A 115,343-nucleotide genomic window follows, 5' to 3' on the forward strand; every position below is an offset into this window, starting at 1 on the left:
CGGATACCTTAACTTCGTGTAAAAAAACAAATCATGAAGAAAATCTTATTTTTATTGACCGCATGTCTGCTCTTCACTCAATCATATGCACAGGAAAAAAAGTCGGAGGTTAAACGTTTTATAAAAACTTCTACTGGATACCTAATGGTATTAAGGGAGGGAGATGATGTTTTTAAGGTTATTACGCAACTAGCGAAAACAGAAAATATTCCCTCTGCAAATTTTTACGGGATGGGTTTCGCTGGGAGTGTAACTTTTGGCTTTTACGATTTCAACAAGAAAGTCTTCAATCCAAAGGAATTTAAACGTGTCGAAATGGGTAGTGTGACAGGATCTATCGCCTGGAGCAAGGAGCAACCTTCACTTCATATTCATGGTATTGCCACTGATGAGGAATTCAAAGCTTATGGCGGTCATGTCTTAGCCATGGTTGTAGGCACCGGTTCACTTGAAATCACCATTACTGTGCACCAGCAGAAACTGGAAAGAAAGGTTGAACAGCCTTTAAATGCCAACGTATTGCAGTTAGAATAGTTGCAAAAGGCTTTATGTATGCCGCTCATTTTGAATAAAATTTCTGAATTGTTTTATATTCAGAAATTTTATAATTTACAGCATTCTGGCAAATTCATTTTGGTTCCTATAGAAATCAATCTTAACCCTTTACAGCTATGTCTACTATCAAAACAACGGTTACCACTGCAAGTGTCGAGGAATTTATCACCTCCTTCGCTGATACAGAACAAAAGCGAAAAGATAGCTTTGAACTACTGCACATCATGAAGGATTATACCGGTTATGAAGCCAGGATGTGGGGACCAAGTATTATTGGATTTGGGTCATACCACTATAAGTCCGAAAGGAGTCGGCAGGAAGGAGATTGGCCGCTGGTAAGTTTTTCTCCACGTAAGGCTGCTATTTCACTCTATGTTTATATGGGCACACCAGAACATGAAGCCTTGTTAGCAGACCTGGGTAAATTTAAAATGGGCAAAGGATGTATCTATGTCAAAAAACTGTCCGACATTAACATTGATGTACTCCAAAAACTGATGGGTGCAACAATAAATCGTTTACAAGACAAATTTCCCGCATAATACCGGAACCTTAAAGGATATGAAGACGAGACTGAAGATCATACTGAGCATCAGTATACTTATGGCTTCACTACAAACTGCTAAAGCAGCTGATATTGTCATCAAAATAAATAAACGCTACCTCAATCTACCTATCGCGCAGACACAGTCAAGGGCCAACATGAAGTTTGTCATTAGTGGTAAACAGGAACGTGCGTTCAAGATCAGGCTTGCTAAAGATGAGCCGGAGTATTGGGTATACTGTGATGTAACTGCTTTGAAAGGAAAAACGGTGACCATCAGTTATGACGGTGATGAGGCTGGACTCAAGAAGATCTATCAAAATGATGAGATCGAAGGGCAAAAGCTGCTGTACAAAGAAAAGAACAGGCCACAGTTTCATTTCACTGCTAAGAGAGGCTGGATCAACGACCCTAACGGACTTATCTTTTATGAAGGAGAGTATCATCTATTCTTTCAGCATAACCCTTATGAAAAGGAATGGGAAAATATGTCATGGGGCCATGCGGTGAGTAAAGATATGATCCATTGGGAGGAGCTGCCTACTGCTTTGAGTCCTGATAATTTGGGTACCATGTTTTCCGGTTCGGCAGTGATCGATTATGCGAATACCGCTGGTTTTAATAAAGGAAAGACTCCTGCAATGGTAGCTACCTATACTGTTGCTTCGGCCGATAAACAAGTGCAATGTGTTGCTTATAGTCTGGATAAAGGGCGTAGCTGGACAAAATATAGCAATAATCCGATTATTGACTCAAAAGCAAAATGGAACAGCGTTGATACCAGAGATCCGAGGGTGTTCTGGTATCAGCCGGGTAAACACTGGGTGATGGTGCTCAATGAACGGGACGGGCATTCTATCTATAATTCTTCCAATTTAAAGGACTGGACCTTTCAGACCCATACTACCGGTTTCTGGGAATGTCCTGATCTTTTCGAACTGCCTGTCGATGGTGATCCATCGAAAACCAAATGGGTCATATATGGTGCTTCCAATACTTATATGACTGGTAGTTTTGACGGCAAGAAATTTACGCCCGAATCTGGTAAACATTATTTTGTGAATGGGACCATCTATGCCGCACAAACCTTTACTAATATTCAGGAAGCAGACGGAAGAAGAATCCAGATTGGATGGGGAAGGGTCGGACATCCGGGAATGCCTTTCAATGGCATGATGCTGTTACCGACAGAACTGAAACTGAAGACCACAAAAGATGGCATACGACTATTCAGTGAACCTGTCAAAGAAGCAAACCAGCTTTTTAAATCCGTAGGCAAATGGACTAATCTAAATGAGAATGATGCAAATGAAAAGTTGAAGAACTATAACAATAATGATGAGATCCGCATCAAAACGAAGCTTAAGCTTTCTCACGCGACCAGTGCTGGTATATATCTTTTTGGTCAGCGCATACTGGATTACGACATGAACTATAACCTGGTTAACGGAGTTTTTTATTCTCCAGAGGATATGACCAGCATGGAAATTTCAGCAGATATCTATATAGACCGAACCTCCATTGAGGTATTTATTGACGGAGGAGCATATTCTTATTCTCTGGAACGTAAACCTGATCCTAAAAACGCGGAGGGTTTACATTTCTGGGGGAATACTATTGAAGTAAAAGACCTGGAGGTTTATACTGTAAAATCGATCTGGTAGGGAAATATCAAAATTTTGGGATGCCTTAAGGCATCCCAAAATTACTAAGTAGCCGTGCGGCCTTCCATTCCAGAGAAAAGCTGTAGTTTTTCTAACTGCTTTTCAGGTGCTGAATTTCTTCAAACACTTTGAAAAGTTGTTTTTTCAACAAAGAAACCTGACCTTCCAGCAGGTGCTGATTGGATTCAAGAGTTTTGATGTCTTTGATCAGACCTGATTTTAGCTCAACACTTTTTTTATGGCCCGTTCCATGAAAAAACCATTCATAGCTCATATGAAACACTTCATGCATTTTTCTGATCAGCTCTAAGGGGATCATATATGTACCCGCTTCGTAGCGCTGTATCTTTAATCTGGAAATCCCTAAAGCCGAAGCAAAAGTTTCCTGACTATGTCCTTCTCCCTTTCTAAATAGCCTGAGCCTTTTAATTTCATCACTAACCAGAAGCTCTTCTTTAATTGCCATACATTCAACTTCTAAATTTCGTATACCTAAAAGAATTTCTTGATTGCTCCCTTTACCCTGAAAATATGGGTGATTACTTCCTTAGGTATCAGCTGTGGTTTATAGTCTTCGCTTTTATTGTAAGGTATCAGCATAAAACTGTCCTTATCCTCACACGATCCGATCATCTTGATGGTTCGGAAACCATTATCAGTAATGATCGCATAGATTTCACCTTCCAAAAGGAAACGTTTCCAGTCGTTCACCTGCTTTAATGCCACAATATCGCCATGAGCAATAAGTGGCCCCATACTTTTACCAGAAACGTTTACCCAATAATCCGCATCATTAAAAGGCAGAAAGTCAATATAAAAGGCCGGATTTACCTGGGTATTGTTAAATACCAGGTCAAAGCCGCCAACGAAATCTATATCATAATAAGGAACGCCCTTTCTGCTGTTATTAAATGTTGGAATACTGGATTGGTCTATCGAAGAATTGCTCTCATTATTGTCGCCATAATCTGACAAGTCAATATTTAACTTTTCGTTGATGAGTTTCACAATTTCATCACTCAGCACAGATTTACTGGACCAGGTTACTATAGTTTGTCTGGACTTGCCTATTTTCTCTGCCGCAGCTTCCTGAGATAAGTCAAGTCTTTTTAATGCGTTTTTTAAATTTTTTCCGCTGATCATCAGATTTTTGTGTAAAATTACCAATAAAGTCTTGACAAGACTTGTCTTTTTGACTTTACTTTTGTACCTTTGAATTATACAATCAGACAAATATATAACAAAAATTCATTTAACTTATTACAAAAGACAACCATTATGACAATACGTACATCAAATCGGAGTAAGATGCCCGGTAAATATGTGGAGGAAAACAGTTGTATTGTCAAAATGGGACAAATTCCCGAAAGACAATTGATGCCTGATCCGCACGTGATTTTTGAATTGTTCAGCAGATTTAGTGCAGGTGTGTTCCCTGATATCGCATTCAGGCAAAGCTCATTTTTTCAGCATACTGCTTCGATGATCAATTTGTTAGCTACAAACGGAGAGTTTAATGGCAAAAGAGGAAATGATAATGTCTGAAAATAGTGTAATAAGTGATCAACAAAGAATAAGGATACTGGAAGATGAAATACTGAACATGCGCAAATTATTTGTAATGCAGATCGAAAGAATTGAGGCAATCATTGGCATTGGTGATGATTTTGAACGTAACGCGGTAAAATCATTAGATAAAGAATAAGAAATGCAAAGAGACTATATCAATAAAGGAAAGATCAGGGCTGAACCCCTAGTCTGTTTTGAATGTGACCGTCCGTTCGCCCACGAAAGATTTTATAGTGCCGGATATACATTTTGCGCATTTAACTGTAAAAAGTTATTTGAAAGGCGCAGGAAGTTGGAGATAAAAACAAGATGCAACGAAAATATATAACGAAAGAAAAGATGATGAACCAACTTACTACAACCCAGCAGGAATTGTCCGTACCCAGAAATAAATTTCAGCATATTCTGCAAAATCAGCCAGTCTATCTCGATGATTTTAACGAGGTATATCATGAAGTAAAAACACAAATTGTCAAATCTTTCCATCACCTGGAATGGACATTACCGTCAAGAAATGATTTGCACCTCCTGGTAAATGAAGTAGCCGCCAGCATAAGAGTTAACCACAGGCAGCTCCGTACAGCGGAGATCTCGCTCTGCTTTGCTAAAGGAATCAGAGGAGAATATGGAGAGTTCTACGGATTGAGCCTGGTTAGCTGTGATAACTTTTTCTCGAAGTATCTCACTAGCGGTTACCGCCGGGGGCTTGCACAGAGTCTGGCTGCCTTCCAGCTTCCCCCGGTTTCAAGGGAGCTGAGCCGGAAAAAAAAGATTGATCTTTCCAATAAAGCATTTGAAATCTATCAGATCAAAGGATTTTATGATGATCAGGATAATGCCGTTTACGACTTTTTAGATCAGGAGTTAATCATTCCCTTTACGCCAGAGGAGAAACTCGCGATACTGGAAGAGGCGAGGAAGAAGATCGATTTGGAGATTAAAAAAGATAGCCTGCGGAAAAGAAAGGAGTGTTTCAATAAACAAGCGAGGACGATGGTTAAAGGAGAGCACCTCGATATCCCCGAGTCGAAGAGAATTGCACTTCACAAATATTTCAGGTTGTTGCAGCTAAAAGGTGGCATGATTCCATTTTTACAACATCATAATTAGTCGTCCTTTTTTAATAAAAATATAAATTAATTGTTCGCTATTATGACATACAGAACATTATGTGATGCCGGTAAAAATATGAAGGAATACAATATCCATCTGGTCGTTGATATTCTGCGCAAAGAGTACCCGGAAATAGAACTTAAGATCCGGCAGCGTATAGACGATGATATTCCCGGAAAAGTAGATGACCTCTCGCATATACCGGAAATTATCAGGTTATTTACGCATATACGTGGTATTGACGATGTGGTAATGGCTATTGTACGATATGGCAATAAAGAGATCTGGGAAAATATAGATCTGCTCCTTGCTGTAGTCATGCTGTTTTATCATCCTGAAAAAGTGTTGCAGCTGACTGACGAAAAAGCAAAATATGGTGTAATGAGTGCCATCTCCAATGTGCTGCAATGCAGTAATAAACTATTGCAGAGGCGTATTTCACAGGTGATCGTCTCCTTTAAAGCTTACAAGGCTTTCAGGGAAGAAACATACAGAATCTACGAACTGATAAATGAGACAAAGAAGCTAGTATAAAGCCTTTAACTATAAAATTTTAACGAAAGCTGGTCAATACAAGTTGGCATTCTCATAAAATTTATAATCAGAATTAAAGATCGTAAATTTACAGTATTCAAATAAACAGATAAATATATCCTCGTCATGCCAGTATTTGTGCTGGCTCCGTTTTGGTTGTTCCTGCAGATTTGTGCCGTGCCGCGACTATTTAGAAGCAGGGGGACGATTTGCGCTGCTGCAGGTTCAGTCACAACAGGAAAAGAACAGGATTAAAAAAATAACAGTCGCGTTGATGAGATCAAAGCTGTCTTCATTTCGTTCGGAATGTTCCTTATCAGCATATTTTGAAATTACCCTGTTAGGGTCAAAATCAGACTTTAAAAGATTTAGTAAACACGGTTAATGGCCTTTGTATTTCGCTTAAAATTCAGTAAAAGAGCACACTAAGGTAAATTTATAAACACATAAAATAGAAAGATCATGAATGTAAAAAAGGAAGAACTGGTGGGACTGGCACAATCTATAGGAATAGAATATGCAGCGTTGATGGCTTTTATTAGTGTGGAAAGTGGTGGGAAAGGTTTTATCAATGATCGTATTGTAATTCAGTTTGAGCCATCATGGTTTAGAAAAAAAGCACCATTTGCACCATCCGGTTTATGGTCGCTGAACAAAGTAGAAAATCAGGATAAAGAATACAAAGCTTTCAGTAATGCCTTTAAAATCAACAAAGATGCAGCCATGCAATCCACCAGCTGGGGGCTGGGTCAGATCATGGGTTTTCATTATGGACGCATTGGATTTAAAACAGTTGATGAAATGGTAGATGCCTTTAAAACAGGTGAATACGAACAAGTAAAAGGTATGGTGAAATTCATTGCCAGTGATCCTAAACTGCTGAAAGCGATCAGAGAAAAGAACTGGCACCTGGTGGCCACCTATTATAATGGTGGCGGTTACAGGGAGCTGGCGAAGAAATATAACAGGGAGCCTTATAACATCAGTATGGAAAAGGCTTATCATAAATATGGAGCGTAAGAATGAGCATAAACATACCTACACCAGAGAAGATGCAGAAGTATCCCTGGGGTGTAACTGTGGTGTCGCTGTTTGCTGTTGTCGTATTACTCCTTTACCAGGTACTTCATAAAACAGATTGCGATGAATGTGAGCAACGATACCGCTCAGAAAGGAGTAAGAATGATCTCCTTACCACCGCATTGCTGATTAAGAACGGAATCATCCTGCAGCAGGCCGTAGAGGCAAAAGAGAAAGACAGTACCATTACCAGGAAATTGAATAAATCAAAAGAAATAGTTAAACGGAATTAGTATGAAAAATTTAAAGTTCTATCTGGTCATAGCGGCCCTAATTATTGGACTGCTCTATGTTGGCTATCAGTGGTACCAGGATAGCAGGTCGCTCAAAGTTTTTGAGGCCACTAAGCGGGAGGTGGCCAAACAAATACTTACCGGAGCGAAGGAGATCAGCAGGGTAGTGAAGGCGAATGGCACTGAAGCAGTGCTGCTGGATATTACCGGGAACCGGACTTCAAATAAAAATGCCGATAAAACCGACATTCCCGACATCGTAGATACCGCAGCACTGGCACTAGATATCCGCACCAAGCAATTGAAGGAGGTCACACAAATCGCGGCACAATATAAGGCAGAGAACCTGCAGTTAAAAGCACAACTGGACTCCGGTCATCATCTTTACTATACCTATGAGGCGAATGGTTTAAAATTAAAATTTACACCACCTTACGATACTGTAAAAAATGCTACGGCTGATTTCCTGGGCACATTTGGGGTTACCCTGGCGCAGGGGTATAAAAGACAATGGTTCCTAGGCAAGGAGAAATCGCTCCTGTCTGTTTCTTCAGACTCTCCCTACTTCAAGATCAATAAGGTAAACTACGTGGGCTTTGACCGTGCACCCCCTGATTTTGGTCTGCAGGCGAAGTGGAAGGCATCTTTTAACAACATTGCCGGACCTGCGTCTGGTCCGGCTTTGAGTCTGAAGTTAGGAAGGTTCGATCTGGAAGGAGATTTCCAGTACTATATCAACAACAAGAGTTGGAGCTGGGGAGCTTCAACGGAATTTACAATTGGAAAACTTTAATCGATACAACAAATGCCAAACTCAGTCTGTCTCTTCGGTCCTGCATTCTCCCTTAAAGGCGATTCTCGCTTTACGGGTCAGGATGTCAATTTCCAGCTTATTTTTGATGACCAGTCCGGTGCAGACGCTGTGCTGTACACCGAATGGTATCTCGATGATATTCTGGTAACCGGACAATCAGCAATCAATTTTGCTGCTAAAATACCCTGTGGAAGTCATACCATCGGTGCCAGGATCTTAAGCCATAATGGCTGGTCAGGGATCAAAACACTCACCTTTAAGAGCTGTATGGTGCCGGTGTTGCTCTATATCGCAGGTGCAAATACCCTCAATGAAGGTGAAAGTATAAACTATACGGTATTCCAGAATTACAATGACGGAACTACCGATAATGTCACTGATCAGTATACCCTCACCAGTACTGCAGGTGGATCTTTTAATGGTTCAGTTTTCACTGCTGCAGTTGATGATAACAACTATGAGTCGGTTGCCGTAACCATCAGCGCTGTAAAAGATGGCATAACCGGAGCTACCAAGCAGGTGACAATTTACAATACCACACCAGTGACTATTACCGCAGTCCGTCTTACTGGACCTGATACGGTGAACGAAGGGGCCGCTGTAGATTACAGTGTGATGGCGACTTATTCAAATGGTACACAACAGGATGTTTCTGGTCAATACGTTTTTAGTACACCAGAAGGTTCTTTTTCGGGAAAAAAACTGACTATCCCTGCAAATACGATAACCGGGGATACCCGTGCCTTAACGATCAGTGCTTCAAATACCAGTGGTCAGACCCTGACCAAAACCATTACAATTACTGATACAAGTGCCGTGACCATTGTTTCTACGAGCCTTAGCGGTCCTGATTCAGTAAATGAGGCGGCATCTGCAGATTTTAGTGTTACTGCTACCTATTCTGACGGAACACAGCAGGATATCTCCGCTCAATATATTTTCAGTGCAAACGATGGTGCTTTTGCTGGAAGGACATTTACTGCCAGTTCAAACGAAATCATAGGCGATACCCGAACGGTGACCATCACTGCATCCGCTGCAGGAAGTTTCACTTTAACGAAGAACATCACTGTAGTTGATAAAACGTTTAAAGCAGGTGTGCTTGTGGTCGACTTATATAACAATACCAGCCTGAATGTGATTGGTATTATAGATAATCCGGAGGTGATCAATAATCATGTTTCTACTTATACCGGTAACAATATCATGCCAGCAGGAGCAGTTCCGGCGCAGGCATTGATTCTGGCATCCGATCTGAACAGTGGTGCAACTACATCCTGGAGGTTTACGTTTAACCTGGCTAAAATGGTTGCCCAGAACCCCGGAACTACAGATTTTGTGATGTATATCAAAGGACGTGGCGTAGGCAGTGGTTCATTAAATGGTGGCTTTTCATTGAGAAGTAATGAAGCTCAAATGGTGCTTAACGGAAGTCCGGGTTCATATATGCCTAGTGTAACGAATGGCAAGAATGTACAGGAGTTAACCCCGTACAGGGGCACCGTTGTGGGAGGTGCAAATGGCAGTTATGCAGAAAGTGACCTGACCAACATCATCAGGTTCGTTTACAATGTTCCGAATGACAAGGTGACTGTTACCACTGATTTCTAATACAAAAGATTAAGCAGGTATTGATGTGCTTCATATGCGCAGGGGGGAGAAGACTGCCCATGATTTTTGTAATCCATCAAAAAGATTATGATAGGATTGCTCATTACCCGATACCTGTAAACGAATAAAAATTGTAGGATTTAATAAATGTATAAACAAATATATGGCGACCGATTCTAATAACTACATGTCAAAGTATAAGCCCAGGTCCTGTTTTTTTACAGCCCCGGCATCTATTGGACAAAATGATGCACAGGCTTTCGGCCCTGTAGCATCCCCTTCTGCCAGCAATAAATTCAGACTCACCTCTAAATTTACGTCGGCCGGTGCAAAAGCCTTTGCTGTTTGTAAAGGTGTTGTGCTCATCCAGCCTCAAACGGGAAGTAATGATACTGTAAATCTGATCATCAGGCCTTACATACAGCCGATATCGGGTTTAAATATCAAGTATTTCATTTATCGTGGAATTACGAAGTCCAGTTTTTTTGATGGTGAAAAAGTGCTGGCTGCAACAAGTAGTACTTCAGATTTTATCAATAAGATTAACGCCAATTTCACTGCTTTTCATACCAAAACAAATCCCCAAGAAGAAGTGCCGGACTTTATGGCTAAATACATCGGTTTTGATCCGGCCAACCAGCCGGATAATCTGAAGCTCGATGATTTCTTTTTTAAGCAATCCGATTATGTTGAGAGCGCGGGCGAATTCATTGAAGCACAGGGAACTGCATTTGAATTGCCATTAATCGATATGGGTGCGACCATTGGCGATTTTAAAGTTGGCGAATGCGGTATCGACATTGTTCTGAGTTATGGTGATTATGCCTTACCAGATGGCAGTGACGAGTTTGTCTTTGATCTGGCCTATGGCAGAGCTAAGGAATCCTTGATCGATATTTCAGGCATTTCTGATGCTTTTCAGCAGAAGAGAAAACGCGAGCAGATCTTCCAGTTTCTTGATGCAGCTGCATATTATGGTTTCCACAGTATAGAGGGCGGCATTGTTCATACTTACTCTGGTGGCGTAATGGTTGATAAAAAAGGAAATGACATTTATAATGATGTAGTTTCAAAGTTTTTCACCAGGAACAATGTGTATCTGTACATCCAGAGTGACAGGACCAGGTCTTATAATTTTTACGGGAATTATGCTATTACAGAAGGGAGCCCGGAATCTTTAAAATTTGGTTTAACAGAAGAAGGCCTTGCTGAGAGAGTATATGGTACTGATGGCTGGCCGTTGATTATTGAAAAAAATCCGCAGGTAAGCAGTGATGGTCGTAATAAGATGTTTGTACAGTTTGTCACTGATAACAATGTGAATACCATGTTGTATGGGCAGGTGGCACAAATAGATAATGCGCAGCATAATAATTTTTGTGGGCCTGATGATCTCAAATTACCCGTTGATCTGGATGCTGAGGAAACTACAGATCCTGGATATACTAAAATTATAATGCTATCTAACCCTGCAACCGGAACTGAAAGTAACAAACTTAATGTGGCTACCTTTAATATTCTGTTATACCAGGGCAAGACATATAATTATACATTAGAACAGATTGTAGATGAGGAAGGTCAAATCACCAGTACATATGGCCAGCCTAATTTCTTCGATGATGTATTTAATTTGATTACTGGAATACCCTTGCTTAAGAATATTACTGATTCAGAATATTCTTTATTGGCATCGCAAAAAATACGCTTAGTTAATCATGTTTACAATGGTATGCAACATGGGATAACCGCTGTACAGACAAATATTGTTAAAGATGTGATTGATACGGGTACAGAAGAAATACCAACATTAAAGCGAGTTACATATATTACACAACCTATCGATATCTTTACCTTGGCAGGTTCATTTACAGCTTCTATTAGTAATGATATAACATCTTCCTCCTCTGCTTCAGTCGCTTCCAATTCTGTTAAGACTTATGATCTACCAAAACCATTATATTATGATGTTCTGAATTTTACAGATTCAGCAAGAACAATAACAGGAATCCAATTAAAAGAAGCAAATAATATTAATCCTAACCGGACAATTTTAGGACTCACAGAAGTCGAGAATGATCTGTTAAAGAAAGCTATACAAGTAAATCAGGTAATTAATGCAATGCTGATTCTTGTTAGTTTTTATAAAGAGGGTAACGAATCGCTTTCTTCAGAAATCATCTTATATCAAAAATATAAAGCTGGTATAGTTGGTGAGAATAACGATGGGTATCTAGAAATTTATATGCCAGAAAATGAAATAATTCTCTATTCAATAGATCAAAAATATCTTTTCACAGATGACTACAGTAAATTCATGGTAAAAGAAACCATCGACTCAATTCTGGATTCAGATATATACTTATAATTTTATGGCAAAAGCAGAAATATTAAAAAATGGTAAGGTTGTCCGCAGTGACAATTTTACGAATGAAATTCGTCATGATTTAGAAGGCTTCTTAATAGAATTTTCAATTGAGAATCTTACCTATATTTATAGAGAAATAACTCATTTTAAAACTGGCGATATTCAGAGTAATAAAATTACTTCTGGCTATTATCAAAAGCTTGTATTTCTGAATTATATTGCAGGAATAGAGAGTTTGGAAAAAGTTAAGAATACTGATTCATCAAAGGAAGGTAAAATAGTATATGCAACTAAAGGAGATAATCTGGCGATTCGAAAACTCTTAATCCCTTCGTTACCATATAAAGGCTATTGTGAAGTCTCTTCCTACAAATTTCTTTATGACGGTGACTTAACTAAGGTTCTTAATGATGATTTAAGTATTCGAATTCCACAAGAAGTTGAAGCAGATCTAGAAACTGTGGAGTTACACATTCAATCGTCTATTTTTTTAAAAAATAGGATGGTCTTGGCAAGTACTTTTGCGGATGTGGAACAGAATTCAGCTGCACTTTTAATAACTAAAATTGCTCTTGTAATTAGTATGATTAATAAGGATATATTCCCCTTATTTGATAATGGTACTTCGGAAGAATATAAAAACTATGCCTTAAAACAGAATGAATTTTGGCAAACAGGTTTAATACTTGATTTTCGTACATTGAATGACCTCGATAGTTATTTAAATAATATCCGAAGATATTATCGAAATACATATGTAAACCAATTATTGATTACACAGTCTAATGGTAAAGATAAGCTGTATTGGTTAGCCAAATCTTTATCGCCTATTACTTTAAGCATAATTCCACCCAAGCAACGTATTGACATTTTGGAGGTGTTAGCATTAAAATCTAGTCTGGATGATGATAACCAAGAATATGCCTTGAATATCGTGAATTCTGTAGACATAAGTAATCAATCAGAAGTTAATGAATTTTTAGGAGCATTGATTTCAAAAAAATATGTCACAAATTCCAAGCTTCCTCCATATACTAACAATTTATATAGCTTGTTGTATATAAAAATTGTAAACCATCTGTCTATCCTTAAGAGTACATTTGAGATGATTGGTAGTAACAAATACAGTAAGGATAACAGAACAAGGTTTGCAACAGCAATTTTATTATTATGGCAAGAGAGTAAATATAATCCTTATAAAAATTTGACGACAAATGGTGAACCGGATTATAGTTTAATAGATGACTCGACTTATGATTACGATAAAAATTTTAATCATTTTGCTTTAATTAATTATAATTCCAGAAAAAGTAAATTTGGAGTTTATAATGATAATTTTACTTTTGAATTTGATCCTAATGGAAATGGTATTTATTGGATAACGGCGAATAAGGACTTCACATTATCGGCGGCTACTTCACTTAACCTATATCAGCCGATGACATTACTTTCCTATCCTTCCGAGACTGATACCTCAATTCAACTACCCCAAAAAGACGGAGAATTTAAAGGAGTTGTTCCACTGTTTTTTTTAGCCTTTATTGATAGTGATGGTGACAGTAAGGATTTTGATACTAAAGTTGGGATTATGGTAGATGTCGCTGCAACTTTTTCTGGTATTGGGGCTATAGCGGAATTGAGGTACATAAGATATCTATCAAAATTAGGTCAATTCCTGGTTATTATAGATACTGTTTCGATAGCTGCATCAATCTTAAGTTTTTTATTAAGATATTCCGAAGATTGTAATAATTCTCCTTTTTGTGAGAAGCTTAGAACTGTTTTGTTTTATATTGAAATTATTTCTTTAGTAAAAGACCCAATCGCGATTGCAAAATCTAAAAAAGCTGCGCAAAATTTAGTCGAAGAGGGGATAGAGAGTGGTTGGCCGTCTGGTATGCTCAACGAAATTGACGGATTTACTCCAAAACAAAAAATTGAGCAATTAGCCGGAATGGATATTGCCGATTATTTGAAAGCTTATGTGTCAGATACAAAAAGTACACTAATTCAAATAATTAACAGAGAAAATGCATTCCTGAAAACGATTGGAGCAGAGCATAGTTTGGTTAAATACTATAGTGATTTTCAAATGGAAGAAATTTTAACCTACGCAGCTGGTAAAGGATTGTCTAAAGAAGATGGAATGGGTATTCTCCATCAGGCTTGTAGAAAAAGACCTGTAGAATTTATCGCCCCTATTAATTTACTAAAAGATCGAATGGATCGATTGGTTGCTGTCAGAAAAAGAGGTTTTCCGTTCACTTTCAGTAGTTTAGATAGTTTTGATGATTATGCAAATAATAAAATTGGAGTTACTTTGGATAAATTCGGGCTAGCCAAGGATAAAGTTTACTATACAGGTTCCAGCATCACTTCAGAGAGTAGTATTTCAGGAGGTATATTTGATACGGATTGGTCAGTAAATTACTCTTATATTGAGATGGAAAAACTAGTTGGAGAAATGGAGAAAAGATTTATACGAGCTCACAACCTCGGAATCATTAAAAAAGGTAAGGCAAATGAATATAATAAAGCTATGAAATCTTTCTTTAAAAAAAATAGAGTCCTACATAAGAGATATATAGTTGCTATTGAGGACGGTCATTTGGTTAATATAAGGCAAGTCATAGATCGGGATTTTCCAGATGTTATAAAATCAGATATTACACCTGTTTTAGAAGATCTTAAAGCAGGATATCCAAGAATTAAGTACAAGTTTAAATAAACAAGATCATGACTATTTCATATAAAAATTATTTGGGCGAGCCCATCACTGTTCAGCAAGCTGATGCTCTGGATGACTACAATAAAAACTATTATGATGACAACAGCTTGATAAAGAAGATAGAGCATTACGAAAAAAAAATAATTTCTTCTTATACATACTATCTAAGTTCAAACGAGACACTGTCGGTGGTTTTGGACGAATTTAAGAATGAGCGTGTTGATATTATTACTAGGTCTTATTTTGGATCGTACAGAATCGAAGAATCAAAAGACTATACAAAAAACACCTTGAAGTTTTATTTCAGAAAGCTTTATGATAGTAATAATAATTTAATTTGCGAACAAGAATTTAGTATAAATGACTTGACGGTAATACCAGCAAAAACTGAAAAATATCTTTATGTTGTTGGCGAAGAATTATGTGCACTTGGTTTTGAATATAATGAGGACGGGCTCGTAAAATATATTTGGGGTCAATGGGTAGAGAATACCGATAAAAGGTGGACTGGAGGAATTTACAGTGCAGAGATTTTTAAGTATTTTCCTACCCTTTTTACTGATCATCCTTATTACGCTAATTTTGAGTTTTTGCCTAATGCCAATGTATACTAGATTCTAGTATAGTTTATTCAATTCCTAATATTCAATTTTTGGAAAAAGTAATTTTCCAAGTGATATTGGTATGCCTAGAATAAAACAATCATTATTCTTATTTCTTTAATGAAACAAATTTATTAATAATATATAGATTATGCCGAATAATTTAACTTCTACATCGAACTCATATTATCCTACTTTGTCTGAGGTAATATCCATTGATGATTTACCAGAATTTTTACATTTTGCAGAAGACGGCCTAAATGTATTACTGGATAAGATCCACTACAAAAACCTACAATATTCAAAAAGCTATAATGGCGATGCTGCCTTTTATAGCCTGGATATAGTCAGCAAAAATATAGGACTTGATCTGCCTTTTGGTTTAAGGTTTATCTTAAACCCAGATGCTGATGGAGATGCAAATATTTCATCTTTCCCAGTTTCCCTGCAATATCAATGGGAAGTTCTGGCATTTCTGAAAAACTTTAACATCGAGAATTTTTCATTCTCTCCGCAGGGATTTTATGATCTGGGGCTAAAGATTTTCAAAATCTCAGAAGATCAGGTGATCGCGCAGATCCTCAATTATTTTATTGACGATAGCGATCTTGCCGGATCTAAATTTCAGCTGCTAATTGATGAAGTAAATAGTCTGTATCCTGTCGCAGGTTTAACCTTACCGGCAGATCAGGAACCTACGGTAGATTCAGTTGCTAAAATGATCAGCGAGAATCCAAATATCCCTGAAAATATCTCTGAGATCATGTTCATTGCTTATATTTTGAACACGGATCTTGATGTGATGAAGGAGAATTTACAGCGATTCTATGCTTTAATGGTTCCTGATGGAATTGAAGACTACATCAAAAAGATGCTCGTTCCAAAAGTGAAAGCAACTTTACAGCTGTCAGCCGGTATTGAATTTCCTCTGAATATTCTGAAACCTGTTACTGCAAATGGTACGCCGATTCCAAACGCGAAAACAGTGTTTAAATTCGCTGAGGCTACATTTTTTGTAGACACAGAATCAGGAATAGGTTCAGATCTGGAACTTGCAGGTTCACTAACTCCTGAGTTTTCTCAAATCGGAAATACTGGATTAACCATCGGCTTTACCGGAGCTAAACTCGACCTGAGCCGTACAACAAATATCCCTGAAGCAGATGCTGTGGGTTATCCGGTAGACTTTACAGGGTTATACGTTAAACATGCTACGATAGGCTTCAACGGTTTCGGAAAGGACGATACGACAAAGGTCAGCGCCAGAGTGAGTGCCGACGATCTGTTTATTGGAACAGGTGGCGTATCGGGTAAAATTGCTTTGGAATCAGATGGACTGCTTTACCGTAAGTTCGGTAATTTTGGAGTTGAGCTAAATGCTTTTTCTGTTGATTTTAGACAGAACGCCATCTTGAACTCTGATATCAGCGGGAAGCTGATACTGGGTGGATTTAAAACAGGAGCGGAACCTGCGGTAATCAATATTGATGCACATATACATGGTAATGGCGATTTCAATATCACGGCTAAGCCGAACAGTGATTTACTGACAATCACTTTACCGGATGTACTGGAGATTGCGATCAGAAGTCTGGAGATCGGAAGGGAAGAACGTGGCTTCTATGCAGAAGTTGCTGGACAGCTGAGTTTCATAGCTGACCTGCCGGGATTGGGTAAGGTATTGCCCAAAGGTATAGAGATAAAACAACTGAGGATTTGGGACAATGGGGACCTGGAGTTCAAAGGCGGTGGTCTGGTAGTACCTAAGTCTTTCGGTTTAAAAGTTGGACCTGTGAAACTGGAAGTAACCAACATGGGTATCGGTTCTTACAGCCGTAGCCTCCATGAGATCGAACGTAGTTACCGTTACTTTAGTTTCGATGGTATGATCAATACAGGCAGGGCAGGAGTACAGGCCAGCGGTAACGGGATCAAGTTCTATTATACGGTAGATAACAATAACACAGATAAACCTTTAAATACTTTTGTAAGTATTGACGGCATTACCATAGATATTTCTGTTCCAGGAAATGTAAGTAAGGATGATGCAGCTTTCCTGTTAAACGGACACCTGAGTATGAGCAATCCGGACCCGGCAATTACGGGTTCAAGTGCAGGTTCAGAATATACGGGAGCAGTGACCTTCTCATTACCCAAACTTAAATTGGCAGGAACGGCTAAAATGAGGCTTCAGCCACAGATACCAGCCTTTGTGGTGGATATCGGTATGGAGCTGGCTACGCCTATACCACTGGGAGCTACAGGACTAGGGATTTACGGTTTCAGGGGACTGATCGGGGAGCATTATCTTCCTTCAAAATCTGCTACCACGCCACCTTTGCCGGATTCGGCATCCTGGTGGGATTATTACAAAGCCAAAAGTACCTTAACGCAACAGGAAGGTATCGAGATTGACAAGTTCGCTGATAAAGCCGGATATTCGGTTGGTGCAGGTTTGTCAATTGCAACATCGTTTGACTCCGGCAAGGTTTTCTCCAGTAAATTGTTTTTACTGCTGGGATTGCCGGATGTATTCCTGATGCAGGGACAGGCGGGGATCTTAAGGTCCAGAATTGGATTGAACGACAGGGTAGATCCTCCATTCAGTGCTTTTATTGCGATCGACAGCAGCTCTTTCCGTGGAAACCTGTCTGTAGATTATAAACTGCCTGATGAGGGAAGTTTCAAAGGTAAAATCTTCTCGCTGAGTGGTGGGCTGGACATGGCCTTCTTCTTTAACAATGCATCTGGATGGTACCTGAATGTAGGTAAAGATCAGCCGGAAAGTGCAAGGGTAAGAGCAGAAATACTAACCTTGTTTAAGGGATATGCCTATATGATGCTCTCTTCAAGGGGTTTCAAGGCAGGTGCAGGTGCAAGGTTTGATTTTAATAAAAAATTCGGGCCTGTAGCTGTAGGTATTGGTGCCTCGGTGGATCTGGCAGGCTCAGTGAGCTTCAGACCGGTACAAATCGGTGCAATGATACAGTTTGGTGGTTATGCCTACATCAAAGTATTGTTCATTAAACTGGGATTATCGGTACAGATCACGCTGGCGGTAGAAGCACCACATCCTTTTAATATTACCGGGGGGCTGGAAGTACAGTTCAGGGTTCTGTTCAAGAAGATTAGATTCAGACTGGAAGTAAGCTGGCATATCAATAATGATGACAGTGTATTGAGGCAACCATTGCCGGTACTGGAACTACCTGATCCTTCGATTGGGTACATGCCTGCAGCGGCAGTGAATATCCTGTCGAACGAAACCTTCCAGCTGAACTATGTTAATCGCCAGATCACTGGAAGTGCAAGTATTCCTGCACCGGGCGACGGAAGCTGGAGGTATAATTTCAATGATACAAATGCTGCGATGCAGGTGACCATCCCATTGGATAGTTATATCGACATTGAACTGCTTAAACCGGTTAAACCTGATTTATTGAAAATCGGTGGTGCGGGCAATCAGTTACCTGATGGTTATTCTGAAATGGTACCACCTCAAAAGGGAATGAGTAACCAGGTGCGTCATGAATACCAGCTTACGGGACTGGATATCTATGCATGGCATGCTACAGGATCAGGGACAGGTTCATGGCAGCCTTATAATGTATACGAAGCAGTGTCGGCGATTGTGAACGAAAATGCTGGTGCAGTTAACCTGAGTACATTGAAAGCCGGGTACTGGCAGTTTGCGGAGACGAACAAGTACAACAAAATCCGTCTGCTTTCTCAGAATATGTTTAGCTATGTAAACCAGTCGACCAGCGATTATTCTGGTCTCGATGCCTTAAACTTCCAACGTAAGGATCTGTTCTGCTTTGAAAAGGTAATGAAGGAAGCGGTGGTGGACTGGACTGCACAGCCTCTGGAAACAAAATATATTTCAGGAAGTACAAATGCAATTCAGGGGGTGTCATTTAGCTTTAATGGTACCAGCGGAACAGTTAAAAGTGAAGCTTCATCTGGAAAGAACAGCTTACAGATGGAGGTTAACGACGGAGTATTGGTCATTACGCTACCAAAACCTGTAACTACATTAAATCTGGATTTTGGAGAAAATCAAAGCGATATTCAGGTAGATTTTATTAAAAAGGTACAATATCGTATATTATTTGGCCGCACCTATACAGCAGACAAATACATGACTCCTGCGTTTCTTTCGAAAGCTGAACAAAATACGGTAATCCGTTACAATGACATCAATGAACCAATTGAAAAAGTGTCGATAACGCTGAAGAGCGGTAAGAAAACTGATCATACGGGTAATCTGGTGCTGGGAGGTTATTATCAGTTCCCGGAACAGTACATGGCCGGAAACGTGATTCCTACACCGCATGAAGAAGAGATGGAAAAGGCGCTGATGTTTGCTGCGATCTATAACAGAGCGGTTAAGGGTGAGGAAGTTCAGAACGGAACTTATGGATCTTTAGCAGGAACTGTAGGAAAATGGCCGATGGTGAACACGCTGGATACACAGGGTAATCATGCCGGGATCCTGACAGGAAGTCCTGATCGTATAGCAGGTTTCTATGCGCCAAATAGCGGGCAGGAGCAGTTGCAGACCATCAGGTCATTCTCAGGAAATTCTGATGCGGTGGTTGTTCCTTACAAACCGGATCTGAATGTAGAATCGGGAAGTTTTGCGGTTGAAGTAACGGCAGTTTTTAATCCTTATGTGCCGGGAATAAGTACATTAATGCACAAGGTAAAAGTAGATCCCGTGACTGGACATAAAAAAGGTTTTGCTTTACATCTTTACCAGGATACACCGGCTGATGCGGGAACGGTTTACGCAGATGATGAACATATCCCTTCTTTCAGCGTTTGGTTAACCACTTATGATGGAACAGCAAAATCAGGATTAAGAGTTGCTGCAAAATATACTTTGGATTGTGCTACAGGTAAAGTGGAAGAGAAACAATACAAACATATCCTGGTTTCGGTCGACAGAGCTGACGGGACATTGACTTTTTATGTCGACAGAATGGCTAAAATGATTTCCGGAATTCCGGCTGAACTGGGACTGGTATCTGCAGATCCTGCAGTAACGTACCTGAATCAGCTGAGTTATCTTACTGAGGAGCTTCAGCGACGTCAGGAGGAAAACGGAACGAGCAAAGATAAGCTGCTAGAGGAAGTACAAATAATCGGTGACAGTCTGAACAAGACTATCCAGCCGGTATGGAGACCAAATACAACTTATGCAGTGGCGATTAAAACACGTGATGTAGTGGATGGAAATACTGGTGCGTCGATTGAAAATACACATATCTATGGCTTTAAAACTGCTGGCCCGATCGGACACTTCCAGCAACAGAGCATGGCTTACCAGGCTTTACTGGCGGAAGACCGTGCGGCTGAGTTTAAACTGGCCAAACTGCAGCATTATATTGATTATGAGCGTTCTTTCCCTGATGCCCAAAGCAGATATGACCTGAGTAAACCGGTACTTTACCGCAATCCAAAGGTGAACCTGTTTTTTACGAAGCCTTATATCAATGCAATGTTTGCAAACTGGGACAGCTATTTAGGAATGCCAGCGGTTAACAGCCGACTCCAGTTACAGGTTTTTGATCCTTTTGGTGTACCGGTAAGTCCTGAACTGGTTTGGGAGCAACTGCCTGATATGGAAATTGATGTCAACAACTTTAGATCACTGCCTGTTGATCAGCAGATCCTGTTCCTGATGAACCTTTCTGCTGCGCAGGATTCATGTAATGAGGATCCACTGGTAATTAAAAAGCGATCGAAAAGAGGAGCTTATCAATTGCCTGATCTGGAACCGAATAGATTATATACTGCTTTGTTTACGGCTATTTATCAGCCTGACGGGGAAACAGAACAACAGTCGGAAGTGCATAGATTCAGCTTTAAGACATCGCTCTTTGCCTCTTTCGAAGAACAGGCAAAAAGTTTTGTCCTAAATGACACACCTGGAAGTGAACAATATGCGGTTTATCCTTTGCAAGTCGGATTTACGCAGGCAGAGATTGACCAGAACTTGAAAACGCTGGTTGATGATCAGATGGAAAATGATCCTGAAGTGGTGTTCCAGTACGCGGTGAAATATGACAGACTGGTCTACGGTGGTCTGAAACTAAAAAATCTGGTGCCAGTCGCGACTACGGTAATTGATCTGGTGACGAACGTGAACCCGGACAATGCGGAAGATAAAAAGATTCTGGGCATACTGATCAGAAATCCGGAAGCATTTAATGATCCGAAGCTTGATTCTTCATTGTTGGCTGATACGGTACAGTTAACGCTGACTATAGCTCAGAACAATACAGTGATCAATCCAGATCAGTTCATTTATATCCATTCGCGTGATACTTCATCCGTCTTTATCACCAATGCCGCAATGGATATACCAGGAGGTCAGATCCAGTTAGCTTTCCGTCATAAACGCTTTAACGGAAATGATTACCAGACCGAACATGAAGACTATATCAGTCCGCAGATCCCGGTCGCAATAAATCTATAAAAATAGGTCAATAACAAGGTAGTACAGCTTGAGTAAATCACGCTAATGGGAGATCTATGCCCTCTAAATCTAATTATTAATACAATTAAAATATTCTAAAAATGCCATCAGAAACTAATTCATATGCCTTCTGTGCTAATTACAGTGATATAGCGGCCTGTTTGTTTGCTATTCAGACTTCGGAAGCAAACGGCTTGTTTGCGGCTGATGCACAGCTGTTAAAACTACTGCGTCTTTTCGAAAAGGACAAACTGAGAAAATTATATCTGCGCACGCTTAGGGTCTTAAAAGATCTTGATGCCAGCATGTATACCGGAGAAGATTTTAATAAAGACTTTTTTACCGACTCTATGATGGGCGACTTTGAAGACGAGGATTTTACTTATCTCGACTTTTGGGTGGGATTTCTGGACGACAGTAACACGAGTTACAGTGGTATGTTTCAGACCATCATCAATATTTTCGGAGAACTATGCCGCAGGCAAACCGAAGTCAGCGATCAGGACAAAACAGCAATAGCTGATGCACTTGTACCGATCCTGGATGCTTTTGAAGAGCTGCAGGCTTATCTGGAGAAAGCAGGATTGAGTCCCTGTGTAAACACCAATGTTTCCAGATATAATAACACAAAAGGTGTTTATCTGCAGGTTGCAGGATCTGACGGAACAGATGGCATTGCCGAAGGACTGCACCTGCGCTGGAGCCTGACGGATGATTTGGGCGATAATCACCTGCCGAAGGGAAACTATAACACTACTAGCGGGCAGTCTGTAGGTTTTAACAAAGCGGACGACTATATCCGCATCTCCAGGATCCCTTATGTGAATCAGGTGCGTTTGGCTTTGGATTTTGAGGCACAGAAGCCGGTGATCAGTTTTGAAAACAGAACCTGGACTTACCTGGTGAACCAGACTGTGAATGGTCAGCAGATCAGTAACCGTATCCGTTTAAAGTTTACCAATACTGCTTTGTATGATCAGTTGGCAGCCTTGGTAAATCCCGAGACTTACTTTTTCAATTTTCTGAAGCAGTATAGCGGAGAGATCAGCATCACGGTGGTGGACAAACCACTGTTTCTTGCAGGATTTGATTTCCGCAGATCGGAGAACACTGGAAATGCAGTGTTGAAAGTAGAAGGATTGTGCCAGCTCCCGGGCAATCAGGAAAATATTCATATCAGAAAGACAGTTGTGCTGGATACGGCGACGACAGTTTCGGATGAAATAAAGGGCGACAATATGGTTAGCCTCAGGGTGAAAACATATGGAGGAGGTTACCTCCAGGGTTTTTATGCGGAAACTTATGCCGACTTTCTAAGTACAAGAACTGAGGAAGACTGGGCGCCGGTAGGTAGTGGTTTCGCATTGTCTGTTGCGGATGAACTGGTGTATGACCGTCTGGAGAATGCGCAGTATCCGGTTGATAATTTATGGCCGCAGTATAATAATGGAACAACCGTTCGAGTAGCAAATTACCAGGACAGATGGGCAGTTTCCCGTCCGAATGAACCTTCACTAAAAGAGGTGGTATATACTTATCTGGAACTGAGTGAAACAGATCCGAGAGCGGAAGATGTACTTCGGGATGAAGGTACGGGAGAGGATATCCCCGGGTTGTTGGTGAGTTATCTGGATCTGCTCAACATGCAGACGATGGATTATCATATGGCCAGAATGCTGGGTATGGGACATATAGATACACCTGCAGCAGCGCAGCCTACCGATAAATTTGTTTACCGCTTAACCTATACTAACCGCAAATGGATGGGCAGTACTGAGATGATGAACTATTCTTATCTCAGTCTGCCGGTCTCCAAAATGGATAAACTGGTGCCGCAGAAACCTCAGCTCAGGGCGTTAAAGTATGGACTTCCGGTAGTAGACGAGGAGATTAACAATGTATTTGATCAGGATGGATATACCAGTATGGACAATATCCGTGCGGTTAATGTTGGCCGTGAATTATTTATAGATGAAATAGAGGGTTATAGTTTCTTTGCAGACACATCTGTAGTGAACATGAATGTATTTGAACATTCAAAACCTGTTCTTTATGGGATAGAATATCGTGAGGAAAATCAGACTACTTATGTTAAACCGGAGATTACAACTGGAAAGGCGATGGGGACTGTGTACAATGCCTATGATCCGGATTTTCCTGAAAACGGTATTCCCGAGACAACGCCTGTACCGGATAATGAAACGAGTTTATACCTGCATTTCGAACGCGAACGCGGAGTTCACCACTATGCCGCCTATGGAATAAACTGGTTTGGCAGGTCGTCTTTGCTCAGTGATGAAGTAAAAACGGATTCAACAGTATTTCGTGTGAAAAACGCGCTGCTTCCTCCTACAGATGTCACTGTGCAGTATATCCAGAAGGAAGAGTCGCTGGTATTTACCACCAGTACAGAGCAGGAATGGCTGAAAGGCCGGGAAGAAAACTTCCCTGATCAGGATGTGAACTTTACGCGACTTACGTTCAACTGGCTGGATATAGAGGATATTTCCAATTTGCGCTCCCCTACAATAGAGGAACTCAATAGTGTCGCGAGACCGGACAAAATGAAAGCCTATTTTAAACCTGGAATGCCAATGGAAGTTACCGGTGTGATCCGTGATCTGGTTCCGGTTCCGGGTTCTGACACCCAGCTGCAGGTACATGCCGGAAGTTACGCTACCATTGATGGTACGATTGTGAGTCCCGCTGTTGACCCTTCCGCATTTTTCAGATTTAAGGACAGCCTTTTGTCGGCCGCAGATGGTCAGTATCGTGTCGTATCGATCAGCGCAGGTGCCAACTGGCCGGTAATTACGATAGAAAAGGCGTTAACAGTAACTGCTGCCGATGATGAAACTGCTCCCGGAAATTATGGTGCGCATAAAACCTACACTGTGCCTGATATCGGTAGCCGCTTCTCTATAGTCGAAAATTTAAGTGAAGCAGCCAATTGGGAAGCCGTTGCTGAAGATATTTCACTGGTCAGTTTTGCTGATGCAGGCAATCCTGTGATTGAATCATCTGCCGATACTGAAGGGAATACCACAACGTACTGGATAGGTGGGATTACAGCCAATGCGCAGGTAATACCTCTATTTAGCGACGCTGAAAATCCGGGAGAGATGCCAGGTTACTATCAGGTGGTGTTTGAAGGTGCCGATGTACTGGCTCCTCATCCACAGATCAACCTCCCTTTTGATCCGGTACATCCGGATAAAAATGCGCCATCAGCTTTATCTAAGGCACATGTGGAGTGGTATAAGGGATGGATCAGAATGGCACCTGCAAGTGGTACTGATAAATTATTGCTGCAGGTGGTTACGATCGACCAGAGTAGTGATCAGCTGATCGTTTATCTCTATGATCCTAATTATGCAGAGGGGCAGATCAATGTTTCTGCTTCGGCACAGGACCTGAAGGAAGTTAATTTCCATCCGGGATACAGGGTTTATCTTTTCCCTGAGCCTGCTCCGGAACATAGCTTTAACGGAAACCATATTTTGCCCGGAGAAGACGAAAATAACAGAAAGAGTCTGATCGGAATTCAATCCGCAGATACCCGTGAGGGAAGAACCGGTTATGTTTCAAAAGTATCTCTGCCGGCAGTATTACTGGCACGAAGAATTGATGAGCCGGTACAGATGGAAGCACCGGAATCAATGACGTTAAAAGTAAGGCCCGATGCAACAGGTAAGGCGGCGTTCACTTTTGATATGGAGATCAGACCCGATGCCAGAGGAAGGGCGCGGAATCCATTCGGTTTTATGTTTTACAGGACTACAGATGTAGATATACTGGAGGCCTTATATGCACCTGAAACTATAGTGAGTATCTTTGAGAACCTGAATTCGCTGACATCAGATCCTTCGTATAAGGAGAGATTTCTGGAACTGGCCAATATGGTATTTGATCCTGCAAATCCTGCGCAGTTCAGGGTGTTTGAGGCTACACCGCAGGCCTATGGTTTCCCGGTGCCAGACAAAGCAGGATTGGCTGACCCGGAAGACGATCAAATACTAAGGTCGCAATTATATTATAATGCCATTATCGGTACGCTTTTGCCACTAACTGAACAAACGCCTGTTTTCAATTTTATTAAAGAGGGATTGCAGACAGAAAATAAGTTAGCGGTGATCAGGGATATCGATGGGAACCTGCTGAGTGCTGCAGATCCTTCGTTTAATCCTTTCCCGATGATCAGGAAATATACGAAAGCAGCAAAGGTCAATTCTACCTTTATCCGTTTTACAGATTATCTCCTAAACGGATCATCAAGGAGTTTGTACTTTTTTGCGGGTACAGAGATGACAAACCAGCTGATGCCAGGCGTATTGAGTCCGTTTACTGGTCCGGTAACTATTTTACATACTGCCCGTTCTGCCGCACCGGTGATCAGGAAATTTAGTCTGGCAGCACCTGTGATGGTTTCCGATAACACGGCTGTAACTTTTCAGGTAGCAGCTATGTCGCCCGAAGACCACATCTCTAAGATCAGGGTGTACCGGACTACAGATCCCTCGAAAGCGGGTGTATTGCAATTGATGGATACTTTCTTCGATGTAGAAATTACAGCCGGAGCACCAGAAGGGTATGAGGTGACCGACCACTTTAATGATATAGCAGTTCCAGTAGGTCAGCCCGTCTATTATACCCTTGCAGGAATCCGAACCATAGTTAACGAATTAGAAGAAGACGAAGAGGTGATCTCAGAGCCATCCGCAACAATTACGGTAAACCTGATTGATACGGTTAATCCGCAGGCACCGGAACTGACCTATACAGAAAGTACCAATGTGCTAAGCTGGCAAGCTACTGCAAATAAGGGTACATATTACCTTTTTCAGCAGAACAGCAAAGGTAACTGGGCCAGGATATATACTGTACAGCCAGATGACAGCAGCGAAATGATGGAATATCTACTTCCGCAACCGCTGGTACTTCAGGATGAAGATGGAAACAGGATTTACTACCGCTTTAAGGTACAGGCACAAAACGCATCAGGATTATTAAACTTAACTGAAAAAGAACTGACGGTCTAAACTGCAGTAATCGTTTCAGCGATCGAATATTTCAAAATCACAACATATAAAAACAAATAACATGGAAGAGAAAAAAGAATTAACGCCTTTAGCAGCATTTGAAATCGTTTACAGAGCAACAGGTACATTACAACTAAACCGTGCAGACGGTCAGTTATTAGACAATTCTTTAAGGGTGCTGGCCGGTCTGTTGCCTCAGGAAACAGAAGTACCGGTAGAAGATTAATTTGTGCCGGAAATCACATAGGGAATTAATAGCCCCAATTCATTAATACATTATTTCCATTCAGATCATCGCTTTATCAAAGCGATGATCTGAATCAAACAATAAAAGACAAATTATAGTTATGGCACAAATACCACCTATTGAAGATGCATATATCGATTCAATTATCAAATCTGGCGGGGCATATCAGCCTTCGTTAACCAAAACTCAGGGCGTGAAGCTGCGGGAACTGATGAAGTTACTCAGGGACCGTTTTGAACAGGAGATTACTACCTTACCTGCGATTATTGGGGTGAAAGCTCAAAATTTCAGACTCAGCAGGGTTTATATCACAGATAACTTTGGTGGTGAGGCTAATGCTGTTTCTATTTCAGCGGGTGAACTCATACACTTCGAATACAGCAATGCCGATGAGCAAAATGTATGGCAATTACAGCCATTAGTTCATGGTGGGCTTGCACCAGAATTATTATACTATGTGTATTGTAAGTGTTCTAAAATTGATCAATCTGCAACTTACACCGTAACCACTGAAGAAATTAAACCTGAAGATGAACCAGGTTTTTACATGTTCCTCGCAGGGGTTCTTTATCCTGTATTGGATGGATACCGGGACAGCGATTTTACAAACGGAGTAGCAGATATCACTGGTGGGCGTATCAAAATAGGGAAAATCCTATCTAGGGATGGACAAACCGGTTTTGATCTGGATAACGGAACGATTTTCGGAAAGATTACCTTCCGTAATAATGCTGGTGACCTGAAAGATATAAAAGAGGTAGAAACGATCGCAGATAACGCTCAAGCCACTGCTAATGATGCGCAGGTATCCGCGGAAACTGCAATCGCCAATGCTGCAGCTGCTCAGACAAAAGCAAATAATGCAAAAAATCAGGCAGATACTGCATTGGAGGGACTCAATGCAATTGCTAATGATGGGATACTTGATATTAACGAAAAAACAAATTTAAAATTAGACCTTCAGACAGTTAATATAGAGTCTGCTAGTGTCATTGCTCAGGCGACAAACTATGGCATTTCTTCAGCTACTTATCAAGCGCGTCTGGGTGATATTCAGTACTGTTCAGATAATGTCTGGTATATTGCTACACCTGTAAACACAGCGGTTAACCGAGCTGACTTTAATATTATCTGGTCGGGATATTACGCAGCCAGGCAGGCAATTTTCACTGCAGTTACTAATCAGGCTAAAGCTATCGCAGACTCAGCTCAATCTTCTGCCACAACTGCAACTAATAACGCTGCCAACGCCCTTACTCAGGCTAATAATGCCAGATCTCAGGCCGAATCAGCCTTGCAGGAGCTGTCCGACATTTCTAACGATGGTATATTAGATATTTCTGAGAAAAATGATATAAAGCAGAAATTTCTGGCCATTCAAGGTGAATATGCGGGAGTATTAGCGCAAGCTGCGACATATGGTGTTATCACTGATTTTTATAGATCCCGTTATTTAGATTATTTAGCTGTTTACATTCCGCCTTTGCTGGCTGATATGTATGTTAATTCACCTGTAGACAGGAATCTTCTTAATAATTGGTTCGTTGAATATTATAATGCTCGTCAAGCGGTATATACGGCAGTTTCAGATGCTGCGAAGGCTAACGTGGATAACATCAGTGTAGGTGGAAGGAATTATTTCCAGCGACTTACACCATTAGAAGGTGCAGGTGGATTAACTAATGTTAACCATGTAATTAGTGGAGATCTGGGATTGAGTCCATGGTCAATAAGCAATGGAATATTTTCAGTAGGAACACAAAATCAAGTCGGAGGATTGACAATACATAATGCGATTACTTCTAATGGTGAATGGACTGTATCGGGATATTTAAGAAGCAATACAACATTACATGATATCAGAGTTGATATGTGCGACGGACCTTATCAGGTTCTGAATTACGATTCAACCGGGGCTGACTGGCAATATTTCGAATTAACTTTTAATGTTTTTAATTATACTACTGAACTTTATAATTTCGTAGACTTCGCAAATATACCATGGGTATATTTTACACTACAAGACCTCAAGGTTGAAAAGGGAAACAAAGCTACTGACTGGACAGCCGCACCTGAAGATTTACAAGCATCAATTGATCAAGCCAATCAAAATGCGGTTAACAGTAAAAATGAATCAATTGCTGCATCAAAACTCTATGCAGATGCCCAGGATATTCTCACCAGGACTGAAACAGCAGCATATGCTGATGGAATAGTTGATGCAGAGGAAGCGCGTGCTATAGCTGATGCTCAGACGAAGCTTAGTGAAGCAAAGGCAGATTCTACAATGAAGGCAAACGCAGCAGAGGCAGAAGCGAAAGCATTAGCGAAACTGCTTGTAGACAATATTAATGTTGGCGGAAGGAATTATTTCAATAGAAATACAGTTATACAACCTGGATTAGGATCTAATAATATTGTCAGAACTGAAAGAGGTTTTAATGTGATAGGGGTTGATGCGAATGTTGGATTAGTAAGGTTAATTGATGTTATTAAGTCAAACGGGTATTGGACTATAAGTTTTGATGTATCAGTTAATGCAGTCTTATGGCAAGGAAGTAAGGTTGAAATTAATGATGTTGGCGCAATGGAGTTTGACGCTCCTTTAAATCCAAATAAACAGCATGTGGTATTAACTATTAATGTTCAAAACTGGACAGCAGGAGTTTATAATTTCGTTGACTTATTTGATTTATCAGGCCAAACTTATTTCTTCGATAATATTAAAATCGAAAAAGGCAATAAGGCAACAGACTGGACTGCCGCTCCTGAAGATTTGCAGGCTGATCTTGATACTGCAAAAATGCAGGCAGCTCAAGCGAATCAGGCTATAGCTGATCTGTCAAACGACAATATCGTAACGCCAATCGAAAAAAATACTTTATCTCAGAAATATCTGGATATCACCAATGAGTACGGTGTATTAGTTACTCAAGCTGACACGTATTTAGTGGATAGTAGTGTTTACAGGTCCAGGTTTTTAGATTATTTAGTACCACATCTTCCAGGTATTTTGGCTGACATGAACAGCAATTCTGCGGTTAACGGAGCTTTTCTGGATGAGATTTTCGCCGAGTACTATAAGGCTAAAATCAGCCTCTTAAAAGCAATTACAGATGCCGCTAACGGCAAGATTATTCAGAACATTGACCTGATTAATGGTAAGAATTACGCATCAGGTAAAATGTTGTACAGGGATCCGGAATTTGCTCAAGGTGTAAATGGTATTAATGCATATAATAATACCGGCGATGGAAGTGTAACTGTAGCAAGGCAGTATCTATATGGTGCACCCAACAGATCCGAATTTGTCCTGCGTCTAAACCTTTCGACCAGTGCTTCGCCTAATTTGGGTGGGATTTATTTTGCCACTCAATCACGTGCTAATGCTATTTTTATAGTAAGGTTTTATTTGGCTGGTTTAGTCGGTCAGACTATAGAGTTTGCCAGTAATGCATACGGTGATGGCGGATCTTTTAAATGGAATACTTCCAATGTTTTAGTCGGTGGATGGCAGGAAGTAATTGGTACAATAAAATGTGGATCTGATGGGTCATTTAGTAGCACCGCATTTTTTCATTTTACAGGCAACACCAATCCGGTGTATTTAGCTTCTGCTACTGTTTATGACATGACGGCTGCTGAAGTAGATTATATTGCAGATGCAACAGCAAAAGCAAATGCTGTACAAGCGAATCTAAACAATGCAGTAACAACATTAAATAAAGTTGTTTCAAAAACAGATTTCCTATCCACTCAAATTGATGGTAATATCGTCGCTACCGGAACCCTGATTGTTGGCGATGCCGGCGGTAATAATAATGCAGGTATAACCGGGGTCGTGGATAATGCATCTTCATCCGTTAGATTTTGGGCAGGGTCTTCATATGCTGGAAGAAATCTCGCACCATGGCGGGTACTGAATAACGGTAAATCGTATATGACGAATGTAGTCATATCAGCAGGGACAACGGGACGAAGAGCTGAGCTTGATAGTGCGAATAATGTATTCGCATTCTTTGATGATGCAAACAGATCGTTGATGTCTCTTAAAGACAACGTTGCCACATTTACTGATGATAATAGTGCTCAAACACAACGACAATTAGCGGGTATAATTTTCAATAAATATTATAATTCAAATTCAACAAATCCAGACATTGTAAATATCACTGGTAACGGTGTTTATTCGAATGCAGGTACAGCTGCTGCACTGAACAGTAATGACCCGGGAGCAGGTACTTCTGTATTTGCATCTGTGATTGGTTACGTGAGAAGGGCTATAAGCTATTTAGCACCAGGCAGTTTTCATGCAGGGATAGCAGGACTGGCAAACACGCCTAATAGTACAGGTGGCTACTTCAAACATATGCAGGGTGGCACCGCCTTAACCATAGAAGGTCAGATCGTTACGAACGGCAGGAGAGGTCTTTCCGGGGTAGCCTACTGTTCTAATGTAGGGAACAATGTATACAATGGAATAGAGTTCAGAGATGGACTTGCGGTGGCGTCTGGTCAATACAATCTTAGCAGCCGGCCTCCCGGATTATCATAAATAAAAAATAAAACACATAAATTATGGCACAGATACCACGTATTGAAGATACATATATTGATTCGATCATAAAGTCGGCTGGAGCATATCAACCATCATTAACTAAAACTCAGGGCGTAAAGCTGCGAGAGTTGATGAAGCTTTTTAGAGATCGGTTTGAACAGGAAATCACTACTTCAACAAACAATTATTATAACAAGTCGGAAACAGATGTAAGATATCCATTAAAAACGTCACTTGGATCGTTTGCATCTCGCAATACTATCAATGGTAATGAAGTGTACACTGACGGGAATTATAGTCAGTATGATATAGGTACGGCTCAAGTGTTGCGCTGGAAAAATTATGGAAATGCACATGTTATTTTTGATGCTTCTGCAGGTAAATCTCCATCTGGTAGTACGATAAGTAATGTCAATCCCAGTAATCCGTGGATTGATACCTATCCTACATTAATGGGATGGAATGGTACGCATACTTATGGCGTAAGGGTAGATAGCTCACGAAATTCAGATAAATGGAACGAACAACAATATGATGGTTCTACTTATTGGTCTGGAACCGGTTTTGGTTTGTTTTATGATAATACCGTCGATAAATACCGGCCGGCACAAAAGGCTACTGTTCAATCCTGGCTAGGTCTTGGCTCAGCTTCACATGAAAATGCAGAATATCTGATGCGTACCTATGCTCCTTATATAGGTAATAGTACGGGTTTAGTAGCTGATTTTAAAGGCTATGGGGGGCTAATGACTTTTGCATATTCAGATTCCGGTTCGCCGACAAATGGTACAATGGCTGCATTTTCAGGTAATTTTGCAGATGGACGTTATTCGCTTCAAATACAAGGTGGTTACATGGATAATACATTCTGGTACCGTAACAGAAATGGGGATACAGGTACCTGGAATGCCTGGAATCAAATATTTCATACCGGCAATGTACCTTATCTGAAAAATTCCCTTGGCTTAGGATCGGCGGCTTATTTGAATGCAAGTACGGATCCACTTAATGGAGATATTGTAAGACGAACTGGGGATGGAGATTTGTTTGCAAGATATTTTGCGACATCAGCCGGGGTAGAGGGCAGTTCAAATTTGGCATTGGCACAATTTATTGGAACGAATGGTTCAGATGGCTACTTAAGACGTTATGGATTTGACTCTATTCAGGCTGCTTTGGGGATAACTCCTGGGGGTGAAACATTACAAAGTGTTAGAGATAGGAATTTTTCCATTTATTCAACAGACAATAGCAATACCTCGTATACTGCAGCGGCGTTTCAAATTCGTGAGACTTCACAAGGAGGCGGTAGCTCATTCCTTCCACCGCGAATGGCATTTCATTGGAGCGGTGTTGTTGCATCCCAGATTGGACTGGAGGCAAATGGTAGAATTGCCATCCTAAATAACCCCGGTACTGCTTATGAAGGCTTAAACGTAGGAGCAATACAATCAGATGCCGGTGTTATGGTTTCTGCCGGGTATAATGTTGGTTTTGGGTTGGAAGATGGTTTTTCGATTGTAAGGAGACCAGGCTACACAGGATTTAATTACAGGAATACCGAGAGAATGGCAATTACCCCAACCGGAATAGTGGTGCAGGGCGAAGGTTATTTCAGTAATGGTTTATTACAGGTAAACAATGTGGATACAGCAATACCTACACTAGGAGCAGCAGGCGGTTCATTTCGAATGACTTCACACGCAGTATACGGACTTTATGCCGGAGTGCAAAGTAGTGGTGATGTATTTATGCAGGTACAGCGTAATGATGGCGATCCTACTGTTTACAACCTAAAATTACAACCGAACGGAGGTAATATTAATATTGGTTCAAGTTCTTCGGCAGTTTCGAAATTAAATATAGAGCGATCAGTCGCTGGTAATTTTAAGGGTATTTCCATAACCAATGGTGATGTAAATAATGGTTCAGGTACATCAATAAATATGGGTTTCCAGGCAGGTACAACCAATCCATATGGAATAAGACTGGTACAATCGGGTAATCCTACTCAAACGAAGTCAGGTAGTTTTGATATACAGAGTTCGACAGGAAATACTGATGATACATGGACTAGTCGCTTATTAATTAATGCCACCGGTAAGGTTTATATAGGTACCACAGAAGGAGGGGAACAATTGAATGTCGGCGGATGGATCAATACGATGGGTACTTGTGGCTGGTTTAATGGAACCTATCAGGGTGGTATTTACATGACTGACCCCACCTGGGTGAGGGTGTATAATACTAAGGCATTTTTAGTAGATAACCAGGTAAGAGCAAATGGTTTTGTGAATGCTGATGCCGGATTCGGATTTAAGTCTCATAATTTCCGCGGAATGATAGGTAATTATGATATTCAGGGCAATACCGAGATGATGATCTGGACAATAGGTGATCAATGGAATGAAATAAGTACGCATTATGGTATAGGCTATCAATACCATTCTAAATACGCAGCTAATCACCAGATCGTTTTTAAAAATGCCGGGGTAACTCATGCTTCAATTAACCTTGAAAATGGTAATGCGCATTTTGACGGAACAGTTTATGCTTCATCGGGTTTCGGCATAGATGGAAATAATACAGTTTCAGTACCGGAGGGATCACCAATGACTTATGTTGGTTATCATGGACATTCCTTCAGAACATTGAATAACAGTCAAATTGCCCAGATAGGAAACGGTTCAAATAGCTTGGATAGTGTTTTCAATGGCCGTATTACAGCACCTGTGATCAAAATAAACAATCAATTAATCATACCAACCTCCCGGCCTTCAAATCCTGAGCGTGGTTCAATCTGGATAGAATAATGGGAGCACCGATTTCAGTATATAAATCTAATTCATTGAAAATTATGGGTATAGATAATGTTTCAGATGTTACAATGCTAATGTCGCCACTTCAGACCGATAAGTCAACAATGATGAACCGTTTTTATTTGGATGGCTTGTTCTCCGTAAATCTGCCCGATGGGACAGATGGGGTAATTGGGTATTGCCAGATTGGATCTGCGAATTACCATATGCATAGCGGAAGTAGGCAAAGTAATTTAAGGATTTTTGATGGGGGTGATTGCTTGTTATTTAAGGATGCCGGCTTAAACACACTGGCTTACGGTTTAATAAGTCAGATTTTAACTACTCATGCAAATCATATAAAAGTGATTACAACATTCAGTTCTTCCTTTTACTCAGGTTCAACAGAACGCGGGTATCAGGTAAAGGGCAACGATAATGTATGGTATACGCATGTATCTGAAAACACCATAATTCCCGCACAGGGTTTAATTACGACTACGGACATTGTGAATACTGTGTTTGAGACGGCGCAAACTATAGCTATAAGACCGTATATAATAAATGAGGAGGGCACATATTATGGTGCAGTGCATTCATTTTTTGGTACCGATCCGATTGTATCCTTAGACGCTCAGATGAGGGGGACGCCTTGTACTGCTGGAACTAATATGTCATTTTATATGCGTAAGGAGGAGGCCGGCAGGCTGGATAGTTTAACGAATACAGGTCAGAACTCCGGTATATTCGCGTATTTAGATGATCAACTTACGCAACCTTTACTATCAGGGTATTATGCCATCGGAAGTAACCCCTTTAGTGTGACGAACGGAATGTTTACCCACTGGGTGTACTGCGCACCACCAGTTGCTCAAAAAGACCTTACAATATATGTTGAGCAAGTTATGGATGAATTTGAGAATGTGAGTTACACAGCTTCAGCGACATTAAATACTGGCTTCAGGGATTTTCCGGTCACTATTAGTGGAGAAATTGGTGCTTATAATCAAAATGACAATCAGATTAGTGGAAATTCTGGTAATGGAAGCTTCTATATGACTATAGATGCTGGTACGAATGGCGCATACCAAACGACAACATTCAATCCTTCGCCTGACGCTGCCTATTGCAGGGCAACTAATCTGAGTATCTCTCCAGGGGGACTAAGTTTTGAAACACCTCCAGGATAGGATTTAACTGGTTACAATAAATGCAGATTAAGTGTATATTATGGTGGTATCTCTGGTACCACCATATTTGTAAAAGTATTTTACATGGTTGATTACTTGAGTTTTACGCTTAATTGTCAGTGGAAAATTGTATGTTAGAATAGCAATTTACCAAATATGAACTTGAAAAAACTTTTACTGCTGGCTTTAATGGCAACAGTAATGCTGCAGGCACAGGCCCAACTGAAACTGAACACCAAACTTTTCAAAGCAAATGGCGAGGCAAGTATCGCCGTGCAGAACCAGCTGGTAGAGATTACATGGCCTGCAGGCGGAGCGCAGTTTGGAAAGGTACAGTTTGATCTGTCGTCCTCGACTCCTCTTTTTAAACGGATTTCACTGGGTACAAAAGCTAAGCCGATTATTGCTTCGGAAGAACTTGATCCATTGTTCTTACTTAGTATAGGGAAACGCGATTTACTGTCGCAGAACGGATGGAACATATTTTTCGATAAAGTGCCATTAAAACCTTTTAAAACGTATCCGATTGTTCTTACTAAAAATGCCATTGCCATAGAAACTGTGGGTAGTCGTACAGTCGTAAGGATTGGTAAGCTCACAGCCGACAGTTTCACAGGCGTCTTGGAAATCACCTTTTACAATGGAAGTCCGCTATTTAATATTGCAGCTGTAATGTCAACCAAAGCTGATGCGACAGCTATTGTATATGATGCAGGACTGGTCTCTAAAACGCAAAAATGGAATAAACTTTCCTGGATCAATGCAGCTGAGCAATTGGATTCCGCCACAGTAAATTATAATGCTGCTGCCAGTAACCTGGCCGTAAAATACCGTAGCATTGCGGTGCAGGGCAATGGCGGAAGCCTCGCAGTCTTTCCTGCTCCGCATCAGTATTTTTATCCGCTGGATGAAGCCTTTAACCTCAAATTTATCTGGCATGGAAAGCAGTACCGGAATAAGGTTGATGGTTATGGGATCGGTATCCGTCAGGAACTGGAAGGCGACCATCGCTATGTGCCCTGGTTTAATGCACCACCGGACAGTAAACAACGGCTGAACTTTTTCTGCCTGGTCACTAATACAAATAATGCTGATGCCTTAAATGCTGTTAAGAAATTTACCAATGCAGACCGCTATGTGTCTATTCCTGGGTTCAAGACCATGTCCAGCCACTTTCATAATGAGTTTATCATGAATGTAGTATTGGCGGGGAAACCTGTTCCGGAAAAACCGGAGTTTGTAGACGTGTTTAAAAGAATGGGTGTAGACATCGTCCATCTTGGTGAATTTCATTATACTGCCCACCCTAAAGGGCCGGATTCACTCCGCTTGAAAGAGTTAAAGACGCTGTTTGAACAATGCCAGCGCTTGTCTGACTCCAGCTTCCTGTTGCTGCCGGGTGAAGAACCCAATGAGTTCTTTGGTGGCCATTGGATGAATATTTTCCCAAAGCCTGTATATTGGGTGATGTCACGTAATAGCGAACAGCCCTTTGTTGAAAATAGACCCGGACTTGGGAAGGTATATCATATTGGCGACAAAAACGATATGCTGAAGCTGCTGGAGGAAGAGCAGGGACTGGCCTGGACGGCACATGCCCGTACCAAAGGTTCGGTGAATGCCCCGGATATTTATGCGCATGAAGACTTCTTCAAATCAGACCGCTTTATGGGGGCCGCCTGGAAAGCGATGCCGGCCGACCTTTCACAACCCCGCCTCGGGAACAGAGTGCTGGACTTACTGGACGATATGAACAACTGGGGAGAAAAGAAGACCGTGATTGCAGAAGCCGACTTGTTTTCGATTACACGGGAGAACGAGATGTACGCGCACATGAACGTGAATTATATGATGCTTGACCGACTACCTGATTTTACTGAGGGATGGAGACCTGTGGTAGAGGGCATGCAGCAGGGTAAATTCTTCAGTACCACCGGAGAAGTATTGATGCATGAATTAAAGGTAAATGGGAAATTGTCAGGGGAAACACTACAACTCAAGAGCGGAGGTACAACTAACGTGAGCTTAAAACTCAGCTGGACTTTTCCTCTGAATTTCGTGGAAATCATATCGGGCGACGGCAAAAAGGTTTACCGTGAAAAAATAGACCTTAGGAATACAAAGGCCTATGGCACGCAGGAATTCAAGTTCCATCCTAATTTGAAAGGCAGAAAATGGATGCGTGTAGAAGTATGGGATTGCGCAGTGAACGGTGCTTTCAGCCAGACTTTTTATCTGAGATAAACTCGCTGGTTTTTTAGGTGGGGAGCTTCATTTTGGTTACAACCTCATCCGATTCAGTTACAACAGGAAATCCAGGCAGCTGCACCTTTGTAAGGTAAATAACAACCGAAATTATGAAAACTATTTTTATCACCGGTGCATCAGCCGGATTAGGCAAATCAACTGCTAAATTATTTCAGTCTAAAGGATGGAAAGTAATTGCTACCATGCGCAGACCTGAAGAGGAGAAGGAATTAAGCCAGATGGAAAATATAACCTTGCTGCCGCTGGATATCACGAATGCTGAACAAATCAAAGAAACTGTACAGCAGGCCATTAGTTTGAGCGACATTGATCTGGTTTTTAATAATGCAGGCTATGGACTGATTGGTCCTGTAGAGTCCAACACCAAAGAGCAGATCAGGGCACAATTTGAAACCAACTTTTTTGGAACAGTTTGGGTTATTCAGGAATTTATACCTTACTTTAAAAATAAGCGCAGTGGCTTGTTTATCAATACCACCTCACTGTGCGGATTAACATCCAACCCGCAATCTGCTATTTACAACGCCTCAAAATGGGCATTACAGGGATTAGCGGAGAGTATGTCATATGACCTTGCGCAATTTGGTATAGGTATTAAAAATGTAGCTCCGGGTGGGATAAAAACGGAATTTACCAAAGCTATGCAAGTAACAGAAGATAAAGACTACGCAGACACGATGGCGAAAATGATGGAGGGGTTTCAGGATGGCACATTAATGGAATTTACCGAACCGGACGTGATTGCAGAGGTAGTGTACCTCGCCGCAACGGATGAAAAAGATCAGTTAACTTATCCCGCAGGAAACGATGCGGTGCGGATCTATGGCAAAAGACTTGCACAGGGGCCTGAAGCATTCCGTAAGGATTTAACAGCCTACCTGAACCTGAAAAGTCCATATCAATCGGTTACAGTTTAAAACGACGATAGGGGATGGGTAATACATTTTATTCATCCCTTTTTTAACTCATTCAAATGAAAATAGCACCAAAACAACCGTTGTTTTTCAATTCGATCTCAGCACTACATCAGGCGCTGGGATTACCGAAACCGCTGCATCCACTGATCAGTTTGGTGGATTATAGTGATGTTAAAGCTGATACGGCGGATTTGCAGAAGGGAATGGTATTTAATTTTTATAAAATTTCGTATAAAAAGGATTTTACCGGAAAAATTAAGTACGGGCAAAGTCATTATGATTTCGATGAAGGTGGCTTATCATTTTTTTCGCCCAACCAGGTGATTAGCGCATTGGAAAACGAAGCAGACTATGGAGGTTATACTTTACTGATACATCCGGATTTTATTTTGGGTCATCCCCTGGGGCAACATATCAGGAATTATGGCTTTTTTGAGTATGGTGTGACAGAAGCTTTGTACCTCTCAGATAAGGAAAAGAAGGTGATCATCGGAATCTTTGAAAACATAGGAGCTGAACTTGAATCGGCTATTGATCAGATTAGCCAGGATGTTCTTGTCTCACAGGTCGAACTGCTCCTGAATTACAGCAAGCGTTTTTACACCAGACAGTTTATCACACGTAAAACGAGTATTAACGATCTGCTGGTTCGTTTTGAAGCCACGCTCTCCGAATACTTTGATAGTGATCAGCCATCTTTAACTGGTTTACCAACGGTTGTCCAGTTGGCAAGCCCGTTAAATGTATCTCCTCATTATCTAAGTGATATGCTGAGGACCGTTACCGGCCAAAATACGCAGCAGCATATTCACGAAAAGCTGATTGAAAAGGCTAAGGAATTATTGACAGTCACTAGCTTAACGGTTAGCGAGATTGCCTACAAATTAGGTTTTGAACATCCGCAATCCTTTAACCGGATGTTTAAGAAAAAAACCAAGCTATCACCGCTTGATTTTCGGCAGTCATTTAATTAGGATTTATCGGCCGATCAAAATACTGGCGAAGTTCGAAATATGGATGAGACATATAATAGAGGAAAGGAATATTGAAAAACTGATTGACGAATTAAAAAAGTGAGTTTATTGGTTTAAGATGGAAATCAGGGCCATTTGCAAGTAGAATTTACAGATAATTTTCCTGAAGGTAAAGTTGGTGGAATGTTTGATCTTACATTCAAAGATGGAAAAATTGAATTTGTGTTAGCAGATTTAATCTCGTAAACAATGAATGACCACTTCTGGCATCGCGAGAAATAACTAAGCGTATTGTCTTTGAAATGTTTAAAATTACACGAAGTTAAAATATAGGTAGGGCTATAGTCCGCTTGGGGTCGCGTCTGGATCAGTACATGCTCTTAGCATCATCCATCCATGCTGAGTCCATGCTTTTCAACTAAGTAATACTTTGGAAGCAGTATTGACGCAACCTGATTTTATCATGAACGGATTAAGCGCCTACCCAAAGCACGCTATGAAGGAACTAGATATGCAAAAAGCATTAAACCTGTCGGACCTTAGGTTCAATGCTTTAAAAATAAGTTTGTTAGCTTAGACTGATCCGGGGCTTAATTTATCGGGTGACAAAAACTTCTCTTAAATCTTCTTTAACGAAAGTAATGAATAACTAAAGCATAGCTGTTAAACAATATATATGTATACAGGGCTGATAGCAGGCAAGAGATAAGATTTCCTATTTTTCCCATGATTTAAGGCTTATTTGATATGGGAGGCATTAATGATCACTTCTGCTACTTCTGCCGGTTTGGAAAGCATCACAACGTGGCTGCCGGGGATATGATAAGTGGTCGCACTTATCTTCTTTGCCATTTCGGCTTCGAGTTGTGGCGATATGATAAGATCATTATCAGCTACGATATAGGAACTGGGTTTGTTTTTCCAAGCCGCATGGCTAATGTTGGCTGTTAACGTACTTACATGGAAACGACCCTGGACGGCGGCTAAGTTTTTGGCTTCCTGCAAAGGCAAGTCCTGCGCAAAATATTTGATGATCGTTTCTTCCTTCAGACGAATGTATCCGTCGGTTATTAACGGATCGGAAAATCCAGGTACGTTTGGTATCCTTTCCGCATATGCTTCTCTGCTGAGACTATCAATGCTTTGGCCCTCGCCAGGCGCATAGGCTGCAACATACACCAGCGCCTTAACTTTTTCATTGTTACCGGCCTCTGTAATGACTGCGCCGCCCCAGGAATGACCTACCAGCACAACTTTTCCCTTAACTTCTGAGATGGCACGTTCTACTGCTGCGACATCATCTGTTAAAGAACTGAGCGGATTTTGAACAGCAATCGCCTGATAACCCTTTTTTTGAAGAATCTGTATCACTTTATTCCAGGACGAGCCATCTGCAAAAGCACCGTGAACCAGAATAATTGTCGCTTTTTCCTCCTGATCAAGTATTGGTTTTTTCTGGGCTATTCCCGAAAAGGAAGCGTGTATCAGCAGGATCACAAGTGCTGATACGGTCATAGTGATGAATTCTGAATTTCTTGTTTTCATGATTTTCGATTTTAATTTCAGACATAATAATTTTTAATCCGGGTTAGTGAGTCAGTTGCTCAACTCGGTATCCCCTAAAAGACCACATGGTTGACGAAGTCGCTTAGCAACAGAAGGATTAGCATTATGTTGACGAAAGTATCTGATTTTTATGACTATACAGCTCATTTTGCCATCACCATGATAATAACTGTTATTAGATGAATAATCTTTTCAAGGTGTTGTTTTTCAGTTATTTGTGCTTTGTTTCTTCAGTGTTGTGAACAGGGATTTGCAAAACGGACTGCATCATTGTTTATGACTGTTAACACGTGCATTTATGCCTTAAGCAAAAAGGAAACAGACTGTTGCTTACTCTTATTTTTTAACATTTATCTTATGAAAAAAGAATTTATATTGATTGCGGTAACAGCCTTATTTGCTTGTAATGAGCCCCAACCGGTTGCGCCAGCTCTGAGTAGTGTAGTTGCTGACAGTATCAAAACAGGTGGTAATAGACTCATCACCGTTGATGGCAAATACAAGGTGTGGACTAAAAAGGTTGGAGATGGAAAAATTAAAGTCCTGCTATTACATGGAGGGCCGGGTTTTTCACACGATTATATGGAGTGCTTCGATGATTTTTTACCGAAGGAAGGCATCGAGATTTATTACTACGACCAGTTGGGTTGCGGTAATTCTGACATACCGGCCGATACGTCTTTATGGAACACCCCCCGGTATGTCGAAGAAGTAGAGCAGGTACGAAAAGGTCTGGGGCTGGATGGTTTCTATATCGTAGGGCATTCCTGGGGAAGTATGTTAGCTTTGGAATACCTGGATAAATACCAATCCCACGTAAAAGGTGTTGTACTTTCAAATATGACTGCGGGTATTGGCGACTATATTACTTACACAGCTGGCCTTAAAACCAAGTTGTTTAGTACCCGTGACCGGGAGTTGTATGATTCCCTGGATCGGCGTAAAGCTTATGCAACACCGCAATACACGGAACTTTTGATGGATAAACTTTATACCAAAGTGATTTGTCGCATGCCTCTTGACAAGTGGCCGGAGCCATTGATGCGCGCATTTAAAAAAGCTAATCAAACAATTTATGTGCAAATGCAGGGTGTAGACGAATTTCATGTCACCGGTAACTTTAAAAACTGGGATTTTTGGTCCAGACTGCCCAATATTAAAATTCCTGCATTGGTATTGGGTGGGCTCCATGATGAAATGAATCCGGCGAGTATGAGAAAAGAGGGAAAATTACTGCCAAATAGCCGGACCTACCTATGCCCTGATGGGAGCCATATGTCTATGTATGATGACCAGCAACGCTACTTTAATAGCCTGACGACATTTTTGAAAGAAGTAAATCAGGGCACATTTAAGGCTGATCCCAAATAAAAGAGCAGAGCGTATATCGCTATCGCGGGTTCCAAATTACATGAATGTGCTAATATCATTTATCAGTTATATAATATACAGCTATATCTATTCCAGTCGAAATTTGATTCATGCAACCTGAACATAAAAAACAATTTTTTCCAGACTCTGGTATAATTCCTGGTATAGCGTGTATGCTGCTAATGTTCCAGGCCTATCTTGTCGCTCCCTTACTTCCAACGCTGGCGAAAGATTTCGATTCTTCTTTGGTAAACCTTGCTATACCTGCATTTGCAATCCCTTTTGCCATTGCTGCGGCAGGAATGGTTTTTTTTAAGCCTGCAGTAGATCTCCGGAAATGCTTTTTAATATCTCTGGTGCTACTGTGTGTAGGTACCTATTTGCTCAGTATAACTACGTCCGCAAGTACGTTTTTGCTGGTTAGGGTTCTGAAGGGTTTTGGTACAGGTTTCATGCTGCCCTCGGCTTTACTATTGGCTGTAGAGCCTTATGGGAAAAAGCGATCGCTTGAGCATATGGTTTTGATCATTTTTGCGTTGGCGACTGGTATGACTTTCGGACCGAGCTTAGGGGGCTGGTTAAATGGTGTAATTGGCTGGCGATGCCTTTATCAGTGTATCACGATACTAGTGGCATTACTTTTTCTACTTTATTTTCTGAGGGAGAGAAAACAGGATAATGGAATAACTCCTTTCGTGAGGAAAGTGGCAGGAAGGATAGGATCTGACTGGAAAAGCAGATATATCTACGGCTTTGTATATTTAACAGGTGTGTTTCATTCAGGTGTATTTGTCTGGATCAGTTACTATTTTACGACACAATACGGCCTGGATGAATTTCATATTGCTACTGATTTATTCATTTTCGGCCTGCCTGGTTTTGTTGTTACCATTTTGATGTACCGTTATCAACTTGATAAAAAAGTCATTACCATACTTTACTTTGCACTTGGACTCACCATTGCCGGTCTGGCGGTATTGATGGGGAATTTGCCATTATGGCTGGCGGAATGCTTGTTGAGCATTATATCCGTAGGATTTGGGTGTAGTCAGCCACTTTTTATAGGAATACTTAAACTGCCAGCCCGGGGTGTGTCAGCTTTAAGGCTTGTCGCTAAAGGTTCTGGGATTCTATTTGCAGGCTATGGCACAGGGCCTTTAATAATGAGCGCTTTACTTAACGTTAATTTGGGGGGCGCTATGGTTTTATTGATATTATTAGTGTTAGCACTGGCTTACATTTCCCCACGCGTGTGGGTTGCTTCCCGGCTGCTATAGTCTGTTACTTAATACCAGAGCACTTAAGCGTAAATACCTGAGCCGGTAAATTTTATTCTGGCGCTACTGTGAAGCAATTATCATTTTAATTATAAAGCTTATGAATTTTCTAATCGCAGAAGTCTGATTATTTAATAATTCTCTGACTAAATTGCCTGCAAATAAAGGGTTGTTAATGCGGCTGTTCATCACATCAATGGTATCAGCCCGTAAAAAGACAAGTTATTGCTAATAAAATGATTAATACTATGGAACAAAGAGTACCACTACCGCCATTTACGCTGGAAACGGCAATGGAAAAGGTTTAATTAGCAGAAGATGCCTGGAACAGCTGCGACCCTGAGCGGGTTTGCCTTGCTTATACGATCGATACAGAATGGCGTAACCGGTCAGAATTCATTAATGGTAGAGAGGAAGTAAAAGCCTTTTTAAACAACAAATGGCAAAAAGAGCTTAAATATAAGCTGAAAAAAGAACTATGGAGTTTCCTGGATAACAGGATAGCGGTAAGTTTTAAATATGAATGGCAAGATGTAGCCGGACAATGGTACAGAAGCTATGGTAATGAATTGTGGGAATTTGATGAAAATGGTCTGATGCGAAAACGTTATGCCAGTATCAATGATCTCGCCATCCGAGAAAGTGACAAAGCATTATGATCTGATGAGGAGACGAGGATTATGAACTACGAGCAGATAGCATTTACGGAAGCGGTGAAGAAATTACAAGAGTTATATGGGAGCCGTATGGCTTACGAGAGGATGGAAAAAGGTTACGGTGAAGAAGGCTTTACTGCAGCCGAAGTGGATTTCATTAACAATAGGGATAGCTTCTATATGGCCAGTATCAGTCAATCGGGTTATCCTTATATACAGCATCGCGGAGGGCCAAAAGGTTTTGTTAAAGTGCTGGATGACTGCACAATCGGGCTGGTCGATTTCAGTGGTAATAAACAGTATATCTCTGCAGGCAATGCGGCCGACAATTCTAAAGTGTCGTTGATCATGATGGACTATCCGCAAAGAGCCCGGCTGAAGTTGTTCGCAGATATAAAAATCGTCGGAATCTCGGAAAATCCTGATCTTTTTCAACTGATGGACCCTGAGGAGTACCAACACAAGGCGGAAAGAATGTTAATTTTTTCGGTAAAAGGTTACAGTTGGAATTGCCCGCAACATATCACCCCGAGATATACCGTAGAAGAAATAGAGTCAGCATTCGCGGAGCGGAATGGATATGTACAATCTCTTGAGGAAGAGCTGAGGCGTTTGCGGATGTTGGGTGGCAAATAAATTTCATTTGTGCCGGAGCCCACCAAGCCAGCTGATCAGCAGTAATAGTGCTCAATAATTCAAAATTATCAACGGACTATCAGGTTTGCTTGCCGCTAAGTGGCAGGTCAACCTAATAGTCAGTCATATGAATTTCCAATAGTTTTTTCGTGACAGGCCGCAGTATGAGCCGAGGGAATGAAAAGAGCAGATCTCAATTTACCGGTGACAACAGCTCCGCACACACCGGCCAGTTCCTGGCTACAATCTCTTCCAGGTATTTGATCTCTTCCGGATAGGCAGTAGTTCTACGTTTCCCAAAATAAAGGGTGTTTTCAACCGGCGGACTGCCTTCCCAGGCCAGCCTTACTGCATTGGCTGCAATCCCGCTACCGCAAAGGAAATCAGGCACTACTGCAAAACCTTTACCATTGGAGAGGCAGCGCAGGATTGAACCAAGAGAGGGTAAAACATATTTAGGCCTGAAGCTCGGTAAAGTATCAAAGCTGGCAAACCAGAAACGTTTAAGGTGTTCCATCTCAGCCGCTGTGGTATACCAAATCTGACCGGAAAGCCACTCCTTTAGTTCCGTACGTTCGTCTTTCAGTACAAGTTCATCGAGTTCAGTGGTGTCCGTCTGGTTGCCACAAATCAACACGATCCGCTCTTTAGTGAACGGCTTATATTCAAGATTATACTGCGTGCCTTTCTGGGGAGTCAGGATGAAGTCCAGGGTACCGCTGTTCAGCTCCTGGAGCATTTGAGGGTAATCAGCGAACCTGGTAATCAGGTTAAAGGGTAATTCGGAAATATGTGCTTCGAGTATATGCTGGAAGATTTCTATTGACATCCCTATACTAACTGTCGGCTTTTCTACCTTAGATTTACGGTGAAGATTATGCTCTGCCTCTTCGAGCTTGTTGATATGGTCTATAATAAAGTTATAGAGCATAGTCCCACGCTCTGTCGCTATCATTTTCCGGGTATCCCTGTCGAAAAGACGGTGACCCGCATACGATTCCAGCGAACTTAAATGAAGACTGACCCCTGGTTGGGAAATAAATAAGGCCTGTGCTGCTGCAGACAATGTTCCTGCTTCATAAATGACTTTAAAGGTTCTGAACCATTCTAAATTGATCATTGCTTGTATGATTTAAGGTGTTTAATTTTATTTTAGAGGTAGTAGCCCTACTTATATTTAATTGCTGCCCAGATCATTTAGACGCGTTCATTCAGCCAAATTAGGATATCCCGGAAGACGATTCCTTTATACTTGTCATTTAGCAGGTCATGATAATGGCCTTCATATAATTTAAGCTGTTTGTCAGCCGAAGATACATGTTCCATGAAATACTCGCTCCCTGCGGGCCTAGTGGCTTTATCTGCCGTGCCATGCAGTATAAGGATGGAAAGTTCAAGTGAGTTCATTTCTTCTTTCAAATATTCAGCTGCAAGTAAAAGTTGCTGCATGGTTTTGGCGGGCTGCTTCTCTTTTTCCAGCAGGGGGTCTTTGTGCATTTTAAGCACGAGTGATGGATCACGTGAAAAATCCTGATTATTTAGTTTGATCAGCCGTGTATGCGGTATGATGCGTGCCAGAAACTTAATTGTCGCAAGGATGAAAGCAGGTGCAGGAATCTGAAATGCAAAACTTTCTGAAATAAGACCCCGCAATTTAGGCTGGTTCCGAACAGCATAAGAAGACGCAAAAACGCCACCTGCGCTATGACCAAACAGAAATAGAGGCGCCGATGGACATGCGGAACTGGCAATCTCTATTATCCGATCAATGTCTGCAAACACGTCGTGATAATCCCCGATATAGTATCGCTCGCCCTCAGAACGTCCACGACCTGCAAGATCCATCGCGTACACTTCAAATCCATTTTCTACAAGGCTGGCAGCAAATTCAAGATAATATCCACTGTGAGAATTTAAGCCGTGAATGATAAGGACAATACCCTTCGGCTTAAATTCAGGTATCCAGTTTCGATAAAAAATATGCAGACCTTTCTGATTAATGAATGTTGCTGTTTGTGGTTGATTTTTCGATTCCATAATTACAGCATAGTCAAATACATGCCGTAAATATTAAAATGCATAGTTTCACTATTTTTTTTAATTAATTTACTGATAATCAATTATTTGAATGATGTTGTAAAACAGAGTAAAAAGAAGATACCTGATCAGCTCCGATATTTTCGGAGATGATCAGGATGGAACTCCGAAAATATCGGAGTCATGAAATTAGTTCGCTGCCGGGCCTGGAAAGTCTTCTTTTTTAATACCTAATTTGGCCATTCTGGATTCAAGTGTCGTAGGCTTAAGATTTAGTAATTCTGCTGCGCCGTCGCGTCCGCGAATCCGCCCTTCTGTTTTTTTGAGAATAGATACAAGATAAGCTTTTTCTGTTTCCCGCAGATTTTGCTTCACTTCTTCAAGTGTTTGCGTATCGCTCTTGCGGGACTGCTCCGCTGTAGAACCGGGAAGGTGCTGAATTAATTGCAATTCGGAATTTCCTGCGTTGAGAATGACAGAACGCTCTATTACGTTCTCCAGCTCGCGAATATTGCCCGGCCAGTGATAAGCGAGCATTGCGTTGGTCATCGAAGCCGAGATACCTTTGAACGCTATCTGGAACTCAGCGCAAAACTTACGGGCAAAGAAGTCGATTAAAGCCACGATATCGCTTTTTCTATCTCGTAATGGCGGTAAAGTTATGGGAAATACATTCAGACGATAATACAGATCAAGCCTGAAATTGCCTTCAGCCACTTCTTTTTCGAGATTGCGGTTAGTAGCGGCCACAATACGGACATCTACTTTTTTAGGCATATTGCTGCCTATATAATTGATTTCCTTTTCCTGTAAAACACGTAATAATTTAACCTGCATTTCTGAAGGTAACTCTCCGATCTCATCCAAAAAAACAGTGCCTCCTTCCGCTTGTTCGAACCTGCCTTTTCTTTTTTCAGTAGCCCCTGTAAAAGCTCCTTTTTCATAGCCGAATAACTCTGATTCTATGAGCGTGGATGGTATAGCACTGCAATTGACTGCGATAAAAGGCTTATTTTTCCTGGATGATAGTGCATGAATTGCATGTGCTACTTTTTCTTTTCCAGTCCCGCTTTCACCAAGGAGCAAAACGGAGGTATTGTAAGGTGCTACCTGGGTGGCAAAATCTAATGCGGCCAGTAATAGCGGATGCTTTCCAATAATTCCTCCGAATTCCTGGCGACTCTGCATTTTGTCATCATCACTACCGGTCGTCATGGGTTTTATGGCAGGCGATACCCTAACCGCCAGCAGCATTTTGCCAGTAACCTCCTCCAAAGATTTCTTAAACAGTTTTAATATCGCTAAATGTTTTTGCGTATATACACCGCGCTCCCGACTACAAAAGCAATAATTTACGGTTGACCCCTGGCTGGTCACGACAGAGAAAATAAGAGAAGAGTTCATCTTAAAACTGTTATGCCATAATTTCTGCAAAGGGGTAAAAAGTGTTTTTGCGTCTGTTATTCCTTCATAACCAGGGCTATCAGTTGAAAAGTGACTGTTTTTGATGATCCCGGAAAGACTGCTGCTACTCAAACCTGCAACGGTCATTAATTCACCTTCACCAATATACTGATATTCATCAAACCCAATACGTAAATATCCGGAATCCGGAAATTGACCGGCTTCTACCGGGCTTCTACCTGAAATAATAAGATCAAACGGTATAAACACCCTTATCGCCTGCGCAACTTTTAAAAGTTTATGTCTGGCATCTGAAGTTTCATTACTAATGTCATTTAAGTGTTTTCGCAAGAGCGCCTCCTGCTGTATTCTTGAATCTAATGCGTTCCTTTGCCGGTAAGAGGCAATATCAAGCGTAACAAGCAAATCCTTTTCCCTAAATGGTTTAACCAGAAACCCATAGGGATCAGTTGCCTTGGCTTCCTCCAGTACTTTCTGATTCGAATTTGCAGATAAATAAATAAAGGCAATATTATTTTCGTTTAGCTTCATGGCCAGGTCAATACCCGACCGGTTCCCGTCTAATTGAATATCCAGAAGTACGAAATCCGGTTTCTGATTTTGCAGATGCTGATCAGCCTCTTCCGCTGAAGAAGCGATGCCGGTAATTTCGTAGCCTGCTTGCAGCAAAGTTAAACGCAGGGCATTTGCTACAACAAATTCATCTTCAACGATCAATATTTTTTTATGTATATCCATTTATCCTAACTATTAATGTTCACGACTGGTTATATTTACAATGGCGAACCGAACAGTGATGTGTACACCACTATCGTTTTCGATCTGGAAGTTCCCTTTTAATTGCTTAGATAATCCTTGAATCAGATCCAGACCCAGGGAATGAAGTGCTGTTATATCCAGACCCACCGGTAAACCAATCCCATTATCAGAAATCTTCAGCAACAAATGTTCCGGCCCATCGTGTCTCAGACTTATGCGCACGATCCCATGTTGTCTGTTAAAGAAAGCATACTTAATTGCATTGACGATACCCTCTGTAAGGATTAGCCCCAGGGGGAGAACCTGCGATATATCAAGCTCTGCCAGTTCTATCGACTGTTCAAAAACGATGAGGTTACTTGTATCGAAACTTCCATGCAGGTATTGTACCAGATCCCTGATATATTCCGGCATGGAAATGGTGGTCGTAAGCTTGTCCTGGTAGAGTCTCTGGTGGATGATGGACATCGCCTGTATACGTCGCAAGCTATCTTTAATTGCCTGTATGGCTGCACCGTCTTCCAAATAAACGGATTGGGAATATAGCAGGCTGGTGACCATCTGAAGGTTGTTTTTAACCCGGTGCTGCACTTCTTTAATTAACCATTCTTTTTCTTTCAACAGTCTTTCCTGATCACTACTCAGCCTCTCTATAAATTTGTTTTTCTGGTCAAGTTCCCGCTGCTGCGCCTGTAATGAACATTTATAACTTAACGTGTTTCGTGAAATTTTAAATAGAAGAAAGCCAATGATGAGCAAAAATGCGCCCCATGCACGCATCATGTCTCTTTTTTTATTAGCGTTCCATACCATGATCTGCTCTAATTGTCCTTTAGTGATGTTAAGCCTATGTTGAGCAAAGATTGATGATCCGCTATTTTTAGGCTGTCCATGTGCTTCGGTCATACATACCAGCATAAAGAAGACGATTCGGAAAAGTGGCGCAATTTCTTTTTGAGTGATGCTATGAGACTTAATTTTCATAGCGGATTTCTGCAAATATCGCCAGCTGAGCCAGATTGTAATCTTAAGTAACGAATATACCGAATATTCGCTTATAAAAAACAGATGACGGTGAAGCATCTTACTTATTGCCGTAAAGCCCATCAGGTTCGGAAGTTAAATTTAACGGAATATACATAGGGTTGAAAAGAACAATCATTTGAAGCTATCCTGAAAATCAGGGCCATGGCAATATGTTTCAATAAATCACTATGTGCCATAGCATCGTGTATGCTTAGATCAAACCTAATAATCATAACATTTTCATAATCCATAACTTTTATAAGTTGAATTATAACTGTTATCAGCATGATCATTCGACTATGGGTTAGGTTGGGTATCAACAAAAGGCAGCGCTTAACTTATCATAAAATTGATACCACTTACTATATAAATGGTATTCCAATCTCTTGTGATCAACTTAATTTAGACCGGAAGCTTTACTATTCCTTAAATGACTCCTAGTTTAAATTTAGCCTGTTGATTACCGGAATTTTATTCATGAAAATAAAAAAAATATGAAAATAGCTAGAAACAATGATGCATGTCGGGTTCGTTACAGGACTCAAGCGATCGGCAGCCTGGATTTATTTTACCGGGAAGCGGGAGATCCTGGCAATCCTACAATCTTATTACTTCACGGGTTTCCGTCATCATCCCACATGTTCCGCAACCTGATCGAACTGCTTTCCGATGAATATCATTTAATCGCGCCTGACTATCCCGGTTTTGGCTATAGCGATTGCCCTGACCCTTCGGCATTTGACTACTCCTTTGACTATCTCGCAGAGATTATGGAGCAGTTCATCGATGCTTTAAAGCTTCAGCATATGAGCTTTTATATGCAGGATTACGGAGGCCCGGTAGGTTTCAGGATCATAAAAAAAAGACCTGAACTGGTCAGAAATCTGATTATTCAAAATGCCAATATATTTTTAGAAGGCCTTGGGCCTGATGTGCTTAAGATTGGTAAGATGACAAATGCGCAGGATTTCGCAGGCCTTGATGCGGCAATTGAGTTTATGATGTCGCTGGAGGGCATAAAGTCACAATATGTTTCCGGCACCTTATATACAGAACGCATCAATCCTGATAGCTATCATATGGATCATTATTTTTTCGGGCAGCCAGGCAAAAAGGCCATTCAAAAGATTCTTTTCAACAACTATAGCAGCAATTTCCCCAGATATCCGGAATGGCAGGCATATCTCCGGGAACAACAGCCGCCTGTGCTGATCACTTGGGGGAAAAATGATACTATTTTTCCCGGTGATGGTGCCTTGGCTTATCAGAAGGAGCTGCCAGATGCCGAAATCCATTTATTTGACGGAGGACATTTTTTATTAGAAGAATATGGAATTGAAGTAGCTCAACTGATCCGCTCTTTTATGCAGAAGAATGCCGGCGAATAAGATAGATAGTTTTAAAGTTTATCCACTGAAGACTTGCTCTTGGACTTTGTTATACCGTGCTAATTATCTATGTATCAATTTAATAATAACATGTATAATTAGCGTGATATACAGAAACATTAGAGAGCATTTACATTTGAATACCACTAGTAATGACCAGTTATGGGGTGGAATTTATCCTTACATCTTAATCATTTAATCAATAAAAATCATGAAGAATCAGACTTCTTACCACTTTATCGACATCAATGGTGTCAACATTTTTTATCGGGAAGCAGGCCCGAAAGATGCGCCTACACTTGTATTACTGCACGGTTATCCGGCATCGTCTTTTATGTTCAGGAACCTGATCAACCAGTTATCGGACAAGTATCATTTGATCGCAGCAGATTACCCCGGGTACGGCCGGAGTGAACAGCCACCTATCGCGGAATTTGAGTATACATTTGATAATTATTCGATAATAATTGAAGAGTTGCTAAGCAAGTTAAATATTACCAAATACAGCTTGTATCTGATGGATTACGGCGCACCTGTGGGCTGGCGTATTGCTTCGAAACATCCTGAAAGGATCGATACGCTTATTGTGCAAAATGGTTGTGCCTATGAAGAAGGACTGGAAACTTTTTGGGACCCGTTTAAAGTTTACTGGGCAGACCATAATAATAAAGAGGCCGAACATACCTTGAGTACTTTTCACAATCCGGATGGCTTGAAATGGCAGTATACGCATGGTGTTCCTGACCCTTCAGTCATCAGCCCCGACAACTGGGAGATAGATCTTAGACACCTTGAAAGACCAGAAAACGGACAGATACAACTGGACATGTTTTATGATTACGGTACTAACCCTCCCAAATATCCAGAGTGGCAGCAGTACTTTCGCGACCATAACCCTGAAATGCTGATTGTCTACGGGAAAAACGATTATATCTTTCCGGTAAGTGGTGCTGAAGCTTATAAGAAAGATGTCAAAAATCTGGAATATCATTTATTTGACGCCGGTCACTTTGCTCTGGAAAGCCATGGCGATGAGATCGCTGAGACGATTAAGGATTTCCTGGATCGTAAGGTTAAACAATAGCACATCTTTATTAGAAGACTCGCTTGAAAGCATTCTCCTGCAAACTGCAGGGGAGCTTTAAATCAATAAGTTGTGCAATGAGATGTTAAAATAATTGCAAAACAAAATGCCTGGGAACGGCGCCCTGGGGCAATCCATACACGATAACAGATTACATACATTAAAAAATACAAAAATGAGAAAGCTAATTTTATCATCCATCATTTCCCTGACTTCATTATATGCTTTTTCTCAAAAGCCAAGTCCGGCATTGCTAAATCCGGGCAATCATTTGCTGGTTATGGTTGACTACCAAAGTCAAATGGCTTTCGCGACCAATAATATTCCCATTGAACTCCTGCGCAGTAATACGGCAATTGTTGCGGGTGCTTCAAAGATCTTCAATATACCTACTATAGTAACGACTGTTGCGGCAAAATCATTCAGCGGACCGGTATTCCCGGAAGTAACAGATAGCTATCCCCAGGCCACATCGACCTTTCTTGACAGAACCACTATGAATAGCTGGGAGGATGCAAATGTATATAAGGCAATTACAGGGAAGGCTAAGAAAACAATAGTTTTAGGAGGATTATGGACAAGTGTGTGTATCGTAGGCCCGGCATTATCTGCTATCAGTGAAGGGTATAACGTTTACTTTATTACAGATGCTTGTGGTGATGTATCTAAAGAAGCGCACGATCAGGCAGTCACCAGAATGGTGCAGGCAGGTGCCCACCCAATTACTGCTATGCAATATTTGCTTGAGCTGCAACGTGATTGGGCCAGATCAGAAACTTATAAAGCCACGACTGAGCTGGTTAAAAAATACGGCGGCGCTTACGGTATAGGTATTCAATATGGACAGGAAATGATTAAACACTAACACAAAGACTAATAGGTAACCTCATGAAGTTAAGCGTAATTACAATCATCGTATTACTTGCTTTTACCAGCGTACTTGATGCCCAGGAAAAAGCCGATCTGATCATCATAAACGGCAAGTTTCTCACTCTTGACGATCAGTATCCTACAGCGGAGGCGATCGCCATTACTGGTAACAAGATTCTCGCCCTCGGGAACAACCGGCAGATGCTTCGCTTCAAACACGGCGGATCACGACTGATTGATGCTAAAGGTAAAACGGTGGTTCCGGGTATTTATGATTCGCACCTTCATGTGATAAGAGGGGGGAGATTTTTTAATACAGAGCTGCGTTGGGATGGCGTAAAAACACTGAAACGTGCGCTGGCGATGCTCAAAGAACAGGCTGAACGGACGCCAGAAGGACAATGGGTAAGGGTGGTAGGCGGATGGACCGAGTACCAGTTCGAGGAAAAGCGCCTGCCTACCTTAGCCGAGATAAATGAAGCAACAGGACAGACCCCCACCTTCATTCTTTATTTGTATGGCCAGGCCTATTTGAATAAGGCGGGCATCGAAAAACTGGGCATTACAGGCGATACGCCAAATCCTGACGGCGGCCTTATTCAAAAAGACGCGTCCGGCCAGCCCACCGGACTTTTGATTGCAGAACCTAATGCTTTTATTTTGTATTCAACTTTATCAAAATTGCCGGAGCTAAGTCCAGAGGAAAAAATCAATTCTACTAAACTCTTCATGTCTGAGCTGAACTCACTTGGAGTCACCAGTGTGATGGACGCAGGCGGAGGCTTTCAGAATTTTCCTGATGATTATGGCATTACTGACCTGTTAGCTAAAAAAGGTGAACTGACCGTCAGGCTACCTTATTATCTTTTTGCGCAGAAACCGGGTACAGAACTGGAAGATTATATTAAGTGGATCAGTATGGTCGAGATCACGGAACATCGTGGGAATGCCGATAAAAATATCGAAACAACTGAATATAATGTTCAGGGGGGCGGAGAAAACCTGGTCTCTTCAGCCGGCGATTTTGAAAACTTTATCAAGCCTCGCCCGGAACTCCCGGCAGTAATGGAAACACAATTGAAAACAGTCATAACAGAACTTGTTAAACATCGCTGGCCATTCCGTTTACATGCTACCTATAACGAAAGTATCAGCCGTTTTTTGAATGTGATCGAACAAGTCAATGAAGAAACACCGTTAAATGGTCTTACTTGGTTTTTTGACCATGCGGAGACGGTCAGCGACGAAAATCTCGACCGGATCAAGTTACTTGATGGGGGAGTCGCGATTCAGGACCGTATGGCATTCCAGGCGGAAACTTTTATTTCAAGATATGGGAAAAAAGCCGCGCTTAATACTCCTCCTGTACGCAGGATGATGGAAAAGAAAATCAGGGTTGGCGGCGGAACTGACGGAACGAGGGTCTCCAGCTATAACCCATGGATCGGCATCTACCAGTTTGTCAGTGGAAAATCTGTAGGGGGGACTGAATTTGCTGCAAAGGAAAACCGCCTTGACAGGATGGAGGCGCTTAAATTATACACTCTGGGCAGTGCATCTCTCATCCATCAGGAAAAGGACAGGGGAATGCTTAAAAAGGGTTATCTGGCCGATCTGGTAATCCTTTCGGAAGACTATCTAAATGTGTACGAAACTAAAATTAAAAATATCCGTTCAGAGCTGACTATTTTAAATGGCAAGGTAGTATACGGTTTTGGTGAATATAAACAATACGCATCTGATATGCCAAAGGCGATGCCCTCCTGGAGCCCGGTAAATTTTTACGGAGGCTACCCTCATAATTAATTCTTTTGAGTGCGTTAATTTGAGATAACTTGTTCCAGTTAAGGTTTCACTTCTTATGTGTCAAGTAGTTGTACCTGAACGTTAGGGACTTCAATAGGGAATCTTAAAGCAATGGTCAGTCCCTCATAATTTTCTACTGAGAAAGTCCCCTTAAGCTGCGCCGTCAAACCTTTTAAAAGTGTAATTCCGAGTGTAGTTGTATTTGCAAAACTAAAATCGGCGGGTAATCCTACTCCATTATCGCTGATCTGCATCTCTATAGACGTTCCTGTTTTTTTAACAAGAACGCTAATCTTTCCTGCCTGATTATCCGGAAATGCGTACTTCATTGCATTGGTTACAATTTCATTTAAAATTATACCTACTGGAATAGCCTGGGAAACATCGAGAGAGATGTCATCGATGGCCCACTCCAGGGTGATATTGTTCTCCTTTTGATTTAAGGAGCCGTTCAATGATTGAATCAATTCATTGAAATATGTGGAAAGGTTGATCTCTGTAATGCGCTCAGTTTTGTATAATTGATCATGAATAAGTGCAATCGACCGAACCCGATTCTGACTTTCCAAAATGGCCTGTTGCGCTCCTTCGTTTGACATATATACGGATTGTGATTGCAGCAGGTTCATGACAATCTGCAGGTTGTTTTTAACTCTGTGGTTAACCTCTTTTAAAAGCAGGTCTTTTTCAAAGAGTAGTCTATCTTTGTCCTGTAAAAGCTGACTCTTGTCTGAAACAAGGCGCTGAAGAGAAATATTTTGCTGGTCAATCTCTGATTTCTGTTTCAATAAAAGTGCATTACTGCGTTGTTTTAATCGGTAGCGGCTATAGAGTAGTGCCGTTATAATGAATAAGAGAATGCTTCCTGAAATTATTGCCTTCTGAAACAATTGAGTGCGCTTTAATTGACTGTTTTTTAGTTCTGCCTGTTTTTTTAGCGTCTCGATATCATTGTTTCGCTGTTCTGTTTCATTCTCAATATGCAGAAGGGACACCTGGTAAGCTTTTGTCACATTATCTATAGAATCCTTGATTTTCTGGGCAAGAAGGTGATGGTCGATTGCTGACCTGAAATTCCCCCTGACAGAGTCAAGTTCATAATAACGTTGTTCTGTCTTCAGTATGCCTGAGGCCGAATTGATCCGCTTTACGATTTCAGCATAACGGTCGTTATAATATTGAGCAGATGCATATTGTTTGGTGCGTAAATAATATTGAGCTAAAACGCCATAAGTGCCCCGTACCTGATCATAGTTTTCAGGTGAAATTTTTGTTAATAAAATTCTGACTTGTTTGGTGTAACGTTCGGCTGTTTTGTATTTCCCTGCATAAGTAAGATTATAAATAAAACCGTTCGTCACATCAATACTGTCCAGAACATTCTGTGCATGATTTTGTATTTGGTTAAGTAATATGAGCGCTTTGCCAAGCCTTTGAGTCCGGGTGTAGGCTGTGGCTAACACCATAGAAACTGTTCCAACGTAATCCTGATTGTTGTGACGTTTAGCAATTTCTAAGGCAAGCAATGAATAGGGAATAGCGCGGCTGAAATCATTCATGTTATTACAGGTTACAGCCATTGTATAATATATACTGCAAAGTTGCAATGTCTTGTCCTGAACCTCTTTTGCTGTTTTAATCGCTAATAAATTAAATTTTATAGCATTTGGAAAGTCGCCCATCTCATTCGAAGTTCTGCCAAGCAGCCAGTATACCCTATGAACTTGTTTATAACCTATTGACTTTGCGACGTTCAATGCTTCGAAGAGTACTCTTACCGCATCTGTTTTTCGTTCTGCCAGTAACAGCAGTTCTGCATAGTCTTTTAACAATGAACTTAGCCGGAATAAGAGCCGTTCCTTCTTAAATATAGCGATGGCGATGCTATCATAGGATATTCTTTTAAGGAGCCCATCCGTAGTATAAATGTCAAAATGGTTACCCATTAAAATATGACTTTCTGCTACTCCGCGACTATTTTTTACTTTTCTTGAATACTTAAGTACTTGCTGAGCGAGTCGGAAACCTTCATCGGTCTTTCCTTTTTTATTAATACAGAGCGCATAAAGAATCATTGCGTCGATGGTTCCATCATTGTATTTCAATTTTTGACTCAGTTTTTTGGCATCATTTGCCAAACTGAGCGCTGAATCAGCCTGTTTGTTTCCACTGCCCGATTTAAGGATCATAGCTCTTCCCAATGCGAGTTCAATGTGGATCCTATCAGTATCACCCTTACTCAATGCTAACCGGTTTTTCAGTTCAGGTAAGGATAATTCTTCCAGATAACTGTCCTGCGCGAGCGTTGGTATAGTGATAAGTAGCAAGAAAAGGCATAAGAACGCATTTTTCATTATGTATAGAAATTACATGCTAAAACTTTATAGTTTATGTCCGATAAAGATAATATATAATAAGAAATTAAAAGTAAAATCATATTCAACTACGAAATGTTGCCATCATACTGGCCCCTCATTCCTGGCATTTTAGAAATTTCAAAGCATGGTACTGCTCCAGTGCTGGTATTTGAAAATATGAACCGGAAATTCTTAATTACTTCCTTTCTCTATTTTTTGCAAGTTCGGGCTGTTAATTCCTTCAAACTTATATTTTTTAAAATCCTCAGAATCCAGCGGAAGCAGGTGAAATTCTTTTAGTTCAGCAAATTCTATAACAAGTTCTTTCGCTTGAACGTTAACTACATGTCCCCCGGATTTCCTGTTTTTAGCTAAAAAATGGAAGTGCAGGCCAACAATATTTATTCCCGATAGATATCCTGGAATGTAAAATCCGATCATATCACCGTCTGTTTCTTTTAACTCAAAGAATCTTTGCTCAGAGAGCAGTTGAGCAAGAGGTTTATATGGCTTTTGCCGGATTGGTGGAAAAGCCCTTGTGCGGATATTTAAAAATGTTCCCTTGATACAGATGGCATAAATTGCATTAGGATCAGGCAGGAGCTTATCTATCCTGGCAAATAGATCTTTGAGGTCTTGAACGTCTGATAAGTAACTTATTGTGTCTGCCCTGAAGGTTGTCACGAATGCGAAGGGTGTCATAAGAACTTTTGAGGCTTCGATAGTTTGTCCTTTCGCATTACTCTGATAAGCCTTTCCGTCCACGATAGTCAGTTCTCCATCAATGTAATTTGGCGCACCGATGCCGAAGTTTCCCTGCTGCGTCAATCGATCTATAGATAATTGTCCTTCGTAGAGCCCATCGATAAAGGCGCTGGCTACGCCATACTGAAAGAGTCCTGGTTTAGCGTTATGCATCAACTCTCGTTTATCCTGCTTTATCTCGCTAGTTTCAGACCGGTAAGGCAATTGCCCTAACAACTCAGCATGAACAAATAGAAAGAATGCGAAGAATACCAGCCTGTTTTTCATTTGGTAAAATACGGAAATAGATTTTATGCTGCAATGTCCTGCTTATATCAGAAAGCTGATAATAGTTATTGAATGAGTGATGACTCAATTTGTTCGGCCTTGAATAAATTTGGTAGTGAAAAATTACTTCAAATCTAAAGCTAATAATTAGAAATTATGATGATGAAAAAGATTGCCATTTATGGCTTTGGACGGATTGGCAGGCAATTCTTAAGAATCGCGCTAGACAACAGTTTATTCACCCCTCATGCAGTGGCAGACGTGAAAGACGTCAAAACACTTGGTGCATTGTTCTCTGTAGATACCAATTATGGACGCTGGCATGGAACTGTAGCTGTTTCAGACACTGCCTTCATCTTAAATGAAAATGAAATTTCTTACATCGATTCTTCCAAAGGCATACCCAATTGGGGTGAAATGGGGGTTGACCTGGTTGTGGATTGCTCTGGCAGGGCTACGAAGAGGGAAGGTGCGCAAGCTCATATTGATCAGGGAGTCAGATATGTATTGGTCAGTGCACCGAGCAAGTCACTGGCGGATTGCGACGCTGTTCTGTTAAAGGGTATAAATCTGGATCATTTCGATCCTGCTGCGCATCACATAATCAGTATGGGCAGTTGCACAACAAATGCGCTAGCTGCTCCAATTAAGGTAATCCGTGAGGCTTTTGGTATAGAATATGGTCTTTTTTCCACTGTGCACTCCTACACCAACTCTCAGTCGCTAACGGACCAGCCTATGCCCGATCTGCGGGATTCCTGGGCAGCAGCAGAAAATATCATCCCTTCTTCGTCAGGTGCCGCGAAAGCCTTGCAATTTATATGGAGCGATTTAAAAGTTACGGGTAAAGCATATCGTGTTCCTACAAGAACAGGCAGCATAGCAGAGCTGAATCTGGTCACTACAAGATCTTGTACGGTAGAGGAGGTAAACGATGCTTTTCGCAGAGCCGCATCCGGATCAGATTTGGCAGGGGTGTTGGATGTACTGGAGGATCAATGGTCATCAGCAAGAATAGTCGCAGATCCGCACTCTTCTATAATCGACATGAATTTAACAGCCAAACAGGGAGATCTTTTGTCAATTGCTACCTGGTATGATAACGAATGGGGTTTTAGCAACCGTCTGGCCGAAGTGGCTCAATATATTGCTGCGAGGATTTAGACCTGATGTCTGGTTCTCCGTAGGAGAATCATCCTATTTGAAGGATATATCACGGGATTATGTAATTCATATTCACTGGCACCAGTTAGAACTCGTGCCAGTGAATATGACCTACTTAGCTAAGTAGGTCATGCCTCCATCAACAAGAAGTTCCGAGCCAAGCAAAAAAGAAGAATCTTCAGAAGCAAGGAAAACTGCTGTTTTACCAATATCTGATGGCTGCCCGATCCTGCCTATCGGCATTACACCTGCAAACTGTGTTTTTACAGCTTCGATATGTTCCGCAGGAACGAACTTATCAAATGCAGGTGTGTCTGTAGTACCCGGAGTGATTACATTTACCCGGATCTTTCTTTCCAGCAAATCGTTTGAAAAGCTTTTCGCTAAAAAAATCACGGCAGCCTTTGCAGCGCCATAAAGCCCAAAGGATGGATATGCCCGATGTGCAGCATTTGACCCGATAAGAATTATAGACCCTCCGTCATTCATATAAGGCAGCGCTTTTTGCACGGTGAAGTATACGCTTTTGAGGTTAAGATCCATGGTCTTGTCGTAATCAGCTTCGTTCACATCTGCTACAGTTCCGGTTGTTCCTGCACCGGCATTGGCTACCAGTACATCTATTTTGCCGAATTTTTTAGCTGTATCTTTAAATACCCTTTCTAAATCGGTAAGGTTAGTTACATCGGCATTGATGGCTATAAAATCATTGCCAAGCTGAGCAACTGAATCTTCTAAAGTCTGATGATTTCTGCCAATAATAGCTCCGGCAGCACCTTCATTTTTAAATGCTTCGGCAATACCAAATCCAATACCGCTATTGCCGCCTGTAATTACGGCTACTTTGTTTTTTAATTTACTCATGATCCTTTTTAATGTTAACCCAAAGATGCACCTGCGCGACGAACTGGATCTTATGATAAGTCATTAAATACACTTGATAAAGATCAATTTATTTTAAGGAGTTCTTCCTGATCCGACTCAAGGTTTCAGGGGTTAAACCCAGGTAGGAAGCAATTAAATTTTGCGGGAACCGCTGTATAAAGTGCGGATAATCGTTAACGAGTTCTTGAAAGCGTTCTTCGCCAGTTTGACTGATGGAAGACTGCATTCTTTTCTGGGCAGCTATGGTATAATTTTGACTAAGCACGTTTTGCATCGCTGAAAAGGCAGGAATGGGCTTTATGAATTCCTCTACCAGGCTGTGGGTTATCTGTAATATCTCCATATCCTCCAGCGCTTCTATGTTAAAGCGGCTTGGTGTCAATTTGTAAAAACTTTCAAAATCGGCCAGCCACCAGTTTTCTACACTTAATTTTAATATATGGTCATGTCCTTTTTCATCTACCGTAAACGTCTTTGCAGCCCCTTTCACTATGAATCCAGTATATTTACATACATCCCCTTCCTGCAAAAAGTATTGTCGCCTCCGGATTTTTTTGGGTTTGAAATGCGTAATAAATACTTGCTGATCATCTGCTGAAAGCGTTTTGCCGGAAAGCTTTTGAACGTAATCGAACAGTGCTTGATAGTTATGCATTTTTAAGGTTCTTAAGTAGAATCTTCAAAAATAAAACTTTCAACTTATTTTTGCCGCTTTTTTAGCTATTGAAACTTGTTCTTATTCAGTTGTGGAAAAAACAGTTGATCAAAGCGTTGAAATTTCGCGCGCTCCGCTCGTAGGTTGGATATTCTCAGGTCATATTTAGTACCGTCCGAGGGGGAAAGGCTTCATTTAATAATTTCCAAGATTGCGGAAACCTCCATTTTGAACGCAACATAGACTATTTTATAAAGTCCATTAACTGATTGAGTCTTTATTTATAATTTCAATTCAAAAATGAATAATTCCAGACCTTATTCTTCCTGTTTTATAGAATTTGGTAACATCAATAAAAATGGTAAAGCTTTTGAATAATCCAAATCAGGATATTCTAAACCTAAAACCCTGATATTATTGTAGTAGGTCTCATGTTGCATATAGTAGTATTTCTCGGATTGGATAAACCAGGCTTTATACCCTAGTTTCTGTGCCAGAAACCATTTTTCGAACAAACGGGCACTTCTTCCATTTCCATCATTCCAGGGATGAATCTTTACAAATACAAGATGGAGTAAACTGGCAAAGAAGAAAGTTTCTGAAATAGTCAATTCAGTATCCAGCAATATTTCCAGATCGGCGTATAGTTTATCCATTAAGAATGGTACGTCAAAAGGTGTTGCTGCTACATATTCAATCCGTCCATCTTTAGTGGTAACAAACATATTCTGATTCCGAAACTGGCCCAGCCAATTGTTAGATACAATATGTTTTGCTAAAAGGGTATGCATCTCTGCAAAGCTTTCTTTTCCTGGTCTGTTTTCTGAAGCAAATTGATATGCCAGGTACAGATCATCAATTTTACGGGTATAATCAGGTTGAAATTCAATATGAAAACGCTTGTGCTTGATATAAGAATCCAATTCTATGGTTTCGCCTTCAATTTTACTGGAATACACCGAGGCTACTGAAGTGTAGAAGCTGAATTCGGTGGTAGAAAGTTCAGCATCTTCTAATTGGTTAAATGCAATTGATAAGGACTCGTCGAAAACAACCATTTTATATTGCTCAAGCAGATCCTGGGGTACTATTTGTAAATCTATTTCAGCCATTGTTCCCTTTGTAAATTACAAGATAAACAAAAAAGCCTGCTAATCGTATGATTGCAGGCTTTTTGTCAATTCAGCGGAGGAAGAGGGATTCGAACCCTCGGTACCGTTGCCAGTACGACAGTTTAGCAAACTGTTCCTTTCGGCCACTCAGGCATCCCTCCGTTATTTCAAATTGTTACCCGTTTTTCGGGATTGCAAATATAGTAATTCAATCTTATTTGCAAAATAAAATTTACACACTTTGTAAGTAATCTATGCGCACATGATAGATGCTCATAAGCATTGTCTTGAAAATCAGTTTGATAGTTTCTAAATCTTTTAACGTTAAATCGCAATTATCTAATTGATTTTGTTCCAATTTATAGTTAATGATGCGTTCAACCAGGTCATTTATGTTTTGAGCATCCGGATTTTTGATACTTCTTGAGGCTGCTTCTACTGAATCTGCGAGCATTAATACACCTGTTTCCTTAGAAAATGGAATAGGACCAGGATAACGGAAGATGTTTTCGTCTACAAATTTCTCCGGTGAGTTTTTTAAGAAGGACTGGTAGAAAAAGTCTACGCGGGTATTCCCATGGTGTGTTCTGATGAAGTCGATCACACTTTCGGGTAACTGATGTCTCCTGGTAATTTCAATGCCCTTATGAACGTGTTTAATGATAATCTGTGCACTCTGCTCGTAAGGCAGTTTATCATGCGGACTCAGCGACGTATTCTGATTCTCGATAAAATACTGTGGGTTCTCGATCTTGCCAATATCATGGTAAAGCGCGCCGGCTCTCACCAGCAATGAATTCCCACCAATCTTAAAGATCGCAGCTTCGGCAAGATTGGCTACCTGCAGTGAATGCTGGAAGGTTCCGGGAGCCTTGAAGGCAAGCTCTCTGAGCAGTTTATTATTGGTATTGGTTAGTTCAATCAGTGCCACATCAGAAGTGATTCCAAATACCCTTTCAAATGCATAGATCAGCGGATAAGCAAGTAATGACAGCAGTACACTGATCGTAAATGGTACAAAATTCATCCACTCAATTTCTTTAAACGAACCTTCGCGTAACAAGCCTATACCTAAGAAACAGATAAAATAGGCAGTTAATATAAACAAGGCAGAAAGGAGCAATTGTTCTCTTTTAACCAGGTTCCTGATACTGTAGATGGCTACCATCCCTGCAGATGTCTGATAGAACACAAATTCAAAACTGTTGGGTACAAAAAAACCGGCAATTAAAATTACCAGTAAATGCAGGTATAGGGCCAGCCTGGTATCAAATAAGATCCTGATGATAATAGGAACGATACAGAAGGGGATATAATAAAGACTTGGCAGGTTCAGTTTGATGGCCCAGGTTAAAGTGAGCAGCATCATGGTAATCACAATCAGTAACAGGGATAATTGTCGGTTATCGGCAAAGATATCCTTTCTGAACATGTAGAGGAAGACCATAAGCAGACTCAGGATAAAACCCACCAATAAAATCTGCCCTAAATAAACCAGTTTACTGTCGCCTATCGTTTTTGTCTGCGCCTCATAAGTCTCTTTGAACGACTGTAGCTTTTGATAAACCTCATCGTCAATCATATTATTTCGGGCAATAATCAGCTCACCTTTCTGCACCATACCGCGTGTGGTAGAAAGGCTGCTGATCGTATTATTCTGCACTATGGCAGTCATTTTCTCATCAAAAACAATGTTAGGCTGTAAATGATCTTCCACCAGGTTCATCACCACTTCTTTTACTTTCAGGTTGGTGGAGGTAAAGGTCGTATTGAAGAAATCCAGTGCAGACTGTACAGTATATACATCCTGTGTACTGATCGTTTTGGAAATGTTATTGTTTAATAAGGAGATGTCGTAGAACTTTTTATCTTTCTGATGTTTTGGATCCAGTGCGATAATTCCTTTTTCGTATATCAGTTTCAGCAATCGCAGCGAGTTGTTTCTCGTCTGCAGTTTTTCATCCTCAGGGAAATTGTTACCTCTCCATTTAACGTCAAATTCATTCAGATAAGCTTCTTCGATATTACTGTATAACTCGGCATCATACCGGTAGATAGGCAATACGTTCTCCAGGGCTTCTGCTTTATCGGTGCTAACCTGTGGATTGGTTTTTAAGATGGCAAAACTGAAAGGCGAAACGAGATCTTTACTTAGCCATACTTTTCCCTTCTGAAACTCATACCTGAAGCGGGGCTGCTTAGGTAAAAACAGGGTAATGATAAATACGGTGAGGAGCATCATAATATATTTGATATTAGATGAATACTTCCTGTAAAGTATTTTATGAGAGTTCTTATTGATTTTAGCCAAAATAATGAAGATTGATATTATTCAAGGATAATTTTTACAGACGGACTGGCTCAAATAACAGCAGCAAGCCATCAATAATGGTAAAAGTACGCAATATCACAAAGAAACGGGAGCGATTTGTTTAATTCACCTTCAGCACATAAATATTGTTTAACAATTTTAAATGTATCTCTGTCTTTATTTTTAATTTTAGCCAAAATTTAACCATGCAGCAAAGTGTCCTGATAATAGATGATGAGAAAAAATTATGCAGCCTGCTGGCGAGAATAATTGAACTGGAGGGATTCACTGTTTTTCAGGCGAATACAGGCAAAGAAGGCCTGAAGACCCTTGCTGCACAGGATATTTTTGTCGTGATCAGTGATGTAAAACTCCCGGACGTAAACGGGGTAGAGCTGGTGAAAGAGATCAAACAGCTCAAACCTTATGTGGAAGTGATCAACCTGACCGCTTTCGGAACAATTCAGGATGGTGTCAAAGCGATGAGGAATGGCGCGTTCGATTATATTACGAAGGGTGATGATAATGATAAGATTATTCCATTGGTGTATAAGGCAATGGATAAGGCTGTTTTACAATACCGTGTGTATGAGCTGGAAAGCAAAATCCAGAAGCAATATGATTTTACGGCTATCTTGGGAGAGTCTAAGGCTATCTTGCAATCGGTAGACCTGGCCCGGAAGGTGGCACCTACAGATACCACGGTGCTTTTACTGGGGGAAACGGGAACGGGTAAAGAAGTTTTTGCGCAGGCAATCCATTATGAAAGTCTGCGTAAGTCGAAACCTTTTGTAGCATTAAATTGCAGCGGCTTTAACCCTGATCTGTTGGAAAGCGAGTTATTTGGTTATAAACAAGGAGCATTTACAGGCGCGCAGAAAGATAAAAAAGGACTGATGCAGGAAGCAAATGAAGGGACACTTTTTCTGGATGAAATTGGGGAGATGAACCTTGACCTGCAGGCAAAATTACTTAGGGTGCTGGAAAATCAGACTTTCATTAAGGTCGGGGATACCCAGAAAACCAAAGTAAATGTGCGGATTGTGGCTGCAACGAACCGCGACCTGCAAAAGGAAGCCGAAGAAGGACGTTTCAGGCTGGACCTGTTTTACCGTTTGTCTGTTTTTTCTATTGAACTTCCTTCTTTAAATGAGCGCAAGGCGGATATCCTGCTGATCGCTAAACATTATCTGAAGCAATTTGCGAATAAGGTGAATAAGCCGGCCATGACGATGGATGCAGAATTTATCTCCCTTTTACAGCAGCACAGCTGGAAGGGGAATATCAGGGAGCTCAAAAATGTCATTGAAAGGGTAGTGATACTGGCAGACGGAAACGTATTGAATGCAGCTTTGCTTCCTTATGAATTTCATCAGGATATGCGGGCGGGCGACAATATGAAGATGGAAACTGTAGAGCGAATGCATATCATAAAAGTATTAAAGTATACGGGTAACAATAAGACAGAAACATCCAGGTTACTGGGAATAGGACTGACCACTTTATACCGTAAACTGGAAGAATATCATATCTCTTAAATTGGACTGATTCTATACTAGGTTTTTGAACCTTTGAAGGCGCCTAATTTCAAACAAAAGCCCGAAATTAGGTGTTAGAAAAGCGATATTCAAGAATTTATGATAGAAAATAAGTCACAGGAAGAGCAGGGGATAAAGGGGAATTCGCGTCGCGATTTCTTAAAGAAATCTTCTGTAATTACAGCTATAGCACTTACGCCTGCAGCAGCTGTAAAGGCATCTGACCTTAAGTTGGACGAGAGATTCTCGGATGCATTAGAGCAGCAGTCGCTCAGCATTGAAATTAATGGTCAGCAACATGAGCTGAAAGTCGAGCCCAGACTTACATTACTTGATTTATTAAGGGAGCGCTTAAAACTGACGGGTACCAAAAAAGGTTGCGATCAGGGTCAGTGTGGTGCCTGCACGGTACATATTGACGGGGTAAGGACTAATTCCTGCCTTACGCTTGCCATCATGCATGATGGCGCCAAAATCACTACCATTGAGGGCTTGTCAAATGGAACCCGGTTGCATCCGATGCAGGAAGCTTTCATCAAACATGATGGTTTTCAATGTGGTTACTGTACACCAGGACAAATCATGTCTGCCGTAGCCTGCATCAATGAAGGACATGCCAATTCAGAAACTGAAATCAGGGAGTTTATGAGCGGCAATATCTGCCGATGCGGTGCTTATGCCAATATTGTAAACGCTATTCAGGAAGTTAAAGCAGGAGGAAAAATATGAACAATTTCCAGTATACGAGAGTAAAGAGTCCTGCAACAGCTATTACAGAGCTGTCAAAGAATCCTGCAGCTAAATTGCTGGCAGGCGGAACAAACCTGATCGACCTGATGAAATACGGCGTCATGTCGCCAGACAAACTGGTAGATATTAACCGTCTCGAATTCAGCGATATCAAAAGAGGACAAGGAACATTACATATAGGTTCAATGGTGAGAAATAGTGTGGCAGCTGCGGATGCGACAGTGCTGGAGTATCAGCCATTGTTATCACAGGCCATGTTAGCGGGTGCTTCTGCCCAGTTAAGGAACAAGGCTTCTATGGGCGGCAATTTATTGCAGCGTACCAGGTGTCCGTATTTTTATGACATCACCGCGGACTGTAACAAAAGAGCGCCCGGAACAGGATGCAGTGCACTGGAAGGTTTCAACCGCATGCATGCGATATTTGGTGCAAGCTCTTCTTGTATCGCTGTGAATCCGAGTGATATGAATGTAGCCCTGGTGGCGCTTGATGCCGTAGTACAGGTATCGGGTCCAAAAGGCAACAGAAGTATCATGATGGCAGATTTCCACCGCTTACCGGGAACGCATCCTGAACTGGACAGCACGCTGGATAAAAAAGAAATCATCACAGGAATCGTCATTCCTGATAATGCCTTTGCGAAGCATACAACTTATCTGAAAGTGCGGGACCGTGCCTCTTATGCTTTTGCATTGATCTCTGTAGCGGCGGCACTGGAGATGGACGGTTCAACGATTAAGGATTTGCGATTAGCAATGGGCGGTGTGGCACATAAACCATGGCGACTAACGGAGGCGGAGAACTTTTTGAAAGGTAAAACGGCTTCTGTAGCAAATTTCAAACTAGCTGCGGAATTAGCAATGAAAGGGGCTAAATCTTATGGTCATAATGACTTTAAGCTCAAACTAGCGCCAAACTCAATTATCCAGGCATTAAAAACAGCTTCAGGCGTAAAAGCATAAATTATGGCAAAGAAATATTTAGACAATGCTGATATGGCCAGAGCAATCAGCAGGGTAGACGGAAGAGCGAAAGTGATGGGGGCCGCCAAATATGCTGCAGAAGTACAATTGCCGGATCTGACTTATGCTGTACTGGTAGAAAGCAGCATCGGGCAGGGTACGATTACCAGCCTGGATACTAAAAAAGCAGAATGGGCACCGGGCGTAATCTCGGTTATCTCACATTTAAATACGCCGGGTGTGCCGGAATATAAACTGGAAAACCAGGACGTGATCCAGAAACAGCTGCGGGTTTTTGATGACGCTAATATCTATTTTAATGGTCAGCCTATAGCGGTTGTCATCGCAGATACACTGGAAAGAGCACAATATGGTGCGTCACTGGTCAAGGCGACTTACAAAAAAGAAAATCACCTGACTAACCTGGAGTCAAACTTATCAAGGGCTGCAGTGCCTAAAAAGGCGAAGGCAGATCCTAAAGGTTTTACGTCAGATTTCATCCGCGGTAAAGCGGGTGCCTATAAAGACGCAGCAGTACAGGTAGAAGAAGAATATATTCAGCCATCTGAGGTACACCACCCGATGGAACTGCACTCCATCATTGCGAACTGGGAAGCAGCGGATAAACTGACGCTGGTAGATAAAACGCAGGGATCTCAGCAAACTGCTGCCAGTATCTCGAAGTCTTTCCAGTTGCCTGTCGAAAATGTAAAAGTACTGGCTACCTATGTAGGAGGTGCTTTTGGTTCTGCTTTACGCGTATGGCCGCATGAGATTGTAGCTATTCTTGCTGCGAAGAAGGTACAGAAACCGGTCAAACTGGTACTGAGCAGAAACCAGATGTCATACATGGTAGGTTACCGTCCGCATACCTTGCAGAAGGTGGCACTGGGTGCATCGAAGGATGGTAAACTGGTAGGGATCTCGCATGAGTCTTACGGAAAAACGTCTATGTATGAAGAGTTTACGGAGAACGTGCTGCAGATGACCCGAATGATGTATGATGTGCCCAATATTGATACAAAATACAGGATTGTCCCATTGAATGTAAGCACGCCTGCGCCGATGCGTGGTCCGGGAGAAGCCACAGGTTCTTTTGCGCTGGAATGTGCAATGGATGAACTTTCTTATAAGCTGAATATTGATCCGGTTGAACTCCGACTGATTAATTATGCTGCAGAAGATCCTGATAAAAAAATGGCCTGGTCAAGCAACTACCTGAAAGAATGTTATCGACTGGGTGCTGAAAAAATCGGATGGAACAAGCGTAAAGCTGAAGCAGGAACGGTACAGGACGGAGAATGGAAAGTGGGATATGGCGTAGCGACAGGTACTTTTGGTGCTTTCAGGAGTGCTGCGACAGTTAAAGCTACTTATAAAGCAGATGGCTCGCTTTTATTACAGTCGGCCATTGCCGATATCGGTCCGGGTACAGCGACAGCCATGACAGCTATTGCTGCGGAAAATCTGGGTATCCCTCCGGAAAAAATCGTTTTTCAGCTGGGTAATTCAACTTTCCCTAAAGCACCTATGCAGGGCGGATCAAACTCACTGGCGACTGTTGGATCTGCTACGGTAGCGGTATGTACCAACCTGAAAGTGGAGCTTGCGAAATTGGCTGCGCAGCAAAAATCAGGATGGAATAATGCTGTACCAGACCATGTAAAGATCAGCGGTGCAGACCTGGTCAACAGTGATGAGACAAGTGCGAAGGTAAGCCTAGCCTCCCTGTTTAGTCAGTCCGGGCAATTGGAAATGGTAATTAGCGGCAGTGCGGCACAGGGTGATGAAAAAAACAAGTATTCGTTTTATTCTTATTCTGTCCATTTTATTGAAGCGCATGTGCATGAATTAACAGGTGTGGTACGTATTAAAAATGCGGTATCTGTAGTGGATTGCGGCACAGTAGTGAGTCCGAAGACAGCCAGGAGTCAGCTCATGGGCGGTATCGTTGGTGGTATCGGCATGGCTTTAATGGAAGAGGCAGTGATAGACGACAGGACAGGACGTACGGTAAACGCGAGTTTTGGCGATTACCATGTACCTGTAAATGCAGATATCCCTCAAATGGAAATGTTATTTGTAAACGAACGTGATGAACATCTGAACCCGATGGGTTCGAAAGGATTGGGGGAAGTAGTGATTATCGGTGTGGCTCCGGCAGTAGCCAATGCAGTATACAACGCAACGGGTATCCGTGTGAGGCATTTGCCAATTACACCTGATAAACTGATATAATGAAGTGCTGTGGTGATCATCGATAGTTATCAGATGATCCCGAAAGGTGATTAAATGATTTAGCGTCCTGTGTTTCTTCACGGGACGCTTTTTTATTATCTTCGGATCTTAATTATTGTAAATGGATAGTCTTCAGGAATCATATGCCTACCCGATCGGGAAATGCAAATTAGAGGCAAATTACACACCGAAATTGGTTTCCAAATGGATAGGGGCTATAGCTTCTGTTACTTTGCTGTTGGATCATTGTATTGAAAATTTGGATGAGACACAGCTGAATACACCCTACAGGGATGGTGGATGGACAGTGAACCAGGTGATTCATCATATTGCAGATAGTCATATGAACGCTTATATAAGAACGAAACTGGCCTTAACAGAAGACCGGCCTGCTATTAAGCCTTATGAAGAGAAATTATGGGCAGAATTACCTGATGTGACGGATGTACCGGTGAATGTATCTGTTACATTAATCCATGCCCTGCACCGGCGATGGGTTTCCCTTTTAAGTCAGCTTACTGAAGAGGACTGGAAGAAGGAATATTATCACCCTGCAGATCAGAATTATGTACCGCTCTGGCAAATGGTTAATCTCTATAGCTGGCATGGCAGGCATCATGTGGAGCAGATCATGTCACTACGCAAACGGATGAACTGGTAAGGCCATGAACCTCGTTTCAGCAGTAGACCATCACTTCGCTTAAAGGCGGTGCTCTTCCGTCTTTTCTTTAGGTGCTGGTGTAAAACTCTGTATTTGCGGATATATCAGCAATTTGGTTTGCGACTCAAAGACCTGTTCCAGCTTGCGGTGAATATTGGTCAGCGCTGGCATAAAAGAGGGCTCCATATCACGGTCTACCACAAAAATCATAAAATCATCAGGATTGATGACATCTTTGAGCAGCTTCCAGTCTTTCCATACTTCCTCCTGATGAAACTTAAAAATTACACTGGATTTATGTTGTTCCAGGTAATGTTCAATTAGTGATTTTGTGGTTTCATCGCAATAACAATCTATGCCGAGACTGAGCTCTCCGCCTAGTCTGCAAACCTTTGTCAGCCATACCTGCATAGTTTTCTCAGTAGAGAATGATGGGGTACAAACCAGCTTGATGCATTTATGGGTAGTAATGGGTTTGTTTAATTGGAGGATAAATAAGTTGGCGGGCGATTTTTCAATGAGTATGGTCGACTTATCTCCCATAAACTTATCAAATACGGTAACTTTTCTTGGCCAGCCGGTAATAATAATATTCGCCAGTTTTTCTTTGGCAATACGCATTACACCACTGGGTACATTGTAATCTAATGTGGCGGTGACTTCCAGATTGGTGCCGTTACCGGAAGCATACATTACTGTTTCGTTCAGTTTTTTACGTGCAATGAGCAGGTTTGCCTGTGCATTATCAGAATCGGGAACCACGGATAACAAGTGGATAGGATGATCAGAATTTTTATCTTTAAATAGTACAGCGAGATCCAGCATCGCAGCCATATTATTAAAATCCGCAATCGGGATCAGGATATTCTCCATATCTGCTTCCACTTTCAGGGGATCAGTTTCTTCGGCGGCAACAATCCTGCGACTTGCTTTTTCAGTAGCGAATGAAGCGGCCACACAGGTGATCAGGATCAGGATAATTGTGCCGTTCAGGATATTGTCGTCAATAATCCTGGCCTTATAACCTACTAAAATAATGGCCAGCGTTGCAGCCGCATGTGCACTGCTCAATCCGAAAATAAGCAAACGCTGATTTTTGGTATATTTAAAGATCCACTGGGTAAAGGTTGCAGACAGGTATTTTCCAAGAATCGCGACAATAGTCAGGGATCCCGCAATAATCAATGCGTCCGGCCCTTTAAATAAAACGCGGAGGTCTACCAGCATCCCCACGCTGATCAGGAAAAAAGGAATAAATAAGGCATTGCCTACAAATTCGATTCTGTTCATCAGAATGGAAGAATGGGGGATCAGTTTGTTCAGCGCCAGGCCTGCGACGAACGCGCCGATAATCGGCTCTATTCCCGCCAGCTGCGCCATAAAGGCGGAAAAGAAGACTACGGAGAGCACAAAGATATAATGAGAAGTTTTCTCACTTTCCAGTTTGGTAAAAAACCATTTAGCGATCTTCGGAATAATAATAAATACCGTTGCGGTAAAAATGCTGAGCGAAATGGCCAGCTGAATCCAGAAGGTACTGTTGAGTTGCCCGTCTACCGAACCCATAATTACCGCCAGTATAATCAGTACTGCTGTGTCTGTCAGGATAGTTCCACCCACAGCCACAGCTACCGCTTCATTTTTAGCGATGCCAAATTTGTTGACGATAGGATAAGCTACAAGTGTATGCGTTGCAAACATACTGGCTGTGAGGATAGAGGTCAGTAAAGAGTAATCCAGCAGATAATAACACACCGGGAAACCGATGATGATCGGCACAATAAAGGTCAGGAACCCAAATACAAAACTCTTATGTTTTTTCTTTTTAAACTCAGCCAGATCCAGCTCTATTCCTGCGATAAACATGATATAGAGCAGTCCTATAGTAGAAAAGAGTTCAATGGCAGAGTTTTTCTTGAGGATGTTAAAGCCATTCGGGCCAATCAGGATCCCGGCAATAATAAAACCTACAATACCCGGGATTTTAATCTTTCCCAGTAAAATGGGGGCAATTAAAATAATAAACAGGATCAGCGAAAAAATCAGGACCGGGTTAGTAAAGGGGAGGTCGAATTGTCTGGAAAGATGATCAAAAAAATTCGTGTGCATAATATGATTTAGTGCTAAGATGCGGATAAATTATTTAACCAGTTTGTTCACTACCTTATTTAAGGTCAGTCCCTGTACAATGATAGAAAATATAACAATAAGGTAACTTGCTGAAACAATGAGCGATTTGTATGGTGATTCCGGTAAGGAAAGTGCTAATGCTACGGAAATCCCACCCCTTAACCCGGCCCAGATCAGTATGCCCAGTTTATTGAAATCCACATTGAGCGACCTTCTCAGCAGGACCGTAGGTACAGCTATACTCAAACCTCTTGCAATTAAAACAAAGACAATGGAAAGTAAACTGATCAGCCAGTAGTTACTGAAAAATGGAATCACCACAATCTGCAAGCCGATCAGTACAAACAGGATAGTGTTCAGCAGGTCGTCTATCAAACCCCAGATTTTATCCAGCAAATCTTTGATTTGCTGTCCGGCTTCCCCATTACGGAGCTGCATATTGCTTAACATGAGTCCGGCAGAAACTGCCGCCAGCGGAATAGAGACATGCATCAGGCTACCCAGCACGGAGATTCCCATTACCATCGCCAGCGTAATCAGTAAAACTGGCTGTAGTTCCGTCAGTTTCCTGGCAAGTTTAATACAGACATATCCGGATACCACACCAAATAATATACCCCCAAATACTTCCTGGATAAACAATATCGCGGAATGCGTGAAGGAGAACGCTGTACTGGTATCTTCCGTCAGCTCCCTTAAGGTAACAAATAGCAGGATACCCACACCATCATTAAAGAGGGATTCACCACCAATGATGGTTTCCATAGAAGGCGGGATTTTTGATTTCTTTAGAATGGAAAGTACAGCTACGGGGTCAGTAGGAGAGATCAGGGCACCAAACAGGAAACAATAAATCAGTGGAATATCGATATGCAACAGTCCGGCTGTCCAGTAAAAAAGGAATCCGAAGATCGTGGTACAGCCAATCACACCCACGGTGCTTAAGATCAGTACAGGGATTTTCTGTGCCTTTAATTTGTCAAGGTCAAAATGGAGCGCACTGGCAAATAACAAAAATGCCAGCATCACATCCAGTAATGTTTTAGTGAAATCAATTTCTGTAGTCAGGTTTTCAATGAAACTATAAGCTACAGGAAAAGTCTTACCTGTAATCATAATGATGACGGAAAGTATAATGGCAATAACCATCACACCAATAGTGCCCGGAAGCTTCAGAAAGCGGTGGTTGATAAATGAAATGAGTGCGCTGATGGTAACCAGGACGGTAATGATTGTAAAAGTATCCATGTTTAAACAACGTCAAAAAAGTCGAATTGTTTGTTGAAAGGGCTTAGGGATGACTTTCCGATAGCCTCATACGCAGGAAAAACGGAATATTTTATATAGATTCGTTTAAACACCTGCATGAAATGAAATATTCAAAATTAGGAAAATCTGATTTATCTGTCAGCCGGATTGGGATAGGTTGCATGTCGCTAAAGGACAATGAGACTGAAAATAAGAAGATTATAGGGAAAGCGCTGGAAATGGGTGTCAATTTTTTTGATACTGCAGATCTTTATGAAAATGGGCATAATGAAATTAAGATCGGGCGTTTGCTTCAATCGGATCGTAAACGTATCATTCTGGCTACAAAAGTGGGAAACCAGATGCGTGCGGATGGAAAGGGCTGGGATTGGAATCCAAATAAGGATTATATTATTGCTGCAGTAGAAGGAAGTCTGAAACGTTTGGGGACTGACTATATCGATCTGTACCAGTTACACGGAGGTACTGTGAATGACCCGATAGATGATACCATTGCCGCATTTGAAATACTAAAGGAACAGGGAAAGATCAGGAATTACGGGATTTCTTCTATCCGCCCCAATGTAATCAGGGAATATACAAAAAGGTCAGCCATTGTTAGTGTCATGATGCAATACAGTTTGCTGGACAGGCGACCGGAAGAAACGTGTTTTGAATTACTGGAAAAACACCAGATCGCTGTATTGGGAAGAGGAAGCGTGGCGCAGGGATTACTGGTCGGCAAAACCGCCAAACCCTACCTGGGCTGGTCAGCCGGGGAGGTTGAAAAAGCCGCAAGGGCAGTTCAGGCAGTTTCAGGCGATTCCGCAACTGCTGCACAGACTGCTTTACGTTATGCCTTGCATCCTGCTGTGATGAACATTGCAGTTATCGGTGTAAGCAGCTTAGCGCAGTTGGAAGATAGTCTGCAAGCTGTGGAATTACCTGCATTAACAGCAGAAGAACTCACACAGCTGCAGGAAACGTTACCATTTAAAGGATATCAGGAGCACAGATAAGAGATGAAGTTATCATTTGGTACAAAGGTCAATAACCAGCCTAACTATTTTATTGAAAAGATCTGGAAGGGATTATTAAACGGCACAGGAAACCTGGAAGACAGTTACCATAACTATCAGGGGCGTTACCTGGCCAAGTTTGGTGAATTCTGGGACGGGGATAGCTTTGGTGAATTCCTGGAGCCGAAGATTCATACGATCCGCAGGGATCCGGAAAATAAATGGCGTGAGGGAACGGATATTCAGCTGATCATTCAGCAGGGGGAGCCCGACGAATTTCAGTTTGCACCCACTATTAAATGCCTGGGTGTACAGCGGATCCAGATCGACTATTCGAATTTGATCAATGAGGGGCCGGCAGTGTTTATCGATTATGAGCTGGTCGACAAAGAAACGCTCGCCAAACTGGTTGTCAATGATGGTTTTGCGACTATAGCAGAGTTTTTCTATTATTTCAATGAAGAATTCAGCGGCAATCTGGTACACTGGACACCGCTAAAATACCAGTAGCCCGTGTGCTGTATGTTTTTATTTACCTGTGGAGTTTGAATTCAAAATGCTCAAATAAAGGTGCGTCCGTCTCTTCAGGCAATCCCTCATGTGGTATCGCATAATATTTACCACCTATATACAGTCCGTCCGGCTTTTTCTCTACTTCCAGCTTTAAAAATCCATGCTGCATCACGCAATAACCTTTTAGCTCTACATTGTCGAACAGCGGATTGTCGTCTGTAAACCTGGGATCGTCCTGCTCCGCCAAAGAGTGCAGCTCGTCGAATCCACCGCCTCCGCAAACGATAAAAGGCACCCTTACTCCATCATCATAAAGTTTAAGATAACGCTGGTAATTATGGACGTGGCCACTCACCACAAGATCCGGTCGCACACCGGCTGCTGTGAAACACACTTCCATAAAATTGATCATTGGCAAACTTGATCCGTGATTGATATCTGCAGAATAGGGCGCATGATGAATGAAAACGATAATAGCTTTATCCTCTTTCTCTTTCGCAGCCTGTTTCAGCTCATCTATAAACCATAACTTCTGCTCTTCAGTCACCACACCGAATTTAGGTACATTACTATGGAGACCAATAATATTTGCCAGTGGTGTTTGCAGCGTCCAGTACACATGCGGCTGTACACCGCTTTTGCGGTCTTTATTGTCGCCAAATGGCACGGGTCTCGGATTTTCACCACAAAAAACATTGGCAAAGGGCGCCAGACTTTCATATGGAGTGGCTGCGGTGGTATTGACATCACTGTCATGGTTACCCGCAATCGCATAAATAGGTAAGGGATAGTTTTTATAAGGGGTGAAGAATTGCCGCTCATACTGGTCGGCCTCTCCAAAATGATATACGATATCACCTGCATGGTAGAGAAACGATGGCCGGTCGGCCCCGGTAACCATACACTGTTTAGCCATCTCTTCAGCAATCAGTCGCTGAAAAGCAGGAGATTTAATTCCTCCTGTATCACCAACCACGTGAAATACCATTTTAGTAGTGATATCTTTAAAATCTGGTTTTAAGCGGTAAGGGTATTTTCCGCATGGTGCCGGCAGGGGCTGAAACTTATAAGTGTCGTCTGGCTGATTTAATTTGAATATAGGTTTTGTTCTTTTATATGTATTTGATAAGGACATGCTGTGTTTATGCGTTTTTGATCAGGATTGACTCCAGTACGTTTGCCACATCTTCACATTTATCGGCTGCCATTTCCAGCGTTTGCAATATCTCTTTAGTTTTGATTAACTCTATTGCATCAGTTTCAAGCTGGAATAATCTGGCGATTGCGGTATTACAAAGATGATCGGCCTGGCTCTCTCCTTTATTAATTCTTGCACAAACATCAGTAATAACTTTTGAATTAGGCGAGTTTTTGAGTTCTAAAATTGCAATTTCAAGATCTTTGCACATCACCACCAGTAATTCTGCCAGCTGAATCATCTCCGGACCTACCACCTGGAGTTTATATAATTCGATATTAATAGCGGTAGCATAGATATAATCCGCTATATCATCCATGGAACTGACCAATGAGTGGATATCTTCCCTGTCAAAAGGCGTAATGAAGTTTTTGCTCAGTTCCAGGAATATAGAATGGGCGATGTCATCACCGCTTTGTTCCAGGTGACTAATCTCTCTGTAAAAAAACTTCTTCTCTTCAGGATCTTCCACGTTTAGCGCAAGGACAAGCGTTTCAGAGATTTTAACCAGGTTTTTAGCACATGCTTCAAAAGAAGGCTGGAACTTTTTATCTTTCGGGGTAAAGAGGCTGAATACAGAGTTCATAGAAATATGTTATTTCCCCAAATGTACCACCGTTATATTAACATAGTATGAATTAATCTGTTTAATATTTATTTGCTGCCGGAAAGCAGTACCAGTTCCGCTTCAGAAATAAGTTCCGGATCTTTGAACTGACGGTTCAGCAGCGCTTTTCTGATCCTGATTGTTCTGGTCGTAGTGAATACCACAGCACCTGTGGAATTAAAAGTATGGGAAACGTAAGTACCTATGGAAGGGTCAAACGCATGAATTCTAATCAGTAATTCGTAGATCACAAAAACGGGTATCGGCACGCCGCAAAGGTAATTTAACAATAGGGTAATATGTAATTATCATTCTGTTAATATATCGGCCGACTTAACATAGATTTAATATTGCCGCTGAAGCCATTATTTTGAGCATAAAATGCCATAAAATATTTCTTCAAAAATTACCAAAAATTTGCACGTCAATGAATTAACAATTGTATACATTTGCGCCACTCAAATAAAAAAAATGGCAAATCATAAAGATGTCAATAAACTCACGGCTGCTGGTTTATTAATAAGCTTAGGAATCATTTACGGAGATATAGGTACGTCTCCTCTTTACGTTTTTAAAGCAATCATTGGAAAAAGGGAAATCACTGCAGATCTGATTCTCGGTGGTTTATCATGTATCTTCTGGACCTTAACGCTCCAAACTACTATTAAGTATGTTATTATTACCCTTCAGGCTGATAATAAGGGAGAGGGAGGCATCTTCTCGCTCTACTCGCTGGTCAAGCGAAAAGCGAAATGGCTGATCATTCCGGCAATGATTGGCGGGGCCGCACTCCTGGCGGATGGGATCATGACACCTGCAGTTACGGTTTCATCAGCAATTGAAGGACTGGGGATTATTTATAAAGACCTGCCTACGATCTATATCGTCATCGCCATCATTACGTTTTTATTTGGTATCCAGCAATTTGGTACTTCTTTTATCGGAAAAGCATTTGGTCCTATCATGTGGCTGTGGTTTACAATGATTGCGGTACTGGGCATTTCTTATGTGATGCAATTCCCGGGGATACTAAAAGCGATCAATCCTTATTATGCATATCATATATTGTCGACCAACCCGGAGGCCTTTTATATCATTGGTGCGGTATTTCTCTGTACTACAGGTGCGGAAGCACTATATTCAGACCTTGGTCACTGCGGACGGTCAAATATCCGCGTAAGCTGGGTATATGTTAAAATCTGCCTGATCCTGAATTATATGGGGCAGGGGGTATGGTTATGGCAATTACAGGGAAAACACCTTGGAGAGGATAATCCTTTCTTTCATATTATGCCGCAATGGTTCCTCATTTATGGTATCCTGATCGCTACCGTAGCGGCAGCAGTGGCCAGTCAGGCACTCATTTCCGGCTCATTTACCCTGATTTCTGAGGCTGTACGTTTAAACTTATGGCCAAAAGTAAAAATCAATTATCCAAGTAACTCTAAAGGACAACTATACGTACCTTCTATGAACTGGGTATTGTTTATTGGCTGTATCCTGGTGGTACTGATCTTCCAGAAATCTGAAAATATGGAAGCCGCTTATGGTCTTTCTATTACCGTAGCGATGCTGATGACCACTGTGCTGGTGTCTATATTTATGATGCGTAAAAAGGTGCCTATGTACCTGATCGTGATCTTCCTGGTGATTTATGGTATCATTGAAATCACTTTCCTGGCCGGTAATGCCGCTAAGATACTCCATGGAGGCTGGTTCACGCTGATCTTAGGACTGTTATTATTCTCTATCATGTGGGCCTGGTCTAACGGGCGCAGGATCAGAAACCGCTATATGCGTTTTGTAGATATAGAAAAGTTTTATCCGATCATCAGTAAAATCAGTGAGGATGAATCTATCCCTAAGTATGCGTCTCAACTGGTGTACCTGACCAGCGCTAACTTTAGTTCTGAGATCGAATCGTCAGTGATGTATTCTATCATACAAAAACATCCTAAACGAGCCGATGTTTATTGGTTATTGCACGTAGATGTAACGGATGAACCTTTTACAATGGAATACAAAGTAGAGCAGCTGATTGATAAAAAGCTGGTCCGTATTGATTTCCGCCTGGGCTTCCGGGTAGAGCAACGGGTGAATGTACTGTTCAGGAAGGTAGTGGAAGAACTGGTTAAAAACGGAGAAATTGACATCACCAGTAAGTATACCTCACTGAGGGAACACAATATTGTGGGCGATTTCAGGTTTGTGGTTATCGAGAAAATACTGTCAAATAACAACGGTCTGAAGTTTATTGAACGTGCAACGATGATTTATCACTCGGTACTCAAAACCTTCAGCGTACCGGAAGAAAAAGGATTCGGACTTGACCTCAGTTTTGTGGCAGTAGAAAAAGTGCCTTTGATTGTAGACTTGCCGACCGACTTCGAATTAAAGCGTCTGGTGTAAGGTCTTGTTCTTTCCAAAGTCTGACGGCCTGATATTGGTGAGCTGAAAAAATGCTTTACTGAAGGCCGCCAGACTATTATAACCTGTTAAAAAGGCGATCTCGCTGGTAGACATATCATTCTGTAAAAGCATTTCCATTGCTTTTACCACCCTTAAAAGTTTAAGGTACTGGAGGAAAGAAATGCTCATGGTGGACTGGAACAACCTGGACAAAGTACGTTCGCCTATATTGAAGCGCGCAGCTAAACTTTCCAGTGTATTCTCCTGCGAAAAGTGCTGCGACAGGAATAACAGGATCGGTCTCAGTCTGGTATTCGAGGTTGTAGGCAGGGCTACCGGGAAAGATTTAGTACTCAGTTTTGGCAGAATATCTTTAATAGCTGATAAAAAGCTGAATCCCTCATCTTTTTTTTCTATAAACCCTGTCAGGTTCTCCGTGAAGACGATCATTTCAAATAACAGGTTGTTTACAGGGTAAATACCCAGTTTGCTATAAAACACATCTTTTGCATCATCATTTGTATAATAATATAGATTACGTGTAACCGTGGCCGCATTCCTTACCTTTAAAAAGTGCGGCATTCCCTTCGGGATCCATACATAATGTCTTGCCGGGATGATATAGGTTTTGTTTTCTATATAAATATACGCAATACCACCCTCAACATAAGTGAGCTGGCCTTTGGTATGCGCATGCAGGGGTAATCTCCGCTCCAGTTTTTCATGTACCACGTAGACGCTTTTCGGCTTCAGGTCAATCTCTTGCAAATAGGTTGTGGTGTCTGAATTATACATTGGCTGGAATGGACAAATAATTGGTAATATAGGCAAAATAGCAACATTGCGAATGCGTAAATTTGTGTATTATTTTTGATATGAAGTACTATACTACACCCATCGCTCTTACATTCCTGTTCACCACGCTGTTGAATGAGGTATCAGCGCAGCAAACCCAGGCCAAAATTCCTTTTACAATCGACCAGATCTGGCAAAAGGTAAGTGAAAACAATAAAGCAGTACAGATGCAGGACCTCAGAATTTCAGGTACTGTAGAGAATATAAAAGATGCCAAAGCCGAACGTTTACCGGATATTTCTGCAGAAGGGGAATATGCACGTGTAAGTAACCTGCCTATTTATAAAAACGGTCTTTTCCATACACCCGCACAAATGGAGGTGGTACATACCTCCTACAAATTTGGAGCTGATGCTTATCTGAACCTCTATAACGGCAGTAAAACCAATATCAAAATTGCAGAAGAGAAAAAAGAGAATGAGATTGCGCATGAGCAACGGAACCTGACCATCTCAGAAATGAGGTTAAGGGCGACCGCTTATTATCTCGATCTGCAGCGCAGTGATATCTTCAAAAAATTATTATTAAAAGATATCAGCGATCAGCAAAAACAACTGGACGAGATCAAACAGCTCCAGAAAAACGGGGTAGTGCTTAAAAGTGATGTGCTGCGGGTAACCCTTAAATTATCGCGCCAGCAAATGGCATTGGTTCAGCTAAACAATGATATCGCGATAGCGAATCAAAAACTGGATATCCTGACCGGAATGCCGGATGAGACCCTGGTGGATCCCGTAGGTGATGCAGAGGCAGACCTTCCTGTATTAAAAACATATGCAGACTATCTTGCTGAAGCCATGGACCATTCCTTTGCCTATAAAATATCGGAAAAAGAAGGAGAACTGCGCAAGCTGCAGCTGAAAGACGTAAAAGCAAATGTCGCTTTCAAGCTGGGGATGTTTGCGAATTACAATTATTCCTATCCGCAGATTTTACTCTACCCTTATTCCATCGCTGTTTATGGTTTGGGTTTCGCCGGGTTAAAAGCAAGTTTTCCTATTTCCTCTTTTTATCACAATGCACATAAAACCAGGGCAGCAGAACTGAAATATCAATTGCAGGAAGTGGAACATGCGGATACCCAGGATAAGATCAGACAGGAAGTGAACGAAGCTTATTTAAGATACAGAGAGTCGCTGACCCGCATTGATGTTGCCAAAGAGAACATTACCCAGGCCATTGAAAATTTAAGGATCGTGAACAATACTTATTTCAACCAGCTTGCCTTAGTAACCGATCTGCTGGATGCAGATACCCAGTTACTGCAAACACGTTTCGACTATGCCGCTGCGAGAATTGCAGCAAGATTACAATATTATCAATTACAAAAAGCTATAGGCAACCTATAAGATGAGCACTCAGAAGAACTACACGAATACAGATCAGTTAATTACCAGGATAACGGCATGGATTGCCGGCATTATTGCAATTGGCCTCGCCATATGGGGAGTGATCTTCCTCTTTGATTTTTACAGTTATGAAGAAACCAACGATGCGCAGGTTGAAGAATACATCAACCCTGTTACCTCCAGGGTCACCGGTTTTATCCGCGAGATTAAATATGAGGAAAACCAGGAAGTAAAAAAGGGGGATACACTGCTGGTGATAGACAACAGTGAATATAAACTGCAGCAGGAAGAAGGCGAAGCGGCCTTAGCCAATGCACAGGCGCAGATCAGTGTGATGGAAAGTAATGTGGCCACCACTGCAAAAGTATCTGTAGCAAGTGAATCTCAGATCGCTTCCGCCAAGGCTAAACTGGTGAAACAGCAGCAGGATTATGACCGTTACGAGAAGCTGTTTAAGGTAGAATCTGCTACTCAGCAGCAATTGGAAAACAGCAAGGCTGCCTTGGACGTTGCCAATTCGGAATACCGCTCTGCCGTAGAAAATTACCAGGCCTCTTTATCAAAGGTGAACGATATAAAGGCACAAAAAGGAGTTTACGAGGCGGAAATTAAACGCAGGCAGGCTTTATTGAGCAGAAACAAGCTGGATGTGGGCTATACGATAATCCGCGCACCTTATAATGGTAAAATGGGCAGGAGAACCATTCAGGAAGGTCAGCTCATTCAAGCCGGTCAGACGCTGGCTTTCATTGTCGACAAAGAAGCCGGTAAATGGGTCATTGCCAATTTTAAGGAGACACAGATCTCTCATATGCATATCAATGCTGCGGTGGAAATCACTGCAGATGCCTATCCGGGGAAAACTTTTAAAGGGACCATCGTGTCCTTATCGCCCGCTACCGGCGCGCGTTTTTCTCTCCTGCCGCCGGATAACTCTACCGGTAATTTTGTGAAAATTGTACAGCGCATTCCGGTGAAGATCAGGCTGACCGATAATGCTGCAACGCTGGATCAGCTGCGCGCAGGAATGAATGCGAATGTGAAGATAAATAAAGACTAATGACGATCGACTTACCTGTATTTAAATCCTGGGTGCCTGAATGGTTAATCAGGGGAACTATCTTTCTGGTGATCTTTCCGGGACTGCTCTTGTTTGGCTTATCCACAGCCAGTGGTCCGGGTGCAGCAGGATATTATGGCATAGAACCGGCAGACGTGCAATATTCCATGATTGTATTTTATGCAGCTGTTGCCGGTTTTTTCGCACTGGAACGCAGGTTCTTTGTATTTACCGCTACGAAGGAATATTTCCTGCTGAGCCTGATTATCCAGATCGCGACAGCCTATGCGTGTTTTCATACGCAGAACTTGTATATACTGTTATTCTTCCGGTTTTTACAGGGCATGTCCAACTGTATGTCCACCAGTATCTGCATTACCCTGATTTTTAGCAGGCTGCACAGTGAGCGTGCCAGGGAGATTGGTTATTCTATCTTTTACAGTATGTTATTGTGCATTACGCCCATTTCTACGATGGTTACGGCACCCATACTTGATGCATTTGATTTCAACACCTTATATAAATTTATTATTTACGCCTACCTCCCGGGGGCCATAATTTTACTGGTGATCATGAACAATGTGAGGTTAAACAGAAAAATGCCTTTGTATCAGCTGGACTGGTCAAGTTTTATCATCTATTCTGCGGCTTTATGTTTACTGGGATATGGGTTGGTGTACGGGCAACAATATTACTGGTTTCAGGACAGGAGGATAGTGCTGAGCCTCAGTGCTGCAGTCTTGCTGATCCTGCTGCATATTGTCCGGCAACTCCATCTGAAACGCCCTTACCTCAGTCTTGAAGTTTTCAAACACCGTAATTTCAATGTGGGGGTGTTCCTGATATTTGTCCTGTATATTGTGAGAGGTGCATTAGGGATTGTCTCTGTATACTTTGCGGTTGTAATGGGCATGGATCCAATACATATTGCCTATGTTTTGCTCGCAAATATTGCAGGAATCGTATTCAGCGTACTGATCTCTTCCCGTTTAATCCTGATGAAGAGACCAATGCGGCTGGTCTGGATCTATGGCTTTTCACTGATGCTGGTTTTCCATGTATGGATGTGGTTTTTATTCAGTTCACAGGCGGAAGCATCAACTTATGTTATTCCTTTAATGGTACAGGGAATGGGAGCGGGGATGCTGATGACACCCATTATTATTTACACCATTTCTTCAGTACCTGCACATCTGGGCAGTACCGCCTCGGCTACTGGAGTATTTTTCCGCTTCACCGGATTTTGCAGCAGTATCGCGATCATTAACTATTTCCAGTTGTACAATAAGAACAACCATTATAACCGTTTCCAGGATCAGCTGAGTTTGTTGAACGTTAGTGTGACGGACAGACTAACGCTTTATACCAAAGGATTGACAGGGAAAGGTGTTGCTCCTGAGCAGGCGGCAAAAATAGCAAGAGGACTGCTGAACCGCTCTGTTGAAGTCCAGGCACAAATACGTTCCATGATGGACTATTATTTACTGATCAGTTGCCTGCTGGTGGTGGTGCTGCTGGTGATTGCGCTGTTCCCTTACTTAAACCGTACCAGGATAGACCTGAAATCTAACCAGCCAGCACCGGCATCATATTAAATTACAGTTCCCGAAATTTAGGTCCTGATAATTTTTTCTTTCTCGTCCTCATCCTCGTCTCTTTGTCCGTTTCCAAGGTCTGATTTTGGGGTGTTTCCATGCAGAGATTCGTCATTTCTGGATGATAAAGGATCATTATTATCATTTTTTGAAGGTTTTAACTCATCTTTTTTTCCTTCAGTCTGATTTAAATTTTCCACATAAGGCAGGGCTGTGCCTTCACGGTGCTCCGTAGTGCTATTAAACTTCGGTTGAGTTAAATTTTGTGGATTTTCTATGTCATACCCTTCATTATCAGGTGTTTCTGATTTTTTGTCGTTCTTCGTGTTTTCCATGATTTCTCGTGTTAATGCTGATTGATAATCTAACAATGAGGGCAGGAAATGGTTTTAATTAATGCAGGGGCATATAATTTATAAATAATCCTACGTTTTAGATTTGGAAGAAAACCAATAATTATTACCTTTAGGACCAGAAATCAAATTTAATTAACAAAATATCATGGAAAAATTCGCACAATTAAAAGAATTAATCGCCGGAGTTGAGGCTGATGCAGACAAGTTTTATAATTCAGGTAACGGCGCTGCTGGTACCAGAGTTCGTAAAGCAATGCAGGATTTAAAAACTTTAGCTCAGGATATCCGTACTGAAGTTACTGAAAAGAAAAACAGCGCTAAATAATTTTAATTCTGGAAACAGATAATTAGGAAAAACCCGGTTAAGCATTTAACCGGGTTTTTTATTTTAAGAATGATGTTTTTGCCTTGCTATACAGAAATTCTATTCCACGTTTCTTAGCGGCCGCTTTGTTTTAATCACATGGTCTACCGAATAGGGCCCGGATCCAACAATCCAGAATAAGATGAGCAGCAAAAGTACAATTACGGATAACCATAACTCCGAGTTCAGGAAAGACAATCCCCTGGTCATGTTGACGAAGAAAATGGCACCCACCAGGATAGGAATCTGGATGACCACCGCGAAACGGGTCACTAAACCGATCATGATCAGCAGGCCACCTACAAGATGTACAAATGCGACGATGTGCAGCACAACCACTGCCATCAGACCTGAAAATCCGAAAGTATTATTTTGCACGATCCATTCCTGCTGGACCCCCGTATCACTGATAAAAGAAATGCCTTTACCTAAAATCAGCAGGCCGAGTGCCATACGGATGATGTCGAGCCATTTGGTATGATGTAAATCTCCCCAATGCTCTACTTTTTGAACAATATTCATAATGTCCTCCTTTTTAAGCTATTATATTTGGTGATATTGAAGTTAAGCATAAAAAAGAGCTTATTTTCAACTATTTTTATCAAAATTAAACATCCATACCATACCAAATTTATCTTTCACTACTCCGAACAGCGCACCCCAGAACTGTATTTTTAAGGGATCAATAATTTCACCGCCTGCCGAGATATTCTTATAAAAGGTATTTATTTCTTCTTCACTGCTGCAGTTTACAGAAATAGCGAAGTTATTTCCCAACTGAAGCGTTCTGTTCCCGATCATATCTGAAGCCATTAAAACGAGGCTGTCTTTGATTAATGAGGAGTGCATAATTGCATTTTCATCTGTACCCATACACTGTGAACCCATGTTGGTATCTTTAACTGCCATTAGTGACAGTTCTCCTCCCAATGCATCCCTGTAAAACGTCATCGCTTCACGTGCATTGCCATCAAAGGTTAAATAAGGGCTGATTGTTGTTGTCATGTTGTTGTTGTTAAATGAATAATGTGTTTGGAATAATCAAATGTAACAGGCAGATGAAAACAACGTGAGTCCTGAATCAGACATTAAAAGGGAGTAATTGCGACAATCATATGCTGCTGACATACTGTTGTCATTGGATCCTTTAATTTTGGGGAATAATAACAACCATATGAATGATCAAAAGATAAATGCCTTTACTATTATCGGCCTTGCTGTAAGAACTGCAAATGGCAAAGGACAGGCGGAGACAGATATACCTGCGCTTTGGAACAGATTTATGTCTTCACAAGCCGCAGATCAGATTCCGGGGAAAACAGATGATACGTTGTATTGTGTATATACTGACTATGAGAAAGACCATACTGCGCCCTATACGGTAATTCTGGGCTGTCGGGTGCATTCCATAGACCAGCTTCCTGAAGGTATGACGAGCGTGAGCATCAAAGCCGGCAACTATGTTGAATTTACAGCAAAGGGCAATATTATGGAAGGTATAGTCTACCATACCTGGCTGGACATTTGGGCATCTGGTCTGGACCGGGCTTATGAAACAGATTTTGAAGTATACGGACCAAAAGCGCAGGATCCGGGAAACGCTGAAGTACCTGTATTTATAGGGGTCTGATCATTGGCCGGATCGACCAGTAGTCTTTTATTCCGCTTTTAATCTTGTAATGGCAAACATCACAATGGCAGACAATACCGTCAGTACAAAATAACTTGCGCCCAGATTGAATTCATCCTTTGCGGGCAGAAAACTGATGATGGCATAACTGAAAAACGACACAATTACATAAGTAATTCCACCCGTTAAGCCCCCAGCTATGCCCGCATTTGTCGGGAATTTAGTCAGGCAGAAAGTGAAATAGTTATTGAATACATATCCGGCAGTAGCGTGAATAATGAAGGCGAAAAAGATAAGTGAATACAGGTTGGAAATATAATGGATACTTGCCAGCATAGCGATGACAAAAATGGCCTGCAATACCAGGTTAATGACCATTTTGCGCATGAATGGACGATTGATTGTTGCTTTGCCGGCAAAGCCGCCAACCATCCAGGCAAATCCCAGTACCAATGAACTGTATCCCGCAACAATGGGCGACAATCCAAGGTTATGCTCGATGATGAAAGGGCCGGTCATATTGTAAATCATTACCATACAATAAGCCAGGCCAAGCATCACTATTCCCAGGGTGAAACTGGTTGTTTTTAACATCGTTGTATAAACGCCAGTGATGCTCTTGAAGTGAAATACAGTACGGTGTTTTAGCGTCTCGCCACTGTAAATCAATTCCAGTATCACCATCAGCACGGCTAATCCGGCAAGAAAGTAAAAGTTAGATTCCCAGCCAAATAGAGTTTGCAGGTAACCACCCAGAAAGGGAGCAACAATTGGTCCGGTAGACCATATAATAGAAAACAAACTTAAATAATGTTTGAGTTGATCTCCGGAATAGATGTCTACGAAAAATGCTCTTTTAGCCACGATAATTGCACCTACAGTTAATCCGTGAATAATCCGCATCAGGTAGATCAGGTAAATATCATGCGTCGTAGCGATGACCAGACTTGCTATTGCAAAAATAACCAGCGCTGCCTGACTAATTTTATAACGGCCAAAGCTATCCAGAATACTCCCTATAAACAACTGTGATACACCGTAACTGATCAAAAAAAGACTCAGTGTAAGCTGCACATCGATGCTGCTCACATGTAATGTTCCTGCCATAGCAGGCAATGAGGGGATATAGATATCTGTTGCAAATCCAGAGAGCGGTAATAAGGCAAAGGCTAGTATTGTAGAAATTCCCTGGTGTTGTGGTTTTAAAGAATTGGATCTCTCCGGACTGGTAGTCATTAAATATGGTGTCAATTTTGAATGGCCAAAGGTAGTTTTTATGAAGAGCTAAGACGGCCTGTTAAAGAACATGTTTGTGTAAAGTTCCGCCAGATTCACATTTCTTATCTCTAAAGCTGGTTATATTCGTTTATCAATTTATGAATTCAATATGGAAGCACATACTCAGGATACAGCATATCACGAACTTAAAGTTTACACTTTTAAGAATGAGACACAGCAAGAACTTGTTACCAATTTTTATACTGTAGCCATACCAGCATATAACCGCGCAGGTGTTAAAAATGTCGGCGTTTTTACCGAACTGGAACCAGTCGGCCAGACAAAATTGTATGTCCTTATTCCCTATCAAAGCATTGCACATTTCGCGGCAGTAAATGCTCAACTGGAAAATGATGCTGCATATCAGCAGGAAGGTGAGTTTTATCTGAAGGCTCCGCCACTAGAGCCAGCTTACGAAAGAATAGAAAGTTCACTGATGCAGGCTTTTAAAGGGTTTCCGGAGCTCGTTGTGCCTTACAAACAAACCCGGATTTTTGAATTGCGTCAGTACCAGAGCCCGACTGAATCGGCCGGCAAAAAGAAAATAGAAATGTTCAATGAACAGGGAGAGATAGACATTTTCAAACGTCTTAATTTTAATCCCGTATTCTGGGGGGAAACCGTTATCGGGCTGCAGATGCCGAATCTGACCTATATGATCACTTTTGACGATCTGGCTGCTAAAGATGCACAATGGGCCAGATTTATAGATGATCCGGAATGGAAAAAGATCAGTGTAGCAGATGGATACTCCAATGAGGAACTACTCAATGAGATTGTATCTACGCTTTTAATTCCTGTAGCTCACTCTCAGATTTAGTAAAACTATCAAGAAATAATAAACACAATGGAATATAGACAACTAGGAAATTCGGGCCTTAGAGTGCCGGTGTTGAGTTTTGGTACCGCTACCTTCGGTGGTAGCAATGAGTTTTTCAAAGCATGGGGCAGCACCCAGGTAGATGAGGCCACGCGTATGGTTAACCTCTGCCTGGACGCAGGTGTTAATCTTTTTGATACAGCTAATGTATATTCTGCCGGGGCTGCCGAAGAAATTTTAGGCAAAGCTATTGCCGGATTAAGGGATAAGGTACTGGTATCTACCAAAGCTACTTTTCCACTGGGTGAAGGCATCAACGACTATGGATCTTCGCGTATTCATTTGGTAAAATCCTGTGAAGACAGTCTCAAAAGACTGGGAACTGATCATATTGATATTTATCATATGCATGGTTTTGATGGCAATACCCCCATGGATGAAACGCTGAAAGCTTTAGATCATTTAGTACAGAGCGGTAAAATACGTTATATTGCCTGTTCCAATTTTTCCGGATGGCACCTGATGAAATCACTCTCTATTTCGGAGCGCCATGGTTGGGCAAAATACATTGCGCACCAGGTATATTACTCGCTGCTGGACAGGGACTTTGAATGGGAACTGATGCCTTTAGGTATTGAGGAACAGATCGGTGCGATGGTATGGAGTCCTTTGGCGAGTGGAAAGCTGAGTGGTAAGTACCGCAGAGATCAGCCTTACCCTACAGATGCACGTGTAGCACAGGGAGGTAGTCCTGTAGCATCCATTTCAACAGATGATGCGCGACTTTATGATATCGTTGACGTATTGGATCAGCTGGTGGAAGAAACAGGGAAAACCGCAGCACAGATTTCATTGAACTGGGTGTTACAGCGACCAACAGTGGCCAACGTAATTATTGGTGCCAGGAATGAAGAGCAGCTCAAGCAGAATCTTGGTGCAGTAGGCTGGAACTTAACCACAGATCAGGTGAAGAGACTGGATAAAGTGAGTGAAATTCGTCCTGCTTACCCATACTGGCACCAGCGTCAGTTCCCGATGTTAAACAATTCACCAAAATTATACGGTAAGAGCTAAATTAATTTATACGCTGCACAATATTTAACGATTTGATTCGTCTTTATATGGAGAGCGTTAATTTAGAAAAAGCGGAAAAGGACGGATGTGCCATTTCCGCTTTTTCATTTTTATCCTTTTGTTGTGCGCTGTTTGTATTTCAGACCACCGTTTAATTTAAAAGCTGATCAGCTTTTGAATACTATAAATAGATACTTCGCTACGCAGCTCAAAGCCCAGATCTTTATATACCTTGACAGCACGCTCATTGTCGGCTCTTACGTGTAAGAAAGCAATATTCCCGTTTTGCTGTATAAGCCTGATCTGGTTTTGTAACAGCATTCTTGCATAACCTTTACCCGAATGGGCGGGGTGGCAGCATACTGCACTGATTTCTGTGTAATGGAATGGATGCATCCTGTTACCTGCCATTGCTACCAATTCATCTCCTTCAAAAATGCCGTGGTAACTTCCAAATTCAATCGTATTCGCAAAAAATGGTCCCGGTTTAGTCAGTTGTGTCAATGCAATCATTTGTGGTACATGCATGCTTTGCAGAGGAATAATTCGGACATCCATCATTACAGGCTGCATGACGGTGTTATATACCATCTGTAAACACTTCAAATGATTCAGTACTTCCCAGGGATGAGCAATAGTTAATTCAGTGGGACTGAAAAAAGCGAATGTACTTTCAGAAGGCAACATATGGTATAACTGTTCGAAGTTTTCAGCTGTCGCTTCTTTTAGCCCTACAAAAGGGGCAACGTCATTGGCGAAATGTTTTGCATTCTCAGTGCCATTTGAAAGCTCTTTATTACCAGAAATAAGTGCGTTGTAAACAGGGTTGTCGAGTATGTGTTCCATTTTTTAATGATTATTGCCGGATTAAGCAGCATTATAATACTGGCAATTTGCCAGTACGTCCAAATTTATGATAATTCAGTTTCTGATTTATTGTTAGACTCAATCTTTATACTAAATAATTGTATTTTGCATAATTCGCTGGTAAGCAGCAGGCATAAAAAATGATGACAAAATCTATAAACGAACTTTCAAAGGAGGAGATAGCGCAGTTATTTCCGGTTATATTAGCTAATTACGATCCTCTTTGGGCAAGGCTTTTTGTAGAAGAACAGCAACTAATTTCAAATGCACTGGGGAAAATCGGATTGAGGATAGAACATTTTGGTAGTACCTCTATTCCAAATTTAACTGCCAAAGACACGATTGATATTTTAGTCGAAATCCCTGATGAGCAAGTTCTCAACGATGATATCATTGCACGCATGAAAAACATTGCCTATGATTTTATGTGGCAGGCAGATGGTGATCCTCCTTATATGGTTTTTGTAAAGGGTTACAATACCGATGGTGTCAAAGAGCAGACCTTTCACATCCATATGGGGCCACGTCAGCACAAATTATGGGACAGAGTTTATTTCAGAGATTACCTGATTGCCTTTCCAGAAGTGGCCATGCAATACGAAGCTTTGAAATTAGCATTGGCACAAGAGTACAAATATGATCGTGTAGGTTATCGAATTGCAAAAACAGATTTCGTAGTCAGCGTTACCGATGAGGCCAAACAGTATTATTTGAAGCCTGGAGTTAAGTAGCATCCTTATCGTAACACCAATACATAGACATAGCTAATAAATTTAATAGTAAACGGGAAATAGAATGAACGCAGAAACAACGCTTAAAAATCAGGAATTAATCAGATACGCATATGCTGCTTTTAACGCCAGAGACATTGATGCCATACTAAAAGTCATGCATGCTGATGTGAAATGGTCAAGAGCATGGGAAGGTGATTATGCGAAAGGGCACGATGAAGTCAGGGCTTATTGGGAAAGGCAATGGAAAGAGATTGATCCACATGTGGTGCCGGTGGGTTTCCATGAAAGACCGGACGGCATTTTAGAAGTTGAAGTAGATCAACTGGTGAAAGATTTAGATGACAAGATTTTATTTGATGGAAAAGTGAAACATCTGCACCTCATCACAGATGGTATGATGCAGCAAATGGATATTGAGCAACCAGGATAGTTATAAGATCAATACAATTTCAATCCTTGTATTTATAAACCTTTGAGTCTGTAATGTGTTAATAGTTTGTATTGCTCAAAATATCAAATGGGCTGTTTCGATTTCAAGATATATGCAGAAAAAGGAAATTAAACTTCAGGTAAAAAAAGAGGGTAAAAAAACCAAACGCTCTTTGAGCGGATTTATGAAGAAAGGCGATCAGGAGCAACTGCATCAATTCAGGGTCGGGATTAAAAAGTTACGTGCGGTGGCTTCGCTGATTGAGCAAACCACGGCACTGGTTCATGTTCGCACCGAACTGAAACCAATAAAACAAACCTATCAGCTTAGCGGTCAGGTGAGAGATAGTTACCTGCATGTAAAATTGGCTAAGACGCTGCCAACTACTGATAGGGAATACCTCTCTCATGAAAAACTAGTAATGAAAAAATCCGCTCGGAAATTGCGTAAAGACCGACCTCATCATTATAAAATGTTACGTCGCGCTCAGGGGAGATTGCTGAAAAGCATTCCGAAAGTTAAAGACAAAAAGATCAGTCAATTTTACGAAATGGAACTTCTTGGGATCGGAGGATGTTTGAGCTCCAGTACCGGAGATGAGCAAATGCATGAGTGCAGAAAGCGGCTAAAAGTCTTATTATATAATCTGCCGCTGGTTGCAGCTACACTTGACATCGCTGTTAATAAAGACTATCTTCAGCAAGTGCAGAGTGTTATCGGCGACTGGCATGACCATGTGCTGGCAGCAGAACAGTTTCCTGAGCTGGGGGGGAAATCTGAAGAGTTGATGCAGGAGGTGAAGGGACTTACGGAAGATTTTTACGGGCGTGCAACTACGGTTGCCAAGTTGATAGTTCACAAAGAGGCGTAAGTATGGGCGTAGAAATCGAGCGTAAATTTTTAGTTAAAAAGGAACTTTGGGCAGCACTGGAGAAACCACTGGGCAAACACTATCGTCAGGGCTATTTGATGAACAGCGAGGATCGTGTGGTGCGTGTCAGGATTGCGGGCGACCATGGCTTTATAACGATCAAGGGTGCCGCACAAGGTATCAGCAGGTTAGAGTATGAATATGAAATACCGAAATCAGATGCGGAAGAGATGTTGGATAGGTTCCAGCCCGAAGGAACTGAAAAAATCAGGTATCGCATTCCGGAGGATAGTGGTTTAGTATGGGAAGTAGACGAATTCCTTGCTGCAAACGCAGGTCTTATTGTGGCCGAGATCGAGCTTACTGACGAAGATCAATCATTTACCCGTCCGGATTGGCTGGATCAGGAAGTGACCCATGATGAGCGTTACGCTAATTCTAATCTGGCCTTACGGCCGATCAATTCTTAGCTATGGTGTTTCTATGTTCTAAATCAGCCGTTAATGGAACGGTTTATTGCCTGTATGTTTTGTGTATGACCTCTTTTACCAGTATAAAATCCTGACTGTCTTCCGGCAGTATCTGCTTTAATTCTTTGAGCATTTCGGGGAGAAATCTCGTTTTAATCGTTTTGTAAAGCACCTCAAAATCTTTAATCTCTGCCTCAATATTGATCAGCATCTCCTTGTACCTGATATGTTTATCCTGAAGTTTTATTCTTAAATTTTGTAATTCGTGGCTATCGGAATTTTCATGGCCTATCTGGGATCTGATCATTTCAAGATTGTCCAGTGCATCAATCATGTGCCCAACCTTACTATTACTAATTGCTTTTAACCCCATTTCCTCATCTGTATTATCAATCTGCAAAAACACCGGGGAGAAATCCGGATTATTGTAAAATTAAAACAGGGAGATTAAAGTGGGATTAAAAACAAATTTAAATGGAATTAAAAATATAACAGGTGATGCAAACCTTAGTTATAGATGAATCATGATGTCATTTATAATTGATGGAGCTCATCATTAGTGCTTGCATTGTACAACAATGACACTTTAAAAACTGAATCCTCCTGTATTTCTTTTGCGGATAGCTTCTTCAGTTTTTGGAACGAGGACGTCCAGTCCCATGGTTAAAACCCTTTCCTGTACTTCTTCTATAACCGGGCGGAATGATTTATTATAGTCCCGGAAGGCGATCTCATAACTTCCGCCGGCCTTTTCAAAGGCATCCGCCAATGCTGCGGCACCATCAATGGCCAGCGAGCCGCCCATCCCTGCAGCGGGAGAAGCGCAGTAGCCTGCATCGCCGACCAGTGCAACCCTGCCTTTTGTCCAAGATGGCATCCTGATCTGGCAGAGTTTATCAAAATAAAACGTTTTGGAATCCATCATCTCCTGCAACAGTTCTTCGGTTCTCCAGCCTTCTCCCTTAAAATGATCCAGGATGATCTTTCTTTGCTGGGCTTCATCGCGGTAATCATATGGAATCTCCTTTGCTGAACGGAAGCACAGCACAATATCTGTCTTATTATTGTAGGCATTCAGCATGATGGCCTTATCCGGCACATTGAAAAATTGTGTGGTGTTCTCTTTGATCAGCAATTTATTGACGATAGTAATGGAAAAATATTGGCCCAGAAAATGGGAATACTCCTGCTGGTGACCAAACCAGATTTTCCTTACTGAAGAATGGATCCCGTCACAGCCCAGTACCAGGTCAAAATGCTGCATTGAACCATCATTAAAAGTAACTTCCATATGTTCACTCGTTTCCTTCATTGAGGTAACACTGGCGTTAAAAATGAAATGGGTATCGTCTTTAACCAGCTCAAAAAGCATGTTCAGCAAGGTATTACGTTCAATTTCAAATCCTTCTTCGGTGAGCTGTTCACGTCTTTTCCTGAGTACCATTGATCCTTCGGTTACATCATCAGCATTTTTGAACTCCAGTAGTTCCATAGCAATACTGTTAGCTTTGATCTGCTCGAAAAGACCCATTCTTTTAACAAGATCTATCGTATTGCCCTCAATGTTTACTGGCGTTCCGCCCAATTTTATTCCTTTGCCTATTTCTACAATAGTTACTTTGTAACCTGATCTGCTCATCCAATAAGCTGAAGATAGGCCGGCAAAGCTTGCGCCGGAAATCAGTACTGTTTTTTCTGGGGATGTTTTCATCTTATTTGCATTTATTGATATGCAAAGAAACGCTGTAACACAGTGATAAAAAATGGCAATATAGTGTGAGTATTGGACTATTCGTGGTTTCTGTTCCGGAAAGCCAGGGCAGACATTCCGGTGATTTTAGTAAACAATCTTGAAAAATAAGGGTAATCATCATAGCCCAGCTGGGTAGCAATTTCCTTGACTGATTTGCCAGAATGATACAGCAGACGTTTGGCCTCCAGGATGATGCGCTGCTGGATATGATAGGAAACAGGATGCCCTGTTGCATTTTTAACACACTCATTCAAATAAGGAGCAGAAATATTCAGCTTTTCAGCATATCCAGCCGGCCCTTTGAGCTTGCTGAAGTTCTGTTCCAGTATTTCCCGGAAAGCTTTGGCAATAGCTTCGAATCTGGAAAGTTTATCTGCGGATTTTGCTTGTTCAAGGTATTGTGAAATAGTCATCGATACCAATGTATTACAACTATCCTTTAACAGTGAATGATATAACCTGTCGTGCTTACGAATGGAAAGTTTCAAACAGAGCGACGCCGCATCTTTGAAAAGTGAAAATATTTCTTCATTCAGCGGCAATGGCTTAAGAGGAGTAAGTTCTTCCAGTATTTTCAGGTATTCCTGATGCAGATTTTCATTATCAACTGCCCAGCTGTTTACTGTTACGTCTTCAAAACTGAGGATGCGATGCACCTGGTTAGGGTGCATGTAAATGACAGATGGAGCTGTCATCTGGTAAGTCTGAAAATCTACTTCTATAGTGATTGTACCCTTTTCCAGCAAGTGAAAGCTATGGCGGTCGTGCCTTTCGGCATGCTGTGCATCAATGCCCATAAGCAAATCATTCAGGCACATTTTTCCAATAGAAATACCGCTATGGTATTCACCCCCGAAATCATTTACAGGAATGGACGTGTTTTTTTTGCGCATGGCTTTCAACCTCAACACGCAAATATAGGTTAATATGCTGTGAAGTAATATCTGGCATTACTAAAACGAATTCATCATTCCGCTTAAAATCCACAAGCGCGAATATTTCGTTAGTATCTCCAGTTTAGTTTAAATTCCTGGCAGATTTAATAATTAAAATCGCCAACTATACGCACTCGTTATATGCATTTTCAGACTTTATGGTTGGGATATCTTTCCTGTATTAGAAGCCGTTTAATGTTCTTTGGTACAAAGTCTGTCAAAGATATGGCCTATTGGCAGGAGGAGCTGTTTATAAAAATGGTTGCATTTTCACTGCCTGTAAGTCTGGGTTTGGTTATACCCAGCATCGTCTTTCTGTGGCGATCGGGGGCTTACCCAATCTCTATTATAGACCTATTGGCATTCTTCAGTATTTCCTGGGTGTTATTATTTACGCGTTTGCCAATCAAAAGCAAAATGGCTTTTGCGGTGAGTGTGTTAACAGTGGTGGCGGTGGTATTAATTGCTTGTCTTGGTTCATTCGGGATTGGCAGCATCTATCTCCTGGCATTAAGTGTAGTGATATCCCTGCTGTTTTCCAGGAAGATCGCCTATTTCAGCATAGGATTGAACTCAATTATTTTTGCGATGTTCTCTGCATTGATTTATTGGGAAATTGTCGACTGGCCTGTGGTTCAAAATTATGAAATCAATATGTGGGTTACGTATTCGCTGAACTTTTTATTCCTGAACGTGATGCTGGTCATCGTAATTATTCATCTGTTATCAGGTTTACAAAACACCATTGATCATGAGGAAAATCTCCTGTGTGCTCTGAGGACGGAACTGGAGGTTAAAACCAGCCGCAATTTATACCTGTCTGACTCAGAAGGTCACTATAAGAGTCTTTTCTTCAAAAATCCGTCACCTATGTGGATATTCGACGCGGTCTCTTTACGCTTTTTACAGGTAAATGATGCTGCAGTAATTAAATATGGATATTCAGCAGAGCAGTTTACGGAGATGACTATTGATCAGATCAGGGTGGAGCCTTTGAACTTGATAGCAGAAGGATTGGCAAAAACCGTGCGTACCGAAACAGTATTTGTCAGCGTAGCACTGCACCGTAAAAAAAATGGCGAGCAATTTTATGCCAAGGCAAAATGCAGTACTATTCCATTTCAGGGCAAGCAGGCGCTTCTTGTTATTGCGCATGACATTAGCACTCAAATAGCCCATAGTAGTGCGATTGAAGCACAAAATGTGAAATTAAGGAAGATTGCATATATGCAGTCGCATACCGTACGTGCACCACTTGCAAAGATCAAAGGTTTATGGTCTCTATTGGCGTCAGATAAAGAGATGATTTCAGATCCCGATTTGTTTAACCATATGCAGACCTCTATTGAGGAGCTTGATACCGTTATTCGTGGGATTACGAAAGATAGTGAAGTTGTTCCAGCAGGGAATGAGGTATAAGGTATTCAGAACATTGAACAATGATAACAATGACAGTCCGGGTTGTTTTGTGCTGGTCACCTTATAGCTTAGTCAATCATATATAATTTAAATTTCTTTTAAACTTTAAAAGCGGCCATCACTGCAAAGTTATTGGATTTATAGATGCAGTCAGTTTCAGGAAACCCAGCTTTTTCCAGCATCTGTAATTGTGTTTCCAATTTCCCGAACCGGTCCAGCTTAATCCGTTCAAAGGCATTATCAATAGCTGTCTGCTCCAGACCCGAGTTAATGACAGTTTGTTTCCAGTTCGATTTATAATAGCTGTCGAACCATTGCGTTCTTCCTTCCACCTGGTCAGCATTAATAAATACGCCTCCGTCATTAAGCGCATCGAAAACGTACTGATAAAGCGATGCTTTCTGCTCATCCTCCAAATGATGTATAGCGAGTGCTGAAATAATCAGATCATATTTTTCTTTAATGGGGCCGGATGTGAAGTCATATTCACCAAATTCAAAATTATCCAGGCCTGCAAAGCGTTCTTTTGCTACTGCAAGCATATCGGTAGAAATATCAGTTAAGGTGAAATGAAGGTCGTTCCTTTGCTGATAAATATATTGAGTGAAAAGTCCTGTTCCTGCTCCAATATCCAATACTTTTTTTGCAGTGCTGAGTGTTTTTATGATAGGTGTGCAGCAGGTGTAAAAGTCATCAAGGCAGGGAATGAGAAATTTTCTCTGACCATCATACTTTTTAGATACACTGTTAAATTGCGCTTTAATATTCTCCATATCCAAAATTACTATTCTTTTATTATCTTAATCATACTATCTGAGTTTTAGCAGAGCGGCTAGGAAAACGTGGAGAAGACCAGATAGCTCATTATAAATATTGATGATCATCAGCAACATCATCGTATATAAAAGCTTTTTTAATTATTAAAAGTAAACATTGGCTAGTTAAGAATGAAACTGATCAATAAGTCAGTAATATTGGTTATAAGTTCAGTGATCTGTATACTTTTTTTCAGATAATTGTGGGGAGATTTGCCTGTGTAGATGAGCTTGATCAACCTATATGAACCAATGGACGATGGGCTCACTTACTTTTTCAGCCTTGGTTAGGCCCGTTAAAATGAACACTATTGGTCAGCCTGCGGATGCTAAACACTGACAGAAGCAAGAAATAAGATCAAATGCAATTTGTCACGGATAATTCAAATTCAAAGTATTGTACCGATCGTTCTAATTAGAATATTATGTTTGTAGACCAAACGGTACAGAATATGAAAAAATTAGAAAATAAAGTCGCATTGGTGACTGGTGCTTCCAAAGGTATCGGCGCCGCTATCGCAAAAAAGCTAGCCGAAGATGGGGCAGCAGTCATTGTAAATTATGCTTCTTCAAAAGCAGATGCCCAAAAAGTGGTGGACGCTATTATCGAAAACGGCGGTAAAGCTACTGCTATACAAGGCGATGTTTCCATTGCCGATGATGTGAAAAGAATTTTGGCTGAAACTGTTGATCTATATGGAAAGATCGACATCCTCGTCAACAATGCAGGTGTGTATGAATGGGGGCCGCTTGAATCTGTCACAGAGGAAGGCTTTCACCGTCAGTTTAATATTAACGTACTCGGCTTGCTCATCGCATCTCAGACTGCTGTAGGTTATTTTGCAGATAATGGAGGCAATATCATTAACATCGGATCGGGCGTATCCACATCTCAGCCTGCCGGAAGCGTGTTGTATACCGCTACCAAAAGTGCAGTGGACTCGATAACAAGAGTACTTTCGAAAGAACTTGGACCGAAAAACATCCGCGTCAACTCTATTAACCCCGGGATGGTAGACACTGAAGGATCTCGCGCTGGTGGATTTATCGGTAGTGATCTTGAAAAACACTTCGTCAGCATTACTCCATTACTTCGCGTAGGCGTGCCAGAGGATGTTGCATTAATCGCTTCCTTTCTGGCATCAGAAGAGTCACGCTGGTTAACCGGTGAAATCATATCAGCAAGTGGTGGTCTCCGCTAGTCATTCAACTGTTACCTCTTTCCGGGATGAAACTCAAATAAAATCAATAGCTTTGCCTCTGAAGGCAAAGCTATTGATCATTATGAGAAGTAAAGATTTTGATGAAGAGGAGATATTGAGGAAGGCCATCCATATTTTCTGGGAAAAAGGCTACAACGCAACCTCCATACATGATCTGATTGACGGACTCGGAATTGGCCGTTCCAGTATATACCATGCATTTGGCGACAAGCATAAACTTTTTGTACAAGCCCTCGAATTCTACCAGTCAGAAGGTACTGCAAAAATCAGGAACACAATTGACAATGCTCCATCTCTGAAAGTGGCTGTTGAAACATTGTTAAATGGCGTCATTAATGATGTCCTTCAGGAGGCCTGCCCTAAAGGTTGCTTTAAGATCAATTCCGAAGTAGAGGTGGCAGCGCAGGACGAAATCGTCAGACAACTTGTTTACAATGATGATTTGCTGATTGAAGATGCGCTATATCAGGCATTTAAAAAAGCGCAGCAAAGCGGCGAGATCGACGCTGCTAAAGATCCGTTAGCACTTGCCCGCTTTATCTGCAATACCATCAGCGGAATGCGCGTATATGCGAAATTTAGAAGTGAACGCGCGTTTTTCGAAGATATCGCGAAGACTGCACTTTCAGTGATAGCATAAACATCCGCTATCTTCACCCTTCTCTCATTATAAACTAATTATGGATTCATTTTATTAAAAGTTGCCTTTACTGCTGCCGGATCTGCATTAGCCATTATATCACTGAATCCAAAAGTCAATTCCTGTTTTCCTGCTTTCATTTGCTCAAATACAGCCGTTACAAAATCGCTGACTTCCGGTTGCCCGTCGTGCAGACCTTTACCACCAAGATCGGTATTCAATGCTGGGGGGATCATTTCAATGACTTCAATATTTCTTGATTTCAGCTGATACCTTAATGACTGGGTAAAGGAATGGAAGAATGCTTTGGTAGCGCAATAAACCGGAACTTTTGCCAGCTGAACAAATGATAATCCAGAGGTTACATTGATAATCGCATTTAAGGATTCCAGTCCGATAAATAAGTTAGTCAGATGAATCGGTGCAAGTATATTAGTTGTCACCTCTGCATCCGCTTTCTGATAAAAATCTTCGTCAGAAACATTCATCCAGTTCTGGATTCCTGCATTGTTTACCAGTACATTTAAGTCACTGTGATTTTCAGCAACCCATTTATACAGCGCTATCCTTTCTGCCTCTGTAGACAGATCGCAAACCTTTGTAATCACTGAAGGAAATTTCGCCGCTACTTCCTTGAGTGCATCCTCGCGTCTGCCGCAAATAATAACGGTATTATTATCCTGAATAAACCTTTCTGTAAGACCTAAGCCAATGCCGCTTGCACCACCTGTAATTAAAATTTTATTATTTGATAAATTCATTTTATTCCGATTTGTTGTTTGTATCAAAGATAACCACAACAGTTTTCATTTTTTTGCGAAAATCAATCTATTGTTTGCCAGATTCAAAGAAACCCGGTAATAAGATCAGGAATGAACTGCAACATCAATCTCCAGCTACAGTTCAGAGGAGCCAATTTTTACGCTTATGCTTTTACGAATGCTACAGGTATCTCAATTATTGATGCAATTTTACGGTCTGAGTATTTAAAATGCTCAACCAGGTATTTCACCATACCTTCTGCCAAATCAGTCCTCTTTCTTCCTTGCGCCTGCTATTCTCGCATCCATTAAAGCTTCCGGCCACCAATTTTCTTCATGTCGGTTGACTTCGATTTCTATTAACAGCCTCTTAATAAGATCAATTTTGAATGCGAGGAGTGCCTCGTCCCATTTCCGGGCATCGACGATCAAACTTTTATTTTTCTAAAACCTAATGGAGACATTCCTGACATTTTGCGAAAAGTCCGAATAAAATAAGCGTAATCGGAATAACCTAATTCATGAGCGATTTGCTTTACGTCAGCTTCAGTATAATTCAGTAAGCGCTTCGCTTCGCTGAATAATTCCTGGCCAATCCAATAACTTACTGTTGATCCTGTCACTTTTTTAACAGCTTCATTTAAATAACCGGATGAAACGTTAAGTTTTGATGCATACGCAGACGGACTTTTTATCGTACGCACATGCGCGGTCAATAATGCTTTAAATTGACGCGTAAGTTCTGCAGACCGCTTATGCATCTTCACAACTTTTTCTATAGTGTGATAACTGCTCGCCGCCATTGCCAAAAATGATTGTGCGAGACTATGAATGAGCGTTATATAATATTTATCAACCTGATGTTCTGTAGATTCTTTATGCAATAAATTGAGCAGGGCAGTATATCGTTTCAATTCATCGCTGGTCAGTTTACAGGGAAGCTGCAGATTGGGGCCTTGTTCAAACGCATCTCTTAAATGGGGTTTGATCAATGAAACATCTACTGCCAGAAACCATCCTTCAGCACTATTCACTTTTATTCGGTGATGAACCTGGGAGGGTAAAATATAATACAGTTCTTTTCCGGAAATTGAGACCTTCTGCGAATCAACTTTTAAGGATCCGGAGCCACTCTTGAGCAGGAAAAAAATATAATGATCGTCGCGATGAGCTATTTCTGGTGTATCTTCATATTTATCATCTCGTTTAAAGATTTTGATCTGCAGGCCTGCATTTGTTTTATTCTTTAACTGATCAATGGGGATAGTGTTCATCAACACAAAATTACCTTTATAATTTTAAATTCAATAATTTGTCTGCATTGCTATGGGCAATCTGACGTACTTGTTCATCAGGCAGTTCGATGCCATTTAGGAATGCTATTCCCATTTCATTTGTGCTGAAAGGATAATCAACAGAAAACATGATGTTATCAACTCCAAATGTCTCCAAAGCGATTTTTAAGGGGGGCTGGGTAAAGAAGCCACTGGTAGTGATATGTACCTGCTGATGGAAAGTATCAGTAAGCGTACGTTGATTGGCGCCTCCATTTCCGGGCTTGAAGGCTCTTTCAGACCTCACCATCATCATTGGTAGCATTTCGCCCATGTGACCAATGATCAGCTTCAGCTTGGGGTATCTGTCAAATACTCCTGAATACAATAGTCGTAAAACGTGCAGGGCAGTTTCAGCATGCCATCCCCAGCCATAACAAGCCAAAGCCTCAGCCATTCCAGAATGGTTGGGCAGCCCGCTATAATAAATATCAGCTATCCCTTTTGGCGGGAGACCGGGATGCAGGTAGATGGGTACACCCAATTTTTCGGCCTTTTCAAATACAGGCGCAAACTGTGGCTGATCTAAAAACATACCCTGCGTTAGTCCCCGGATCATCGCTCCGCGAAAGTTGTATTCTTTTACTACCCGTTCTAACTCATCGGCTGCCGCCAGGGGAGCCGTCATTGGCAGGTGTGCAAAAGCTGTAAACCGCTGCTCAAAGCCTGCAATTCTTTGGGCTATTAAGTCATTATATTGTGAGGCGAAGGCCGGGGCATCTGCCTGGCTTAACAGGTTTGCCCCAGAGCTGTCAACGGAAAGCACCTGAGTTGAAATACCATTGTCATCCATTGATTGCAGACGCTCACCAGTGATATCATCCAGTTTGGGTATCAGCTGTTGCATTCTTTCTGACTGTCCAAAACCGCCAAGGGCTTCTTTAGGGATTTTTTGTGTCATTTCCGGAAAGGAAATGTGTTCTTCGAGTGTGACTATGCGCATGTTCATTTCGTTATTGATGATGGAGTGCTTCATACCACAAAGTAAAACATTCACCTTTGACCAGACCAGACAACATTAATGGCAATCATAGGACTATTCATGGCAATTCTTTCCTGTTCGATTTACATCATAAATGCATATCTTTCGCTGATTCAACAATTTTTTTAAATGACACCTCAGGAAATTCTACAAGGACATCTTGCTAAAACTATTCATTTGACTGATGATGAGTTTAATTACTTCTTTTCGCACTTTAAGCCACAATCCTATAAAAAAGGACAAACCATTATCAATGTTGACGATCGTGTGAACTGTGAATATTTTGTGTTGAAGGGCTGCTTAAAAACATATTATATGAATGACGATCAGAAGATGTTTATCCTTCAATTCGCAATGCCAACATGGTGGGCGTCTGACTATAATGCCTTATACAATGATGTGAAAGCGACAGTTAGCCTGGATTGTATTACCGATGCCGATGTATTGTGCCTTTCCGGTGAAGACAGGGAAAAACTATGTAAGGAAATTTATGCCCTTGAGTACTTTTTTCGCTGGCGCTCTAACAGAGGATTTGTGGTTGCACAAAAAAGACTATTATCTTTTATGAATAACGATGCACGGCATCGTTACGAAGAATTAATGAGTATGTATCCTCAACTGTATAATATCGTTCCAAAACAACTTATCGCTGCCTATCTTGGTGTTTCGAGGGAAACACTAAGCCGTTTGTACCAACATTAATCGTTAATTTCCTCTTAGGGTATCTAAACCATAGCCGGATATCAGGCAATAAAGTATGATGTCCCTGTATTAATAAAACAGGGACATCATATTTGTTTTATGTATTGGCTATTGAACTTCCAAAAGTTTGATCATCTTTTGTGCAACACCTTTAGCTGATGCCGGATTTTGTCCGGTTACCAGGTTACCGTCAGCAATGCTGTGATCAGACCAGGCCTCAGCTTCATGGAATTTGGCTCCCTGATTGGTTAGCGCTGTTTGCAATAGGAAAGGTACGTCCGCTGCGGCGTAATTATGCTCTTCTTCATTGGTAAAAGAAGTGATGTTTTTGCCTTCAAGCAGATAGCTGCCATCACTAAGTTTAACATTTAAAAGTGAAACAGGACCGTGACATACTGCGCCAATGACGTCATTACGTTCGTAAGCTTCTTTGATTACTGCTTTAAGCAGCGTATTTTCTGGCATATCTACCATCGGCGCCAGTCCACCAGGAATAAAAATTGCATCGTATGCACTTACACCGGCATCCTCAAGTTTAATCGCTTTCTGCATAGCTGCCCAGCCGTTTCCTGTTAAAAACGACAAATTTTGCGGATCGCCGGCAAGGTTGAGGGCATCAAGATAGGGAGTGTCTCCCGTTAAACTGGCAAAATCGATGTCATAATTTGCAGCTTCAAATTCGGCATAGGGGTGTGCCACTTCTGGTAAAAAAATGCCGGTTCTTCTATTATTTGGTCCAATTGCATTAGCGTTGGAAACGATGATCAAAACTTTTCTCATGATATTGAATTTTAGGATTGTTATAGGTGTAGGATTAAAATAGTGGTTTCACAAATAGTACTTCACGCACTTCCAGGTGGGGAATGATTTTACCTGCTACAATCGTTTGGTAGTGGGCAGCGTTTTTATGTGCATCCAGGGCTTCCTCGTTAACGTATCGCTCATGCAGTATAATCTCGTTGGGATCTTTTTCTGATTGATAGATCGCATAGGCAAGATTTCCTTTTTCTTTTTTTGTTTTCTCAGCCAGTTCAGGTAGTAACTTCAGTACGCTGGCGGTTTCTGTTTCTTTAATTCTCCATTTTACAATTACTTCTCTTTCCATTGTATTGTATTTTTTATGGTAAATAATAATTCGTGTTTGATTACATGACAAAGGTGCTGTGAATGAGGAAATAATACCTGTGACCTGGATCACATTTAAAGTGGAAGAATACTATTGTGATGTACATCACAATGCGTGTAGCAGCACTAAATGAAGAAGCCGAAAGAAATATTTCCGGCTATCATAAAATTTTCTGCAGATAAGGCAAATACATCATGCTTAGTCTGACTACATCATTCACCTGAGGATAGAACGCGATTGAGGAGATCGCTGAATACGTGATTCTTATTTTCAACTGCAGAATGAGTTGAAAAGATAATATTCAATTGATATACATTTTAAGAATCTGGTTCATGCTTCAGGAACCAGATTCTTAAAATGTATAATATACTTAAAAGTTATACATTTAATCGATTACTGTTACAGCTGGTCTGGCTTCCAGTAATGTGATTAATGCTTTAGCAGCAGGGCCGGCTGAAAGCGGATTTTGACCCGTAACCAATAACCCGTCCTGTTCCACATGTGACAGGAATGGTGCTATCGCTGTTTTTACTGTTGCGCCCAATTCTTCAAGACGACTTTGCAATAGGTAAGGTACATTTCCGCTGCGTCCAACCATCGTTTCTTCCGTATCGCTGAAAGCAGAAATTGTCTTCCCGGTTAACAGACCCGGTCTGAGTCTGGCTGCACTGATCAGCGCGGCCGGGCCGTGACATACGGCTGCAACAGGTTTGCCTGCATCCAGAAAATTAAGAATCAATTCTCCGCTATTGTTATCCACCGCCAGGTCCCAGATCGGCCCATGTCCGCCAGGATAGAATACTGCATCATAATCTGCAGCATTGATCTGGTTCAATACGGTGGTATGATCAAAAGCTGCCTTCGCGATCTCATCATCCTGAAAACGGCGGTTTGATTCCGTGATATTTTCAGTCAGTTCACTCATCCAGTCTACAGGTGGTCTGCCGCCCTTCGGGCTGCTCAGGGTCACCTGATAACCTGCATCAATAAATTCATAATAAGGGTCGGTAAATTCACCCAGCCAAACCCCTGTTTTGCTATCGGTATTTTCCATCGCACTGTGCGAGGTGATCACCATTAAGATATTTTTCATCATCTATTATTTAATGTCCTCCGGATCAACCTGATTGCCTTCTTCGTCTACCTGCTGGTTTTTGTCCCAGTTGTTCTCGCGTTTATCTGTTGATTGCTGATCGGCTGTGCTGTCAGTTCCAGACTGTGTCTGCTCATCTTGTTCTTTAGGATCTTTCATAGTTAGTAGCTTTTTGTTTCGATAACAAAGCAGGACAGCAAAGGTTCCATTTTTTGAATTTTTTGTAGGCTGAGCTAGTAGGTAAGGAAATTGATCGGATGTATTTTTCATAAGGTGATAATTTATTCCCAATTTGGCGGCTGATTTTAAATGAAGAAAATAACATGACTGAGAACGAGTTTTTAATTTATTGTCAGAGCCAGGTTTCAGGCCCGCTTAATGATGAAGATATTGTACTGATGCTAACTGCCTGGGGGCAGATAAAATACTCTTCCGGATATAACCAGGCTTTAGCCGACCGGGGACTGGATGCGGAGACTCCAATTACGCCTGCAGATGGTGAGTAAGGTCATTTATTAAGGGGATATTAGTGTATATTATTTGCTCATCTGGTATATTTATTTAATGGCGGTATATGAAAAAAATCATCTCTCTGCTTGTCCTGTTCGTAATTTCTGCTGGTGCGTATGCACAACAGGGGAGGTCTCTTGCAGCGTTGCAGCGTGCTTATCAAGCCTGTCTGGACACAGGAAATAATGGCTACGGTTGTGCTGTAGGATTTTATCAGCAAATGGACAGTTTGCTGAATAACGTTTATAACGGAATTAGAGCAAAATCTACTCCGGAACAAAAAGAAAACCTTAAAGATGAGCAGCTGGAATGGCTGTCCAAACGGGATCTTTATTTTAAGAAAACTTTTACAGAAGTTAAAAAGAACAGTCCGGGTATCACACCCGCAAATCTGGCTAAAGCTTCAAAAGACGATAAAATGGTGATGTACAATGCTAATGCAGTATTTGTGAAAAGTCGCGTAGCAGTATTGATGAAACGCGGACCTACCGATTATGATGATGCTGTATATCAGGTTAACCCGGAGGGCAATTATCTGTATAAAAACCGGGTGGTTGATAGAAAAAAGGAAATAGAGGGGTATTTCGGAGATATTAAAGTGAAAAAACTGGCCGATGGGAAAGTTGCACTCACATTATTTATCTGTCGTGGTGCACCGAGTTATAATTCGGGCAGCTTACATGACACATTAGCTGTTAAAAATAATGTGGCTACTTATCTGTATGAAGGCGGTAACTCGTGCCGGGTATCTTTTCATTTTTACAAGCAAGGTATTAGGGTAGAAGAACATACCAAAGAAACCGGTGACGGATGCGGTTTTGGCTATGCTGTATATTCAGATGGATTTTACAACCGTAGCAATAAAGAAATCAGATAATCTCAATTTATTTTTAAGCGTGTACAATATTCGGCTGTTCCATTCGTCTTTATATGGAGAGCGTTAATTTAGAAAAGCGGGAATGAACGGATGTGTCATTTCCGCTTTTTCTTTTTGACCGTTTTATTTGAATAATGAAATGAGTTTTTGACCCTGCAGAAAACTATGATCTAAGTAGACTGACCCAAAAAAGTTGTATAGACTGTATAAATTTTTTTCCAAGGTGATCAAATAACAATGGTTAGCTTCTTAATTCTTTATCCTGGTTCTCTATCATCCATCCGGGATATTGTTTGGGCAGAGGGCTGACTTCTTCAATTTTTAAAAGGTCGGTCGCGCTTAAACCTAAATCTGTAGAACCGACGTTGGACTGCAGCTGTTCTATATTCTTAGCACCAATAATTGTACTGGTAACACCAGGTTGCTGCCTGACCCAGGCAAGGGCTACCTGTGCAGTAGTTGCTTGATAATGATCACCAATTGTTTTCATTACATCCACCAGATCATAAGCTTTATCCTTATCAATTGGGGGAAAATCAAAACTGGATCTTCGGGAATTATTTTCTGCTGCCCCCTCACGGGTATACTTGCCTGATAAAAAACCTCCGGCAAGCGGACTCCACGGGAAAATGGCAAGGTCATGATCTTTCGCCATCGGGACCAGTTCATGTTCAATATCACGTGTTATCGCTGAATAGAAATACTCGAGACCGATAAATTTATGCCAGCCATTATAATGTGCTATTGCCTGTGCTTTAGCTACCATCCAGGCCGGCCAGTTACAAATGGCAATATAGCGCACTTTTCCGCTTTCAACTACATCATTTAAGGAACGTACAATATCTTCGAGCGAAGTTTTAAAATCTACTCCGTGGACATATAGTATATCAATATGGTCCAGTTGTAGGCGCTTCAGGCTGTCGTCCACAGCATTGAAGATATGGTAGCGTGAAAGTCCTGAACTGTTTCGGTTTTCCTTCATCTTACCCAGTACCTTTGTCGCTATAACGAGCTCATCACGCAGTACCTGAAGATCTTTCAGACCCTGGCCGAGCAATTGTTCAGCCTGTCCAAAAGAGTAAATATCCGCGGTATCTATAAAATTGATACCAGAGTTAATCACTGCCTCCAGCATCTTGTTAACCTCCTTTTGCTGTAACTGACCAATATTGTTCCACATTCCCGCTTCCTGGCCTCCAAAGGTCATGGTTCCAAAACAAAGTTCCGAAACCATCAAGCCAGTGTTCCCGACATAGTTATATTTCATGGTTAGGCTGATTAAGGTTTTCTGATGAACGGCTTTGCATGAACAATCCAAACCAGTCTTCAAGGTGCCAGGTATGCGTAATCTTACCATCTTTAAGGTGATGTAATTCCAGCATGGATACTTTTACCTTTTTGTTTACAGGTGAAATGCCCATAAATTCTTTGTCATGAGTAAAAGTCATTTCCGCCCGCACTGCAATACGCCCGGCCGTGCCAAATATGTCCTGCAGGGTTATTTTAATGTCCGGAAAAGTTTGGTGAAAAAAGGTAATCAGGTTCTTTAATCCTTCAGGTCCTGCTTTCTGCTCTGGAGCCATCGGTATATCCTGCCAGTCCGGACTAAAAAGTGCATCAATAATTGTCAGGTCATTCGTTTGCCAGGCTTTATAGGAGGTCTGGATAGCCTCAACTGTTGCTGTACTGATGGGCTCTGCCATGTTCGGCGTATTGTTTTCTGTATTCATGATAGATGTGTTATTTTTGTTGCTTTAAGCTGTTGCAGGGTATGACTTAAATATGTTCCATAGCCCTCAAAATAATGTTCCGGTTTAGGGTTTTTTAGGACATCAAAACAATGGTAACCTGGAAGAATCTCATAACCGAAGAATTTATAGTTAAGGGTAACATTAAGCAGAACATCGTCTGCTGATCCACCTAGCATCCATAGCTGTTCCTTATTATCAAAACAGTCTTGCGGGGCATTCCATGTAGCTGAAATAAACATTGCTTTGCCGGTCATTAAACCACCTGAGCCATACTGCTTGGCAGGATCGCCTGGAGTTCTGCCATCGTTTGTCGCCATCCTTCCGCTAAATAATCCTTTGTTAAACACTTCGTCAGCATATTTTTTATAAGACCAGGGTAGGTTAGCCCAGTTGACTGGTGTCTGCAAGACAACAAGATCACTTAATAGATGCTTTTCTACTTCTTCATCAACATCATAACCCTGGTCTATAATAGTTTCCGACACCCGGATATCATGGTCACGAAAAAATGATTTCGCTTGCTGAGCAAGAGTTTTATTAAGCCTGCCTTCGCTAATTCCGTCATATTTTTGATGGGCATTGATAATTAATACTTCTTTCATTATTTGAATTTATTTGGCTCAAAGTAAAGCATTAGCTATCTTTGAGGCAAGTACTTACCATTCGGTATGGTACTTACCTTTACCACTGAAACATTGATTAACAGCTACATAAAAATGGAAAATACGGAAAGAAAAATTTGGGGTGGTGAGGAGTGTCCAATAACTCTGTTTATGGAACAGATTGGCGGAAAATGGAAACCCGTTATTTTATGGTTGTTGTTTCAGGAGGGAACGATGAGATTCAGCGAATTGGATAAATCCATTAGCGGAATAACCCAAAAGATGCTGTCACAGCAGCTTAAAGGGCTGGAAGAAAATGGTACTATTAAGCGGGTATCTTATCCGGTTATACCGCCAAAAGTTGAATACAGCCTGACAGATAAAGGTAAATCACTATTTAGTGTGCTCGACAGCTTGTGTAAATGGAGCGAGAACAATCTTTCGCGCTAATAAACAGATTTGACTATTTAACGCGGTTGAGTCAGTTAAATATTGAAGATCTTGTAGGAAGATCCGCTTCCACCGTTAAAATGTATCTTTATTCCGGTATTTTGTATAAATCCTGCGACAGTAATCAGGGTAAATTTGTTTTATCAAAAACAGATAAACAACAATAAAAAAATGTCGAAAATAATTTTTATTACGGGAGCATCCCGCGGATTTGGAAAGATATGGGCGGAAGCTTTTTTGGAACGTGGTGATAAAGTAGTTGTCACTTCAAGAAGTTTAAGCGCCTTAAAAGAGCTGGTGGACAGGTTTGGAAGTGCCGTGCTACCACTGGAACTTGAGATAACCAACAGGGCTGCATGTTTCGAGGCGATGGCAAAAGCTAAAGCTCATTTTGGAAAAATTGATGTGGTAATTAATAATGCAGGTACAGGTGTGTTTGGCGCTGTAGAAGAGCTTGATGAACAGGCTGCGAGAGACATTATTGATGCCAATCTATTTGGTACCTTGTGGATCACTCAAGCTGCACTGCCCATCTTGAGGGAACAGCGCAGTGGTCATATTATACAGTTATCAAGTGCACTTGGTATTTATTCATTCCCTACCGTAGGGATCTATAGTGCTTCGAAGTTTGCTGTGGAAGGACTTAGCGAAGCACTTTCACAGGAAGTGAAAGGGTTTGGTATTGATGTGACCCTTGTGGAACCTAACGGCTATGCTACTGATTTCAATACTTCTTCTGTTCAAAGTAATCCTATAGCGGCTTATGACGATTTGAAAGCTGAATTATATGCGCTACCTGAGTTTTCAGCATCTGATGCCTATGGGGACCCAAATGCTACTTCTGAAGCAATTTTGAAATTAGTAGATACGATCAATCCTCCACTACGCTTAATTCTTGGAAAAAAAGCGCTGCCTTTGGCACAACACTTCTATGAGGAGCGGCTAAACACCTGGGATCAATGGAAAGATGTTTCAGTTAAGGCGCATGGCCTTTAATTAAAATCAATGGTAATTTTATTTAACAATCAGTCTATGCGTTAAGCATAGACTGATTAATATTCAACATATGCACTTCAAAAGTCTGGCCGATGTTCATCGCTGTAATCAATATCCAGAACCCGAAAATCCGCTGCTAACACTATTTACTTGTAATCCGCTACGTAATGTGACCAGTTACGAGGTGACCACTGATTTCTTTGTTATTGCTTTTAAGAAGTTTAGCTCAGGTCATATCAGATACGGCAAAACAAGGTATGACCATGAGAGCGGCTCAATGTATTTTTTGAAGCCACATCAGACCTTGCAAATGAAAGATGTAGCGCTGGATGGTGATGGCTTCGAAATTTGGTTCCATGAAGATTACCTGAGTGGTCATCCGTTGCACACGGAAATAAAGAAGTATAGTTTTTTTAATTATGAGCTGAATGAAGCGCTGCATATTTCTTCTAAGGAGCAACAAGTCATATGGGAACTATATGAGAAGATAGCATCTGAATACCATAATAATCAGGACGAATTTACAAGGGATATTATTCTGGGACACATTGAGTCCATCCTAAAATATTCGCTACGTTTCTATAAGAGGCAGTTTATTAACCGTTTTATACATTCGGGAACTACGGCCACTAAATTCAATAACGCATTAACTGCCTATTTTGAAAAGGGGCTGCTAGCGGAAAGAGGCTTACCTACAGTAGCCATGTTTGCGGACGAACTCAACTTATCTCCGCGTTACCTCAGTGATCTGCTAAAACAGGAAACCGGAAAAACAGCCATGGATCTCATTCAGATCTTCCTGATTTCAGAAGCGAAAAATCTACTCAACCAAGGCAACTTAACAGTAAATGAGATCTCCTATATCCTGGGCTTTGAGAATCCTCCTTACTTCTCACGCTTATTTAAAAAGGAAACAGGGCTGAGTCCTAATCAGTTTAAAAAGCAGTACTCAAATTAAATATAGGCATAGTGATCATTCAGTTATTGTTTTTCAATGAGTGCTTCCTCTAAAACAGCTCTATTGTCTTCGCCCCATTTCTCCAGGCTGATTATCAATGGCAACAGGCTAATTCCCAGAGCAGTTAACCGATATTCAACTTTAGGGATTTTGGTGTCGAAAGAGAACTTATCTACAAAGCCATGCTGCACTAATTCGTCCAGTTGCTTGTTCATTACCCGCCTGTCTGCAGCAATTTTCTTCTGTAGTGCTCCCGGCCTTTTTACGTCCTCTGAAATATAATAGATCAGCATCAGTTTCCACTTTCCGTTCAAAAGTTCCTTAAACACGTGCAGGCCACAATCCATCCTGATAGGAATTTTCTTTTTATACATCGCTTAGTCAATCAATTGTCAAAGCAAATAAGCACAAATTTGTGCGTACTTGCTGTACTGTAAGTAATGAAATAAGTTTGTCTCAAATTATACATATAGACAATGATCAAATTTACATTTTTAGTACAAAAACTACCAGGCATGAGCCTCGAAGAATTTGTGGATTATCACAAAAGTCACCACGCTCCTTTATTCTGTTCCATCCCTGAGGTAGAGCTTTACGTTAGAAAGTATGTAGTTAACCACCCTATAGTAGCTGAAGGTTTTCCTAAGCCTTTATACGATGCTGTAGTAGAAATCTCATTTGACTCTTTTGAGGATTTCAATACCTTCTTCACATCAGAAAATTATCTGACAAAAGTGCATCCCGATGAGCCCAATTTTTTTGATACGTCGAACTATATTGCAATGGCAAACGATGAAACTATCATCAAAGCCGGTGCATAATCACGCTATCCATAACGCCCATCAACCTATCAGGTTATGGGGCGTTATGGATTTATTAATCACTGATTTCTGATTACATGTAGCGTTTGATCCTTCTTTGGCGTTATAATTGTCAAGCTACCTACTATAAAAATAATTTATATATGAAAAAAAGTACAGTAATATTCGTTTCCTTCTTAGCACTATTTATAGGTGCTTGTTCAACTGCCAGGAATAACAAAACAACAAATGGCCTTGCAAATGCGACCTGGGAACTGGAGTATATTTCGGGGCCACGCATTGCTTTTGAAGGTTTATATCCAAACAAAAAGCCCCTAATTACTTTCAATACAACTACCAATAGCGTTAGTGGAAATTCAGGTTGTAATGGATACAGCGCAAAATATACATTAAATGGTAAAGCGATCTCCTTCGGAGAGCCAGGACCGGCAACAATGATGTTCTGTGAAGGGGGAGGTGAAAAGACATTCTTACAAATGATAAAAAAAGTCGACAATTATTCCATAGACAATGACGGTAAGCTGAATTTGAATAATGGTGAAGTCGCAATGATGCGCTTCAGAAAAATTAAAAACTGATTCTGGTTGAAACAAACAACAGGATGGCTACTACGCAGATGACATTATTAGAGCGCTATATCGCCGGCTGGCGCAGGCACGACACGAACGCGATCCTGGCAACGCTCACTACGGATTGCGTTGTGATCGAAAGCTTCGGGCCGGTTTACCGTGGCCACCCCTGGGTGAAATGCTGGATTGCGGCATGGGTTGCCGAGAACGGCCGCGTCATCAACTGGACAATCCACGATTTGCAATCGCTGGGAGATGTGGAAACTGCAGAATGGACATTTCATTATACCTGGCGCGGAGAAGAAAAGAGCTTTAATGGTTCGACCATCGCAAAGCTGCACGAGGGTAAGATCTCATATCTTCGCGAATATGCTGCAACCGCTCCACTCTATGATTGGCAAGGTGAGTGGAGGCCGCTTTAAGCGACACATCTTAAAAGGTCAAATGCTAACGCTATCCATTCCTCTTACGGATCATGCTCAAAAATACTGGCGTAATACCCAGATACGAAGCAATCTGTTTTTGCGCGATGCGTTGTTCCAGTTTAGGATAAAGGTGCTGAAACTGCAGATAACGTTCTTCTGCCGATCTGGAAATGATGGAATTAATGCGCCGCTGATATAAACTGAAACCATTTTGGGCCAGTATACGAAAGAAGCGCTCCATTTTTGGCACATCAATATACAGTTGCTCCAA

102 protein-coding genes, 1 tRNA gene and 1 pseudogene (1 of these 104 running past the window's edge) are annotated in these 115,343 nt (G+C 41.3%); 63 read left to right on the plus strand and 41 right to left on the minus strand.

The genetic code is table 11. The annotated features are described in order from the left end of the window. Nucleotides 1-33 precede the first annotated feature (33 nt). The 3 genes from OQX62_RS13475 (at nucleotide 34) to OQX62_RS13485 (ending at nucleotide 2,763) form a co-directional block, all read left to right on the plus strand. Nucleotides 34-534 carry a PPC domain-containing DNA-binding protein gene (locus OQX62_RS13475; protein WP_265832057.1) on the plus strand — a complete coding sequence of 167 codons (501 nt, stop codon included), beginning with the start codon at nucleotides 34-36 and terminating at the stop codon, nucleotides 532-534. 137 nt (nucleotides 535-671) lie between these two features. Then, nucleotides 672-1,097: a DUF1801 domain-containing protein gene (locus tag OQX62_RS13480; RefSeq protein WP_265832058.1), complete on the plus strand. Its 426-nt coding sequence runs from the start codon at nucleotides 672-674 to the stop codon at nucleotides 1,095-1,097. Nucleotides 1,098-1,116: 19 nt separating this feature from the next. After that, nucleotides 1,117-2,763, plus strand: coding sequence for a DUF4980 domain-containing protein (locus tag OQX62_RS13485; RefSeq protein WP_265832059.1), 1,647 nt, complete (start codon nucleotides 1,117-1,119; stop codon nucleotides 2,761-2,763). 91 nt (nucleotides 2,764-2,854) lie between these two features. On the opposite strand, the gene OQX62_RS13490 is transcribed toward OQX62_RS13485, so the two are convergent. Together OQX62_RS13490 and OQX62_RS13495 are read right to left on the minus strand one after the other, a co-directional pair. Next, nucleotides 2,855-3,229, minus strand: a complete 375-nt coding sequence (locus OQX62_RS13490) for a helix-turn-helix domain-containing protein (RefSeq protein ID WP_265832060.1) — start codon at nucleotides 3,227-3,229, stop codon at nucleotides 2,855-2,857. A 26-nt stretch (nucleotides 3,230-3,255) separates the two neighbouring features. Continuing rightward, entirely contained in the window at nucleotides 3,256-3,906 is a 651-nt protein-coding gene (locus OQX62_RS13495; protein ID WP_265832061.1) for an XRE family transcriptional regulator, read from the minus strand. Nucleotides 3,907-4,041: 135 nt separating this feature from the next. Between OQX62_RS13495 and OQX62_RS13500 the strand changes: the two genes are divergently transcribed. The 20 genes from OQX62_RS13500 (at nucleotide 4,042) to OQX62_RS13595 (ending at nucleotide 39,887) form a co-directional block, all read left to right on the plus strand. Next, nucleotides 4,042-4,308, plus strand: a complete 267-nt coding sequence (locus tag OQX62_RS13500) for a hypothetical protein (RefSeq protein WP_265832062.1) — start codon at nucleotides 4,042-4,044, stop codon at nucleotides 4,306-4,308. Further along, nucleotides 4,301-4,468, plus strand: a complete 168-nt coding sequence (locus OQX62_RS13505; RefSeq protein WP_265832063.1) for a hypothetical protein — start codon at nucleotides 4,301-4,303, stop codon at nucleotides 4,466-4,468. Before OQX62_RS13500 ends, OQX62_RS13505 begins: the two co-directional genes overlap by 8 nt. A 203-nt stretch (nucleotides 4,469-4,671) precedes the next feature. Beyond that, nucleotides 4,672-5,442, plus strand: coding sequence for a hypothetical protein (locus tag OQX62_RS13510; RefSeq protein ID WP_265832064.1), 771 nt, complete (start codon nucleotides 4,672-4,674; stop codon nucleotides 5,440-5,442). A gap of 42 nt (nucleotides 5,443-5,484) precedes the next feature. Then, nucleotides 5,485-5,979, plus strand: coding sequence for a hypothetical protein (locus tag OQX62_RS13515; RefSeq protein ID WP_265832065.1), 495 nt, complete (start codon nucleotides 5,485-5,487; stop codon nucleotides 5,977-5,979). A gap of 462 nt (nucleotides 5,980-6,441) precedes the next feature. Next, entirely contained in the window at nucleotides 6,442-6,999 is a 558-nt protein-coding gene (locus OQX62_RS13520; protein WP_265832066.1) for an N-acetylmuramidase family protein, read from the plus strand. A 2-nt stretch (nucleotides 7,000-7,001) separates the two neighbouring features. Then, on the plus strand, nucleotides 7,002-7,292 hold the full coding sequence (locus OQX62_RS13525; protein WP_265832067.1) for a hypothetical protein: 291 nt from the start codon (nucleotides 7,002-7,004) through the stop codon (nucleotides 7,290-7,292). Nucleotide 7,293: 1 nt separating this feature from the next. Next, the gene (locus tag OQX62_RS13530) at nucleotides 7,294-8,085 is read left to right on the plus strand and encodes a hypothetical protein (RefSeq protein ID WP_265832068.1); all 792 of its coding nucleotides are present in this window, start codon (nucleotides 7,294-7,296) and stop codon (nucleotides 8,083-8,085) included. Between the two features lie 12 nt (nucleotides 8,086-8,097). Continuing rightward, nucleotides 8,098-9,717 carry a hypothetical protein gene (locus OQX62_RS13535; RefSeq protein ID WP_265832069.1) on the plus strand — a complete coding sequence of 540 codons (1,620 nt, stop codon included), beginning with the start codon at nucleotides 8,098-8,100 and terminating at the stop codon, nucleotides 9,715-9,717. A 187-nt stretch (nucleotides 9,718-9,904) separates the two neighbouring features. Continuing rightward, nucleotides 9,905-12,082 (plus strand): hypothetical protein, encoded by a 2,178-nt coding sequence (locus OQX62_RS13540; protein WP_265832070.1) that lies wholly within the window; start codon nucleotides 9,905-9,907, stop codon nucleotides 12,080-12,082. A gap of 4 nt (nucleotides 12,083-12,086) precedes the next feature. After that, entirely contained in the window at nucleotides 12,087-14,810 is a 2,724-nt protein-coding gene (locus OQX62_RS13545; protein ID WP_265832071.1) for a hypothetical protein, read from the plus strand. A gap of 8 nt (nucleotides 14,811-14,818) precedes the next feature. Next, nucleotides 14,819-15,424 carry a hypothetical protein gene (locus OQX62_RS13550; protein WP_265832072.1) on the plus strand — a complete coding sequence of 202 codons (606 nt, stop codon included), beginning with the start codon at nucleotides 14,819-14,821 and terminating at the stop codon, nucleotides 15,422-15,424. A 139-nt stretch (nucleotides 15,425-15,563) separates the two neighbouring features. Beyond that, nucleotides 15,564-21,896: a hypothetical protein gene (locus OQX62_RS13555; RefSeq protein ID WP_265832073.1), complete on the plus strand. Its 6,333-nt coding sequence runs from the start codon at nucleotides 15,564-15,566 to the stop codon at nucleotides 21,894-21,896. Nucleotides 21,897-21,997: 101 nt separating this feature from the next. Then, the gene (locus OQX62_RS13560; RefSeq protein WP_265832074.1) at nucleotides 21,998-26,935 is read left to right on the plus strand and encodes a hypothetical protein; all 4,938 of its coding nucleotides are present in this window, start codon (nucleotides 21,998-22,000) and stop codon (nucleotides 26,933-26,935) included. 61 nt (nucleotides 26,936-26,996) lie between these two features. Then, a complete protein-coding gene (locus tag OQX62_RS13565) occupies nucleotides 26,997-27,161 on the plus strand; it encodes a hypothetical protein (protein ID WP_265832075.1) in 165 nt (54 codons plus the stop codon). A 121-nt stretch (nucleotides 27,162-27,282) separates the two neighbouring features. Further along, complete coding sequence (locus OQX62_RS13570) at nucleotides 27,283-31,737, plus strand: hypothetical protein (RefSeq protein WP_265832076.1); 4,455 nt, start codon at nucleotides 27,283-27,285, stop codon at nucleotides 31,735-31,737. Between the two features lie 23 nt (nucleotides 31,738-31,760). Further along, the gene (locus OQX62_RS13575; RefSeq protein WP_265832077.1) at nucleotides 31,761-34,553 is read left to right on the plus strand and encodes a hypothetical protein; all 2,793 of its coding nucleotides are present in this window, start codon (nucleotides 31,761-31,763) and stop codon (nucleotides 34,551-34,553) included. Then, nucleotides 34,553-35,728, plus strand: coding sequence for a hypothetical protein (locus OQX62_RS13580; protein ID WP_265832078.1), 1,176 nt, complete (start codon nucleotides 34,553-34,555; stop codon nucleotides 35,726-35,728). Before OQX62_RS13575 ends, OQX62_RS13580 begins: the two co-directional genes overlap by 1 nt. A gap of 156 nt (nucleotides 35,729-35,884) precedes the next feature. Then, nucleotides 35,885-37,972 carry a hypothetical protein gene (locus OQX62_RS13585; protein ID WP_265832079.1) on the plus strand — a complete coding sequence of 696 codons (2,088 nt, stop codon included), beginning with the start codon at nucleotides 35,885-35,887 and terminating at the stop codon, nucleotides 37,970-37,972. 113 nt (nucleotides 37,973-38,085) lie between these two features. After that, entirely contained in the window at nucleotides 38,086-38,913 is an 828-nt protein-coding gene (locus OQX62_RS13590; RefSeq protein WP_265832080.1) for an SDR family oxidoreductase, read from the plus strand. Nucleotides 38,914-38,969: 56 nt separating this feature from the next. Beyond that, on the plus strand, nucleotides 38,970-39,887 hold the full coding sequence (locus tag OQX62_RS13595; RefSeq protein WP_265832081.1) for a helix-turn-helix domain-containing protein: 918 nt from the start codon (nucleotides 38,970-38,972) through the stop codon (nucleotides 39,885-39,887). A gap of 738 nt (nucleotides 39,888-40,625) precedes the next feature. Here OQX62_RS13595 and OQX62_RS13600 read toward each other — a convergent pair. After that, the gene (locus tag OQX62_RS13600; protein ID WP_265832082.1) at nucleotides 40,626-41,402 is read right to left on the minus strand and encodes an alpha/beta fold hydrolase; all 777 of its coding nucleotides are present in this window, start codon (nucleotides 41,400-41,402) and stop codon (nucleotides 40,626-40,628) included. A 408-nt stretch (nucleotides 41,403-41,810) separates the two neighbouring features. Here OQX62_RS13600 and OQX62_RS13605 point away from each other — a divergent pair, with 408 nt between their 5' ends. The 4 genes and pseudogenes from OQX62_RS13605 to OQX62_RS13620 all read left to right on the plus strand — a co-directional run bounded on the left by OQX62_RS13605 (nucleotide 41,811) and on the right by OQX62_RS13620 (nucleotide 45,393). Continuing rightward, complete coding sequence (locus tag OQX62_RS13605) at nucleotides 41,811-42,824, plus strand: proline iminopeptidase-family hydrolase (protein WP_265832083.1); 1,014 nt, start codon at nucleotides 41,811-41,813, stop codon at nucleotides 42,822-42,824. Between the two features lie 173 nt (nucleotides 42,825-42,997). Then, nucleotides 42,998-44,101 carry an MFS transporter gene (locus tag OQX62_RS13610; RefSeq protein ID WP_265832084.1) on the plus strand — a complete coding sequence of 368 codons (1,104 nt, stop codon included), beginning with the start codon at nucleotides 42,998-43,000 and terminating at the stop codon, nucleotides 44,099-44,101. A gap of 323 nt (nucleotides 44,102-44,424) precedes the next feature. After that, nucleotides 44,425-44,760 (plus strand): annotated as a pseudogene (locus OQX62_RS25115) (DUF1348 family protein); the annotation flags it as partial. 21 nt (nucleotides 44,761-44,781) lie between these two features. After that, nucleotides 44,782-45,393 carry a pyridoxamine 5'-phosphate oxidase family protein gene (locus OQX62_RS13620; protein WP_265832085.1) on the plus strand — a complete coding sequence of 204 codons (612 nt, stop codon included), beginning with the start codon at nucleotides 44,782-44,784 and terminating at the stop codon, nucleotides 45,391-45,393. 193 nt (nucleotides 45,394-45,586) lie between these two features. Here the strand turns inward: OQX62_RS13620 and OQX62_RS13625 are convergent, their stop codons facing one another. The 4 genes from OQX62_RS13625 to OQX62_RS13640 form a co-directional block, all read right to left on the minus strand. Further along, a complete protein-coding gene (locus tag OQX62_RS13625) occupies nucleotides 45,587-46,513 on the minus strand; it encodes a LysR family transcriptional regulator (protein WP_265832086.1) in 927 nt (308 codons plus the stop codon). Nucleotides 46,514-46,590: 77 nt separating this feature from the next. Next, complete coding sequence (locus OQX62_RS13630; RefSeq protein WP_265832087.1) at nucleotides 46,591-47,430, minus strand: alpha/beta hydrolase; 840 nt, start codon at nucleotides 47,428-47,430, stop codon at nucleotides 46,591-46,593. A gap of 189 nt (nucleotides 47,431-47,619) precedes the next feature. Next, complete coding sequence (locus tag OQX62_RS13635) at nucleotides 47,620-49,593, minus strand: sigma 54-interacting transcriptional regulator (protein WP_265832088.1); 1,974 nt, start codon at nucleotides 49,591-49,593, stop codon at nucleotides 47,620-47,622. 12 nt (nucleotides 49,594-49,605) lie between these two features. Continuing rightward, a complete protein-coding gene (locus OQX62_RS13640; protein WP_265832089.1) occupies nucleotides 49,606-50,598 on the minus strand; it encodes a sensor histidine kinase in 993 nt (330 codons plus the stop codon). Nucleotides 50,599-51,134: 536 nt separating this feature from the next. Between OQX62_RS13640 and OQX62_RS13645 the strand changes: the two genes are divergently transcribed. The 4 genes from OQX62_RS13645 to OQX62_RS13660 all read left to right on the plus strand — a co-directional run bounded on the left by OQX62_RS13645 (nucleotide 51,135) and on the right by OQX62_RS13660 (nucleotide 55,788). After that, complete coding sequence (locus OQX62_RS13645; protein ID WP_265832090.1) at nucleotides 51,135-52,028, plus strand: alpha/beta fold hydrolase; 894 nt, start codon at nucleotides 51,135-51,137, stop codon at nucleotides 52,026-52,028. Nucleotides 52,029-52,239: 211 nt separating this feature from the next. Beyond that, nucleotides 52,240-53,112 (plus strand): alpha/beta fold hydrolase, encoded by an 873-nt coding sequence (locus OQX62_RS13650; RefSeq protein WP_265832091.1) that lies wholly within the window; start codon nucleotides 52,240-52,242, stop codon nucleotides 53,110-53,112. A 175-nt stretch (nucleotides 53,113-53,287) separates the two neighbouring features. After that, nucleotides 53,288-53,977, plus strand: a complete 690-nt coding sequence (locus OQX62_RS13655) for a hydrolase (RefSeq protein WP_265832092.1) — start codon at nucleotides 53,288-53,290, stop codon at nucleotides 53,975-53,977. 23 nt (nucleotides 53,978-54,000) lie between these two features. Beyond that, nucleotides 54,001-55,788, plus strand: a complete 1,788-nt coding sequence (locus OQX62_RS13660; RefSeq protein ID WP_265832093.1) for an amidohydrolase — start codon at nucleotides 54,001-54,003, stop codon at nucleotides 55,786-55,788. 53 nt (nucleotides 55,789-55,841) lie between these two features. On the opposite strand, the gene OQX62_RS13665 is transcribed toward OQX62_RS13660, so the two are convergent. Both OQX62_RS13665 and OQX62_RS13670 read right to left on the minus strand, forming a co-directional pair. After that, entirely contained in the window at nucleotides 55,842-58,142 is a 2,301-nt protein-coding gene (locus OQX62_RS13665) for a sensor histidine kinase (protein WP_265832094.1), read from the minus strand. 195 nt (nucleotides 58,143-58,337) lie between these two features. Beyond that, nucleotides 58,338-59,177, minus strand: a complete 840-nt coding sequence (locus tag OQX62_RS13670; RefSeq protein WP_265832095.1) for an acetolactate decarboxylase — start codon at nucleotides 59,175-59,177, stop codon at nucleotides 58,338-58,340. Nucleotides 59,178-59,333: 156 nt separating this feature from the next. Here OQX62_RS13670 and OQX62_RS13675 point away from each other — a divergent pair, with 156 nt between their 5' ends. Then, entirely contained in the window at nucleotides 59,334-60,341 is a 1,008-nt protein-coding gene (locus OQX62_RS13675; RefSeq protein ID WP_265832096.1) for a type I glyceraldehyde-3-phosphate dehydrogenase, read from the plus strand. Between the two features lie 111 nt (nucleotides 60,342-60,452). On the opposite strand, the gene OQX62_RS13680 is transcribed toward OQX62_RS13675, so the two are convergent. The 5 genes from OQX62_RS13680 to OQX62_RS13700 all read right to left on the minus strand — a co-directional run bounded on the left by OQX62_RS13680 (nucleotide 60,453) and on the right by OQX62_RS13700 (nucleotide 65,232). After that, nucleotides 60,453-61,205, minus strand: coding sequence for an SDR family NAD(P)-dependent oxidoreductase (locus OQX62_RS13680; RefSeq protein WP_265832097.1), 753 nt, complete (start codon nucleotides 61,203-61,205; stop codon nucleotides 60,453-60,455). A gap of 88 nt (nucleotides 61,206-61,293) precedes the next feature. Beyond that, nucleotides 61,294-61,881: a Crp/Fnr family transcriptional regulator gene (locus OQX62_RS13685; protein WP_265832098.1), complete on the minus strand. Its 588-nt coding sequence runs from the start codon at nucleotides 61,879-61,881 to the stop codon at nucleotides 61,294-61,296. A gap of 317 nt (nucleotides 61,882-62,198) precedes the next feature. Further along, nucleotides 62,199-62,993 carry a Fic family protein gene (locus OQX62_RS13690; protein ID WP_265832099.1) on the minus strand — a complete coding sequence of 265 codons (795 nt, stop codon included), beginning with the start codon at nucleotides 62,991-62,993 and terminating at the stop codon, nucleotides 62,199-62,201. A gap of 74 nt (nucleotides 62,994-63,067) precedes the next feature. Continuing rightward, nucleotides 63,068-63,154: transfer RNA gene (locus tag OQX62_RS13695), tRNA-Ser, on the minus strand. 71 nt (nucleotides 63,155-63,225) lie between these two features. Beyond that, complete coding sequence (locus OQX62_RS13700; protein ID WP_265832178.1) at nucleotides 63,226-65,232, minus strand: HD family phosphohydrolase; 2,007 nt, start codon at nucleotides 65,230-65,232, stop codon at nucleotides 63,226-63,228. Nucleotides 65,233-65,510: 278 nt separating this feature from the next. Here OQX62_RS13700 and OQX62_RS13705 point away from each other — a divergent pair, with 278 nt between their 5' ends. The 5 genes from OQX62_RS13705 to OQX62_RS13725 all read left to right on the plus strand — a co-directional run bounded on the left by OQX62_RS13705 (nucleotide 65,511) and on the right by OQX62_RS13725 (nucleotide 71,453). After that, complete coding sequence (locus OQX62_RS13705; RefSeq protein ID WP_265832100.1) at nucleotides 65,511-66,842, plus strand: sigma-54-dependent transcriptional regulator; 1,332 nt, start codon at nucleotides 65,511-65,513, stop codon at nucleotides 66,840-66,842. Between the two features lie 99 nt (nucleotides 66,843-66,941). Next, entirely contained in the window at nucleotides 66,942-67,571 is a 630-nt protein-coding gene (locus OQX62_RS13710; protein ID WP_265832101.1) for a (2Fe-2S)-binding protein, read from the plus strand. Continuing rightward, nucleotides 67,568-68,554: an FAD binding domain-containing protein gene (locus OQX62_RS13715; RefSeq protein ID WP_265832102.1), complete on the plus strand. Its 987-nt coding sequence runs from the start codon at nucleotides 67,568-67,570 to the stop codon at nucleotides 68,552-68,554. Before OQX62_RS13710 ends, OQX62_RS13715 begins: the two co-directional genes overlap by 4 nt. Before the next feature lie 3 nt (nucleotides 68,555-68,557). After that, nucleotides 68,558-70,792, plus strand: coding sequence for a xanthine dehydrogenase family protein molybdopterin-binding subunit (locus OQX62_RS13720; protein ID WP_265832103.1), 2,235 nt, complete (start codon nucleotides 68,558-68,560; stop codon nucleotides 70,790-70,792). A gap of 121 nt (nucleotides 70,793-70,913) precedes the next feature. Further along, the gene (locus OQX62_RS13725; RefSeq protein ID WP_265832104.1) at nucleotides 70,914-71,453 is read left to right on the plus strand and encodes a YfiT family bacillithiol transferase; all 540 of its coding nucleotides are present in this window, start codon (nucleotides 70,914-70,916) and stop codon (nucleotides 71,451-71,453) included. 39 nt (nucleotides 71,454-71,492) lie between these two features. Here the strand turns inward: OQX62_RS13725 and OQX62_RS13730 are convergent, their stop codons facing one another. Next, the gene (locus OQX62_RS13730; protein WP_265832105.1) at nucleotides 71,493-73,562 is read right to left on the minus strand and encodes a cation:proton antiporter; all 2,070 of its coding nucleotides are present in this window, start codon (nucleotides 73,560-73,562) and stop codon (nucleotides 71,493-71,495) included. A 30-nt stretch (nucleotides 73,563-73,592) separates the two neighbouring features. Then, a complete protein-coding gene (locus tag OQX62_RS13735; RefSeq protein WP_265832106.1) occupies nucleotides 73,593-74,831 on the minus strand; it encodes a cation:proton antiporter in 1,239 nt (412 codons plus the stop codon). A gap of 122 nt (nucleotides 74,832-74,953) precedes the next feature. On the opposite strand from OQX62_RS13735, the gene OQX62_RS13740 reads away from it, so the two are divergent. Together OQX62_RS13740 and OQX62_RS13745 are read left to right on the plus strand one after the other, a co-directional pair. Further along, the gene (locus OQX62_RS13740) at nucleotides 74,954-75,850 is read left to right on the plus strand and encodes an aldo/keto reductase (RefSeq protein ID WP_265832107.1); all 897 of its coding nucleotides are present in this window, start codon (nucleotides 74,954-74,956) and stop codon (nucleotides 75,848-75,850) included. Nucleotides 75,851-75,853: 3 nt separating this feature from the next. Beyond that, nucleotides 75,854-76,360, plus strand: coding sequence for a hypothetical protein (locus OQX62_RS13745; protein WP_265832108.1), 507 nt, complete (start codon nucleotides 75,854-75,856; stop codon nucleotides 76,358-76,360). Nucleotides 76,361-76,382: 22 nt separating this feature from the next. Here the strand turns inward: OQX62_RS13745 and OQX62_RS13750 are convergent, their stop codons facing one another. From OQX62_RS13750 to OQX62_RS13760, 3 genes are all read right to left on the minus strand, one after another. Next, nucleotides 76,383-77,498 carry a metallophosphoesterase family protein gene (locus OQX62_RS13750; RefSeq protein WP_265832109.1) on the minus strand — a complete coding sequence of 372 codons (1,116 nt, stop codon included), beginning with the start codon at nucleotides 77,496-77,498 and terminating at the stop codon, nucleotides 76,383-76,385. A gap of 7 nt (nucleotides 77,499-77,505) precedes the next feature. Continuing rightward, the gene (locus OQX62_RS13755) at nucleotides 77,506-78,147 is read right to left on the minus strand and encodes a DUF47 domain-containing protein (protein ID WP_265832110.1); all 642 of its coding nucleotides are present in this window, start codon (nucleotides 78,145-78,147) and stop codon (nucleotides 77,506-77,508) included. Nucleotides 78,148-78,215: 68 nt separating this feature from the next. After that, a complete protein-coding gene (locus OQX62_RS13760) occupies nucleotides 78,216-78,458 on the minus strand; it encodes a hypothetical protein (RefSeq protein ID WP_265832111.1) in 243 nt (80 codons plus the stop codon). 181 nt (nucleotides 78,459-78,639) lie between these two features. Here OQX62_RS13760 and OQX62_RS13765 point away from each other — a divergent pair, with 181 nt between their 5' ends. Further along, complete coding sequence (locus OQX62_RS13765) at nucleotides 78,640-80,577, plus strand: KUP/HAK/KT family potassium transporter (protein WP_265832112.1); 1,938 nt, start codon at nucleotides 78,640-78,642, stop codon at nucleotides 80,575-80,577. On the opposite strand, the gene OQX62_RS13770 is transcribed toward OQX62_RS13765, so the two are convergent. Further along, the gene (locus OQX62_RS13770; protein ID WP_265832113.1) at nucleotides 80,560-81,372 is read right to left on the minus strand and encodes a helix-turn-helix domain-containing protein; all 813 of its coding nucleotides are present in this window, start codon (nucleotides 81,370-81,372) and stop codon (nucleotides 80,560-80,562) included. The two genes, OQX62_RS13765 and OQX62_RS13770, sit on opposite strands and share 18 nt — an antisense overlap. Nucleotides 81,373-81,452: 80 nt before the next feature. Here OQX62_RS13770 and OQX62_RS13775 point away from each other — a divergent pair, with 80 nt between their 5' ends. The 3 genes from OQX62_RS13775 to OQX62_RS13785 are packed head-to-tail and all read left to right on the plus strand — an operon-like array spanning nucleotide 81,453 to nucleotide 85,436. Then, a complete protein-coding gene (locus OQX62_RS13775) occupies nucleotides 81,453-82,781 on the plus strand; it encodes a TolC family protein (RefSeq protein ID WP_265832114.1) in 1,329 nt (442 codons plus the stop codon). A gap of 1 nt (nucleotide 82,782) precedes the next feature. Next, on the plus strand, nucleotides 82,783-83,841 hold the full coding sequence (locus OQX62_RS13780; protein WP_265832115.1) for an HlyD family secretion protein: 1,059 nt from the start codon (nucleotides 82,783-82,785) through the stop codon (nucleotides 83,839-83,841). After that, complete coding sequence (locus tag OQX62_RS13785) at nucleotides 83,841-85,436, plus strand: MFS transporter (RefSeq protein WP_265832116.1); 1,596 nt, start codon at nucleotides 83,841-83,843, stop codon at nucleotides 85,434-85,436. Before OQX62_RS13780 ends, OQX62_RS13785 begins: the two co-directional genes overlap by 1 nt. A gap of 17 nt (nucleotides 85,437-85,453) precedes the next feature. On the opposite strand, the gene OQX62_RS13790 is transcribed toward OQX62_RS13785, so the two are convergent. Continuing rightward, nucleotides 85,454-85,771, minus strand: a complete 318-nt coding sequence (locus OQX62_RS13790) for a hypothetical protein (RefSeq protein WP_265832117.1) — start codon at nucleotides 85,769-85,771, stop codon at nucleotides 85,454-85,456. Between the two features lie 166 nt (nucleotides 85,772-85,937). On the opposite strand from OQX62_RS13790, the gene OQX62_RS13795 reads away from it, so the two are divergent. After that, entirely contained in the window at nucleotides 85,938-86,117 is a 180-nt protein-coding gene (locus OQX62_RS13795; protein ID WP_265832118.1) for a histone H1, read from the plus strand. 99 nt (nucleotides 86,118-86,216) lie between these two features. Here OQX62_RS13795 and OQX62_RS13800 read toward each other — a convergent pair whose 3' ends face one another. Next, a complete protein-coding gene (locus tag OQX62_RS13800; RefSeq protein WP_265832119.1) occupies nucleotides 86,217-86,678 on the minus strand; it encodes a DoxX family protein in 462 nt (153 codons plus the stop codon). A 66-nt stretch (nucleotides 86,679-86,744) separates the two neighbouring features. After that, complete coding sequence (locus OQX62_RS13805) at nucleotides 86,745-87,161, minus strand: VOC family protein (RefSeq protein WP_265832120.1); 417 nt, start codon at nucleotides 87,159-87,161, stop codon at nucleotides 86,745-86,747. Nucleotides 87,162-87,330: 169 nt separating this feature from the next. Here OQX62_RS13805 and OQX62_RS13810 point away from each other — a divergent pair, with 169 nt between their 5' ends. Continuing rightward, nucleotides 87,331-87,786, plus strand: coding sequence for a GyrI-like domain-containing protein (locus tag OQX62_RS13810; RefSeq protein ID WP_265832121.1), 456 nt, complete (start codon nucleotides 87,331-87,333; stop codon nucleotides 87,784-87,786). A 27-nt stretch (nucleotides 87,787-87,813) separates the two neighbouring features. Here the strand turns inward: OQX62_RS13810 and OQX62_RS13815 are convergent, their stop codons facing one another. After that, nucleotides 87,814-89,022, minus strand: a complete 1,209-nt coding sequence (locus tag OQX62_RS13815) for an MFS transporter (RefSeq protein ID WP_265832122.1) — start codon at nucleotides 89,020-89,022, stop codon at nucleotides 87,814-87,816. 151 nt (nucleotides 89,023-89,173) lie between these two features. Here OQX62_RS13815 and OQX62_RS13820 point away from each other — a divergent pair, with 151 nt between their 5' ends. Together OQX62_RS13820 and OQX62_RS13825 are read left to right on the plus strand one after the other, a co-directional pair. Further along, the gene (locus OQX62_RS13820) at nucleotides 89,174-89,884 is read left to right on the plus strand and encodes an NIPSNAP family protein (RefSeq protein ID WP_265832123.1); all 711 of its coding nucleotides are present in this window, start codon (nucleotides 89,174-89,176) and stop codon (nucleotides 89,882-89,884) included. Between the two features lie 27 nt (nucleotides 89,885-89,911). Continuing rightward, a complete protein-coding gene (locus OQX62_RS13825) occupies nucleotides 89,912-90,958 on the plus strand; it encodes an aldo/keto reductase (protein WP_265832124.1) in 1,047 nt (348 codons plus the stop codon). A 156-nt stretch (nucleotides 90,959-91,114) separates the two neighbouring features. Here OQX62_RS13825 and OQX62_RS13830 read toward each other — a convergent pair whose 3' ends face one another. Then, on the minus strand, nucleotides 91,115-91,804 hold the full coding sequence (locus OQX62_RS13830) for a GNAT family N-acetyltransferase (RefSeq protein WP_265832125.1): 690 nt from the start codon (nucleotides 91,802-91,804) through the stop codon (nucleotides 91,115-91,117). Nucleotides 91,805-91,965: 161 nt separating this feature from the next. Here OQX62_RS13830 and OQX62_RS13835 point away from each other — a divergent pair, with 161 nt between their 5' ends. From OQX62_RS13835 to OQX62_RS13850, 4 genes are all read left to right on the plus strand, one after another. Further along, nucleotides 91,966-92,556, plus strand: a complete 591-nt coding sequence (locus OQX62_RS13835) for a GrpB family protein (RefSeq protein ID WP_265832126.1) — start codon at nucleotides 91,966-91,968, stop codon at nucleotides 92,554-92,556. A gap of 64 nt (nucleotides 92,557-92,620) precedes the next feature. Continuing rightward, a complete protein-coding gene (locus tag OQX62_RS13840; protein WP_265832127.1) occupies nucleotides 92,621-92,989 on the plus strand; it encodes a nuclear transport factor 2 family protein in 369 nt (122 codons plus the stop codon). Between the two features lie 112 nt (nucleotides 92,990-93,101). After that, nucleotides 93,102-93,860 (plus strand): CHAD domain-containing protein, encoded by a 759-nt coding sequence (locus OQX62_RS13845; RefSeq protein ID WP_265832128.1) that lies wholly within the window; start codon nucleotides 93,102-93,104, stop codon nucleotides 93,858-93,860. Nucleotides 93,861-93,862: 2 nt separating this feature from the next. Next, on the plus strand, nucleotides 93,863-94,330 hold the full coding sequence (locus OQX62_RS13850; RefSeq protein WP_265832129.1) for a CYTH domain-containing protein: 468 nt from the start codon (nucleotides 93,863-93,865) through the stop codon (nucleotides 94,328-94,330). Nucleotides 94,331-94,373: 43 nt separating this feature from the next. On the opposite strand, the gene OQX62_RS13855 is transcribed toward OQX62_RS13850, so the two are convergent. The 3 genes from OQX62_RS13855 to OQX62_RS13865 all read right to left on the minus strand — a co-directional run bounded on the left by OQX62_RS13855 (nucleotide 94,374) and on the right by OQX62_RS13865 (nucleotide 96,976). After that, nucleotides 94,374-94,703 carry a hypothetical protein gene (locus OQX62_RS13855; RefSeq protein WP_265832130.1) on the minus strand — a complete coding sequence of 110 codons (330 nt, stop codon included), beginning with the start codon at nucleotides 94,701-94,703 and terminating at the stop codon, nucleotides 94,374-94,376. Between the two features lie 213 nt (nucleotides 94,704-94,916). Further along, nucleotides 94,917-96,041 carry an FAD-dependent monooxygenase gene (locus OQX62_RS13860; protein ID WP_265832131.1) on the minus strand — a complete coding sequence of 375 codons (1,125 nt, stop codon included), beginning with the start codon at nucleotides 96,039-96,041 and terminating at the stop codon, nucleotides 94,917-94,919. Nucleotides 96,042-96,118: 77 nt separating this feature from the next. Then, nucleotides 96,119-96,976: an AraC family transcriptional regulator gene (locus OQX62_RS13865; protein WP_265832132.1), complete on the minus strand. Its 858-nt coding sequence runs from the start codon at nucleotides 96,974-96,976 to the stop codon at nucleotides 96,119-96,121. Nucleotides 96,977-97,213: 237 nt separating this feature from the next. Between OQX62_RS13865 and OQX62_RS13870 the strand changes: the two genes are divergently transcribed. Beyond that, nucleotides 97,214-98,437, plus strand: coding sequence for a PAS domain S-box protein (locus tag OQX62_RS13870; protein WP_265832133.1), 1,224 nt, complete (start codon nucleotides 97,214-97,216; stop codon nucleotides 98,435-98,437). A 98-nt stretch (nucleotides 98,438-98,535) separates the two neighbouring features. Here OQX62_RS13870 and OQX62_RS13875 read toward each other — a convergent pair whose 3' ends face one another. Then, entirely contained in the window at nucleotides 98,536-99,210 is a 675-nt protein-coding gene (locus tag OQX62_RS13875) for a class I SAM-dependent methyltransferase (RefSeq protein ID WP_265832134.1), read from the minus strand. A 494-nt stretch (nucleotides 99,211-99,704) separates the two neighbouring features. Here OQX62_RS13875 and OQX62_RS13880 point away from each other — a divergent pair, with 494 nt between their 5' ends. After that, the gene (locus OQX62_RS13880) at nucleotides 99,705-100,454 is read left to right on the plus strand and encodes an SDR family NAD(P)-dependent oxidoreductase (protein ID WP_265832135.1); all 750 of its coding nucleotides are present in this window, start codon (nucleotides 99,705-99,707) and stop codon (nucleotides 100,452-100,454) included. 82 nt (nucleotides 100,455-100,536) lie between these two features. Continuing rightward, nucleotides 100,537-101,115, plus strand: coding sequence for a TetR/AcrR family transcriptional regulator (locus tag OQX62_RS13885; RefSeq protein WP_265832136.1), 579 nt, complete (start codon nucleotides 100,537-100,539; stop codon nucleotides 101,113-101,115). A 38-nt stretch (nucleotides 101,116-101,153) separates the two neighbouring features. Here the strand turns inward: OQX62_RS13885 and OQX62_RS13890 are convergent, their stop codons facing one another. The 3 genes from OQX62_RS13890 to OQX62_RS13900 all read right to left on the minus strand — a co-directional run bounded on the left by OQX62_RS13890 (nucleotide 101,154) and on the right by OQX62_RS13900 (nucleotide 104,186). After that, nucleotides 101,154-101,876 carry an SDR family oxidoreductase gene (locus tag OQX62_RS13890; RefSeq protein ID WP_265832137.1) on the minus strand — a complete coding sequence of 241 codons (723 nt, stop codon included), beginning with the start codon at nucleotides 101,874-101,876 and terminating at the stop codon, nucleotides 101,154-101,156. A 428-nt stretch (nucleotides 101,877-102,304) separates the two neighbouring features. Further along, entirely contained in the window at nucleotides 102,305-103,150 is an 846-nt protein-coding gene (locus tag OQX62_RS13895) for a helix-turn-helix domain-containing protein (RefSeq protein ID WP_265832138.1), read from the minus strand. Nucleotides 103,151-103,166: 16 nt separating this feature from the next. Beyond that, nucleotides 103,167-104,186 (minus strand): amidohydrolase family protein, encoded by a 1,020-nt coding sequence (locus tag OQX62_RS13900; RefSeq protein ID WP_265832139.1) that lies wholly within the window; start codon nucleotides 104,184-104,186, stop codon nucleotides 103,167-103,169. 135 nt (nucleotides 104,187-104,321) lie between these two features. Here OQX62_RS13900 and OQX62_RS13905 point away from each other — a divergent pair, with 135 nt between their 5' ends. Beyond that, complete coding sequence (locus OQX62_RS13905) at nucleotides 104,322-104,894, plus strand: Crp/Fnr family transcriptional regulator (RefSeq protein WP_265832140.1); 573 nt, start codon at nucleotides 104,322-104,324, stop codon at nucleotides 104,892-104,894. 108 nt (nucleotides 104,895-105,002) lie between these two features. Here the strand turns inward: OQX62_RS13905 and OQX62_RS13910 are convergent, their stop codons facing one another. The 4 genes from OQX62_RS13910 to OQX62_RS13925 form a co-directional block, all read right to left on the minus strand. Then, nucleotides 105,003-105,674, minus strand: a complete 672-nt coding sequence (locus OQX62_RS13910; RefSeq protein ID WP_265832141.1) for a type 1 glutamine amidotransferase domain-containing protein — start codon at nucleotides 105,672-105,674, stop codon at nucleotides 105,003-105,005. A 34-nt stretch (nucleotides 105,675-105,708) separates the two neighbouring features. Beyond that, the gene (locus OQX62_RS13915; protein ID WP_265832142.1) at nucleotides 105,709-105,999 is read right to left on the minus strand and encodes a putative quinol monooxygenase; all 291 of its coding nucleotides are present in this window, start codon (nucleotides 105,997-105,999) and stop codon (nucleotides 105,709-105,711) included. Between the two features lie 406 nt (nucleotides 106,000-106,405). Further along, complete coding sequence (locus OQX62_RS13920) at nucleotides 106,406-107,116, minus strand: type 1 glutamine amidotransferase domain-containing protein (protein ID WP_265832143.1); 711 nt, start codon at nucleotides 107,114-107,116, stop codon at nucleotides 106,406-106,408. Between the two features lie 3 nt (nucleotides 107,117-107,119). Continuing rightward, nucleotides 107,120-107,272, minus strand: a complete 153-nt coding sequence (locus OQX62_RS13925) for a hypothetical protein (protein WP_265832144.1) — start codon at nucleotides 107,270-107,272, stop codon at nucleotides 107,120-107,122. A 164-nt stretch (nucleotides 107,273-107,436) separates the two neighbouring features. On the opposite strand from OQX62_RS13925, the gene OQX62_RS13930 reads away from it, so the two are divergent. Then, nucleotides 107,437-107,619: a hypothetical protein gene (locus OQX62_RS13930; RefSeq protein ID WP_265832145.1), complete on the plus strand. Its 183-nt coding sequence runs from the start codon at nucleotides 107,437-107,439 to the stop codon at nucleotides 107,617-107,619. A gap of 68 nt (nucleotides 107,620-107,687) precedes the next feature. Further along, the gene (locus OQX62_RS13935) at nucleotides 107,688-108,500 is read left to right on the plus strand and encodes a lysozyme inhibitor LprI family protein (RefSeq protein WP_265832146.1); all 813 of its coding nucleotides are present in this window, start codon (nucleotides 107,688-107,690) and stop codon (nucleotides 108,498-108,500) included. A 241-nt stretch (nucleotides 108,501-108,741) separates the two neighbouring features. On the opposite strand, the gene OQX62_RS13940 is transcribed toward OQX62_RS13935, so the two are convergent. From OQX62_RS13940 to OQX62_RS13950, 3 genes are read right to left on the minus strand one after another with little or no spacing between them, the layout of a single operon-like run. Further along, entirely contained in the window at nucleotides 108,742-109,767 is a 1,026-nt protein-coding gene (locus tag OQX62_RS13940) for an aldo/keto reductase (RefSeq protein ID WP_265832147.1), read from the minus strand. Beyond that, nucleotides 109,757-110,230, minus strand: a complete 474-nt coding sequence (locus OQX62_RS13945) for an ester cyclase (RefSeq protein ID WP_265832148.1) — start codon at nucleotides 110,228-110,230, stop codon at nucleotides 109,757-109,759. Before OQX62_RS13945 ends, OQX62_RS13940 begins: the two co-directional genes overlap by 11 nt. Further along, the gene (locus OQX62_RS13950; RefSeq protein WP_265832149.1) at nucleotides 110,227-110,853 is read right to left on the minus strand and encodes an NAD(P)H-dependent oxidoreductase; all 627 of its coding nucleotides are present in this window, start codon (nucleotides 110,851-110,853) and stop codon (nucleotides 110,227-110,229) included. Before OQX62_RS13950 ends, OQX62_RS13945 begins: the two co-directional genes overlap by 4 nt. Before the next feature lie 114 nt (nucleotides 110,854-110,967). Between OQX62_RS13950 and OQX62_RS13955 the strand changes: the two genes are divergently transcribed. The 3 genes from OQX62_RS13955 (at nucleotide 110,968) to OQX62_RS13965 (ending at nucleotide 113,257) form a co-directional block, all read left to right on the plus strand. After that, nucleotides 110,968-111,303: a winged helix-turn-helix transcriptional regulator gene (locus OQX62_RS13955; RefSeq protein ID WP_265832150.1), complete on the plus strand. Its 336-nt coding sequence runs from the start codon at nucleotides 110,968-110,970 to the stop codon at nucleotides 111,301-111,303. Between the two features lie 171 nt (nucleotides 111,304-111,474). After that, nucleotides 111,475-112,299, plus strand: a complete 825-nt coding sequence (locus tag OQX62_RS13960) for an SDR family NAD(P)-dependent oxidoreductase (RefSeq protein WP_265832151.1) — start codon at nucleotides 111,475-111,477, stop codon at nucleotides 112,297-112,299. A 70-nt stretch (nucleotides 112,300-112,369) separates the two neighbouring features. Beyond that, nucleotides 112,370-113,257 (plus strand): helix-turn-helix domain-containing protein, encoded by an 888-nt coding sequence (locus OQX62_RS13965; protein ID WP_265832152.1) that lies wholly within the window; start codon nucleotides 112,370-112,372, stop codon nucleotides 113,255-113,257. Nucleotides 113,258-113,280: 23 nt separating this feature from the next. Here OQX62_RS13965 and OQX62_RS13970 read toward each other — a convergent pair whose 3' ends face one another. After that, entirely contained in the window at nucleotides 113,281-113,631 is a 351-nt protein-coding gene (locus OQX62_RS13970; protein ID WP_265832153.1) for a winged helix-turn-helix transcriptional regulator, read from the minus strand. 102 nt (nucleotides 113,632-113,733) lie between these two features. Here OQX62_RS13970 and OQX62_RS13975 point away from each other — a divergent pair, with 102 nt between their 5' ends. From OQX62_RS13975 to OQX62_RS13985, 3 genes are all read left to right on the plus strand, one after another. Beyond that, on the plus strand, nucleotides 113,734-114,078 hold the full coding sequence (locus OQX62_RS13975) for an EthD domain-containing protein (protein ID WP_265832154.1): 345 nt from the start codon (nucleotides 113,734-113,736) through the stop codon (nucleotides 114,076-114,078). Nucleotides 114,079-114,221: 143 nt separating this feature from the next. Continuing rightward, nucleotides 114,222-114,656, plus strand: a complete 435-nt coding sequence (locus OQX62_RS13980) for an META domain-containing protein (protein ID WP_265832155.1) — start codon at nucleotides 114,222-114,224, stop codon at nucleotides 114,654-114,656. A 23-nt stretch (nucleotides 114,657-114,679) separates the two neighbouring features. After that, nucleotides 114,680-115,069 (plus strand): nuclear transport factor 2 family protein, encoded by a 390-nt coding sequence (locus OQX62_RS13985; protein WP_265832156.1) that lies wholly within the window; start codon nucleotides 114,680-114,682, stop codon nucleotides 115,067-115,069. Nucleotides 115,070-115,100: 31 nt separating this feature from the next. On the opposite strand, the gene OQX62_RS13990 is transcribed toward OQX62_RS13985, so the two are convergent. Then, nucleotides 115,101-115,343: the end of a Crp/Fnr family transcriptional regulator gene (locus OQX62_RS13990; protein WP_265832157.1), read on the minus strand. Its footprint extends 336 nt past the window's final position; the window shows 243 of its 579 coding nt (coding positions 337-579); its start codon lies beyond the right edge, outside the window; its stop codon occupies nucleotides 115,101-115,103.

Source organism: Pedobacter sp. MR2016-24 (assembly GCF_026239655.1).
Taxonomy (GTDB): Bacteria; Bacteroidota; Bacteroidia; order Sphingobacteriales; family Sphingobacteriaceae; genus Pedobacter.

What these genes read in the sequence shown, in the direction of transcription:
- OQX62_RS13605 (WP_265832083.1), top strand. Translation starts at nt 41,811, where the DNA reads ATGAAAAAAGAATTTATATTGATTGCGGTAACAGCCTTATTTGCTTGT.
- OQX62_RS13960 (WP_265832151.1), top strand. Translation starts at nt 111,475, where the DNA reads ATGTCGAAAATAATTTTTATTACGGGAGCATCCCGCGGATTTGGAAAG.
- OQX62_RS13800 (WP_265832119.1), bottom strand. Translation starts at nt 86,678, where the DNA reads ATGAATATTGTTCAAAAAGTAGAGCATTGGGGAGATTTACATCATACC.
- OQX62_RS13525 (WP_265832067.1), top strand. Translation starts at nt 7,002, where the DNA reads ATGAGCATAAACATACCTACACCAGAGAAGATGCAGAAGTATCCCTGG.
- OQX62_RS13875 (WP_265832134.1), bottom strand. Translation starts at nt 99,210, where the DNA reads ATGGAGAATATTAAAGCGCAATTTAACAGTGTATCTAAAAAGTATGAT.
- OQX62_RS13770 (WP_265832113.1), bottom strand. Translation starts at nt 81,372, where the DNA reads ATGTATAATTCAGACACCACAACCTATTTGCAAGAGATTGACCTGAAG.
- OQX62_RS13585 (WP_265832079.1), top strand. Translation starts at nt 35,885, where the DNA reads ATGAACTTGAAAAAACTTTTACTGCTGGCTTTAATGGCAACAGTAATG.
- OQX62_RS13655 (WP_265832092.1), top strand. Translation starts at nt 53,288, where the DNA reads ATGAGAAAGCTAATTTTATCATCCATCATTTCCCTGACTTCATTATAT.
- OQX62_RS13565 (WP_265832075.1), top strand. Translation starts at nt 26,997, where the DNA reads ATGGAAGAGAAAAAAGAATTAACGCCTTTAGCAGCATTTGAAATCGTT.
- OQX62_RS13600 (WP_265832082.1), bottom strand. Translation starts at nt 41,402, where the DNA reads ATGACCGTATCAGCACTTGTGATCCTGCTGATACACGCTTCCTTTTCG.
- OQX62_RS13950 (WP_265832149.1), bottom strand. Translation starts at nt 110,853, where the DNA reads ATGAAAGAAGTATTAATTATCAATGCCCATCAAAAATATGACGGAATT.
- OQX62_RS13735 (WP_265832106.1), bottom strand. Translation starts at nt 74,831, where the DNA reads ATGGATACTTTTACAATCATTACCGTCCTGGTTACCATCAGCGCACTC.
- OQX62_RS13560 (WP_265832074.1), top strand. Translation starts at nt 21,998, where the DNA reads ATGCCATCAGAAACTAATTCATATGCCTTCTGTGCTAATTACAGTGAT.
- OQX62_RS13790 (WP_265832117.1), bottom strand. Translation starts at nt 85,771, where the DNA reads ATGGAAAACACGAAGAACGACAAAAAATCAGAAACACCTGATAATGAA.
- OQX62_RS13750 (WP_265832109.1), bottom strand. Translation starts at nt 77,498, where the DNA reads ATGTCCTTATCAAATACATATAAAAGAACAAAACCTATATTCAAATTA.
- OQX62_RS13785 (WP_265832116.1), top strand. Translation starts at nt 83,841, where the DNA reads ATGACGATCGACTTACCTGTATTTAAATCCTGGGTGCCTGAATGGTTA.
- OQX62_RS13765 (WP_265832112.1), top strand. Translation starts at nt 78,640, where the DNA reads ATGGCAAATCATAAAGATGTCAATAAACTCACGGCTGCTGGTTTATTA.
- OQX62_RS13590 (WP_265832080.1), top strand. Translation starts at nt 38,086, where the DNA reads ATGAAAACTATTTTTATCACCGGTGCATCAGCCGGATTAGGCAAATCA.
- OQX62_RS13595 (WP_265832081.1), top strand. Translation starts at nt 38,970, where the DNA reads ATGAAAATAGCACCAAAACAACCGTTGTTTTTCAATTCGATCTCAGCA.
- OQX62_RS13980 (WP_265832155.1), top strand. Translation starts at nt 114,222, where the DNA reads ATGAAAAAAAGTACAGTAATATTCGTTTCCTTCTTAGCACTATTTATA.
- OQX62_RS13495 (WP_265832061.1), bottom strand. Translation starts at nt 3,906, where the DNA reads ATGATCAGCGGAAAAAATTTAAAAAACGCATTAAAAAGACTTGACTTA.
- OQX62_RS13910 (WP_265832141.1), bottom strand. Translation starts at nt 105,674, where the DNA reads ATGAGAAAAGTTTTGATCATCGTTTCCAACGCTAATGCAATTGGACCA.
- OQX62_RS13860 (WP_265832131.1), bottom strand. Translation starts at nt 96,041, where the DNA reads ATGAAAACATCCCCAGAAAAAACAGTACTGATTTCCGGCGCAAGCTTT.
- OQX62_RS13880 (WP_265832135.1), top strand. Translation starts at nt 99,705, where the DNA reads ATGAAAAAATTAGAAAATAAAGTCGCATTGGTGACTGGTGCTTCCAAA.
- OQX62_RS13710 (WP_265832101.1), top strand. Translation starts at nt 66,942, where the DNA reads ATGATAGAAAATAAGTCACAGGAAGAGCAGGGGATAAAGGGGAATTCG.
- OQX62_RS13775 (WP_265832114.1), top strand. Translation starts at nt 81,453, where the DNA reads ATGAAGTACTATACTACACCCATCGCTCTTACATTCCTGTTCACCACG.
- OQX62_RS13715 (WP_265832102.1), top strand. Translation starts at nt 67,568, where the DNA reads ATGAACAATTTCCAGTATACGAGAGTAAAGAGTCCTGCAACAGCTATT.
- OQX62_RS13660 (WP_265832093.1), top strand. Translation starts at nt 54,001, where the DNA reads ATGAAGTTAAGCGTAATTACAATCATCGTATTACTTGCTTTTACCAGC.
- OQX62_RS13540 (WP_265832070.1), top strand. Translation starts at nt 9,905, where the DNA reads ATGTCAAAGTATAAGCCCAGGTCCTGTTTTTTTACAGCCCCGGCATCT.
- OQX62_RS13530 (WP_265832068.1), top strand. Translation starts at nt 7,294, where the DNA reads ATGAAAAATTTAAAGTTCTATCTGGTCATAGCGGCCCTAATTATTGGA.
- OQX62_RS13635 (WP_265832088.1), bottom strand. Translation starts at nt 49,593, where the DNA reads ATGGATATACATAAAAAAATATTGATCGTTGAAGATGAATTTGTTGTA.
- OQX62_RS13905 (WP_265832140.1), top strand. Translation starts at nt 104,322, where the DNA reads ATGACACCTCAGGAAATTCTACAAGGACATCTTGCTAAAACTATTCAT.
- OQX62_RS13555 (WP_265832073.1), top strand. Translation starts at nt 15,564, where the DNA reads ATGCCGAATAATTTAACTTCTACATCGAACTCATATTATCCTACTTTG.
- OQX62_RS13665 (WP_265832094.1), bottom strand. Translation starts at nt 58,142, where the DNA reads ATGAAAAATGCGTTCTTATGCCTTTTCTTGCTACTTATCACTATACCA.
- OQX62_RS13930 (WP_265832145.1), top strand. Translation starts at nt 107,437, where the DNA reads ATGACTGAGAACGAGTTTTTAATTTATTGTCAGAGCCAGGTTTCAGGC.
- OQX62_RS13925 (WP_265832144.1), bottom strand. Translation starts at nt 107,272, where the DNA reads ATGAAAGATCCTAAAGAACAAGATGAGCAGACACAGTCTGGAACTGAC.
- OQX62_RS13940 (WP_265832147.1), bottom strand. Translation starts at nt 109,767, where the DNA reads ATGAAATATAACTATGTCGGGAACACTGGCTTGATGGTTTCGGAACTT.
- OQX62_RS13985 (WP_265832156.1), top strand. Translation starts at nt 114,680, where the DNA reads ATGGCTACTACGCAGATGACATTATTAGAGCGCTATATCGCCGGCTGG.
- OQX62_RS13545 (WP_265832071.1), top strand. Translation starts at nt 12,087, where the DNA reads ATGGCAAAAGCAGAAATATTAAAAAATGGTAAGGTTGTCCGCAGTGAC.
- OQX62_RS13965 (WP_265832152.1), top strand. Translation starts at nt 112,370, where the DNA reads ATGCACTTCAAAAGTCTGGCCGATGTTCATCGCTGTAATCAATATCCA.
- OQX62_RS13500 (WP_265832062.1), top strand. Translation starts at nt 4,042, where the DNA reads ATGACAATACGTACATCAAATCGGAGTAAGATGCCCGGTAAATATGTG.
- OQX62_RS13805 (WP_265832120.1), bottom strand. Translation starts at nt 87,161, where the DNA reads ATGACAACAACAATCAGCCCTTATTTAACCTTTGATGGCAATGCACGT.
- OQX62_RS13850 (WP_265832129.1), top strand. Translation starts at nt 93,863, where the DNA reads ATGGGCGTAGAAATCGAGCGTAAATTTTTAGTTAAAAAGGAACTTTGG.
- OQX62_RS13700 (WP_265832178.1), bottom strand. Translation starts at nt 65,232, where the DNA reads ATGCTCCTCACCGTATTTATCATTACCCTGTTTTTACCTAAGCAGCCC.
- OQX62_RS13825 (WP_265832124.1), top strand. Translation starts at nt 89,912, where the DNA reads ATGGAATATAGACAACTAGGAAATTCGGGCCTTAGAGTGCCGGTGTTG.
- OQX62_RS13955 (WP_265832150.1), top strand. Translation starts at nt 110,968, where the DNA reads ATGGAAAATACGGAAAGAAAAATTTGGGGTGGTGAGGAGTGTCCAATA.
- OQX62_RS13480 (WP_265832058.1), top strand. Translation starts at nt 672, where the DNA reads ATGTCTACTATCAAAACAACGGTTACCACTGCAAGTGTCGAGGAATTT.
- OQX62_RS13970 (WP_265832153.1), bottom strand. Translation starts at nt 113,631, where the DNA reads ATGTATAAAAAGAAAATTCCTATCAGGATGGATTGTGGCCTGCACGTG.
- OQX62_RS13685 (WP_265832098.1), bottom strand. Translation starts at nt 61,881, where the DNA reads ATGCATAACTATCAAGCACTGTTCGATTACGTTCAAAAGCTTTCCGGC.
- OQX62_RS13865 (WP_265832132.1), bottom strand. Translation starts at nt 96,976, where the DNA reads ATGCGCAAAAAAAACACGTCCATTCCTGTAAATGATTTCGGGGGTGAA.
- OQX62_RS13475 (WP_265832057.1), top strand. Translation starts at nt 34, where the DNA reads ATGAAGAAAATCTTATTTTTATTGACCGCATGTCTGCTCTTCACTCAA.
- OQX62_RS13670 (WP_265832095.1), bottom strand. Translation starts at nt 59,177, where the DNA reads ATGAAAAACAGGCTGGTATTCTTCGCATTCTTTCTATTTGTTCATGCT.
- OQX62_RS13845 (WP_265832128.1), top strand. Translation starts at nt 93,102, where the DNA reads ATGCAGAAAAAGGAAATTAAACTTCAGGTAAAAAAAGAGGGTAAAAAA.
- OQX62_RS13885 (WP_265832136.1), top strand. Translation starts at nt 100,537, where the DNA reads ATGAGAAGTAAAGATTTTGATGAAGAGGAGATATTGAGGAAGGCCATC.
- OQX62_RS13795 (WP_265832118.1), top strand. Translation starts at nt 85,938, where the DNA reads ATGGAAAAATTCGCACAATTAAAAGAATTAATCGCCGGAGTTGAGGCT.
- OQX62_RS13900 (WP_265832139.1), bottom strand. Translation starts at nt 104,186, where the DNA reads ATGAAGCACTCCATCATCAATAACGAAATGAACATGCGCATAGTCACA.
- OQX62_RS13490 (WP_265832060.1), bottom strand. Translation starts at nt 3,229, where the DNA reads ATGGCAATTAAAGAAGAGCTTCTGGTTAGTGATGAAATTAAAAGGCTC.
- OQX62_RS13870 (WP_265832133.1), top strand. Translation starts at nt 97,214, where the DNA reads ATGTTCTTTGGTACAAAGTCTGTCAAAGATATGGCCTATTGGCAGGAG.
- OQX62_RS13690 (WP_265832099.1), bottom strand. Translation starts at nt 62,993, where the DNA reads ATGGCTGAAATAGATTTACAAATAGTACCCCAGGATCTGCTTGAGCAA.
- OQX62_RS13835 (WP_265832126.1), top strand. Translation starts at nt 91,966, where the DNA reads ATGATGACAAAATCTATAAACGAACTTTCAAAGGAGGAGATAGCGCAG.
- OQX62_RS13820 (WP_265832123.1), top strand. Translation starts at nt 89,174, where the DNA reads ATGGAAGCACATACTCAGGATACAGCATATCACGAACTTAAAGTTTAC.
- OQX62_RS13725 (WP_265832104.1), top strand. Translation starts at nt 70,914, where the DNA reads ATGGATAGTCTTCAGGAATCATATGCCTACCCGATCGGGAAATGCAAA.
- OQX62_RS13755 (WP_265832110.1), bottom strand. Translation starts at nt 78,147, where the DNA reads ATGAACTCTGTATTCAGCCTCTTTACCCCGAAAGATAAAAAGTTCCAG.
- OQX62_RS13510 (WP_265832064.1), top strand. Translation starts at nt 4,672, where the DNA reads ATGATGAACCAACTTACTACAACCCAGCAGGAATTGTCCGTACCCAGA.
- OQX62_RS13520 (WP_265832066.1), top strand. Translation starts at nt 6,442, where the DNA reads ATGAATGTAAAAAAGGAAGAACTGGTGGGACTGGCACAATCTATAGGA.
- OQX62_RS13815 (WP_265832122.1), bottom strand. Translation starts at nt 89,022, where the DNA reads ATGACTACCAGTCCGGAGAGATCCAATTCTTTAAAACCACAACACCAG.
- OQX62_RS13780 (WP_265832115.1), top strand. Translation starts at nt 82,783, where the DNA reads ATGAGCACTCAGAAGAACTACACGAATACAGATCAGTTAATTACCAGG.
- OQX62_RS13935 (WP_265832146.1), top strand. Translation starts at nt 107,688, where the DNA reads ATGAAAAAAATCATCTCTCTGCTTGTCCTGTTCGTAATTTCTGCTGGT.
- OQX62_RS13745 (WP_265832108.1), top strand. Translation starts at nt 75,854, where the DNA reads ATGAAGTTATCATTTGGTACAAAGGTCAATAACCAGCCTAACTATTTT.
- OQX62_RS13640 (WP_265832089.1), bottom strand. Translation starts at nt 50,598, where the DNA reads ATGAAAATTAAGTCTCATAGCATCACTCAAAAAGAAATTGCGCCACTT.
- OQX62_RS13730 (WP_265832105.1), bottom strand. Translation starts at nt 73,562, where the DNA reads ATGCACACGAATTTTTTTGATCATCTTTCCAGACAATTCGACCTCCCC.
- OQX62_RS13580 (WP_265832078.1), top strand. Translation starts at nt 34,553, where the DNA reads ATGGGAGCACCGATTTCAGTATATAAATCTAATTCATTGAAAATTATG.
- OQX62_RS13550 (WP_265832072.1), top strand. Translation starts at nt 14,819, where the DNA reads ATGACTATTTCATATAAAAATTATTTGGGCGAGCCCATCACTGTTCAG.
- OQX62_RS13650 (WP_265832091.1), top strand. Translation starts at nt 52,240, where the DNA reads ATGAAGAATCAGACTTCTTACCACTTTATCGACATCAATGGTGTCAAC.
- OQX62_RS13740 (WP_265832107.1), top strand. Translation starts at nt 74,954, where the DNA reads ATGAAATATTCAAAATTAGGAAAATCTGATTTATCTGTCAGCCGGATT.
- OQX62_RS13890 (WP_265832137.1), bottom strand. Translation starts at nt 101,876, where the DNA reads ATGAATTTATCAAATAATAAAATTTTAATTACAGGTGGTGCAAGCGGC.
- OQX62_RS13575 (WP_265832077.1), top strand. Translation starts at nt 31,761, where the DNA reads ATGGCACAGATACCACGTATTGAAGATACATATATTGATTCGATCATA.
- OQX62_RS13610 (WP_265832084.1), top strand. Translation starts at nt 42,998, where the DNA reads ATGCTGCTAATGTTCCAGGCCTATCTTGTCGCTCCCTTACTTCCAACG.
- OQX62_RS13630 (WP_265832087.1), bottom strand. Translation starts at nt 47,430, where the DNA reads ATGGAATCGAAAAATCAACCACAAACAGCAACATTCATTAATCAGAAA.
- OQX62_RS13975 (WP_265832154.1), top strand. Translation starts at nt 113,734, where the DNA reads ATGATCAAATTTACATTTTTAGTACAAAAACTACCAGGCATGAGCCTC.
- OQX62_RS13680 (WP_265832097.1), bottom strand. Translation starts at nt 61,205, where the DNA reads ATGAGTAAATTAAAAAACAAAGTAGCCGTAATTACAGGCGGCAATAGC.
- OQX62_RS13620 (WP_265832085.1), top strand. Translation starts at nt 44,782, where the DNA reads ATGAACTACGAGCAGATAGCATTTACGGAAGCGGTGAAGAAATTACAA.
- OQX62_RS13945 (WP_265832148.1), bottom strand. Translation starts at nt 110,230, where the DNA reads ATGAATACAGAAAACAATACGCCGAACATGGCAGAGCCCATCAGTACA.
- OQX62_RS13505 (WP_265832063.1), top strand. Translation starts at nt 4,301, where the DNA reads ATGTCTGAAAATAGTGTAATAAGTGATCAACAAAGAATAAGGATACTG.
- OQX62_RS13675 (WP_265832096.1), top strand. Translation starts at nt 59,334, where the DNA reads ATGATGATGAAAAAGATTGCCATTTATGGCTTTGGACGGATTGGCAGG.
- OQX62_RS13705 (WP_265832100.1), top strand. Translation starts at nt 65,511, where the DNA reads ATGCAGCAAAGTGTCCTGATAATAGATGATGAGAAAAAATTATGCAGC.
- OQX62_RS13625 (WP_265832086.1), bottom strand. Translation starts at nt 46,513, where the DNA reads ATGATCAATTTAGAATGGTTCAGAACCTTTAAAGTCATTTATGAAGCA.
- OQX62_RS13720 (WP_265832103.1), top strand. Translation starts at nt 68,558, where the DNA reads ATGGCAAAGAAATATTTAGACAATGCTGATATGGCCAGAGCAATCAGC.
- OQX62_RS13570 (WP_265832076.1), top strand. Translation starts at nt 27,283, where the DNA reads ATGGCACAAATACCACCTATTGAAGATGCATATATCGATTCAATTATC.
- OQX62_RS13920 (WP_265832143.1), bottom strand. Translation starts at nt 107,116, where the DNA reads ATGATGAAAAATATCTTAATGGTGATCACCTCGCACAGTGCGATGGAA.
- OQX62_RS13645 (WP_265832090.1), top strand. Translation starts at nt 51,135, where the DNA reads ATGAAAATAGCTAGAAACAATGATGCATGTCGGGTTCGTTACAGGACT.
- OQX62_RS13830 (WP_265832125.1), bottom strand. Translation starts at nt 91,804, where the DNA reads ATGGAACACATACTCGACAACCCTGTTTACAACGCACTTATTTCTGGT.
- OQX62_RS13855 (WP_265832130.1), bottom strand. Translation starts at nt 94,703, where the DNA reads ATGGGGTTAAAAGCAATTAGTAATAGTAAGGTTGGGCACATGATTGAT.
- OQX62_RS13895 (WP_265832138.1), bottom strand. Translation starts at nt 103,150, where the DNA reads ATGAACACTATCCCCATTGATCAGTTAAAGAATAAAACAAATGCAGGC.
- OQX62_RS13810 (WP_265832121.1), top strand. Translation starts at nt 87,331, where the DNA reads ATGAATGATCAAAAGATAAATGCCTTTACTATTATCGGCCTTGCTGTA.
- OQX62_RS13515 (WP_265832065.1), top strand. Translation starts at nt 5,485, where the DNA reads ATGACATACAGAACATTATGTGATGCCGGTAAAAATATGAAGGAATAC.
- OQX62_RS13535 (WP_265832069.1), top strand. Translation starts at nt 8,098, where the DNA reads ATGCCAAACTCAGTCTGTCTCTTCGGTCCTGCATTCTCCCTTAAAGGC.
- OQX62_RS13915 (WP_265832142.1), bottom strand. Translation starts at nt 105,999, where the DNA reads ATGGAAAGAGAAGTAATTGTAAAATGGAGAATTAAAGAAACAGAAACC.
- OQX62_RS13840 (WP_265832127.1), top strand. Translation starts at nt 92,621, where the DNA reads ATGAACGCAGAAACAACGCTTAAAAATCAGGAATTAATCAGATACGCA.
- OQX62_RS13485 (WP_265832059.1), top strand. Translation starts at nt 1,117, where the DNA reads ATGAAGACGAGACTGAAGATCATACTGAGCATCAGTATACTTATGGCT.